Genomic DNA, 115,343 nt, shown 5'->3' on the forward strand with positions numbered 1-115,343 from the left:
ATGAATAGATAAAATTTACACAATTTTAAATTTAGATGAAACTCAATATAAAAAATTATCTAACAATTGCATTTCATTTGCTAAGGAAAATTTAAGTTTTGAAATTTTCGAGAAAAAATGATTAAAATTATTAATAAATTAACTTACAAAACATTAAAAACTATTTAAAAAATGAAACGTAATATTTTTTCAGTAATTATTCCTTATTACAATACAAACATAGATCAGTTTAAATTTTGTTTAGAATCTTTGATTTGTCAAGATTTAAATTTGTTAAAAGAAATTATTATTGTAAATGATGGTAGTGATGATGAACATAGTAAAGAAATTAAAAAATTAATAGATGAATTGAATTCAAAAACCTTGATAACACACACACACACAAGCGCAAAATAAATTAATTCAATTAATTTGTCAAAACAATCAAGGTTGTGCAAGCGCAAGAAAAACGGGTTTTGATAAATCAATTGGAAATATAATTTTATTTATTGATTCTGACGATTGGATAGTGGATAAAAATTTTATAAAAAAACTAAATAATTACTATACAAATTATGACGTTGATGTTGTTTCATTCAATTTTTTATGTTCAAATAATGAATCAATTTTACCTATTTCAAAAAAAGCTAACAATTTTCAAATACAGAATTTAAACTTAAAATGATTTTTTGAAAATAAAGGATCATCATATGTCACTATATGAAAAAATGCATACAAATCCACAATTTTAAAAAATGATGTATTATGAGAAAAATATTTTAATTCAAAAGTATGCAATGAAGATTGATATTTCACATCATATATATTTAGTAAAAATTATAAAGGCATTGTAACTAATGAAATATTTTATGCATATAGAACAGACAATAAAAATTCTCTTACATTTAATACAAAAACACATACTCTAAATGAAAAATTAAAAAATTTTAACGCTTGGTTTACTTTTTCATCAAAGTGAAACATATATACAAATAATGATTGTCGAGATGTTTGAATTTCTTATCATTTTGCAGAAGCATTTAGAACTAAAGGAATAAGATATCTAATTAAATTTTGCAAAAAAAATAAAATTGAAACTCCTTCATTAAAAGAATATAAACAATTTTTATATAAATATGAATATTATCAAGGAATAAGAAAAGTTTATGCAAAATTATCACTTTATTTATTACCTTTTGATTATTTAATTCCAAAAATTTTTAATTTTATTAAAAAAATTTTAAATAGAAAGAATTAAAATCTTGATTTTTTTATTTTTTTTCAATTACCATGTTTTTCATCATGAATGTGATATCACAAAACATAACCTAAAAATAATAATCCAGTAATAACAGGCAAATAAAAAAGAAAAGATCTTCAAACAAATATAGCTTGATTTAATTGCTCTTTAGTTGTTTGATCAATAACAATTGTTGGTCCTGCAAAAGCTTGAATAAAAATACTTAATATTATTTGAATAGAACCTTCTGCACCTGGAATTGGAATAAAATTATTTCCTGATATAGCTACATTAGACACATTAAATATATCTTCTACAGATAGTTGACTAATACCTTTAACATTTAATAATTGAATTGCAAAATAAACTGAAAAATATTGCATTAAAGCCATGCATGAAGTCCCAATAAGTTGGATTAAAACACAGTCTCATCTTTTCAATTCAGCTATGTATGCTTTTTTAAATATAGCTTTTTCTCTAAATTCAGATATTAATTCTTCTTTGCTAGAATAAGGTAATTTAAATTTGTGTAAGATTTTGTTATATTGATTAGCTAAAAAAAGATGAAATTTACTACTAATTGAAACTGTCACTAATGAACTAAAAACAATAATGTCTAAAATCATGCCACCAAATGAAAATCAATATGCTAATGTTCCTTGTGGTTGACTAATTATTTCATTATATCTTGTAGAAATAATTATAAAAGATGGTCAAGTTAAAACTATTTGAGTTATGGTTCAATATATTGAAATTGAACTAACAATTAACAATGATTCTTTGCTAGTTAAACCGTGTCTAGACAATCAATAAACTTTATATGGTTCAGATCCTAATGAAAAAGGCGTGATACCATTAATAAAAATAATTGTAGCTCCAAAAATAATTCATTCATATCATTTTGCTTTAACATAATGTTTTCTTGCACTATAAAAAATACAAAAACTATTCCAAAACCATTGGTAAATATAAGCTAAAATTAACCCAATTAAAAATCCTTCTTTTCCAGCAAGAGAATTATTGTTTACTAGTTGAACTATTTGACTAAAATCAATATTAAACAAGTAAATTGAGGTAAATACTATTATTAACAATAAAATTACAACAAAAATTATTCCTCAAATTATATTTTTTTTAGTTCAAAACGATTGTGATTTTTTTTCTACATTTTCTAAATTAGAATTAACATCATTCATAATTAATTTTAAATCATAATTATCTTTTTTATTTATTAGATAAATCATTTTAAAATTATTTATAAATTAAAGAGTAAAAAATAATGTTTATTTAGAATATTCTAAGATGGAAATAATAGAAGAAAAAGTAATAAATCAAAACAATTGAAAAAAATATTTTAATTTTCAAAAATATAATGTTTTGTCGTGGATTCATTTTATAGTGCTCATAATTTCTGGCGTTTCGCCATTAATATCTCTTGCTGCCGCTCTTGCCACTGTAATTGAAACTAAAAATTTCTTACTTATATGATTTACTAATTATGATACTTTCACATATCAAAGTAATTTATTAATTTCTTTATATATTTGATTAAGTTTTTGGAAAACAGATTTAAAGATGTTTAAAACTCACACATTATTAATGACATTAATGGTTTATATTTTTGTAACTTTTACTTTTTTTAATTCTTATGATTTAATGCGAAGTGTAGGAAAAATTCCCCAAAAAGAAGATATCATAAATTCGAATCCAAATAATTTGATAGATATTGATAATCTTTTTGTAGCTTGTTCAACTTGAAACCACATTATAAATCCTATTTTTTTTATTTTATATGGATCTTTTTCTCTAGCGAAAGAAAACAAACCCTTTATGGATAATGTATACAAATATATAACTGTTGGAATGATATATCCATTAATATATACTCTTTATTTAATTTTAATTCCTTGATCAGGATATTTAGATAATGGAGCAAATTCTTATAGTGTATATGGTGTGTTCAGTCAAACTAAATATAATAATTTAACATGATTATGAATACCTCCTTTACTTGCTGTGTTTCCTATCTCATTAACAATAATTTGAAACATTAAATTTCATATTTGCAAAAAAGAAACAAATACAATAAAAGATAAAAAAATAATTAATCCAACATAAATTTAATTTTTTAAATAGTTTTTGATTAAATATAATTATGTATATTATGTTAGTATTTAGACTATGTGAAGATACAATAATCTAAATATTTCTTCTTGAGATAAAAATATGAATAAAAAAATTAAAAAAGCAGTTATTCCAGCAGCAGGATTAGGTACTAGATTTTTACCAGCCACAAAGGCAATGCCAAAGGAAATGTTACCAATTGTAGATAAACCAGCCATTCAATATATTATTGAAGAAGCAGTAGCAAGTGGAATTGAAGAAATATTAATTATTACTTCTTCAAGTAAAAATGCAATTATTGATCATTTTGATTATTCTTATGAATTAGAAAATCGTTTAAAACTAAAAAACAAAGAAAATGAATTTAAACAAATAAGAGCAATTGCTGATATGGCTAATATTCAATATATTCGCCAAAAAGAACCATTAGGTTTAGGACATGCGATATATTGTGCAAGAAATTTTATCAATAATGAACCATTTGCAGTTTTATTAGGTGATGATATTGTATTTCATGAAAAACATCATAAACCTACATTATTACAATGTATAGAAGCATATAACGAATTAGGAACAACTATATTGGGAGTTCAAAAAGTTCCACACAATTTAGTTAATAAATATGGAATTGTTAATCCGTCAAAAGATTCTATTAAATTGAAACAAGGATTAATATCTGTTAAAGATGTTGTTGAAAAACCATCACCTGATCAAGCTCCATCTGATTATGCTATTTTAGGAAGATATATATTGACTCCTGAAATATTTGACGAATTAAAAAATTTAAAACCAGACATTCGTGATGAAATAGAATTAACTGATGCAATATTCAAACTAGGTAAATACCAAAGAATTTATGCTAAGGTATTTGATGGTTTAAGATATGATATAGGTTCTAAATTAGGTTTTATAACTGCAACAATAGATTCAGCATTAAAACATAGCCATATTAAAGATGATGTTGCAAAAATTATTTTACAACGTGCAGAAGAAATAAAAAGAAAACAAAGCAAAAAAAATAATAAAAAATAATTTTTAATAAATTTTAATTAAATTTTTATCTTTAGTGAAACGACCTGTTAAGGATTTCTTTTTATAATCAGTTATAGGATTCTTTTCTACATTATTTCATACTTTTTTATTATTTTGATTTATTTGACAAACAGATGTGATTTTAGAAACAAAACCTAAAGTATCACGATTTGTTGATTGATATGTAGTTGCTCCAACACCAAAAACAATATTTTTAGAAGAATATTTTTGATTTGTTAAATTTTCTAAAATAGCTTTTGTTCTTTTATAAGTTATTGCATCACCATAAATAATTCCAATTTTTGGATGTAATTCTTTAAAACCTTTTTTATTAATTTTATGCCCAAAGTGATAATCAAGATAATGAATAACACCTCAAGTATTTTTATTTTTTCAATTAAAATTTTTTTTACCGCATATTATTTCAATAGGATCTCCGCTATCTGGTCTAATTACTAATTTCTTTTTTCTTTTTAAAATATCTTTTTTTAATTTAGGTAAAATATTATCTAAAACATTTCAAATATTTCATGTGTCACTAACTAAAGACAAAATATCATTAGGAAATTGATTTATCAAACGTTTGTATGTATTAAATTCATTAATTTGTCCATCAATGCTCATAACTGAATGTTCAGATGCAAACACAGATTTTGCGTTATTCCCAGAAATAATAGTATCACTGCCTTCAAAATACATTAGATGTGCGTTCCCACTATAAATTGCACTTCATAATGAACTCATTCCTCGCATACTAAAATCATGACATTGATATTTAATAAAATTTAAATTATCAGCTGATAATTCTGCATAATGTTCAACCAATTTAAAATAATCTCTAGCTATAGTTAAAGAAGTAGAAAATTGTCAAATGTTTTCTAAAATAATTGTTTCAAAATAAGTTATCAATCAAACAAAATTAGGATTAATATTTTTTTTACCTGTAATTATCATTAAACTTTTTTGAAATGGAATATTATCAGAACTTTTATATGCCTTAACAACAATAGGTAATTTTTTTGTTTCACAAATTGATTTACCTAATTCTTTTAAAACATTAATAAAATTCTCAGAAAATTTTTTTGATTGAAAAACATTATTTAATTTATTTTTTAATAATTTTGTTATTCTTCCATTACTATTTTCTTGGCTCAATTTAATAACGTGTTTTGTAAAATTATTCAAAATATTATTTACAACTTTTTTGACAAATAAATGATTTCAAGAAATATCCTTAAATTCATGGTTTTTATTTCCACGGGCCGTAAAAGTCAAGTAAAGATTTTGAACATTTTTTGGATACATTAGTCGATGAACTAATTTATATGCATCACAAGGAATCAAAGATACCAAAGATTCATCTAAATCCCAAGGAGTAATAATTTTGTTTTTATTCATTTAATTTATTTATCGATTTTAAGAACTATTTTATAAACTGTGTTTTTATATTATAAATATAAATAAAGAATTTAAAATTAATCTTAATATTAGCAAATTTAATTTACATAAAAAGAAATATATGTCAAAAGAAATTAATTGAATTACTTGTGATTTGGATGGAACATTACTAAGATATGAAAATGAATCTCATATTATTGAAGATGAATCGATTAAAGCAATTCAAAAATTAAAAAGTAAAAAAATTTATTTTACGATTGCAACTGGTCGACATTATGAAGATGCTTTATATATTTGCAATAAATACAACTTATTAAATGAATATTTAAGATATATTATAGGTTGTAATGGTGCTACTATTTATGATGCTATAAATAAAGAGATAATTTTTCAAACAACATTAGATCAAAATAAACTTTTGAATAGTGAAAAAATTTTAAAATTTTTAAAAAAACAAAAACTTGAAGTTATTTTAGCTGCATATAAAATTAATCGCGATGTAATAATGTTAAAAAATTCTAATAGTGATTCTGAAATTGTTAATGAATATATAAAATATGAGGGAAATTTTACTCACACAGAAAATAATTTTGAATTTGCTGAAAATTTCAACAAAGAAAAAAATATTTTAAAAACGATTTTCTTTTTTAAAAAAAATCAAGTTTTTGATATACAAAATATATTAGATCAAATAATTACAACTTTTAATATTGATAAAAATGATTTGATAGTTACGTCAAATCAATCAATAGAATATAATCAATCTAATGTTTCTAAAGGTAATGCAATTTTATTTTTATCTAAGAAACTGGGTTTAGATATAAATAAAACTTTATCTATTGGTGATTCAGGAAATGATATTAGTATGTTTAATACAACCAAGTATAGCGCTACATTAGAGAATAGTATTGATATAGTTAAATCTAATGCAACTAATGTATTTGACTCAAAAGCTTCAACAATTGTTAAAGATGTTATAGATTATTTTGTTTTTAATTAGATAATACTTTATTTTATTTATGACCCATAGATCCTGTATTTAAAATTAAAATTTTATTGTTTTTTATTAAATAAGCTTGCCCAAAACCTAAATAAGCTTTCCCAGAAACTAATTCAAGTCGAATTAAATGAAAATCTTTCATATTTTTAATCATTTCAATTCCACCACCTGAACCAACTCTTTTAATATAGTTATTAAATGTTAAATTAAATTCTTTTTTGTCTGTAACGAATTTAGCTTTCGCTTGATAAATAACTCTTTTTCGATTAAAAGGACTATAAGCTAATTTTTCATCTTCTAAAAACATTAAACGAATTTTATTTGGATTTTTCTTAATTGCTGAATAATGTTCTGCCATTTCACTTATATATATGTACAAATTATCCTTGTATCTTAATATTGGTGCAGTAGAAGCTATTGGATTATTGTTCATTACTGTAGCTAATACAACTGAATTGTATGAATTTACAAAATCGTCAATAATAGTTTTAACTTTTTTAGCATCAAAACCATCTTTAGATTTTTTTGACATTTCAATGAAAGCATTTTTGAAATCACTAAAAGATTTTAAAGGTTTATTAAAAGGAATTTTTTCTTTTTTATTATCAACATTTAAATAAATGTATTTCAAATCAAAATCTAAAAATAAAATTTTCTTATATTTTTTATTTATATAAGTTTTATAAATATTTTCAAGTGCATCATTATGTTCTTTATTAACATGATCAATAATAAATTTTTTATCCATTTTTTAATCCTTATAATAACTGTTGAATTATTTCATTAATTTTATTCATAAATTTTTTTGGTATTTCAATTGGTAAAACATGAGATGTATCTTTAAAAATTGTTACTTCTACATGTGGGATAATTTTTTTAAAATATTTTTCTGTTGTTTTTGTTGGAACGATTACATCATTTTCTCCCAATATCAGATATGTAGGTCAACTTATATTTTTATAACATGTTGAAGAATTTTTCAAAGATTTAGGGTTACATAAATTCATCACTAAATGATTAATTTGTTTTTTATGTTCATCTACAAATTGAATAAATTCTTCTATAGTTTTATGAAGATTTAAATCATTCATTTTATCTTTTTGATTAGTTTCATACTTGTGAACATATTTTTTTAAAAAATTTAAATTCAAAAACAAATTAATTGCAAATGCACTTTTCAAATTAACACACTTAACATTGTATGGTGCAATTAATATTAAACCTTTAACCAATCTAGAATCTAACATTGTAGATACCTTTGCTACTATAGCTGCACCCATTGAATGTCCCATCAATATGACATTTTTAAAATTATTTTCATTAATTCATTTATAAATTTTTTGTGCGTAACTTTCAATATTTATTTCTTTTGATTTGAAAGGTAAATTATTATGACCAGGTAATGTAAATTGATAAAAAGTATACTTACCTAAATATGGAATAAGTGGTTCAAAATTATGATGTGCTGCTGCAATTCCATGACAAAAAATCACAATACTTTTATGCTTGTGTTTTGGGGAAAAATATTTATAAACTTCTAAATTTTTATCAAATATTGTTTTTTCAATTTGCATCATTTAAATAAACTAATCATATAATAATTTAAATTTTAAATATTATAAAAAAATAATTGTTTAAAAATTTTTTAATTAAATTTTATTAAAAAAAAAAAAAAAACATGAAACCTTTTTTGGTTTCATGTTTTAGCTTTATAAATTTATTTAATTATTTAAATTTACAGGTGCTTTCTTAACAAAATATCAATGTTTTGTATTACATGAATCAATACATGATTTTGTAAGATTTATTTCTTTATCAAGAATTCATTTTGTTTCATTATTAAAAATAGTATGTGATGATTCTAATTGCAATAAATGTTTTTTCTTATTAATTTTCAAAGCACTAATAATTGTGTACTTAATAACTTTTTGAACATAAGATTCTTCAATATTAAATTCTTTAACTAAAATTTCAGCTAAAAGATTTCAATCATTATTTAGAATAGCAGGTTGAATAGTTTTTACAATTTGATCATTAGAATAATTCATTAATGAAGCAACATTGTTTAATTTGTTTAAACGATTTTTTGCAATTTTTTCTTCAAAGTAAACTGGACCAAAACAAATTCCAGCAAACAAGAATAAGATAACACACAATAATAGATTTCCAATTAATGGATCTAATAATTCATTAGGTTTTTCAGAATATTGTGCACCAACTAAACCTAAATTAACAAATGGTTGAGCAACACTGAAAATTAACCCCAAAGCAACTAACACAAAACTAACTCATCCAGTAAATTTAAAATATGAGTTTCTTTGTGTTGCTACTCTATTAGTTTTTCGATTCATCAAACCACCAAAAATTGCGAACGCAATAAAAGCAAACGCAAATAATGAAACTCAAGTCGCCATTAAATCAGCAAAATTAATTAGTTTTGCTTGAGATGAGAATCCAGTTCCATCATATGCACCAGCATAACTACCAGGGAAATAACCTAATCCACCAATAATACAGAAAACAATAATTACAGGAACACTTAAAGTAAATGTATATAATGTTCCTAATATTGGTTGTGGACGATTTAACATTAATAAAGTTCTAGAAGGAATTACAAGTTCTCCTTCTTTAATCAAATCTTCTACAAATCTTGGAGCTCATGCAGCAAAACCATTAATAATTCCTAATACACCAACAGCAATTAAAATATTAATTACTCCAAATAATCAACCAACATTTTTAGCTTTTAATCAATCTTGGAATGAATAGAAACTACCACCAGCACTACCTAATGACATTGAAACTGCAATAATTAGATAAATTACAGTAACAATAACTAATCCAATAAATATTGCTTTAGGTGTTTTTTTAGGTTCACGCATTTCTGATTGTAAACCAGCAGTAACATAGAAACCATCAAATGCAAAGAAAATAGCAGCCATTGCACCAAAAGTTCCAAAAAATGGTGTTAATTCAAATAAATTAGTTGCACTACCATTTCATAAATTAGGATCACCAATATTATTTATTCCACCCGTTGTTGTTCCATCAGTATTTGTAACTGGCATTGCAGCTAATACAAAACCTAAAATAGCAACAACTACTAAAGGAATAAATTTTAAAGCTGTAATAATTCAGTTTTGAATATTAGTTGCTTTTGATGAAAGACCACAAACAAAAATAAAGTAAATAGAAATAGCTAAAATGATAATCATTCAAATAGCTCAATCATTACTAGTACCAAAATTATTATTGACATTAAATCCAGCCAAAGCATCTTGCAATGAAACAATTACATAAATAGGCATGAAAAAGAATGTTAATGGCAAATAGATGAAGGTCATAAAATATTTACAACCCTTGTATATATACTTACCATTGAATTCTTTACATCATCCAATCATTGAAAGATTATCATTTCTAGCACTAGCAATTTCAATTAAAGCTAAAGCCATACAAATAACTGCAAATGCAGCTATAACTCATGAAAAAATAGCTCAAATTAAATTACTTCCAGAGTAAGCTAAAACCGTACTAGATTTAAAAAAGATTCCAGCACCAACAGAACTACCAATAACAATAGCAATTGCACTTATAAAACCAATTTTTTTACTTGTGGGTGCATTTGCTAATGAACGTTCAGCAGCTGAAACATTACTATTGTTTCCGCTTTCTTGAACTAATACATCATTATTCATATTCATAAAATTTCCTATTTTTAAACATCTTCTCTAATAAGAGGCATTGACATACATCTAGCACTTCCCATTCCTAAAGATAATTGATTACCTTGGAAAGGAATAACTTCAATTCCGGCTTTTATTAATGCTGCTTCAGTTTTCTTATTTCTTGAATAACCTACTACAACACCTGGTTGAGTAACTAAATAATTAGTTGCATCAAAATTTGTTTCAATATTGATATCAATTTGAGAAGCATTTTCACCAGCAACTGGAATTAAAATTGGTTTTTTACCAATGATAATACTTAATGCTTTTGATAAATCCATATTTAATTCTTTTGGACTAGAAATAGATTTTCCTGATGAAATATCAATTTCTCAAATTTTCAAAACTGACAACATATTTGGTGAATATAAAAATTTATTATGATCCAACATTGTTAGTCAAGTATCTAAATGCATTAAATTAGGCATTTTAGGAACATTAATTGCATAAATTTTTTTGAAAAGACATTCTTTATTTTTCAAAATATTTTTAGCTAATTCTTTAATAGTAACCATTTTTGTTCTTTCTGAAACACCTACTACTAAAGTATTCTTATTGTAAACAAAAACGTCCCCACCTTCTATATCCAATCCCTTTGTAGGAACAATGTATCTAGGAGTATTTTGGAAACGTTCATTATTATTAAAAATAAATTCTGAAAATAAAACTTCGCGTCTTCTAACATTATGTTTCATGTAATGTAAAGTAACACCATTACCAACACTTGCAAAAGGATCATGAGTAAAATAAGCATTTGGCATAGGTTCAACAATCAATTCTGGTTTACCTTTGATATTTAAATCAGTGCTTAAAATGCCACCAATCATATAGTCAACCATTTTGCGAACACTTTTTTGTTTTGTTAAAAAATCTTTAACTAAAGTTCTTAATTTAGTAGTTAACGCAGGAGTAGCTTCATCTAAATATTTGTTAATAAATGCTGCTTTAATTGTTGGAGTTGAACTTGAATAAGTTTGTGCAACTAAATCAGCTAATTCAATAACTGTTACTCCTTGATTTTTCAAAGCATTTGTAAAATTATCATGTTCAAGTCTAGCTGTTTCAGCTTCTAATGTTGCTGCAAATAACAATTCATCCAATCTAGTTGGATCTAAAAAATCTAATTCACGTCCAGGACGATGTACTAAAACTTCTTTTAGTTTACCAATTTCACTATAAACGTGAATTCCTTTTTGATTCGAATTCATAAATTTATAAAACCCTAAAAAAATTATGTTATTAAAAATCTCTATAATACTTAGAGTTATTCTATTTTACTCTTATATAACGATTTTTTTAACATTGTTTTTATTTTGTGATTTAAGAAATAAAATAAATTAATTAAATAAAATTAGCATCATCATGTGGAATTTTATTCATCACATTTATGATAATATCAGCTGCTTTATCAACTAATTCAATTGTATGATTTGCTTGTAAACTTAATCGAATTAAACAATCATTATCTGGCGTTGCTGGCGGAAGAACTGGATTTACATAAACGCCATTTTCAAATAATTGTTTACATGCAACTAATGTTCTTAATTCAGAACCTGAATATACAGGAATAATAGGAACTAATTCATGGCCACCAATTTTAATATTTGCTTCTAGCAATCTATTTCTTAAATGCTTAGTTAATTTTTTTAAATTTTCAAATCTTTGAGGCTCACTTTGCAAAATTTCCAAAGCTTTTGATGCACAAGCTAAATTGGCTGGTGGTAATGCTGCAGCAAAAATAAATGGTCTAGAATTATGTCTAATGTATTCTATTACATTTTTTGGACCAGCAACATATCCACCTAAACTTGCTAATGATTTACTAAATGTTCCCATAATGATATCAACATCATTTTCTAAATTAAAATGTTCTGCTGTTCCTCTGCCATTTTTACCCAAAACACCAAATCCATGAGCATCATCTATCATAATGCGAGCATTATATTTTTTTGCTAATTCTACTATTTTTGGTAAATTACATAATTCACCTGACATTGAAAATACACCATCAGTAACTATTAATGCACCACCGTTTTTATCAGCATTCGCTTTTAAATGATTTTCCAAATCATTCATATCATTATGATAATAACGAATCATAGGACTTATACCCAATTTTATACCATCATAAATTGAAGCATGATTTTCTCGGTCACAAAAAATTAAATCATTGCGCCCGCCAATACAAGACAAAATACCTAAATTTGAATTAAAACCAGAAGAAAAAATTACACAATCCTCTTTGTTTAGAAAATTGGCTAAATTTTTTTCTAAATCAACATGCAATGTAGTTGTTCCATTTAAAAACCTTGATCCTGATACACCAGAACCAAATTCTTTAATAGCATCAATTCCCGCTTCAATCACTTTATCATTGTTTGTTAAACTTAAATAATTATTAGAACCAAGCATAATAACTTGTTTACCATTCATAGTAACAACAACATCTTGTTTTGATTCTAATTTAGTAAAAAAAGGATAAATGTTTTTTTCTTTAGCAAGATTAATTCTTTCATCAATTTTGCATTTCTCAAAAATATCTTTCATTTAGCACCATGAAAAAAAATAAATTTTATTGAAATATTTTAATTTAAACAAATCTAATTATCAAACAAATATATTGATGTGATCATCTTTTATTGTTGAAACCATGTCTGCAATTCAAGCAACAAATCCAACAATAGGTATTAATGAAACAATTCCGAAAATTAACGTTTTAATATTTGATTTCATTTCAATATAATAAACAATTCTATAAATTGCGCTAAAATATCCAAATGTAAAGAAAATTATAAAAAATTTTAAAAATTTATTTCATCCTTCAAAAGTTCTTGTCATAATAAATAACCTACTAATAATAAATTGAATTTCTTTTAATAAAATCAATTTACTTTATTGTATTCTTGTTATTTAAATAATGGTTAAATTTGCTTATAACAATGGATGATATATATTTAAAAACCACATTTTCACTTTGATTAAGTTTTTTTCATTAAAACTAAATGAATCATCAAAAATTTCTTTAGAAATCTTAAATAATGATTGCAATTCATTTTCATATTTTTTTGACAAATCAATATTATAAATAATAGCTTCAGATTCATAATTAATAAACAAAGAACGAAAATCTAAATTGCTTGTGCCAAAAATTGTTAAATCATCAATCAATATAATTTTGGAATGAATGAATCCATTATATTCATATATTTTTACACCAGATGAAATTAATTGATCATAATGAGATCTATTGATAGTTAAAATATATTTTTTATCATCAGGAAAACCCGGTAACACCAAACGAACATCAATTCCAATCGTCGCTGCAAATTTTAGTGCATTTGTAATATCGGTATTAGGAATAAAATATGGTGTGGTTATTCAAATTCTTTTTTTTGCATTACTAATAGCATTTGTTAATAAAGTGCTTAAACTAAAATCATTATAACTAGGTGATGTTTCAAAAACTTGTGCTATGTTATCTTTAGAAATGTTATTTAATAATTCTTTTGATTGAACATTTAAATAAAAAGATTTATTGGTATTTAAATCATCTAAGTTTTTTTGCTTTTTTGAAATTGAAGTATTTGTTCTTCAATCTAAACAAAATATTAAATTAAAAGTGTTAACTACTAACCCAGAAATTAAAAGATTGTTATCATATCAATTAACAAGATTTGAAGAATAACAAATATATTCATCGCCCAAATTTGAACCACCATATAAAACTTTTTCATTATCAACTATTAAACATTTTCTATGGCAACGAAAATTAGTTTTAGAAGTGTATTTTGTAAATGTTTTAGGGTTAAAAACTCCAATCAAAATACCAGCTTCTCGCATTTTTTTTATTATTTTGCTGTATCCACGAAAATAAGAACCAACTCAATCATAAATAAAGCGAATTTTAATACCTTTTTTTGCTTGTTTGATTAATTCGTTAGCAATTGTTCTAAATCAAACCCCGTCAGCCACAATATAATATTGCAAATGAATAAATTTTTTTGCACTTCTAATCAATTCAATAGATTTTTTATATAAATTGTTTGAATTTATTAATTCAAATTCATTACCACTATATATTGGGCGGTTTTGAAGTGTAAATGCATAATTAAAAAATTGATTATATTCTGAATTAGATTCACTTAAAAAAGATTTACTAAAATCAAATGATTCATATTTAATTCATTTTTCTTGATTTTTAATATATTTTTTTCTTTTTATTCTTAACAGTGGATTTATTCCGAAAATTAAAAAAATAAATAAACCCATGATTGGAATACAAAAAATAACTAAAATTCAACACAATTTCACATTGATAATTCTTTTACTTGAATTAAACAAGTAAAATGCTAAAACAATACTAAAAAGATAATATGCAATTATTACTATAGAAACATAAACTCAATTTCTAAAATAAATCAACGTAAAGAACAAACCTACCAATAATAGAAACGCAAACGTTCCTACAAATAAGATTCAAATTTCTTTACGTCGATTCATTTTTTAGTTATTTAACTAATTATGCTTGAATTTGATATGAAGCTAAAAAATCATGAACTAATTTTTCAACTTGTTTTTCTGTTTCACAATTTAAAGCACTATTTGCCAATTTCACACATTCTTCTTTGTTCAATGCACAAATTATTTTTTTAGCTTTAGTAATTGCAGATGGAGCCATTGATAATTCTTTAACACCCAAACCAATTAATAATGGTATAGCAGCTGAATAACTTGCCATTTCACCACAAACTCCAGTTCAAATTCCTTCATTATTTGAGCCTTCAACAGTTTTCTTAATTAATCGTAATAATGCTGGATTTAAAGGTTGATACAAGTAATTAATAGTTTTAGACATTCTATCAACTGCAAATGTGTATTGAATTAAATCATTTGTTCCAATTGAGAAGAAATCACAATTTTTAGCTAAAATGTCAGAAACCATTGCAGCAGCAGGAGTTTCAATCATAATTCCTACCATAGGTTTTCCTGTTTGTGTATTTTCAATTTTTAATTCCATTTCACAATATGATAAGAAATCTTTAACTTTCTTCAATTCATCTAAAGTTGTGATCATTGGGAACATAATTCCAACTTTTCCAAAATTTGAAGCACGCAAAATTGCACGTAATTGAGTTTTTAAAATGTTAGGTTGTGCTAAACAAAAACGAATTGCTCTATTACCTAAAAAAGGATTCATTTCTTTTTCAAATTTGTGATATGGTAATGATTTGTCACCACCAATATCTAAAGTTCTAATAATAACTAATTCATTATTCGCTTTTTCAACAACTTCTTTATAAACTTTAAATTGTTCTTCTTCTGTTGGTCAATCATTTGAATTCATATACAAGAATTCTGTTCTAAATAAACCAACACCAGTTGCTCCATGTTTACTTGCTTTACTCATATCTTCAAGATTACCAATATTAGCAGCAAGTAGCACTTCAAAATTATCAGTTGTAACAGCTTTTTTAGTTGCATATTCATCAATACTAGAATCAACTGAATAAGCTATTTCATCATTTTTGAATTTTTCAATTTCAGAATCTTTTAATTCTGCATAAACAATTCCTTTATTACCATCTATAGCAATAACTTCATTATCTTTAAGAACTTCAGTAATATTTTTTAATCCTAAAATTGCAGGAATTTCCAAATTACGAGCCATAATTGCTGAATGACTAGTTGGCCCACCAACATTTGTAATAAATCCTTTAACAAATTTTTTATCTAGCATTGAAGTTTGTGAAGGAGACAAATCATCTGCAACAATAATTACACTTTTATCAATACCAACTAAATCTGGCATTTGTTCTCCACTTAAGATGCATAATAATCTTGTTTTTAAATCTGCTATATCTGCTGATCTTTCACGGAAATATGAATCATCCATTGATGCAAATTTTTCATATGTTTTGTCAAATACAGTGTTAACTGCATAAATTACATTATTTAAATCTACTCTAATTGAATTATATAAATCATCAATTAATGTTGGATCATTTAAAATATCAATATGAGCTTGAAAAATAGCTGCATATTTAGAACCCATTTTTGCTTGAGTATTTTCTTTTATATTTTCTAATTGGTTTTTTGCTTCTAATAAAGCATCTTCCAATGCAGTTTCGTGTTTTGAAACATCTCGAGAACGAATATTTTCTTCAGGTATATCAAAAGTTGGCGTAACTAATTTGTATACGTTAGCAACAACAAAACCGTCAGAAGCTGGAACACCATTAAATGTTTTTGACATGACAATTCCCCTTGTATTGATTGTTATTTATTATATCATTATATTTTGATTAGATTTGGGACATATTTAATAATTGTTATTAACAATTAAATTTAATAATTATTGGAAAAATATGAATAAAAATTATTTTTACAATGTGATATTTGCAAATAAAACTATATAAGATTCAAAATTATCAATAAAAAAAGCACATTAGTTGATATGTGCTTTTTTGTGATTTTAAAATGGCGTCGCCGACAGGACTTGAACCTACAACCCTCAGCTCCGCAAGCTGATGCTCTATCCGATTGAGCTACGGCGACAAAATACACACATATTTTATATTAGAAATTTGATTTTAACTAACATAATTTATATGTAATGCATTTACTTATTTGTTTAAAATTATGCTCCAACAACACTAATATGTTCTTGTAAATGATTTCCTTTTGTTATTTCGTCAATAATTGCAATAGCATAATCAATATAAGATATGTAACTTTCATTATTATGATTTTTTATCATTACATCACCACCAATTTTATAGCTTCCAGTTCATAAACCATCATAACTAAAATTTAAAGGTGGTGAAACATACGTTCACCAAACATCTTTTTTGGTTTTTAATAATTCAAATGAATCATTCATTGCTTTTGCAACTGGAATATATTCACTTGGAAATTCTAATGAATCCATTAATTTTACATTTTTGGATTTACTAATAAATAAAGAACCAGCACCACCAACTATAATTAAACGTTTTTTAGTATCTGCTAATAAATTAGATAAATGTTCAATAGATTCTGAGTGTAAGTGAAATGTTTCTGGTGTTCAAAAAGCTAATGCGTCAATAATTACATCAAATTCTTTTAAATCATTATTATTTAATTCAAAAACATCTTTATCCATTCATTTATTTGCATTAGAACTATTTACTTTACGCGAAATAGCTGTAACATCCATTTTTTGTTTGATTGCTTCATTAACTAACATTTTTCCAATTTTTCCGTTAGCACCTATAATTGCTATATTCATTTTTTAATTCCTTAAATAGTTTTCAATTTAAATTAAATAATAGTCTTTTAAAAATTTATATGTTTAAATCCACATTGGAAACTTTTAAATAATTAATTTAGTAACATTTTTGATTTTTAATAAGAATGGTGTTTTCAATAAAAATCAATAATTAACTTAGCTAATTGTTTAATTTTGTAAATGATTTATCAATTAAATTTTGTTTCTATAAATTAGTTATATTTTTTAAACATTTAATAATTTAAGATTTTATTTATTACAAATTATTTTTTATATTTTTACTCATTTTCAAAGTGTACTTTAATAAAAATAAGTTATTTATTTTCAACTGATATAACCATATAATTTTTATTTTTTCTATTATCTTCATAAAAAAGAAATAACACTTAATTGCATTGTATTTGATTTGAACACTATGAATATCTATTTAAAATATTTCATAGTATTTATTTAGTGTTTATCGCAATAAATTAAAAAAAAAAAAAATCTTAAATTTTCAAAATAGTTATTTGACATATAAAACATATAAATAACGATCATTTAAATTTAATTAAAAAATTATTTATAAGTAAAATTCAAATGATTTAAATAACAAAAATAACATTCAACTTATAGTTTGAATTAATTAAATCGAAAATATCTATAATAAAAAATAATTGTCTATTTATCATTGCATTCAAAAATTCAAGAAATTCAAAACATTAATTTATTTACATAATTTAAAACAACTTTACAATGCAAATAAAATTTTATCAAAAAAGCACATTATTTAAAAATTATTCAATGGCCTTAGTCCAGTTTAAAGTTCTTTTAACTGCTTCATTTCATATTTTTAATTTTTTATCAACTATTTGTTTTGAAAGTTTAGGTTTAAAAGATTTATCAACTTTGTTTATTTTTTTCAATTGATCAATTGATTTTCAAAAACCTGAAGCTAAACCCGCTAAATAAGCAGCACCCAAGGCTGTTGTTTCAGTATTTTTTGATCTTTGTATTTCAATATTACTAATTGATGATTGAAAATTCATTAAATAGTTAGAGTTTGATGCTCCGCCATCAACTTTCATTACTTTAATTTTTTTACCTACATCTTTTTCCATAGACATTAATAAATCATTTGATTGATATGCTATTGATTCAACAGTAGCTTTCACTAAATCTTCACGTCTAGAACCACGTTCCAAACCAAAAATAGCTCCTCGTGAATTTGAATCTCAATAAGGTGCACCTAATCCTGTAAATGATGGAACAAGAACGACATTTTGTTCATCATCACGTTCTTCTGCTAATTTACAATAAAAATCACATTCTTGTGAATTGTAAAGAATTTTTAATGAATCGCGTAATCATTTAATTGCTGAACCTGCAATAAAAATTGAACCTTCTAAAGCATAAACGGGTTTGTTTTTTCCAATTTTTCATGCAATTGTAGTTACTAAATGATTTTTAGATAAAATGGGTTTTTGGCCAATATTCATTAAAGTAAAACAACCAGTTCCATATGTATTTTTTACCATACCAATTTCAGTACACAATTGACCAAATAATGAAGCCTGTTGATCGCCAGCTACTCCCATAATTGGAACATTAGCTGTTGCTCTTTGAGATAAAAATTTGGGATCTATTGTTCCGTACAATTCAGATGAAGATTTAACTTCAGGCAAAATTTCTTTTGGAATTTCCAACAATTTTAAAATTTCATCATCTCATTCTAATGTGTTAATATTAAACAACATTGTTCTCGATGCATTTGTAACATCGGTAGCATGTACAGCTCCATTTGTTAATTTTCATATCAATCAAGTATCAATAGTTCCAACTAATAATTTTTTATGTTTTAATTTTTCTCTAGCTTCAGGAATGTTTTTTAAAATTCATCTAATTTTAGTTGCTGAAAAATAAGGATTAATGATTAATCCTGTTTTTTTGGCAATTATTTTATCATAACCATCTTTAATTAATTTATCACAATATTCACTAGTTCTACGGTCTTGTCATACAATAGCATTATAAACAGGTAGTCCTGTTTCTTTATCCCAAAGAACAATTGTTTCTCTTTGATTTGTGATACCTATCGCAGCAATATGTTCAGATTTTATATTTCCTTTTGCTTTCGCACTTTGTAATGTACCTAATTGTGTTGTTCAAATTTCTAAAGCATCATGCTCTACTCAACCAGATTTTGGAAAATATTGAGTAAATTCAGAACTTGATTTACTAACAGCTTCGCCTTTTGAATTAAAAATAATTGTTCGGCAAGAAGTAGTTCCAGAATCAAGTGCAATTACATATTTTTTATTGTTATTCATTTAAATTTACCTTTAATTATTATTAAGTTTTATTATGAGAAAATTGAAGCATCAGGATTAAAATCATTTTTCAATTCTAATTTTGTTCCATTATTTTTTAATAATTCTTCTACTTCTAAAGCAATAGCTGGAGCAGAAGATAAGGCAGGAGATTGCATGCCTGCTAAATTTATAAATTTATTGTTATTTTTTGCATAACTAATAACAAAATCATTTGTTTCAATATCAATAGGTCTAGAACCAGAAAAAGTCATAATAGTTTTTGACATATCAAGACTAGGAAATAATTTTTTGCCTATTTCACCAATATATTCATATTTTTCTCTAGTAACTAATCTAGTATCTTCTTTTGGCACATCATCTTCAGCAGTTGGACCAACTAAAATATGACCATCTAACATTGGAGCAACTATTACTCCTTTACCATGAATAGTTGGAACCATAAAACAAATCGAATTAACAATTCCACTTAAAGCACGATCAAGAATGCGATATTCTCCTCTTCTTGTTTTTTGCTTAAAATCAGGATATCCTGCCATTTCAGCAATAACATCAGCATAATGACCTGCTGCATTTATTATATTTCTTGTTTTAATTACATCTTGATTATTAATAGTTATTTCAAAACTAGAATCTTCTAAAAATTTGATTGCGGTTACTTTAGAAGATTTTAATGTTTTAACTCCGTTATTAGTTGCTGATTTAATAAATGCCAAAGTTGCTTGAACTGGATCAATAGCTCAAGAACTTGTACACAATAGTGCACCAATAACTTCATTATTTATGTTAGGTTCTATATTTAATAATTCTTCTTTATTAAGAATTTTTAAATCATTTGATAAAACACCATTTTGAATTCCGCGATCATATAACATTTTAACGTGTGACATTTCATCATTATTAAAAGCTATTATCAAAGAATTTACTTGGGCTCTTGGAAAATCAAAATGTTTAAAAATTTCTTCTCTTCAAAGTTTATTACCTAAAATATTAAGTTTTGCTTCTTTTTTATTTGGTTCTGGATCAAAACCACCATGAATAACACCTGAGTTCCCTCTTGATGTTTCATCAGCAAAAACTGGATTTTTTTCAACTAATAAAATATTTAAATTGTATCTAGATAATTGATAAGCAGTGATGCCGCCAATTATTCCTCCACCAATTATTACAATATCATACATAATATGTTTATATTAAATTTAATACTATTGAATATGAGTTTATACAGCTAAGCCAATTAAACCTATAATCAAACCAGCAACCATTGGTCCAGCAATAGGAACTCAACTATATTGTCAGTCACAAATAGTTGAAGTATATTCATTTCTTCTAAATTGTTTAATTAAACCAAAGAATACAAGTCTAGGAGCTAAGTCACGTGCTGGGTTAATTGCATAACCAGTTGCAGAACCTAATGAAATACCAATAGACATAATTACTAATGCAACAAATATAGGATTAGATAATGCAGAAACTTGATTAAATGCTAAAATTGCACCTAATAAAACAATTGTGCCCACAAATTCGTAACCAACATTATATATCAACGCTCTATCTTTTTTATTGCTATAAACAGGAGTTGTACAATGCATACCTCTAATTGTTAAAATGTCATTTTCACGATCTTTAATGAATTTAAAATTAATGAAGTCTAAAATGATTTGTCCAAACATTGCACCTAAAATTTCAAATATTAATGCAATAAAGAAAGTAGCAGCAATAGCGCCACCTTTAATACTTAAATCTACTACCCCATTTCCATTTAGTGCAGCAATACCCTTCAAAACTAATGGATCAACTCAAGTTCCATTTGATGAAGCTATAGAATTTGATATAGCAACAGCTGGGTTTAATCAACCTGAACCACCCATTGCTATAGAAACTGCAGCACCAATGAAAACTGCAAAACCTCATCCTAACGCAATTAAAATATATTTTCCAGATTGATTAGCATTCATTCTTTTAAAAGACACAGCTGCTACAGAACCATTACCAAGTAAGATTAATATAGCTGTTCCGATAAATTCAGAAAAAAGAGCTAATAATCAAGTTCCAATTGGAGTCATAAATTATTGTTCCTCATATACACATTTTGTGTTGAAAAGTTTTCTTATTATATTGAATTTTTTTATATTTACAAACCTTATTAAAATTCTTTGTCTAGTAAGTAATCAACAAATTCAGGTTTATCCCAATGCATTTTTGTAATATTAGTTTCATCAATTTTTTTAATTGAATTAATATCATTTTCAGTTAATTCAAAATCATAAATATTAATGTTTTCAATCATTCTTTGTTTATTTATTGTTTTGGGAATTATAGCTATGTTTCTTTGTATATTGAACTTTAAAGCAATTTGTGTTGAACTTTTATTATATTTCTTACCTATCTCAATTAATAAAGGGTGTTCTATCAATTCTTTTAAACGTTTTTTAGCTAATGGTGATCATGCTTGATGAACAACATTATATTTATTCATAAATACATTTGCTTCATGCATTTGTAAAAAAACATTTGTTTCAATTTGATTTACCGCTGGACATATTTCATTAAATCTAATTAAATCTAGCAAACGTTCAGGACTAAAATTTGAAACTCCTATTGCTCTAACTATTTTTTGTTTATATAAATCTTGAAGTTCTCTTCAAGCTGAATAATAATCACCTTTTGGTCAATGAATTAGAACTAAATCTATATAAGATGTTTGCAATTTTTTTAATGAATTTAAAACTGCTGTTTTTGTTTCATTAGGTTTAAAGTTTTTAATTCAAACTTTAGTTATCAAAAATATCTGTTCTCTTGGTACTTTAGTTTTTTTAATTGCATTTCCAATACCAATTTCATTTTTATAAAATTCAGCAGTGTCAATTAATCGATAACCTATTTCAAGTGCATCTAAAACACATTTCTCACATTCATCATTATCATTAATTTCATAAACACCATAACCTACTAATGGCATTAAAATACCATTATTTAGTTTAACAGATTTCTCCATATAAATAACCTTAAAAAAAGTTTATATTTCTTGATATATTACAATAAATAAAAAAATTTTTTGTTAAGACGTTTAAAAATTTAATTCATAGGCAAACAATTTAAGCAAATTCTATATCCTGTTCAATCGTTTTTTTCAAAATATATGTATTGATAACTTTTCATTTTGCAAATACAACATTCGAATTTGAAATATTTGTTATCATAACCTATTTCATTAAAAATTAAATATCAATTCTTTCCCGCAAATCAAAAGCATAAATTGCAAACAATATAATTCTTTTTATTTAAATTTGAAATTATTAAAGATGGAAGTGCAACAAAAAAGTATTCATTCTTATAAGGCACGGAAAAATAATTAGTTAAATTTTTACAAAAAAAACACATTTTAAATTCTTTTGAAGTATGAAAAATTTTTTCGTATCTTGCTAAAAAATTCATTTTTATTAAACACACCTATAAATTAAAAAATAATTAATTTAGTTAATCAAATTTAAATAAACTTGGTTTTTTATATATTCAAAGGAAATTGTTTTATTTTGAATTTGGTCTAATTGAATTTTGTTTTCAAATAATGCTAAATTAAAATGTTTTTTAAATTCATCAAATTCATTTCGTATATCTCTAGCACCTTTTGTAACATCAACTTTATTTAAAATATTGTTATAAACATCATTTTTAATATATGAAATATTAATATTATGTGTCTTAAAATTATTATTAAATTGATTAAAATAAATATCTAATATTTTATATTGATCTGCTTTTTTATTTATTGTGTTAAAAACTATAATATTTTCTTTACCTATCCTACCTAAAATTTCAGGTCGATTTAATTCAAATGTGAAAAAATTGTAAACTTGTTCATTAATTATTTTGACTATTTCTTCATAATTATGATTAGGCGATATATTTGATACGCCAATATTGGAAGTTAATACAATAAAACTATTTTTTAAATTATATTTTTCTCCCTTGTTAGATGTAATATAACCTTCATCAAACATTTGCAAAAATAAATCAAAAACTGAATTGTGAGCTTTTTCAATTTCATCAAATAGAATAATAGCATTGGGATTCTTATTCAATTTATTTGTTAAAACACCGCCTTCTTCATAACCAACTAATCCATTAGGAGCACCAATAATTTTACTAATAGCTACATCATCTTTATATTCACTCATATCTAAACGATTAATTTCTTTGTTGTTATATAAAAACTCACTTAATTGTTTACATAATTCTGTTTTGCCAACACCTGTGGGACCAACAAAGAAAAATATTCCAGCCGGACGACTATCTTCATTATTATTAACTTCATATAATTTAGTAATTAATTGTTGTTTAATTTTTTGAATAGGTACTTCTTGTCCTATTATTTTTTCAGAAAAAAAAGAATCATAATTTTGAATTTTTTCAAAAGATAATATTTGAGATAAATCAATTTCATATTTTTTGTTGGATGAAATATAATCAGATTCAATAGATTCAGAATGGCACTCTATAATTTCATCATCTTTTAAATAAATGTTTCTTTCATCAAGTTGTATATTTTTATTTATTTCATTACCTATTTTTAAAATGGCATTAACATTTTTTTCACGAAATTTTACTATAACCTCATCTAATAAATTGTATGAACTATACTTATCATATGTTTCTTCAAAAATAAAACAATATTCCACTCCTAAAGCATAAGCATTTTCCAATTCGCCAATAGAATAAATAGATTCTCTATAATTTTTAGAAATTTCTAACAAACTTTGATCAAGTTCTTCTTTGTCTAGTCAAGTTTGAATATTACTTATAACTACATAATAAAAATTATCAACTATACCAAATTTCGATTCAGATTTATTATCTATTTTTTCAATTTTACTAGTGTTTTTAAATTGTATTGTTGTTTTGCAATTGTAAAGTGACATTTCATTTTTTGTATTTTTTTTTATAAAAAATGCAGATATGTCATGCTTTCTAATATCATTACAAATATCTTGGCTAAAATATTTATCTCCAAACATAAAAAAATAAGGACATTTATGTTTAGAATATCATTGCCTAAATTGTCCACTAATATATAATTCTTTTCTATTGTATCTTATAGAAATATCAGCTAATATTTTATCCAATTCTTCTTCTGTAACATTAGGTTGATTTAAATCAACAATTATTCAATATTTTTGATTTCTAAGAATAAATTGTACTAATTTTCAAATTATTACTCCTAATGCTCCACATAAAATCAATATTCCTACAATTAAACCTGACACAATTTTTCCTAAAACAAAATACTTATAATTAATTTTATAGTTGGGGTATTCTAAAAAAAAAAAAAAAAAGCAATTTCTCATTTATGTGAAATTGCTTTCTATAATTTACTGTATAAATATCAATTAATTATGCTTGTGTTTGAGTTTTATTATCAAAAAATTTTACAGGTTTTTTAATTTTTATATTTTGTGTTTTTATAAATGGCGTTGGTTTCAAAACGGGTTTTTTATATTTTACATTTGAATTGTTTGATTTACTAATTAATATAGGTGTAGGTTTTTTCGTTTGTAAATTTCTAGTTAAATTTTTAAACATTAAAATAGTATATTTTTCTAAACGATCTATTTTCTTGTAAGTTAAAACATTTATTTTGCGATTTTTACGATGTGAAATTCATGTGCACAAAGCTAATAAACTTATTGAAATTACTGCAACCGATGTAATAATACCTACTCATATGCCCACATAAAGGTTTTTATTGTTTTGTTTTGATGGCAATAAATAAGATTCATTATCTCAATTAGGATTTGGATTATTAAATAGTGGATTTAATTGTGCGTCTGAATTTATATCATTTAAAAAAAGTATACCCTTTTCAGTAGTGAAAATAGTTGATTTATCAATTCCTAAAGAATTAGATCATATTTTTTGTTCATCAAATCCAGTATTTTTGTTTAAAGGTCAATAAATTCCATCATCTTTAGGAGTTTGGATAATTTCATTTTGTCTTATCATTGAAAAATCAGGATATTTTTCAACTGATGATCCTTTTTGATTTATTATTCCTTCTGAAGTAAAAACATTAATTGTAGATGAGTTATAAATATCATCTTTAGAACGTAATGACAAATAATGGGTTTGATGAATATTTTGAACAGCATCATAACCATAAGCAGCTGTCTTTGTTATAAAAATTGAATCAGTAATGCACAACAAATCTGATCTATCTATATTTTTGTATTCATCACTAAGTAAACTTATCTTTCTTAAATTTCCATATGAATAATAAAAAATTCCTTTTTTTGTAATAATTCAATGACTTGAAGAATCTATATAGTCATCCCTAGTTAAATTTATAAATGAAAAATTATAATCTCATGTAACAATCATTTGTGTGGTAATAAAGAAATTACTATTTACAGCTATAACTTGATCTTTACTTAAATTTTTTAAATAATAAGTGTAATTATTTAAAACAAATTCTTTTCCGTCATATAGAAAAACGCCTCGTGTAGTAACTAAAAAAGTTTTAGATATTCCTATAAATTCATCTCTTTTTAAATCTTTTAGATTATCTTTAAATAAATTTCAACTAGATGAGAAAACGCCTGCAGATGTAGCAACCATTGTGTCAGATATATCATAAATATCATTACTTGTTATTTTCCAACTTAATTTATTAGTTTGTAATGCTTGTCCGCCTTGATATGTAATTACATAATTACTTAATACTAAAATAGATGTTGAAGAAGCTAGAATATCATCTCTAGATGAATTTTCATTTCAACATTCTTCACTTGTTTGTTGATCTTGAGTATTAAATATTCCTTGTTTTAAAATTAAAAAATAACCATTTACTCAAATAAAATCACTTTTTTTCATCTGATTCCAATATTGTTTTGCAATGGGTTGATTTCATGTTGTATATATTCCATACTTTGTTACTACAAAATAATTTGAAATCGCTCATAAATCATCCTTTGTCAATTTATTAAAATTATCATTACCTATTTTTTCATGTTTATAATTATAAACACCATTTGTGGTAGCAATAATTCCTTCGGTTTCTCCTAAAATATTAGAAGGAATAACTTTTCCCACATGCAAAGAAATTTCCAAATTATTTGCATAGTCTGCTTGAACAATCAATTTGGTGTTTCCTATTTTCAAACCTGTTAATTTAATAATATTTTTATCTAAAAAATTAGTTTTTACAATATTTGGATTACTTACTGATATACAAATATTTTCTAATTCACTTGCATTCTCAATTTTGATATTTGTAAAGTTATCTTCACCTGGTAATAAAAATAATGTTCCATTTTTAAAATCTGGATGTTCTGACAAATTAGTTTTAATATCAATTTTATTATTGTTATATATAGATGAAGTTAATGCAGATGTTGATTTTTGATTTAATGAATTTAGACTATTAAAATTTTTGCTATAAGGAATTAAACTCAATATTACTAATTCAACAATTACTAAAAACAAAAAAACAAAAAATGAATATTTCTTTATACTTGTTTTCATGAAATTTAACCTAATTTAAGAAATTTAAAAATAAAAAAATAACTAAATAAATATTATCAAAAGATACAAAATAAATTTAAAAAATTAAAAATTATAACTATTAAATAAAAATGTTTAAAGTGTTGATAAATCAAATTTGTTTAACAAGTTATTAATACATTTAATGTGTTAATTATTAATTTCAAATGATTTTTTAATAAATTTTATCGCAACTTCTAATTCTTTTTCATTTTCAATAGTTATTTCAACATCACCAACACCTAAATGCCCAACATTTTTGACATTTCTAATAAATGAATATTGGCTCATTGAACTTTCATCATAATCTAAACATAAAAATAATTTAATAGTTCCACTTTTTCTAAGATTAAATGAAGCGAAAAAATTATTTTTTTTGAATGTAACATATCATTTTTGTCAATTTAAAGATATGTTTTCTCCTAAATTATTTATTAAAAAAATAAGATTATCTACAAGGTTTTTCTTAGCTAAATTTAACTCATCATAAATTGCTTTTATAGACTGTAAATCATCTTTACTTTTTAAATAATTATCTTTGCTATGATAATCTATATCACTAGAAGTTTTAGGTAATCCATTTACTAATTCAAATGCAATAAATCGATTATTTTCCCCATAAAGATAATATTGAAATAATTGAATGTCATTATTACCAACTATTTGTTTATCAAATTTACTAAAATTTTTAGCAATACAAATAATTCTAGGATTTTTTATGTTTTTTTTCTCAATAAAAAATTTTCTTTTTGCCTCATCTAATTTCTTCACTAATAATAATTCAAATGATTCACTATGATTTTTTAATCATTGCGAATAATATATAGATTGATTAATTACATTTACATTTTCTTTTAATTTGTATTCAAAAATAACAGGTCTGCCTTCTTTATCTATACCTAAAGAATCTATTCTACCTGGTCCAAAATTTAAATCATTAAAAGGATATTCAGATTCTAAAAATTCAATGTTAAAAATTTTTAACATGTTTTGTTCAACAATAATTTGCAATTCTTTTTCTTTTGAAAAAGAATTTGGTTTAATAGTATTTTTTTTATCAATATCAAAAAGAATAGGTTTACTCATAATTGAAAATTTATTAAAATTTTAATACATGTGTATTTGATATCTTAAAAAAAAAAAAAAAGACAAGTTAATTTTATTGTTGCAATTGTTTTAAATATAAAATTATTTTTTTGGTATTTTAACTGATTTAAAAATAGGTGGTTTTACATTATTATTCGTTCTAACAAAGTTTTGAGAACTATTTATCGGTTTAAAAGGTTTCTTAACTTGTTGTACTTTTTGATAATTAATGTTTTTTGGATTTGATTTAGATTCTAATTGTTTTGGTCTATTTAATTTGTTAATACTAGAATCTAAACTTTTGAAAACACTCACAATACCTTTTGCTAAAACATCTATTTTTTTGTTAGTTTTTTTATTATGTTTATGAACAAACATACTTATAAACACAATAGAAGCAATTATTACAATAATCGAACTAAAGACTCCACCAATAATTCAACTTGTCATGTAACTTGTAGAATCACTCGGATTTACATCAACATCCATAGGTTTAGGAAAGTTTGTTTTAATGTCATTAAATGACAAATTAATATATCCTGTATTACCATTTATTCAATATGTGTTACCTGGAAAAAGAATATAACTGTCTCCGGTAGCCATAATTTCATTTTTTTTAAAATTATTAATTCCTTTAATTTCTTTACAATCTGAATCTGTAAATTTATAAACACCAGTTTTTGTAACAAATAAATAACCATTACCATCATTAGTGGATAAATAAAAATCTGAAGTTGAAATTAAATCTTCTTTAGTTAAATCTAAACTATATGTAGGTCTTGAAGAACCACAACCAAGAGCTGCTTTTTTGGTAAAAACAACTCATTGTGTCATGGCAACTATATCATCTTTAGTAAATTCGCCTTTGTCATAAGAATAATAACTATCACCTAGAGTTTGATCATTAGAACTTAAAATTCCTTTTTTAGTTACTACAGCATTTCCGCCCAAATATCAAATATCATCTTTTGATAATGTAGTATATTTACTAGTTCACATTTGTTCATTTTTTCTTAATGAAAAAATTCCTTTAGAGGTTAAAACAATACCTTCTGTCATTCCAAAAATACTATTATTATCAATAGTTGTGTCTCCCATCATTTTTGAAAATTTATCTATTTTACTATCATTATCCATTCTATATAAACCATCTTTAGTTAATATTGCTACCTCATTGTATTCATCAGTAAATGATGATGTCATAATAAAATCATCTTTATTAACATCGGGGATATTTGTTAGTTTTTTGGGTTCATGTGACATTGAACAATAATAAACTGTATCTTTTTTACCATCTGGGGCTGATGATAATGATTGAAAAATAGCAACATTTAATGAACTATATATTAACTTATCTTTACTATCAATAGCTGCAGAAGTTTCTATTTGTTTGCCAGTATATGAATAAAAACCACCTGCTGTTAAAATTGATGAAGCATTTATCATTCAAATATCTTCTTTGGAAGGATTTGCAGGTAATTTAACATCAATTAATGAAATATTATCAGGCGAATGAACATTAAATGTACCTTTAGTAGTTACAAGAATATTTTTAGTAGCCGCAATAACATCATCACTAGTTAAACTAGGAACAGTATCTTTAAAAACTTGTTTAATTTTACCTTGTTGAATTACAAATAATCCTCTTGTAGTTACCAACAAATTACTATAAGATTTTAATATATCATCAGGTTTGAAATATCCATTTGTAACTTTGAAATTAATTGGATATTGAGCATTAATTGCATTGATAGTAATCGTACTACTTCCTATTTTTAAAGCACGTAATTTAATTGATCCATCTTTCATGTCAACTACTTGTAAAGTATCTGGTTTATCACAAACAACTGACACATTAATTAATTTTTTGTAATTCTTAATATGAATTTGACTATCCGGTTCTTTATCAGTCAAAATAATTGCATTGTTTGGGTCTACATCTACATCAATAGATTCTGTTGACACACTTTTTGTATCTAAATAAAATTTATTTTCATTTGTTTGTGCAACTGAAATTTTTTGATTAGGTTCTATATTAGGTAATAAAAAATTACTTTTTAATGCTGCAATAGGCAAAAATAAAACTAAAGCTAACAAAATCAAATTTATTTTTTTCATGTACGAATTTTTCAATACTGAAATTTTTTTAGTATTATTTCATTTTTTCATAAATATCTAAAACTCCTGAATTTAAAAATTAATTTTTTAAATAAAATTTATTGACATTTCAAAAAACACATTATTACAAATCATGAAAAACATAAAAATTAATTAGAAATTCTTTTTTTATCATCATTTAAATTCTTAGTATTAGAAATTATTACAGGTTTTTTAATTTTTAAATTTTTCAAATCAGTAGAAAAAACTGCTTTTGGAACGGCTTGCTTATTTTTGAATTTAAAATTAGTGTGTTTTGTAATTAATTTTGGTGGTTGTTTTTTGTTTTGTAAATTATCATTTAATTTATTAAATACCAAAATAGTAGATTTTTCCAATCGATCAATTTTCTTATGAGTTATAGTGTTCATTTTTTGATTTTTACGATGTGAAATTCATATACACAAACCTAACAAACTTATTGAAAATACCACAGATGATACAATAATGGCTGTTAACACGCCGGCAGAAAGGCCACTATTGTTTATAGTTGTTGGTATAAGATAAGACTCATTGTCTCAATTAGGATTAGAGTTACTAAATGTGGGTGTTAATACAAAATCTGTAATTTGATCATTTGAAAAGAACATACCCCCGTTTGTTACAAATACAGCTGAGCCAGCTATTTTTTCAGAATTAAATTTTATTTTTTGTTCGTCAAAACCAGTGTTTTTATCTAAAGGTCAATAAATTCCATCATCTTTAGGTGTTTGAATTATTTCTTCTTTTTTTATTTTAAGAAAATCAGGAAATGTAGTTAATCAACCTGATAAAGTCATAATTCCATTTGAAGTAAAAACTCTATTGCAAGATCAACTATAAATATCATCTTTAGAATTTAAAGATATAGGTTTTGCTATATAACCATCATCTAAAGATAAATAAGCATACTGCTTTGTCATAACAATAGAATCAGTAATGCACAACAAATCTGATTGTTTTATATTTTTAATTTCATCAGAAGTATTAATTTTTTCTATCTTATGAGAAAAATGATAAATTCCTTTTTTAGTAACAATCCAATGAGTTGAAGAATCTATATAATCATCCTTTGTTAAATTTATTGATAAATAATCAGTGCGATTAAGTGGAAAAATCATTTCTGTTGTAATAAGAAAATTATTAGTTACAGCAATTACTTGATCATGTTTTAAGTGATTTAAATAATGAGATTCATAATCCATAACATAATTATTTCCGTCACTATAAAAAACACCTCTTGTTGTTACTAAAAAATTCAATGATATTCCAATAAATTCATCTCTTCTTAAATCATTTAATGAAATATTGAAAACATTATTTTTATATGAAAAGACACCCACAGTTGTAGCAACCATTGAATCTGATAAACCATAAATATCATCAAATGTTATTTTTCGAGCCAATTTGTTGATTTGTAATGGTTCTCCAGGTCCATAAGTAATAACATAATTATTTAATACTAAAACTGATGTTGAAGAAGCTAGAATATCTTTTTTAGATGAATTTTCATTTCAGTACTCATTATTCACTTGTTGATTTTCAGTATTAAATATTCCTTGTTTTAAAACTAAAAAATAACCATTTGCTCAAATAAAGTCATCTTTTTTAAGTTGACCTCAATATTGTTTTGCAATTGGTGTGTTTCATGTTGTATATATTCCATACTTTGTTACTATAAAGTAATTTGAAATTCCTCACAAGTCATCTTTTGTTAAATTGTCAAAATTATTATTACCTATCTTTTCATATTTGTAATTATAAACACCATTCGTTGTTGCAACAATTCCTTCTGTTTCTCCTAAAATATTTGAAGGAATTACTTTACCAACAGATACAGAAATTTTTAAATCATTTGCGTTATCAGCATTAAAAATTAACTCTGTTTCCCCCAATTTCAAACCTATAATTTCAAGAGTGTTTTCATTTATAGAAGAAACTTTTACAATATTTGAATTCTTTATTGATACATTGACATTTTTTAATTCACTAATGTTTTTAATTTTAATAGTTGTGAAATCATTTTGACCAGGCAATAAGAATAAAGTTCCATTTTTAAAATCTGGATGTTTTGACAAATCGGTTTGAATATCAACTTTATCACTTCTATATGTAGGTGAAACAGAAGTAATTTCAGATTTTTGATTTGTTAAATTTAAATTAACATAATTTTTATTAGAAAAGGTCGGGATTATTATGACTAATCCAAAAATTATCAAAAACAAAAAAACAAAAAATGAATATTTTTTTACACTTGTATTCATGAAATTTACCTAATTTAAGAAATTTAAAAATAAAAAATACCCTATAAATCTTATCAAAAAAAACAAAATAATTAAAAATAAAATTATATCAGTTAAGTATTAATTTGTTCCATTGCTATGCAATAAATTCTTATTATTAAAAATTTTTATAAGTTTTTTAACAATTGTATTTTGCAATTTATTACCTATAGTTTTTAAAAATTTATTACTTGCTTTTCTAATTCAAATTATATGTTTTAATAATTAATTTTAGTACTATTTTTATTTGAAAATTATCATTCAATTTTTGAAACATTGAAACTATTGCTTTCACGATATAATAAATTTGTTAATGATTTTTAGTGTTTATTCATAAATTTAAATTTAATTATTTTGTTGTTATTCAAAAATAATAAAAACAAAGGTATATCTACAACAAAATGTGTAAGCATACCAATTCCAAACATAATAGCAACACTTTCTAAAGTTGGTGTCCATATATTTGTTTTTCACAAGGCAAAATAAATAGGATAAACTGTTAAATTTACAATCAAACTTTGGATACAATAATATGATATTTTTCCTTGCCTTATAAAAATGGAATCAAATATAGAACTATACGCAAAGAATATATAAAAAGGAATAAGAATTAAAATCAATTGAGAGACACTTTTATATTCATTACTTGATCCTAAAACATTTTTTATAAATATAGGATTAATTGGAATTGTAACTAATCAAATAAAAATAATAATTGAAATAAATATTGAATAAAATAACAATTGATATTTAAATAAATTATTATTTTCTTCATCATTTAATATAAAAGTTTCTTTAATGTAAATAGATATAGTTGTTATAGGTAAAAGTAATCAAGTTCATATAAAATCGTTTGCGACTCAGTATATTCCTGAGCTATTTAATGAATTTATTGGATTTATTATCATAAAATAAAAACATAAATTTCTAACTAGTACTTCTATAGATGAAATTAAAAATAAATAAAAATATTGTTTAACATATTCTTTATTTACATTAACATTATTTTTAAAATTAAAATTTCATATTTTAATGTTTGGCAAAGATAAATATATTACAAATATTACACAACAAATAAAATTTACTATTATAGAATTTATTCCTATTCCTTTAATGGACAACTTTAATGAAAAACTAAAATCTGTAATAAAAAATAAATCAAAAATAAATGAAAAAAATGTAAAAGCAATACAAACAATTCCATTAATAAGTATGTACTTATCAAACTTAAAAATGGTTGTTGTTAAAAATAAATAAGAAAAAATAGAAAATAAAAAAGTACCTCAAACTTCATATTTTATGTATTCACTAGATCTTAAGAATAAATTTTCATTATTAATAATTAAACTTAACAATATATTATCAATATTAAAAAATATAGAAATAGTAAATATTAAATAAACAAAAAATACAAATATTGTTATTAATGAATAAACATGTTTTCAATTTTTATTTTCTTTCAATTTAGAAAAAACAAAAAACAATGGAATCACTATTGATTCATTTATTATTTCATAAAAAACATTAAGTCAAAGTATTTGAGATGCAATATTAAAAGCATTCTCATCGGGTAAATTACCTAAAAAATAAATTCTTGTAGTTTTATAAATTACTGGTAGCAATTGAAAAAATAATAAAATAATCATTAATTTTCAATTAATTTTATTCTTAAGAAAATTTAAAAATGCTTTTTTTCCCATATAAGAAGAGTATTAGAAATATTAGTAAATTTTTCACAATTATTTAAAAAATGCTTTTATAAAAAATTAATTATAAATTTAATTTATTTTTTAAGTTCATACTCTAAAAAATTGTTACAACAATTGCATGGATCCTCTCAAAAGGAACCTCTTGTACATCTACAACTATTACATCTTATATATTTGTACAATTGCAATCTTTGCAAAAACAATCTTAGAATTTTTTTATCGTTTAAATTTGAACTTATTTTTAATTTAAATACACCTTCATCATTTTCATAACATCTAACATTATATTCAAAAGAATATATTTTGTTTTTATCATAAGTAATTTTGATTGAATCATATATTATAGATTGACAAATTGGGTTTGCTGATCCTGGACAACCCAAGTATAAACATTTTTTGTTTTCGAAATGATTACGTAAATCATCAATACCTAAATCTATAAGTTTAGAAATTCTTTTTTTTCTTCTAAAATATTTTCAACATGATAATCGTCACAATAAGAAAAAACAATATATGAATTGAATTCCATAAATTTATATAATTTCCTTTTTTAATCAAATAGTTCATTTATTCCAAAAAAACAATTTGTATTAAGTAAGTTAACTTTTCAAAAATTAACGTTTTTAAATCAAAAAATAATTAAAATTCCTTTGTTAAATTTTGATTTGCTGTTTTTTGATTGGAAACTTGTAAAGAAATGATTTTATTGTGATTAAAATATTCTTTTCTAGCAATAAAACAAAAACCAAAACTTATTAGTAAAAGTGCAATATCTGAACCAAAATAACCAGTCCAATTACTTTCATTTATTTCGGGATTTAATTTTAAACCACCAAATACGTTTCAATTTGTTACTAACGTGGAATTAATAATTTGAGCAGGAAAATTTCCATTAGTGATTGCAAACAATCCTATAACTGATGTTGCAAATCAAAGAACAAAGCAAAATAAATTGAATACAAAGGGTCTAAAATAATTTGAATCAAGTTTTCGTTTTTCGAAAACTAAATAAGCTAATCCAAAATGATAAAAAGATGCAAGCAAACCAAAGGAAGAACCAACAATTATAAAAGAACCACCTATTGAAGTTAACGAACTAAGTGTTTGAATTCGTTGACTTGAAACAGATTTGTCTGCTAAAATTCAATATGCTATTATTAAACACAAACCACCAAGAAACATAACATTTATTAAAACAAAAAATAAATTGATAAACTTTTTATTATTGGTATTCATTAAAATTTCCTTATAAACAAACAATTAAGATCTACATAAATCCATTTTTTAAAAAATGATTTTCTTATTCTAAAAAAAAAAAAAAGCAACTCAGGTTACATGAGTTGCTTTTTAAAAAGAAACATTATTTAAAATTTAATTCAAAAATTTGCTTTTATTTGAATTTATATTCATTTTATTAAATGTTTTTCTATATATAACTTTGTTTCGTTTTTTTAAATTTAAAAATGTCTAAGATTCTTTTGTCAAATTTTGATTAAGTGCATTACTTTGTTCTTTTGAAAGAATTGCTGCATTAAAATTTAAATATTTTTTTCTAGTAATGAAGAATAAAACAAAACTTAATAAGAAAAATGCCATATCTGATCCAAAATAACCAGCTCAATTACTGTCATTTATTGTGGGATATGATTTAAAACCACCAAAAATATTTAAATTTGTTGATGATGATATTAAATTTAAATCAACAATTTGTGAAAAGAAATTTCCATTAGTGATTGCAAACAATCCTATAACTGATGTCATAAATCAAAACACAAAGGAAATTAAATTAAAAACAAAGGGTGTTAAGTAATTTGAATTAAGATTTCTTTTTTGAAAAACTAAATAAGCTAATCCTGCATGAAAAAGAGATATAACTAAACCAAAAGTACAACCAATAATTATAAAAGAACCTCCTATAGAACTTAATGTACTAAGTCTTTGTATTTCTTGATTTGTAATAGATACAACTGATGATGAACAATAACTTATTATCAAACAAAAACCAATAAAAAACATTAAACTTATAAATGCAAAAATTATTAGAAAAAATTTTTTATTATACATATTTTGTATTTTCCTTTAAAACAATATTCAAATTAAATTTTATAAGATCTACATAAATCCATTTTTTTAAAAAATGATTTTCTTATTCTAAAAAAAAAAAAAAAAAGCAACCCACACTAAATGGGTTGCTTTTTAAAAAACATTGTTTGAAATTAAACTAAAGCGTTTTTACTATTATTTAAATCTGCAATAATTTTGTTAATTATTATTTCTTTTGTGTTTTCTTCTTCAAAATTTCAAGGATCTTTTTCATATTTGCTATGATTTTGAAAATGATAATTTTTATCTTCTTTAACTTTATGAACACAATGTTTTAAATCAAAAATTAAAGGGTAAGCAATGTTATTTAAATATAAACACATTAACCTGGACCTATCATTTAAAGGCATTTGAAAATATTTATAAGAATCTTTTTCAACATTTTCTGTCATTTGCAAAATATTTTCATTTAATTGTTTGTATTCAGATTTAATAATATTTTGAAGATTATTAATATCAACATTATTAAGTTCGTGAATACTTTTAAGTTTTGCACCAACTAATTTATCTAATGAACTATATTTTTTAATAATTTTAAGTTGATCAACGAGTTCCTTATAAAACAAATTATCAAAATCAAATTTTTTTATATAAACGTAATTATTAAATTCTTTATTCTTTTTAAATGAATGAAATTGAAGTAAATTAAATCTAATTTCCATCTCTAAATTTAATAAAATTTTCGTCTTCAATTAAATATTCTTTACAGATTTCATCAGAACCCAATGAACCCCTAGCATTAATTCAAGCAACATTTTTATGCGATTCATCAATTAATCATTCTTTAGATTCACCAGCATATTTTTCAAAATATGCACCATATTGTTTGTCAATTTCATTCATTTCTTTGTCACTTAACAATAAAGCTTCTTTTTCAATATCTTTATTATGTCATTCTTGAATTACTAAATAACTAGGGACATTTACAGGACCATAAATTCAAGCTTGAAAATTTTTATCTTTGCTAAAAAAAGAATTCTTTGGATTAGGATTTTGTTTTAATTCTTCAACTCGAAAAAAGAATAACATCTTTTGAATTTTAGTTGGTGAATCAATTCCTTTAGTTAATAAATATTTAGCCAAAGTAGTTACATTACGTTCCATAATTTATAAAGACCTTTAATACAATAATATTTTAACATTAATAAAAAACAACTTACATTTAAGTAAGTTGTAATTAATTTTTTTGCGTGGTATTTTCCTACTCTCAGTTGCCCTACCATCGGCTCCATCGTGCTTAACTGCTGGGTTCGGAATGGGACCAGGTGTTTCCACGACGATATCTATACCACACGTGATGGTTCTCTAAAAACTAAATACAACAACTAGATCAAATGCAATAATGAACAAAATAAGTCCTCGAACGATTAGTATTATTCACCTAAACACCTCACGATGCTTGCAGCTATAACCTATCAACGTCATGGTCTTTAACGGTTCTTACTCCCTTGCGGGATGGGAAGATTATTCTTAGAGTTAGTTTCACGCTTAGATGCTTTCAGCGTTTATCTATTTGATACGTTGCTACCCAGCGGTGCACCTGGCGGTACAACTGGAGCACAAGTGGTATCCTCACTCCGGTCCTCTCGTACTAAGAGCAAATCTCTGCAATCTTCCTGCGGGCACAATAGATAGGGACCAACCTGTCTCACGACGGTTTGAACCCAACTCACGTATCTCTTTAATCGGCGAACAGCCGAACCCTTCGAACCTGCTTCAGCTCGAGGATGAGATGAGTCGACATCGAGGTGCCAAACACTGCCGTCGATGTGAACTCTTGGGCAGTATCAGCCTGTTATCCCCAGAGTAGCTTTTATCCGTTGAGCGATGGCCATTCCATTCTGAACCACCGGATCACTATGACCTAATTTCTTACCTGTTCGACTTGTAAGTCTCACAGTCAAGCACCCTTATACCATTACACTCTTAACACGATTTCCAACCGTGCTGAGGGTACCGTTGCGCGCCTCCGTTACCTTTTGGGAGGCGACCGCCCCAGTCAAACTGCCCACCTAACACTGTCCTGCCACTGGATAACAGCGGCCAGTTAGAGAAAAATTTAAACAAGGGTAGTATTCCACTGATGACTCCACAAGTCCTAGCGAACTTGCATCAAAGTCTCCTACCTATGCTCTACATGTCGAAATTTTGCTCAATATTAAGCTACAGTAAAGCTTCATGGGGTCTTTCCGTCCCGTTGCGCCTAACGGGTGTCTTCACCCGTACCTGGATTTCACCGAGTCAATAGTCGAGACAGTCAAGAGATGGTTACACCATTCAAGCGGGACGGAATTTACCCGACAAGGAATTTCGCTACCTTAGGACCGTTATAGTTACGGCCGCCGTTCACTGGGGCTTCAGTTAAGAGCTTCGCTTGCGCTAACCCCCTTCCTTAACCTTCCAGCACTGGGCAGGTGTCACCTCATATACATCGGCTTGCGCCTTAGCATAAAGCTGTGTTTTAGTTAAACAGTCCCCCCTCGTTCTTCACTGCGGCTCAAGTTTTACGTTGAGCACCCCTTCTCGCGAACTTACGGGGCTAATTTGCAGAGTTCCTTAACTATTGTTAACTCGCTAACCTTAGGATATTCTCCTTGACTACGTGTGTTCGTTCTCGGTACTGGCAACTATGCAATTAACCCTAGAAGTTTTTCTTGGAAGCGTGATATATGATTCTTCGCTACTTGCCGAAACGTTCGCTCGTATTCATAACTTGACCTTAAATGTGGCGGATTTGCCAACCACAAAGTCTTGTTATTTAACCCTAAATCCGATAATAGGGAACCATTAACCTTCTCCGTCACTCCATCAGTTGCATTGTCGGTACAGGAATATTAACCTGTTGTCCATCGATTACGCTTTTCAGCCTCACCTTAGGTCCAGACTAACCCTGGAAGGACGACCCTCGTCCAGGAAACCTTAGTCAATCGGTTTGAGAGATTCTCACTCTCAAGCGTTACTTACACCGGCATTCTCACTTGTATTCAGTCCACCAATCCTCACGGTTTGGCTTCATCCCAGAATACAACGCTCGTCTACCACGATACTTGCGTATCATCCATAAATTCGGTAATATGCTTAGCCCCGTTACATCTTCGGCGCAGAAACACTCGACAAGTGAGCTGTTACGCACTCTTTAAACGGTGGCTGCTTCTAAGCCAACATCCTTGCTGTTTAAGTATTTCAACATCCTTTTCCACTTAGCATATTTTGGGGACCTTATTTAATGATCTGGGCTCTTCCCCTCGTGACAATGAAGCTTATCCCCCACTGTCTGACTGCAAGAATAGATAAATCGGCATTCGGAGTTTAATTGTAATCAGTACAGCAAGGCGCCGCCATCATACATTCAGTAGCTCTACCTCCGATCTATCGTGATCTTACGCTAGTCTTAAAACTATTTCGACGAGAACCAGCTATCACGGGTTTCGATTGGAATTTCACCCCTAGTCACAGGTCATCCGCTGTCGTTTCAACGAAAGTCGGTTCGGTCCTCCGGTAGATGTTACTCTACTTTCAACCTGCCCATAACTAGCTCAACCCGTTTCGGGTCTATAATGACAAACATATATTTCGCTGTATTTCAAACTCGCTTTCGCTATAGCTCCCCTTCTAAAGGTTAACTTGCTTGCCATCATAACTCGCCGGCTCATACTTCAAAACGCACGCCATCACACATTAATGTGCTCTGACACGTTGTAGGCATATGGTTTCAGAATCTATTTCACTCCCATCCCTGGGTTCTTTTCACCTTTCCCTCACGGTACTTGTTCACTATCGGTCACTGACTAGTATTTAGGCTTACCCAATGGTTTGGGCAGGTTCCGTCAAAATAACATTTTCCGACGTACTCAGGATCCTACTAGGTATTGATTTGATTTCGGTTACGGGACTATCACCCTGTATCGTGTAGCTTCCCAACTACTTCTCCTATCAACTCAAAGTCCACATTGTAGTCCTACAACCCCAGGATTGCTCCTGGTTTGGCCTGTTCCGCTTTCGCTCGCCACTACACACGGAATCACTTTCGTTTTCTTTTCCTGTTGCTACTGAGATGTTTCACTTCGCAACGTTTCGCTTTTAACCCCTATGAATTCAGAATTAAATAAAATATGTTTCCATATTCTGGGTTCCCCCATTCGGACACCTACGGATTAGCGTCTCTAACCGACTCCCCGTAGCTTTTCGCAGGTTCGCACGTCCTTCATCGCCTGTCAGTGCCAAGGCATCCACCATAAGCCCTTAGTAACTTATTTTTTGATATCCATTAGCATTTGATATTTGTGTTATTCACACAAAGAACTAGAAAGATTTGTTGTATTCAGTTTTCAAAGAACCATCTCTACTACTTTAAAAATTTAAAGTAATAGGAGAGATTAATTCTCTCAAAACTGGATAAAATCATGACCAAAATAAATGTTGACATCAAATTTGCTTTGCGATGGGTTTTAACATTTAAATTGGATTTTAAAATTATTAACACCAATATTGTAATAAGGTGTATAAAGCTTGTTTATACTCCATAGAAAGGAGGTGATCCACCCCCACGTTCTCGTAGGGGTACCTTGTTACGACTTAACTCCAATCACCGGTCCTACCCTAGACATGCGCTTCCTTGCGGTTAGCAACACGGTTTTAGATATTACCAGCTCTCATAGTTTGACGGGCGGTGTGTACAAGACCCGAGAACGTATTCACCGCGACATAGCTGATTCGCGATTACTAGTGATTCCGACTTCATGAGGGCGAATTGCAGCCCTCAATCCGAACTGAGACCATCTTTGCAGATTAGCTCCACCTTGCGGATTCGCAACTGTTTGTAATGGCCATTGTAGCACGTTTGCAGCCCTAGACATAAGGGGCATGATGATTTGACGTCGTCCCCACCTTCCTCCAACTTGCGTTGGCAGTATCGCTAGACAAAGTAACTAACGAAAAGGGTTGCGCTCGTTGCGGGACTTAACCCAACATCTCACGACACGAGCTGACGACAACCATGCACCACCTGTCACTCGGTTAACCTCCACTATATTTCTATAGCTTTGCCAAGGATGTCAAATCTAGGTAAGGTTTTTCGTGTACCGTCGAATTAAGCAACATGCTCCACCACTTGTGCGGGTCCCCGTCAATTCCGTTTAAGTTTCATTCTTGCGAATGTACTACCCAGGCGGGATGTTTAATGCGTTAGCTACGACACCGAGGCGTTTACCCCGACATCTAACATCCATCGTTTACGGTGTGGACTACTAGGGTATCTAATCCTATTTGCTCCCCACACTTTCAAGCCTAAGCGTCAGTTATGGCCTAAGTTCTCGCCTTCGCAACTGGTGTTCTTCCATATATCTACGCATTCCACCGCTCCACATGGAGTTCCAGAACTCTCTACCACACTCTAGACTAGAAGTTTCCAATGCATACAACCGTTAAGCAGTTGTTTTTAACACCAGACTTTCTAATCCGCCTGCGCTTGCTTTACGCCCAATAAATCCGGATAACGCTTGCAACCTATGTATTACCGCGACTGCTGGCACATAGTTAGTCGTTACTTATTCAAATGGTACCGTCAAACTAACATCATTTCCTCTGCTAGCCATTCTTCCCAAATAAAAGAACTTTACAATCTATTAAGACCTTCATCGTTCACGCGGCATTGCTCCATCAGGCTTTCGCCCATTGTGAAAAATTCCCTACTGCTGCCTCCCGTAGGAGTATGGGCCGTGTCTCAGTCCCATTGTGGTTATTCTACCTCTCAGCATAACTACACGTCATCGCCTTGGTGGGCCATTACCCTCACCAACTAGCTGATATGCCGCACCCTCATCCTATAGCGGTCCAAACGGACCTTTAAAATGTTTCTCATGCGATAGTACATTTGTTATGCGGTATTAGCTAATCTTTCGACTAGTTATCCCCCACTGTAGGGTAGATTGGATACGTGTTACTCACCCGTTCGCCTCTAATGTATTGCTACATCCGATCGACTTGCATGTATTAGGCATGCCGCCAGCGTTAATCCTGAGCCAGGATCAAACTCTCAGAAAATGACAGATTTTATCCAGTTTTCAAAGAACAATCTAACAAGAATTCAAAATTTGAATTTTGCCTAAAGCTTTTTTAATAATAAGTTAATAATAACTTCAAAAAAAGCGCAACTAATTATACATAAAAAAAGAAAAATACAACAAAATATTTAAAAAAATTTTATTGATGGTCAAAAAAGAATAAAAATTAACTACTAAAAAATAATTGAAAAATAATATTTATGTTGAAAGGCAAATTAAAGAAATAACATTAAATTTATTAACATTTAAAAGGAAAAATAAGAAATTATCAGTTGAAAAGATTGAAATGGTTTTCTAATTCTGTTTTGATTTCTTGATTTTTTAAACTTTGTTTTTCATCTTCTTCACTACTAGTAAAGATTGGCACTTTAGGTAAAATATTATTAAAATCTTCTCCTATAGTTCTAAATTCTTTTAAAGAGAAAGCATTATCCATAAATTCTTTTGTTTTATCAAAATCTAAATTATATTTTTTTACAATTTCATCTAATTTTTGTTCTTGAAGATCAGAAATACGTTTCTTAAAAAAAACATAAATTTCACCTTGATCGTTTTGTGGTTTTTCTAAATATTCATTAATGAAATTCATAATTAATTCTTTTTTGCTTCTTAATTCTGAAGAAGAACTAATAAATTTTGAACATTTTTCTTTTAAAAGTTCTATACCTTTTAAATCATATACTTTGTCGTTTGATAACAAATTTAAAATGTAATCTATGCCTACATCTTGTTGCTTAATTAATTCCAATTCAAAAACTATATCATCAACAACATTTGTTTGTTTACTAATTGAAGTTTTTTTAATGTCATCATAAAATTCTTGATACCAACTTGTATAGTCTTGAATTTCTCTATCATTTAATTGTTTCTTTTCATTAACAAATTCTTGAACAAAAGATAGTAATACATTATTTACTTTTAAAAATTTACCAAATAAGTTTACAAATTCAATTTTACCTGTTTCAGATAATTTTGAATTTAAGGTTTCCAAAGAAAATTTATTTTTTAATTCGTTAACAATCGATAAATATCCTGGAATATTTTTGTTATTTTCATCTAAATAACCTTCATAATAATCTTTAAATGGTCTTAAAACAACTACTCCATATGAATTTTCATTTCCAAATAATTCAAGAGCTTGTTTTAATTTATTTTCTAAAGGCATAAAACTTACGATATTTCCGTGAGATTTAGCTTCATTCAGAATTCTATTAGTTCTAGAAAAAGCTTGAATCAAACCATGATACTGAAGTGATCTATCAATTCACAATGTATTTAAATTTGGGGCATCAAATCCTGTTAAAAACATATTAACTACAATTAAAATGTCAATTTGTTTGTTTTTTAATCTTTTAGATACGTTATCGTAATATTTTTGAAAGTCATCATTTGATGTGCTGTAATTTGTTTGAAACATTTCATTGTAATCTTTTATTGCTTCATCCAAAAATGCTCGTGAACTTTTATCTAATTTATTTGTAGATTCATTGTCTTCATCATCTAAATAAATTAAATTATCAACAGAACTAAAATCCTCATTCGCTGAATATGAAAAAATTGTAGCCACATTTAATTTAATATCTTGTCTCATTGATAATTGTTTTTTAAATTCTAAGTAATATTTTTTAGCTGCTTCAACTGATGAAACTGTAAAAATAGAATTAAAACCTTTTAGGTCAACTTGATTTTTATTTTTACCAAATTCGTTTAAATAATTATTTCTAGAAAATTGATTATATGAATACGAATTATTTCTATATGTATATTTATTAAAATTATCAATAATACATTTAGTTACTTGTCTTATTCTTTCATCAGATAAAAGAATTCCTTTTTTATCTATTGAATGAATTTCTTCATCTGTTGTATTTTCTTTAATATCTTTAATTGTTGATCAAAAATCATATTTAAATGGGAGAACATTTTTGTCTTCAATAGCATCAACTATTGTATAGGTGTGTAGTTTTTCGCCAAATAATTCTTCAGTTGTTTTTCCAAAATAAGTATTTTTAGATATTTGTGATGCAATTTGTTTTGGCGACTTTCTAATAAAATTTTGTGTAAAAATTGGAGTTCCTGTAAATCCAAAAATACTATATTTTTTAAAGTGTGATGTAATTCTATAATGCATGTCACCAAACTGAGATCTATGACATTCATCAAAAATTAAAACTACATTTTTAGAGTAAATAAAATGAGTAGGATTATTTTTTATAAAAGATGATAATTTTTGAATAGTTGTAATTATTATTTTTTTATTTTCATCTTCTAAAAGTTTTTTAAGTTCATCAACTGACTTAGTTGCATTAGCTGAACCTTCTTCATATTTATTGTATTCTTCTTTGGTTTGTTGATCTAAATCTTTACGATCTACAACAAATAAAACTTTATCTATATATTTAGATCTAGATAAAATTTGTGAAGTTTTAAATGAAGTTATAGTTTTTCCACTGCCTGTAGTATGTCAAATATAACCACCTGCATCAATAGTTCCTAATACATTTTCATTGTTAATACCATACTGAACTTTATTTATTATTTTTTCAGTTGCAACAATTTGATAAGGACGCATGACAATTAATCTTTTATCATTTGTAAAAACACAATATTTTGTAAGCAAATTTAAAATTGTATTTTTTGAAAAAAAAGTTTTACTAAAATCAACTAGATCTTCAATTCTATTGTTTTTTGAATCTGATCAATACATAGTAAATTCAAAACTATTGGAAGTTTTGGATTTAATTTCTTTGTTATCTATTTTAGGATGAGATATAAATCTAGTTGTATTTGAATAATATTTTGTTTGTGTTCCATTTGAAATAACAAAAATTTGTATGTAATCAAATAAACCATAAGAACTTCAAAAAGAATCATCTTTGTATCTTTTAATTTGATTAAAAGCTTCTTTTAAAGGAATGCCCCTTTTTTTAAGTTCAATATGAACTAAAGGTAATCCATTTACTAATATTGATACATCATAACGATTTTCATAATTACCAATTTTATTTGTATATTGATTTATTACTTGTAATTTATTTTTATTAATATCATTTTTATTAATCAAATAAATATTTTTAACAGAACCATCATCGCGTTCTAAATTATAGAAATAATCATTTTGAATTCTATTTGTTTTAGATAAACTAGTGTCCCCATTTAAACAAATATAACTATTTAATAGCTTAGATCATTCTTTATCTGAAAATTTTGTTTCATTCAATAATTCAAGTTGAGTTTTTAGATTATCAATTAAGGTATCTTCATGCTTGCTTGGTGAAATTTTTTGTATGTTAAAAAATTCATATCCATTAGATATTAACTGTTGGATAAATTGTTGTTCCAATTTTTCTTCTGTTTGATAAGAATTATCTTCTTGTTTACTTTTAACAAATTTTTCAATAATTGTAGGTTCATTCAATATTAATAAATTTTTCATAATTGATTACTCAAAAGTTAATAATTTATTTCTGTAATATTCATATTGTTTTTTTCTTAGTTCTATTTCTTTGGGTATACCTGAACTAATATCGTTAACTAAATCACTAAATTTATCTAGAATTTGAACTATTTTATTTTGAATTTCAATTGGTGGTATGGGAATTAAAAATTGTGAAAAATTTTTTATTCATTTTCGAGTGTGTTCTCTTACATCTAATTTTAAAGTTTTCATAAAATAAAAAATAAACTTAAAGTTTATATTTTGCAAATTTGGAACTAAAATTTTGCAAGCAGATGATTTTACTTTAAAAGGGAAATCTACTCAATGGAACGAACAAATAAAATCATCAAATAAAATTATTGGATTTTTTTTACTTGCATTATAAATTCCTTCATTCTCATTTGTATAACCTAAAACAAAAGATTTTCCGGGGGTTAATACTGGAATGTCATAATTATTATTGTATTTAGTTGATTTAACAATATATTTGATAGGTTGAATATAATTAACAAGGTTTTCAAGTTTTTGAAATTTTGTAAATTTATGCTTATGCAAATTATTAAGTAAATAATCTCTATAATATTGATACTGTTTGATTCTTGCTTCTAGTTCTGCTTCTAGTTCTGCTTCTAGTTCTGCTTCTAGTTCTGTAAATTTATCTAATATAAATATAATTTTATTTTGAATTTCAATTGGTGGAATGGGAATTTGAAGATTTTCTATAATTTTTCTATCAATTGTTGGAACGCCTCCAACTCTTTTTTGATTTTCAAAATAATTTTCATATAGAGCTAAATAGTAATAAAGATATTTATTACTTAAATTTTCAATACTTTTAATTCAAAATGAGCCATCGGAGCATCAAAAATTTTTATCTAGATATTTAACTCCACCGACTCCACCTGTGTTGACTATAATGATGGAATCTTTAGGCGCATTTCAATCATGATAAAAACCTAGAGGAGTGTTTTTGCTTCCGTGATAAACTTCATATTTTTCATTATTGTTTAATTCTTTCTTTGTTATTCTTTGACCTCGTGTTATTTTTGCAACATCTTTTAATTTTTTATATTCACATTTATGCAAATTATTAAGTAAATAATCTTTCATTAAATTTACACCCATAATCAACTACTTTTCCAACTCTTTTAGCAACAAATCAATTTGATTACGCAATTTATTATTTTTGTTACTTATTTCTTTAATTGATAAATTTAATTCATTTATATCTATAACCTCTTTTTTATTTAAATTTTCTGCTTGAACATAATTACCCACACTTAAATCGTAATTATTGTTTTCAATCTCATCAATATCTACTAATCTAGAAAAATGTTCGATTTCGTTTTTTTGTAAAAATGTTTTTAAAATTTTTTGAATGTTATCTTCAGATAATTTATTTTGATTGGTTTCTTTAACATAAAGTTGGCTAGCATCAATAAACATTATTTTTTTACCTATTTTACATTTAGATAAAACCATAATGTTAGTGCTAATTGTAGTTCCATAAAACAAGTTTTCAGGTAAAGCAATAATTAAATCAATAAAGTTATTATCAACTAAATATTTTCTTATTTTAAATTCCACCCCACCACGATAAAAAATTCCCGGAAAACAAACAATGGATGCTGCGCCTTTATCATCTAGTATATGCAAAGAATGCAAAATAAAAGCATAATCAGCTTTTGATTTGGGCGCCAACACTCCAACAACTGAATATCTTTCATCATTTAATAATAAAAGATCATCATCACCTTTTCATTTAATTGAATATGGCGGATTAGAAACTATGACTTCAAATTTTTTATTTATGGGTTGTTTAGGTTCAATTAATGTGTCGCCCAAATAAATATTGAATTTAGAATAATTAACATTATGTAAAAACATATTCATTCTACATAGGTTATAAGTTATTGGTTCTGATTCTTGACCATAAAATCCATCTCTTACATTTTCATGACCTAAAATTTTTTCTGCTTGTAATAATAAAGAACCTGAACCACAAGCGGGATCATAAATTTCATTAATTTTTGTTTTATTGCCGATTGCAAGTAATGTTAATAATCTACTAACTTCTTGGGGTGTAAAATATTCACCTCCAGATTTACCAGCTTTTGATGCATACATTCCCATTAAAAATTCATATGCATCACCAAATATATCAATTGTTTTGTCTTCAAATTTCCCTAAATCAATATTTTTTATTTGAGACATAATCTTAAAAAGATTTTCATTTCTTTTAATTAATGTGTCACCTAAATTAGTGGAATTGAAATCGATGTTACCAAATATACCTTTTATATGGTTATCTGATAACACCCCCCCCCACAACATTTGGACTGTTTTCTATGTTTTTAAAAATGTTTGTCAAAATTTCGTTTAAATTTTCTCTATTTTCTTTTGCACTTTCATATACATTTATAAACAATTCTGATGGTTTTATAAAAAAACCTTTAATGTTGACAATTTGTTCTATATGTTTTTTTTCAATTTTTGTATCTGAAAGTGTTTCATAATAATTTTTGTTAGTTTGCTGTTCATTAATGTAATCGGCAATGTTTTCAGATATGTAACGATAAAATAAAAAACTTAAAATGTAATTTTTAAAGTCTCAACCATTAACTTTACCTCTAAGATCATCTGCAATTTTTCAAATATTTTTAAACAATTCAAGTTTTTGATTGTTACTTTTTATTTCTTTAATTTCATTCATTGTAAGTTTGATTTGTAAGATAAAACTAAAAACATTAATTAAATAAATTTTAATATATAAAAAGTTAAGAATTAATTAAAAATATTTAATCAAATTATTTTTACATTTACTATTAGAACATATACATAATCTTATTAACTTAAAAATTTTTTAAAACTTTTATTTTTTAATTTGCTATTAATCAACAACATTAAAGAAAATTAAATAGAACTTACATAAATAAATTATTTTTATTTTCTTAACTTTAAAGGAGTAAAATACTTTGTAATCTAACAATGAATTTTGTTAGAGAGATTAACAAAACATAATATAAATATTTATAAATAATAAAAGTATTAAGTTTTATTAAGTTATTCGATTTAAGGAGTTACTCAAATGCCAGTTAATTTAAAAGGCAGAAGCCTAGATAGTGCTTTGAACTTTACTACACAAGAAATCAAATATTTAGTTGATTTATCTATTTCTTTAAAAAAATCTAAATACCAAGGATTACATGTTAACAATCGTCCATTGGTTGGTAAAAACATTGTTATCTTATTCCAAAAAGATTCAACAAGAACTATGTGTTCATTCCAAGTTGCAGCTGCTGATTTAGGTGCATCTTGTACTTACATTGGTTCTGCAGGTTCTAACTTTGGTAAAAAAGAATCTGTTGAAGATACTGCTAAAGTATTAGGTCGTTTCTATGATGGTATTGAATTTAGATGTTTCAAACAAACAGATGTTGATAAGTTTGTTAAGCATTCAGGTGTACCAGTTTGAAATGGTTTAAGTGATCAAGAACACCCAACTCAAATCATTGCAGACTTAATGACAATGAAAGAACAATTAGGTGAATTAGAAGGTAAAAAAATTGTTTTTGCTGGAGACATCAAAAACAACATGGGAATTAGTTGTCTAATTGCTGCTGCTCACTATGGTATGCACATAGTTCTTGCAGGTCCTGCTAGCTATGCAAAAGAAATTAATCCAGAAATTATTGCAAAAGCTCAAAAATTATTCAATGTTAATGGTGGTTCATTATCTTTTGAAGAAGATAAGATTAAAGCTGCAACTAATGCTGATGTAATTTACACAGATGTATGAGTTTCATTGGGTGAAGACTTCGCTTTATTCCCACAAAGAATTAAAGAATTAAAACCATTCCAAGTAGATATGGCAATGATTAAAGCTGCTAATCCAAATGTAATATTCTTACACTGTTTACCAGCATTCCATGATGATCAAACAGAATTTTCAATGAAAATTAAAAATGAATTTGGTGCAGAACACAAAGAAGTTGCTACAGGAGCAATGGAAGTAACTGATGAAGTGTTCCAATCTAAATACAACAAATGTTTTGATCAAGCAGAAAATCGTATGCACTCAATTAAAGCAATTATTCTTGCAACATTAGGTTATTAATAATTAAGTATGGCTTCAAAAAAAATTGTTATCGCTTTAGGTGGTAATGCTTTAGGAAACACTCCTGAAGAACAATTCAAATTAGTTCAATTACCAGCTAAAAAAATTGCTGAATTAGCAAAACTTAAATATCAAGTTATTGTAGGACATGGTAATGGTCCACAAGTTGGTATGATTTACAATGCATTTGCAGATGCAAATAATTTCAACAAAAAAAATCCAAACGTCCCTTTCCCAGAAGCTGGTGGAATGAGTCAAGGTTATATTGGTTATCACTTGACTACTGCTTTAACTAATGCTTATTTGGATGCTAAAGTTAAAAGTGAAATTGTTTATTTCTTAACAGAAACAATTGTTGATGCAAATGATCCTGCATTTAAAAAACCTACTAAACCAGTTGGTCCTTTTTATAAAACTTTGGCAGAAGCTAAAGCACAAAATCCAGGAAGCACAATTGTAGAAGATGCTGGTCGTGGATACCGTAAAGTAGTTGCTAGTCCAACACCTGTTAATTTTTTAGGTATTAACACAATTAAAAAAGCAATAGCTGGTGGAGCAACTGTTGTTGTTGGTGGTGGCGGCGGAATTCCAATCATTAACAAAAATAAGAAATTTACTGGCGTTGATGGTGTTATTGATAAAGATTTTGCATTAGCTAAAATTGCTGATTTAGTTGATGCTGACATATTTATTGTATTGACTGCTGTTAAATATGTTGCAATTAACTTCAATAAACCAAATCAAAAATCTTTAAAAAATGTAACAGTTAAAGAATTACAAAAACATTTAAAAGACAACCAATTTGCTGCAGGTAGTATGAAACCAAAAGTTGAAGCTGCAATCAAATTTGTAGGTAAAAGCAAAAAACGTGTTGCCTACATTGGTGATTTAAATGATTTATCTAAAATTATTGCTGGTAAATCAGGAACTAAGGTTACTGCTTAATTAAATAAATAAGTTTATAACTTTATAAAACAAAAAAACCATAGCATTTGAAGTGTTATGGTTTTTTTGTTTTTACTAAATATATAGTTAGTTTATAAGTAATTAAATATTAATTAGTGGTAGGGCTAACTTGTTGCGGTTGTGGTGTTGGAATCTGTCCATAAGTAGTTGTTTCTGCATATTTTTTATCACAAATAGAACAAACAGCTTTTTGAGCTAAACAAATATATATTATTCCTCCAACTATTGTAAGAAATAATATTAAAAGTACAGCAGCAGCAATTTGCCCTCCTGAAAATTTACCATAAGTTTGAGCATGACAATATCCACAATACTTCATAAATTTACACCTCTAGCATCGAAACTCACCATAGTTTATAGATTACAGCACTAAAAATAAAAATTCAAATTTTGTACAAAATTAACTACTACAATATAAATTATTTAATATATAATCTTGTCGTCTTTAAAGTTGACGAATAATAATGTAAGGAAAATATATTATGGCAAGACGGGATGAATTAACTAATAAAGGTCCACTTGGTGGCAATAGTCGTTCTCACGCTTTAAATATTACTAAACGTCGTTGACATTTAAATTTACAAAATGTAAAAGTTAAAACTGAAGATGGCAAAGTTGCTAAAGTTAAAGTTAGCGCTCGCACAATTAGAACTTTAAGAAAACAAAATCGTTTAGCTTAATATTTATTAAGAATCACAAAAACACAGTATACTTTTTGGTGCTGTGTTTTTTTTTTTTTTTGATTAAAATTATTATTTTAGGAATTAAATATGAAATCAAACTCTTTATTAATATTTGGCGCACAATTTGGCGATGAAGGTAAAGGAAAATTTACAGAGATTTTAGCTAATGATTATGACTATATTGTTAGATATCAAGGTGGGGATAATGCTGGACATAGTATTCAAATAAAAAATAAAAAATATGCATTAAGATTAATTCCTTCAGGAATTTTTTATTCAAATAAAATATCAGTTATTGGAAATGGTGTTGTCATCAATTTAGAAACATTAATAAATGAATTAGATTATCTTAAAAAGAATAAAGTAAAAATAGGCAAATTATATATTTCAGATCGTGCTCATATTATTACTGATTATCATATCCTAATGGATGAAGTAAATGAAAAAATGAAAGGTAATAATTTAATAGGTACAACCAAACGGGGTATTGGTCCTTGTTATGCTGATAAAATAAATCGAGTTGGAATTAGAACATGTGATTTATTTGATTTAAAAACTCTAGAAAAGAAGATTAAAAATGCTTTATTAGATAAAAATATTTTTTTAAAACATTTTAAATATAAATCGTTTAGTGCAAAAGATTTAGCTAATAAATATTTTAAATTAGGGCAAAAAATAAAATTGTTTGTAACTGATACAAAAAATTTATTAAATAACGCAATTAAAAATAATAAAAAAATCTTATTTGAAGGTGCACAAGGCGGAATGTTAGATTTAGATTTTGGAACTTATCCATTCGTAACATCAAGCAATCCTTTGTCATGTGTTTATTCAGGATCGGGTTTAGGTTTAAATAAAGTTAATTCTATTTTAGGAATAGTTAAAGCATACTTATCAAGAGTTGGTTCTGGACCAATGCCTACAGAAATAAATGATTCTATTGCTGAAGAAATTCGTAAAAATGGCAATGAATATGGAACTGTAACTAAAAGACCTAGAAGAATAGGTTGAATTGATTTAGTTGCATTAAAACATACATTAGAAATATCAGGATGCAAAGAAATAGCGATTACACTTTTGGATGTCTTAGATTTTCAAAAGAAAATTAAAGTTTGTATAGGTTATAAACTGAATAATAAAAAAATTGATTATGTGCCTGCAAATGAATCAGATTATGAAAAGTGCATACCTATTTATAAAACATTTAATGGATGAAATAAATCTATAAATAAATTAACTAAATATGAACAATTACCTAAAGAATGTTCAACTTATATAAATTTTTTAAAAAAATATTTAAAAGTAAAAATTCGTTTTGTTTCTGTAGGTCCTGATAAAACTCAAACAATTGTTGTCGGTGATAAATAATGATTAGTCGATACGCAATAAAAGAAATAGATTTATTATGTAGCGATACAGAAAAATTAAAACGTTGAGCACAGGTTGAATTAGCAATTATTTATGGGTTGCACAAACATAAAATTATTACTAAAAAAGAATTTCATGAATTAACTTCAAATTTAAAATGAAATCTTGAATTAACTAAAAAACATGAAGAAGAAGTTAAGCATGATGTTTTTGCTTTCATAATGACGCTAAATGAATTAACAAAAACTAAAGCAAATAAGTGAATTCATTATGGAGTAACATCAACCGATATTGTTGATACAGCTAATGGGTTGTTATATCAAGAAATTAATAAGTTAATTTTAAAAGATTTAGTTGTTTTAATAAATTTAATAAAAAAATTAGCAATTAAACATGAAAATACAATCATGTTAGCTAGAACCCATGGGCAAAGTGCTGAACCAACAACATTAGGTTTAAAGTTTATTAATTGATTTGATCAATTAAATCGCAATAAAGAAAATTTTATTAATGCAACTAAATTAGTTGAAGTAGGAAAAATTAGTGGCGCTGTTGGCACACACGCTCATTTACCCAATTTAAAATTTGAAAAAGATGTTTGCAAATATTTAAATTTAAATGCTGCTTCAACTTCAACACAAGTTTTATCTCGAGATCGTCATGCACAATATTTTAATTCTTTAATATTGTTAATTAGTTCTATATCTAGTTTTGCTCATGAAATAAGATTATTAGCACTAGATGATGTTAATGAACTTAGTGAAGGATTTGAAAAAAATCAAAAAGGTTCGTCTGCAATGCCACAAAAAAGAAACCCTATTAGTTGTGAAAATATTTGTGGTCTAGCAAGAGTTATACAAGGTTATTCAACAACAGTATACGAAAATATTACTTTATGACATGAAAGAGATATTTCTCATTCTTCAACGGAAAGAATTTTAAATCAAGATTTCATAAGTTTAGTTTTATACATTATTAGAAGATTTATTAAAATTCTTGATAATCTAATTGTGAATAAAGATCAGATGATAATTAATTTAAATAAAAGCACACCTAAAATTTATTCTCAAACAATAATGCTTTATCTAATTAAAAAGCATAATTTACCTAGATTAGAAGCTTATGAAATTATTAAAAAATTATCTAGTGAATCTTTAAATTTAAATGAATTAATAGAGAGAATCAATGAAAAAATTTCAAAACCTATAAATCTAAATGATATTAAAATTTATTTAAGACCTACTTATCACACAAGATACTTAAAAGATATTATTAAATCAACAATTAATTTTTGGAATAAATAAAACAATATGACAAAAAACAAAATAGATCCAGCAATTGAAAAAATTTTATTTACTTATGAAGAAATTCTAGCAGGGATTAAAAAATGTGCAAATTGGATTAATAGAAAAATTAAACTTGATGAAGAATACATTATGATTAATGTTTTGAAAGGTTCATTACCATTTGGTGGTCATTTATTACCTTTAATAAAAGGTGATATTAAATTAGATTTTTTTAGTGTTAGTTCATATCAAACTGGCACTAATCAAACAATTCCTAGAATTATATTAGATACAACAAATAATGTTGAAAACAAAAATGTAATTATTGTTGAAGATATTATTGATAGTGGAACAACCTTGAAGTTTTTAATTGAAATACTAAAACAAAGAAAAGCGAAATCTATAATTCTGATTAGTTTATTTCATAAAAAACAAAACGCGTTACATAAATTTGATATAGATATGATGTCTCCATTAACATTACCTAATGAATGGGTTGTAGGTTTTGGGTTAGATTGCAACAATAAATGACGTAATTTACCTTATTTAGGTATATTAAAAAAAGAATATAGAACTAAATAAATATAAAAATTAATAATTAAATAAATTCTTTAGAAAAAATATTTTTATTCGTTATTTTCATCTTGTTGTTGAGTTAATTCTGCTCTGTATGTTAATTCAGCATTATTAATATGTTTAGGAACACTACAAACAAACACTATTGAAAAAACGAATCCTAATAAAAAAAGTGTAAATATTCCATTTATAATTTTTAAAAAAGATAATTTTGGATCTTCATAAGGATTTGGAAAAACAAAAATTTTAATAGCGGTAATTAAGGAAAATAAATAATATATGATAGAACATATTACAATTCCTAATAAAATCCATTGAATTATTGCTATAAAATTGTTATTAATGTTATGAATATTGGTACTATTGTTTTTTTCATAATTGGAAAAAAGAAAATATAAACATATAGCTAGAGCAACCATAATCACAATAAACAAAAGAAAATTAAAAACTGATAATTTATTTATACTACGTTTAAATTTTGACATTTGAATTATCTGATATTCTGTATTTAAAAATTTCATATAATGAATCTACTTTTTTTACTTTTTTACGATAAAACATTACATGCACAAGTATAAAAAAAAAAAAAAAAACTCAACCCTAATGGATTGAGCAATCTCGACTTTAAGTCTTGTCTTGACTTATTATCATTGTTATGTAGTCTAGTTACTTATATTGAAAGTAACTATTAATATTTTAACATAATATTAAAAATACAATTTAAATTTTATTTAAAATGAGATTTGCAAGATTGACAAATATGTTTAAAATTTTCCTGTTTTAAATTTTTGTTTTGATTTGAATAATTATGATTTACTTCGGGTTCAATTTTTTTATTTTCGTTTTTTTCTATTTCTTTAGAAAATTTAGCTGCTAGACATAAAAAAATTATAGCTGTTAAAAAAGAAAAAATTACAGCTGTTAAAATACCTCATGTAATTTTATAAACATTCAAATCAGAATTATTTGTTGAATTTGGATAAGTTATTATTTTTGCTCCTGTTATCAAATTAAACATAACAAAAATAAATAAAAAAACCATCCCTACAATATACATGTTTCTATCGTAATAATAACTAGGGGTAGATAAAGAAATTTCAACAAGAGTCAATCCTATAATAAAAGAAATCATACTTAATAACAAAAATAACAATATTAAATTTTTACTTTTAATAATTTTGTTCTTTTCTTGCAAATCATTATTTGGTTTTTCAACTTGAGTATTTGCAAAAATAAAATCATTTTGATTAATATCATTAGGTATTAATATTCTTTGGTCTATTTGAGTTACATTTCTAATATATTTATTTGTTAACAATAAAAATATAATTGCAGGTAAAAATGGAACAACAACACTTAATATGCCTCATAAAGTTTTATATGTGCTTAACTCTAAATCATTCATTGGGTTTGGAAAGGTTAAAATTTTTATTGCTTTTGTTAAATTAAAAATAAAAAAAATAACAATAAAAATTATTCCTGAAATATTCATTCCAGAATTATTAACATTTAATCCTACAACTAAAAGTGTTATTCCAACAATAAAAAAAATAAAACCTACCAACAAAAGTAATATTATTAAATTTTTAACTTTAATCATTTTATTTTTCTAACGATTTTTACCAAATACACAAAAACAATTATAAAAATTAAAAAATACAAATTAATAAAATTATTATTTTGAAATTCATTTTAAATAAACAATATATATAATCAAAATAAGATTTTCAAAAATATATTCAAAAAATTAATTAAATTGGGAGTAACAAATTAATTTTTATGTCCAAATTATTTAAATACCAATACACAGCAAAAGGCAATCAACCAACACCTATGATTGCAATGTATATTGAACCTAATTTAGATGTTTATAATGAACCAGATTATACAACTAGTTATGGCGAATGAAACGATACAAATAATTGTGTATGAACAATAGGTGCTTACTTAATTTATGATGAAAATCAAGTTATAGCATACAAGTTCACAGAATTTTCAAATTTAACTTGATTGCTAAGATATATAAATAAGAAATTAATAATATTTGTAGATGAAAAAACAAAAAAAATAATTGACAAATATAATTTAGACGAATTTGTGTTAATAGAATAAACGAATATAAATTATGAATTATGCTATCATCTTGGCTGCAGGCAACAGTAAAAGATTAAAATTAGAAAAACCAAAACAATTTACTAAGATTTTGAATGATTCCACTATTTTAGAATTAGCTATAAAAAATTTTTTTATTCCACAAATAGATTTTATTTTAATTGTTGCCAATAAAAAATATTTAAAAGAAACTAAGAATATAATTAAAAAATTGAACAAAAACAATATTGAAATTTGTTTAGGTGGTTCAACACGAAATATATCTTTAAAAAATGGAATAAAATGATTAAAAAATAACAAAAATTTAAATGATAATGATGTAATTATTACCCATGATTCAGCAAGAATTTTTTTGAACAAAAAAATTATTTTAAACAATATATCATTAACAAAAAAACATGGAGCCTGTACAACAGTTGTGAACTGCAAAGATACAATATCTCAAATTGATAAAAAAGAAATAACTAAAGTTTTAAATCGAAAAAATTGTTTGATCCAACAAACTCCTCAATGTTTTAATTGAAAAAATGCCCAAAAAGCTTTCTTAAATTCAGACAATAAATTATTAAATAAATATACAGATGCTTGTGGTTTATTGAAACACTATAAAATAAAAATATATACAACAAAAGGTGATTATCAAAATTTTAAAATTACTGATTACAATGATTTACTTTTTGCTAAATATTTGTTGTCGTAAAAAAACAAAATTATTCAAAATTAAACTTTAATATAAATGTAATGTTTTTAAAATAACTAAAAATTAACTTTTTTTAAAAAACCATTAATTTGATTGCTATTAGAAAAATCTAACCCGTTGCTAGAATATTTATATTTTATAAAAACAATACCGTTGTTATCATCAGATGACATGTTTAAAATATTGAAATTAATTGTTTTATCAGATAAAAATCTAGTTTCTAATTTGTTTTTAATATCAATTTCACATTCTGAAGCTAATTTATTTTTATAACTTTCTTCATATGTACTTTGAATTATTAAATTAATTTTTGATTCAGTATCTATTTGAATATTTTTTGAATGAACATGTAAAACAATTGGAACACTTATAGCAGCAATAGAAATTATTCCTATGCTAATACCAAAAAATACATTTTTTTTAAATTTTCTATTTGAAAACATTTTTTTAAACATATATTAAAATCCATTAAACATTCATGCCATCAGGCATGCGATCAGGCAAATCATTTTTGTTAGCAGTATATGTATATATTTGAGATCCACTCAATAAAGGGACTCTAAAAACTAAATCTTTATCAAAAACTGTGTGAACTAATTTTTTATTAGAATCATAAACTTCTCAAGTAATATGACCGCCACCTAATGAAATTGGTAAAACCATTGTGAATCTTACAGAATTTTCAACTTTAGGAAATCTCAAATCACTACTTCAAAATTTATCAAATGAGTTTGGTTGTGCAACTTTAAAAAAATCGTATGATAAAATTGATCAAATAAAATTATCAAATTGTCCAGCATAAGTCTTATCAACTGTTAACTTAATTTTAACAATATCATTTGGTTTATATTGGTAAGCCTTTGTTTGATTAATTTCTATAGTAGCATCACTATAACAATATTGTTTTCTATAATCAGTTATTTTTCCTTGAATTTCAACTGTATATTTATTATTTTGACTAGGCAATGAATAGCAATATATATCACCTAAAATATCTGAATAATTTTGTTGTAGTATGTGTCTTGCATTTCTTTCTACTTCTTCTTTTCAAGCACTTTCTTTTTCAACAATTACTTTAGAAGACTTTTGTGCCAATGAAAGATCAGATGGATTATAAAGAACTTCGTCTAAGTTTAAAAATGGTCATTCTCATTCATTTTTTAGTGTTTTTAAACCATTATAACTTCGGGGAATCAACAAAGGATTTTGCAAAATTTCTGCATTGTTAACTGGTAGAAAATCATCATTGTTTATTGAAATAAAATCTCAAAGCAAACTATAACAAATTAAAGATAGTTTTTTATTAGAATTTGTTTCAAAAGGTTCTTCTATGTTATTTTTACCAAATATAACTCTTCTAATATCCAATTGTAATTTGGGCAATGATTGAGTTTTAACATCTTTGTTATTTAATCTAATAATTTTATTACTTATAAACGAATCGAATTTAACATCATCTCAACCCTTACTATTAGGGCCGCCATAAATACATTCTATTTCAACATAGACTTCATCATCTACATCAAAACTTTTTTCTTGAAAATCATAATCTGCAATTTTATTAACTCAATCTTTAATTTCTGTTTTTTTTGATATTGTCCCAGCAACTCTTAATGTTAATCTATATCCTTCACTATAAGAATTAACTTTATTAAAACAACTAAAAACAGGATTAACTATATTATTTTGAAAATTTTCCTTTAAAAATAAATAACCTTGGTAAAAAAGTTCTTGCAAATAAAAATTAATAGGTGAAGAATTAAAATCATGCAAATTTTTATTAGGATTAGATAAATAATTATTAATTACTTTCTTATCTGCAATTTCTCCTTTAGAATTTAATTTCATAACTGTTGGTAAATCATAAGTAATTGAATATCTAGTCTTATAAGGATTATCAAAATTAACAAAATTATTTAATGATCTATATGAATCAGGAATAGCAGGAGTTTTCAAATTTGAGTCAAATTTAATGCTTGATTCTGGAAATACTGGTTTATTTGAAGGAATTTGATCAACTGGTGGTGTATTTGGCACATTTAAGTTTTCTTTTAAAAATCCTGTAAATTCTTTTTGGCCTTTTATTTGAAAACCATTTGAATTTAATTCATAGTTAATTGTTATTGAACCTTGTTCTGGATTTATTGAACTAGTTAATGTTGATTGAAATCCTTCTTTATTAAAAGCTTGTTTTAAATCTATTTCAAGTTTATTTACACATTCAGAAGGTTTTTTAGTTTTAGCTTGTTCATTACTTAAAATTTGATTTTCAAAATAGGTTAAAATTGATTTTATTTTTTCATCATTATTGACTTCTTTTGCATTAGAACAAGAAGTCATTAATATAGATGCACCAATAAAAGAAAAAGTAAATAAACTTAAAAACAATTTAATAAATTTAAATGATTTTTTGTGTATTTTATTCATACAAAATCTCTACCTAACATAAACTAGTGATGGTAAATAATTTTAATATTATGAATTTGAAATATAAACAAAATCTATTAATTATTTAATATAAAAATTATTAATTTTTATTTTCTTCTGCATTTTCAGTAGATTCTACACTTAAATCATTAATCATTTGTTCTGCTTGCATTTTTTCAAAAAATTCTTTTTTTGCTGCTTGTTGACGTTTAATCATTTCTAATTGTTCTAAAGCTTCAGCTCTTTGTTGAAGAGCAATAGAATCTTCATTATTATCAATTTGAGTTGTATTAGTTGCTAATTGGCAAATTTTAGTAATAACATTTTTTGCTATATCTGCTAACATACGTTTAAATAAAATATCTGCTTCTTTGACATAAATATTCAATGGACTAGTTTGTTCCAAAGAACGTAAACTTACACCTTCTCGCAATTTTAAAACACGATCTAAATGTTCAATTCATAATTCATCAATGGATTGAATAATAATATCTCTAAAAATTTTATTAGCAATACCCGGCGTAATAATTTCAATTTTTTTAGCAATCATATCTGATATTAATGCATTAACTTTTTCATTAGTGTTTAAGATTGTTAAATTTTCAAAATCAGATGGTGTAGTCATACCAACACCCAATAATTCATTGTTTAATATTTCAGATAAATAAATATGATTAATTAAATTTTGATTTTTAGCATCTCGATATTTATCAATTAATGAAGCAACTAATTGTTGTTGCATTCTTAAAATAATTCCAGATAAATCTGAAGCTAATAACACTTTGTCACGTTGTTTATAAATTAACTCACGTTGACTTGATAAAACATGATCATAATCAATTAAATTTTTTCTAACATCAAAGTTAATAGATTCAACTTTTTTCTGAGTTCTATCTAGTGTTCTTGAAAAAAATCTTGCGTCAAAAGAATCATCACCCAATTTAAGAATAGCTTTATCAATTTTATCTTGTGCGAAACGTTTAAATAAACTATCAGCAAAACTAATAAAAAAGCGACTTTCTCCTGGATCACCTTGACGGCCGGCACGCCCACGTAATTGATTATCAATTCTTCTAGATTCATGTCTTTCTGTTCCTATCACATAAAGACCACCTAATTCAACAACGCCTTCACCTAATTTTATATCTGTTCCACGGCCAGCCATATTAGTAGAAATAGTTACAGCATTCTTTTGACCAGCATTACTAATAATTTCTGCTTCGCGAGCATGATTCTTAGCATTTAAAACTTCATGTGGCACATTTGCTTCATTTAAAAGATTATGCAAAAGTTCTGAATCTTCAACACTTGCTGTACCAACTAAAATAGGTTGACCTTTTTTATGGTGTTCAATAATGTCTTTAACAACAACTTGTCATTTAATTTTTTGGTTACCAAAAACATGATCAGGATGATCATCACGAATAACAGGTTTGTTTGTAGGTACTGGTACTACAACCATGTTATAAATTTTTAAAAATTCTTCTGCTTCTGTTAATGCTGTACCTGAAACAGCTGCAAGTTTTTTATACAAACGGAAAAATGATTGATATGTAATTGTGGCTACAACAACATTTTCAGGTTCAATAGGTACACGTTCTTTTGCTTGTACTGCTTGATGCAAACCACTGTTATAACTTCTGCCTTCCAAAATTCGGCCTGTAAAATGATCGACAATTAAAATTTTGTTATCTCTAACAATATACTCTTTACCATTTTCAAAAATTTTGTTTGCAACTAATGCATTATTAATTTTGTGAAATAAATCAGAATTTTCAACATTGAATAAATTTTCAACTTTAAAATAAGCTTCTGCTTTTTGCATTCCACTTTCAGTTAATGAAGGTGAACGAGATTCTTCATCAATTTTATAATCACTTTCATTTAATGAAGATACAAATTTATCAGCAGCAAAATATAACGTAAAATCTTTTTTTGGTTGTCCTGAAATAATTAATGGTGTTCTAGCTTCATCAATTAAAACCGAATCACCTTCATCAACAATAGCATAATGCAAACTACGAATTTTTTTATCTTCGTAATTAGCAACCATGTTGTCTCTTAAATAATCAAAACCTAGTTCGGAATTAGTTGTATAAGTAATATCGCAAGCAAATGCTTCTTTTTTCTTTATAGGAGCAAGATTTGAAATATTGCAACCAACTGTTAAATCAAGTCGAGCAAAAATTTTACTAGCTAAATCTGCATCACGTTGAGCTAAATATTCATTGACAGTTACAATGTGAACGCCCTTTTTTTCTAAAGCATTGACATAAGCTGCTAAAAATAAGGTTAAGGTTTTACCTTCACCTGTCATCATTTCAGCAAAATCACCTTGATAAACAATATAGGCACCAATCAATTGAACTAAATAAGCAAATTGATTGTTTTCTCGATATACTGCTTCGCGAATTGTCGCTAAAGCAGGTACTAAAATGTCATCTAGCGTTTTACCAGATTCTAATTCTTTTATAAAAAAACTTGTTTTTTGTTTCAATTCTGCATCAGTTAATGAACGATATTCATTTTTTAATTCATCAACTTCATATGCAATTTTTTCTCCTCGACGTAAAATTCTGTTTTTTGGAGAAATTAATCTAAAAAATTTATTTAACATTAGTGCCTTATTTTAAAAATTTGTAAAAATTGTTTTAATAAAGATGACTTAAATTTAAGTTTAAAATACCAAATAATTTTAACATAAAAAAATATTTACTTTAACACATAAGAATTAATTGGCACTTCAATTAATTTCGGAAACTTCTTTAATTTTTTCGTTGCGCGTAACGCTCTTAATTTTTCCATTGTGAACTCTTATAACACATGAAGCTAATTCAGCAATTAATGGATTGTGAGTAACTAAAATAATTGTTGTTTTATATTCACGATTAACTTTAATAAATTGATCTAAAACTATTTGTGTCATTTCTTCATCTAATGCACCTGTTGGTTCATCAGCAAAAATAATTTTAGGGTTTTTTGCAATAGCTCTTAAAATAGAAACACGTTGTTGTTGACCACCAGATAATTCTGAAGGCAAACGATTTTTATACTCATACATTCCAGTATCTTTTAATAATTTATCAATATTTAAACGTTTTTCAGAATCTGGTTGCAAGAAAGCACCAATTTCAATATTTTCTCTTACAGTTAAATTTGGCAATAATCCATATTGTTGAAAAATATATCCAACATTTTGTCTTCTAAATTCTGTTAATTGTGTGTTATCTAAATTAATTAAATTTACATTAGCTACTATTGTTTTACCTATAGTGGCTCGATCCATTCCAGAAATAATATTTAATAAAGTAGTTTTCCCTGATCCTGATGGCCCTAAAATAACAATAAAATCACCTGGGTTTAATTGCAAATCAACATTATCTAAAACTTTATTTGTAACAACACCATTGCTATAGTATTTATAAACATTTTGTAAATCTATTATGTATGGTGTTTGAACTAAAGGAAACATTTTAGTTTTTTTGTCTTTTTTAATTTTGGTTTTAGTTTTTTCTAAAATTTCAATAGTTTTTACATCTAATTTTCTAAATAAATTTTCATATTTGTTTTGTAAGAATTTATATTTTTTAAAAAAATTTTTTAAAAATTCTTTTGATTTAATATCACACAATTTTTTTATATTTTTAGATTTCTTGTATTTGTTAAAAAATTGCTCAAAATCTTTATTCAAATTTTCTTTTGTTTTAGAAAAGATTTTTAAGATTTTTGGTAGATTAATTTTTAAATTATTAAAAATTAATGAATCAATAACAATATTAAATTTAGTTTCATTTAAATTTTTATATTTATCAAAAAAAGAAAAAATATTGTCTTTACTTAATACAATATCTTCTTCAAATTCATCTAAATAATTTTTTTTGTAATTTAATTTAATTAAAATGTTCCTAATATAATAAAAAGTTTTATTAGATTCTTCAGATAAAAATTTATTAACAGCATAAATTAAATATTGTGTAGAATTATCATTTTTTTGTATAAAAGTTGAAGGCACTAAATTTGGCTTACTAACATTTTTTCTTGTAATATCAAAAATATTAATCAATTTTAAATATTTTCGTTGAAGTCTAAATTTATAAAAAAAATTAATTTTTACATTGCTTAATTCTTTAATCTTTTTTTCTATTTCCTTTTTAAAAAAATTAATCAATTTATTTGCTTCTATATTAAATACTTGAAAATTATCAGTTGTATTAATTTCAACTTCCATTTTTAATGGTTCTGTATTTAAGAAAAAAGTATTTGTATTTTCTAAAAAACTCATAATATTTACCTTCGTTAATTTTTATTAAAAACTTTTAATTTCTTTAGAAATCTTTAATTTTCTTAAAATTATTCAATTAACCACAAATGAGAAAATAAAGAATAAAGTTAACAATAAAAATGAAACTATAACCATTCCCGGGGTTAACGATGCTGAGAGAATAATATTAGAACTTGTTGCAATTAATGAATTGTATTTTGCAATAAGACCAATAGTTGTAGGTATAGATACAATTAAACCCACAACAAAAACAGGAACATATATAGATAAAAAGCTACTTAAAATTTCTCAATTTGAAAAACCTAATGCTTTTAATTTAATACCAATTTTTCTTAACTCTTCAATCAACATATTTGATATCAAAACTACAACTAATAATACAATTGGAATAGTGATACCTAGAATAATATTTTGAATAACGATTGTTGTTCCAGCAATTGTTTGAAATAATTCATTGTTAGAACTAACGTTACTAATGTAACTTATCATAGAATTATAAGGTAAATTTGAATAAATTGTATTTAATTCTTTAATATATTCATTTTCTTTACCAGGAATTAGTGTATTTAAATTTAGTGCTTTTTTCAAAACAGAATAATTTCTATCACTTTCACCTTTTTCAATAGTTTTACTTACTAATGAAACAATAATAGGATTATTTTCACTAAAACTATTAGTTCCTGGATATAAACCCGATGGACTAAATAATGGCATTGAAGCATTAAAGTTAGCTACATTATTAGCATAATAACCATTAAAAGGTAAATTTCGATTTATTTCTTCTTGAGTAAACCCTAAAATTTCATTTGCAAATTTATAAGAAGTATACAATTCATTATCTTTTGCAGAATTATTGATATCAACCACTTTAAAATGAACTTCTTTAGTTAACGGTTCACCTTTAATCTTTCTAGTGTATCTATCATATAAATTATCAACATTTAATTTAAATTTAGATCCAACACTTAGGTTGTATTTTTCTGCAGTATATAAATTAACAATTAAAGGATACTCAGAGGATGATAAGTTAGTATTAAATAATTTATAATTTACTATTTCACCATTCTTATTAGTTAAAACAGGGCCCAAATAATTATCTGGAACTGTTCCATCATTTGGAATTCAATTTTTTATTCCATATATTGATAATTTATTAGAAGCTTTATCAACAGCATTAAGTCTTGTATATGAATATTTTGGTGAACTTTTACCATTTGCATACTCAATGGTGTTTGGGTCAATAGAATTTTCGTCATTTCCAATTGTTGTTTGATCTAAACCTATTAAATTATAAGAAAGCGAATAATTATAAATTCTTTCACCATATTCATCTAAAAGAGTCCCGTTTTTGATTTCATTGAAAACTTTATCTATAAATGCTAAATATTCTTTTTTAAATACACCATTAATAACCATTGAAATAAGATTATTTTTAACATTTTTTTGATTAATTTGAAATGTTTCAACATCGGTTTCAGGATTCTTTGTAACTTCAATGTATTTTTCAGCATCTGCATGTAACCCATCATCATATCAAACTGCTCTTAATAATTTTTGGAAATAATCATTTGATGAAGATAATTGATTAATTGGCATTAAACTAGCACTAGTTGATCATGGGTTAACCAAACCAGCAATATCGTAATCTAACATTAATTTAGATTGAACTAGGTTTTCTAAATATGTAATATTTGATTGTTGTTCTGTTAAATCTTTCATTTGAATTAAATGAATATTATCTCACTGATATTTTTGTGCTTTTGTGTTTTGACTTCCTCAGAAAAAAGCTGACTTGCTAGAATTCAATAAATAAAATGAAGGGTCATCACCTACTGGTATATTATCTGTTGCACCCAAACTTTCTAATGGTTGATATTTTATAACTCCGCTTTGTTCAGTAGGTGTTTCTAAATCAACTGAATATTTATAATGATGGGTATTTAAAGTATTAATTCTATTTTTTTCAAATAAACCATTCGAAGATCAACTAAAATTAAACACAACCATAATAGATGCTGACAAAAAGGATAAGATTATTAATTTTCAGAATGCATTAAATGCTAATGCTACTTTAAATCTTGAAACAACACTAAAACTATTAAATGGTTTTTTCATCAACAGTGAAAATTTAGAAATTTTGTAGTCACTGTCGTTTTTTAAACTTTCAACAACATTTTTTCTTAAAACAAACCAACCAACAATTAATGTAACAAAAATGAAAAAAATTATTGGGAATATTATACATATCATGTATGCCAAAATATTAAAAGGTGAGAGATCTGTTGGTATAAATCAATAATATGAAAAAATATTCATTGCCACATCTTGAAGTGATATACCCAAAGTATAACCACAAGTTGCTCCAATAAAACATGGGATAATACTAAAAGGTAATAAACTTAAACATATTTTCCATTTTGGGTAACCATTTGATTGTAAAACAGCCAAACTAAATTTATTTTTTGAAATATAGTTTTTAATTACTAAAACACTAACAAATAATGCTAAACCTAAAATAACTCCTATAAGCATTGCGGAAACAGTAGAAATTGTTTGAATCAAAGTTGTAATAAAAGTTGTTCTAGCAGCATTTAAATTTAAATAATTTGAAGTATCATCAGCAAAATATGCAGCATTCATATTGTCTGGTCAACTCATATTCTTACCACATCAAACATTAATTTCATTTAACAAATTAATTTTTTCTGACATTTTTTTAGTATTAAAAATACCAACAATATATTTTTCAATTGGGCTAGTTAAATTTGAATTGTGAATAGCATTATATCCACTTGAATTAAGAAAATATAAAAATTCAACTTTAGGATTAGGAACTAAAGAATTAATATTAAAAATTGGATACATGAAATCTGGTGTTAAACCAACACCTTTAATTAAGTATTCTGTATTCCCTATTTTTATTTTGTATTTTGAATCTAATTGAGATAATCAAGTATGAAATTCATCACCCGATGCTTGTTGTTTTTCATTTAAAGTTTTTAAATCAGTATAAACCGATTTTGTTTGTTTTAAATAATCTCAATTTCCGGGAGATATAACAACTTCAAACATTGATAAATCTTGAATAGTAATAGTTGAATTTAAAGAACTTCATTTAATTGAAAAACGAAAATTTTCATCTATTGATTCTGATTGATCACTAAAAATCTTATATAGTGTATCCCTATCACTTGCTAAACTATTTGTAACACCTGATTCATTCGTTGTATCATCAAGTTTTCCGTTGTTAGATATAGCTTTATCTAAAACACTTTTAATATTTGGATAAGTTGTGGCATTTTTTGATAAATTAGAATAAAAATCTATTAAATCTTTTTGATTTATTTTTAATGTTTCTACAGGATTTTTTAAAACGTCTACACCTAAACTGGAATTAACAATTTTTTTGTAGATATCCTCATAAATTTTAAATCGATCAGATATGCTTCTAGTTAATGGATTTCCTTGGTAAATAACTAATTTATTTATTTGATCTTCGGGGTTTGAATCAACAATTTTGGTTAAATTAACACCATCTGAAAATTCCAATGATTGATAATCTCTATAAGAAACACCTAATTTAATCAATTCATTTTTAACGCTAAGATTGGGGTCATTTTCTAACAAATCAATAAAATTATTTCTAATCAATTTAACTTGATTTGCAATTCAATCAAGAGCACTATCATCTGGTTCACTAGGAGTAGGTTCGCCAGGAATGGGTTCATCAGGAGTGGGGGTGTTAGGAATATAACCTGTTCAAGACATTAAAATGCCTTCTTTATCTTTATATCCTTTATATCTATTAGGATCCTTCTCAAATGCTACCTGAATGATGGATACATTTTTTGATTCTTCAGTTAATTTAATTCAAACCTTATCATTTGGTTTTGGAAAAGGAGTAGTTTCATTAGTAATTTCACGACCACTATCATCATATGGTTTAAAAGTTAATGGACCATAATCATATTTTTCATTAACGATTAAATCATTTAAATTTCCTTTTTTTACTAAAGAATTATATGAAGCTTGTAAGTTATTTGCAGTTGTATCTAAAATAGCAAAAACACCCAAAGAAAAAAACATTAAAAAGAACAAGCTTACTAGGGCTGTTTTAGTTTTTGAAAAAGAGCGAAATACATTTTTAAAAAGATTTTTCAAAATAAGGTACTTCTCTTTATTTATTAAATTTCATTCAAATATTGTAAATTAAAGAAATTGAAATAAAAAATTAAGTTATTAAATTATTAGTTAAAATTTCAACTATTTTTTCGATAAAAGTTAAAACTAATAAATCATATTCAGATTGTTTAGTTAAATTTGTTTCAAAATTTTTAATGCTTTCATTAGGTCTTAAGGAACTATCCATAAAAGTGTCTGGAACCAAACAAATTAAATAAGCATTTTTCTCATCATTATATAAATCAAATGAAGCATTTGTTTTAGTTGGATCAAAAAGAACTTCATTTAAAATTTGTTTGTTTAATTTTTCAATTGATGTTCTTGAACTATTTTCACCTATATAAACAAAATAATTTTGTTCGCTAAATTCTAATGAAAACTCATATGAATTAATAATTAAAGTTTTAGGATTCTTAAAATTAATTGTTTGTTTACATAAATAAAACTTTTCATTAATAAATGAAGGCAATTTAATTAGTAAAATTTTTTTATTATTGCTTAAAGTTAATTTCGAATATTTTAAATCATTATTATATGTCACAACAGTAAATTGAAATGGTGCTTTCGAATTTTTAATTTTCAAAAAATAATCATTTGATTGTTTAACAAAATTAAAAAAATTTGGAATATATGAAGAAAACAAAAATTCGCCTGGTATTAATTCATTATTTTTAGAATCTACTTCTTCAATTAATTCAACTTCAGAATTCATTTTTATTTTTTCAATTAAAAAAGATTCATGATTTATATTATTAAAATTTTTATATCTTTTGTTTTTTAAATTTGTTAAAACTATCGCAAGAATAAATATTAAAACTGTAAAAAAAATTAAAATTCCTAACAATACATAGTATGGAGTTTTACTAGGTTGTTTAAATAAAACAACTTGATTCAAAATGAAACCTATAAAAATTAAAAAGGCTATAAAAGAACCAATAGTTCCAATTCTTTTGTAATTTTTAGGATCTAAAAAAATTAAATCTAATTTTTCTTGAAATGATTTTTTATTTGATTGTTTCATTATAAATTTCTTTACTATTAATAAACGCTTGAAACGCTAAATAAATTATGTAAGCTCCAGGATCTAAAACATTTATACTCCTTTTGCCTAAATATCTAGCTTTTCCAAAATGAGAACGAGAATAAATATTTTGCAAAAGATTTTTTTCTATCGTTTCATTTAATTTTAATTTCAATTCATCCATTGAAATATTTGAATTATTGTAAATAACTTTAATACAGGGCAATAAAACGCTATAAAAACTTTTATCTCCTGCAAATAATTTAAATTTGCGACCTGTTTCTATTGTTGCATTATACAAAGATTCTGAAATTGCATTTTGAATAGAATCAAAATAAAAATAGTGTAAATATCTTAAAAAATTTGATACCCAAAAAGATAAAACATCGCCAATAGAACTACCTATTGTTTTTTTTATTAAATTGGAAATGTCAGATAAAACAACATAATCTAAATTTTCCTGTGAAATTAAAAGTTGTTTTATTTTTTGAAAACAATCATTAAATCTTGTACCTAAATCGCCTCTTTCAAAATAAGAACTTAATTTATTAATCTTATTTTGGTTTTCTGCAATTACTAAAATTAGATTTAAAATGTATTGTTTTAATTTGTGATTAAGATGATTTTTTTGGATCTGCATTTTCAACACTAGGTTTAGAACTAGTAGATGGTTTATTTACATTTGGCTTGTTAATTGAACTTGTTGTTGAAGATGTTGAATTTGCATCTACTTTTTTAGAATTATTTAATTTTGCTTCTTCAATTTGTTTTTTAATTAATAAAGCACTAGGTGGTAGTTTACGTTCTTTGTGAATGTAATCAATATCTTTTTTAACAATTGTTTCTTGCAACAATAATGCTTCAGCAATTAATTTGTGTTCTTCATGATTTTCTTTAATTAATTTTTTAGCTATTTCATATTGTTCAGAAATAATTTCATTAATAACTTTATCGATTTCTTCTGCTGTTTTATCTGAATATAGTTTTGCATTTGGATTAACAACACCTTCACTTGGAACAAATTGTGTCATACCTAAACGACTCATACCTAATTGAGTAACCATACTACGAACAATATTAGTTGCTTTATAAAAATCATTTGAAGCTCCTGTAGTAATACTTTCAGAACCAAAAATAATTTCTTCAGCTGCACGACCACCTAATGCACTAGCAACCATATTTAATAAATCAGATTTACGCTTCATCAACATTTCTTTATCTTTTGGCGTAGATAAAGTATAACCACCAGCTTGTCCTCTTGGAATAATTGTGATTTTTTGAACTTCATCAGCGCCTTCTAAATGTAATCCGACTAAAGCATGACCAGCTTCATGATAAGCAGTAAGTTTTTTATCAAAGTCACTCATAACTCTAGATTTTTTAGCTGGACCAGCCATTACACGATCAATTGCTTCATCTAAATCTTCTATAGTAATTGCGTTACGTTTAGAACGAACTGCTAATAATGTTGCTTCATTTAAAACATTTTCTAATTGAGCACCTGAGAATCCAGGAGTTCTTCTAGCAATATCATTTAAATTAACTTTAGCAGATAAATTCTTATTAGAAGCATGAATTTTTAAAATAGCTTCGCGTTCTTTGATATCAGGTAAATTAACTTGAATATGACGATCAAATCTTCCTGGACGTAATAATGCATCATCTAATACGTCTAATCTATTTGTTGCAGCCATAACAACAATTCCTGTTCGGTTATTAAATCCATCCATTTCAGCTAACAATTGATTTAATGTTTGTTCAGCAACTGAATAATTTGAAACTTCCAATTTTCCACGTTTAGATCCAACTGAATCAATTTCATCAATGAAAATAATACAAGGTGCTGCTTTTTTAGCTTTTGTGAACAAGTCACGAACTCTTTTTGCACCAACACCTACTAACATGTCTTCAAAAGCCGAACCTGTTACTTGGAAGAAAGGAACTTCTGCTTCTCCCGCAACTGCTTTTGCTAATAAAGTTTTACCTGTTCCTGGAGGACCATAAAGAATAACACCTCTAGGTACTCTTGCTCCCATTTGTGCATAACGATCAGGGAATTTTAAGTAATCAACAATTTCAATTAATTCATTTTTTTCTTCTTCAATACCTGCTACATCTGAAAATTTAATTGTTGATTTAGCTAATTTCGCTTGGGATCTTCCAATTGTAAATACATTGTCTCCATCACCATCACCACCAAGGCCGCCCATACCTTTTCTAAATGAACGGAAAATGAAGACAAAAATTACTATCATAATTATTAATGGTAATAATGAAAGTATAACATTTAAAACTGTTTGTCCTGTTGTATTTGAAAGTTGAATAACACCTACATTTAATAAATTATTGTATCCAGTAACTGTTGTTCCGCCAACTGTAATTGTGTTGTTTAATCTATTTATAAGTAAATTTGCAAAATGATATTGTTGACCATCCACAGTGTCTGATATAAATGATGAACAAGTTCCTTGGACCCAAACATTACCTAAACCAGATACATTCATTAAAACAACTAATTTGCCATCTGAAAAATGTTGTGAAACAAATGAAGAATTTGAATCAACAATTCTATCAACATCTCCCACTATTTTAATGTGCAACTTACCATCAGTAAAACTAAAAGATTCGGGGGCAACTACTCTTGTTTGTGGTAATGAAACAAGTACAATAACAGTAATAATAATACCTAATACAATTGTTCAAACAACTATATTCAAAATTAACTTACGTAATTTTGCAGGATCCATTTTATTTTCAGTAATTTTATTACCGTCAAGATTATTAATAGATTTTTGGGCCATTAATTAACTCTCACTTTGTGAAAAAACACCAATTCTTTTTATTGAAAGGTGATATATAAGTATAGTATATTCTATACTATTTTTTATTTTTTTGATAAACTGCAGGTTTAAGTGTTCCAACATAAGGTAAATTTCTTAGCATACCTTTGTAATCTAAACCAAAGCCAACCAAAAATTTATCTGGTAATTTGTAACAACTATAATCAATTTTTACTTTAACTTTTCTCTTATCAGGTTTGTCTATAAATGTTACTAAACTAACAGATTTTGCACCTCTAAATTTTAACATATCCATAACAATGCTAATTGTGTTGCCAGTGTCCACTACATCTTCTACTAATAAAATGTGTTTATTTTTAACATTTTCAGAAATATCCATAACAATTTTTGGAGCACCTGAAGCACTTAATTGACCTTTAAAAGAAGAAATAGTCATAAAATCTAAAGTCATATCAGGTTTAATTTTATCTATTAATTTTCCAATGAAAGGAATGCAACCTTTCAAAATACCCAACATAATAAATTTTTTATTACGGTATTTTTTATTAATTCAATCTGCAGCTTTTTGACAACCTTTTTCTACTTCTTGTTGACTTATTAACAATTCATCAATTCTTGGATCTATTTGAAAGTTATCAATTTTTTTTGTGTTTTTAATTAAAACATTTTTTTTACTCATAAATTAATCTTTCATTTTTAAAAGAATTACACTTTGGCAAGCAATTTGATTTTTTGGTTCTTCAAAATGCTTTGCTTTTATATTAATATTTTTTGTGTTTAATAATCTTTCCAAATTTTTATAAATAGAATTTCTAATTTTGTCTATTTTGATAAATTCAGAAAAAATGTTCAAATCAAGATTTACTATTTCGTACTTTAATTTAAACATTTTATCAATAACTTCATTAACAATAAACTCAGAATTTAAATTTTTATTTTTGGGATCTTTGTCTGAAAAATACATTCCAATATCACCCAACCCTAATGCTCCTAAAATAGCATCAGATATAGAATGAAAAACAACATCCCCATCAGAATGTGAAATAATTTCAAAATCACATTCTTCACAAACCCCACCTATTTTAATTTTGTTTTTAATTTTAGATTTTAGAAAATGATTATCAAATCCAATTCCAATTCTAAAAGACATATTAAATTAATTTGTTTTCAGTAAGTGTTTGTTTTATTGCTTCAATAGCTGCATCTTCATCTTCGCCATCAACAATAATTTCAATAGCATCATTTTGTTTTATACTTAATGACAATAAATTAATAATTGATTTCATATTACCAACAGCATTCGCGGGATTTTTAATTTGAATAGTTGATTTAAATGAACTAGCCGTTTTAACAAGCAATGTAGCTGGTCTAGCATGTAAACCTGTTGGATCTTGAATAGTAACTTTTAATGATTTCATAAGCAATTTAACCTGTTTGTTTAAAACAATTTATAATTCATGTAATTTTACATAAATAATTTTAAAAAATAAAAATAGATTAGACACACATATCAAAATTATATTTAATTAGAAAAAATCAATAGAACATGAGCAAATTAATCAAAATTAAAATTAAAGATGTTGATAAATTAGAATTTTATTTGAGCGAAGATGCAAAAGAAAATGATTATATTTCTTTGCATGAAATTAACCAAATAGATTTTACAGGATTGCAAAAAGAAATTGATGATAAAAGAAATAAATTAATAAATGAAAAATTAAATGAATTAATAGACCAAGAAAAAATAAATATTATTAACGAATTTAAGCAATCTAATGAATATAAAGAATTACAAGAAAAAATTAATGCATTAAAAATAAATTTAAATGAAGAAAAAAACAATGCAAAAAATGCAATTTTAAATTTTAAAGAATCAAATGAATACAAGAATTTAGAAAAATCAAATCAAGAATTAGAACATCAATTGTCATTAAAAATAAAAGAAATGGAATCCTTTAAATTAAAAATTGAAAATGATTTTAGACAAAGTGATGAATACAAAAAACTTCAAGAAAAAATTGATAAATTAAAAACTAATATTGCTGTACTAGAAACACAACAAAATTCTATAAAAGAAAAATTAGAGCTTGAGTTTAAAAACAAAGAATTAGTTAATTTGCAAAAATATAATGAAGAAATAGAAAAATTAAAAAGGGAGCGAAGTAACAACAGCAAAATTTTAGGTGAAGAATTAGAAAATTGAATTCGAAATGAATATGATAATTCTTTAGGTAATATTGAAGATTGTAAATTAGAAAAAACAAGCAAAGATATCAATGGAACAAAACCTGATTTTTTATTTACTGTGTTTCATGATAAAAAATCTTTGGGTTCAGTTACAATAGAAGCTAAAACTCAATTTGATATTGATAAAACTAAGGTCTTAAATGCAAGCCATTTTGCAAAATTAGATAAGGATAGAAAAAATCATAAATCTGATTTTGCTTTATTAGTTACAGAACTTGAGCCTAATGAACATTTTATTATTAAAAAAGTTCATGATTATGAAAACATGTATATGTGCCGTCCAATTATATTAATATCGTTTTTATCTATGGTACGCTCAATTTATAAACAAAGAGAAACTTTATTAGGTGAAATAGGTTTAATAAATTTTTTAGACAAAGAAGAAATATTAAATAATTTTGATTCTATGAAAAATGACATCTTAGATATTCAAATCAAAAGAATGAATCAAGCGCTAATTGATATTCAAGAAAATTCTGAAAAAATACAAAAATTAGCAATAAAAATTTTTGAAGATTCTAAAAAAATTATGAATAATTATGTTGAACAAATGAAAAATAAAATAGAAAAATTCAATATTAAAAAATTAACTAAAAATATTGAAAAAACAAATGATTAATTTATTTTCTAAATAATTCCATAGCGTTCTTAAAAGTTTTTTGTTTCACTTCTTCAAAACTAATATTTTTTAAATTTGCTATTTTTTCAATTGTGTGTTTTGAATACAATGGTTTATTTTCTTTTCCTCTAAAAGGAGTTGGAGTTAGTCAAGGTGCATCTGTTTCAACTAGTAACATATCTAGTGGAATAATTTTAACTGCATTTTGTAGATCAATAGCATTTTTGAAAGTAACTATACCAGGAATAGATAAATAAATATTAAATTTTGAACGTAAAGTAATAAATTCTTGTGCAAGTTTTAAATTTTCACTAAAGCAATGAATAATTATAGGAACATTGATTTTTTCTTTTTTTATAAAATCAATTATTTCCATATGAGCATTTCTGACATGAAACATTATAGGCAATAAATGTTTTTTAGCTAATTGAGTTTGCATTAATAAAAATTTGTATTGAACATCCATAAAGTTTTTGGAGTAATAAAAATCTAATCCACATTCACCTATTGCAGAAATAACATTTTTGTTTTCAATACACAATTGATTTAATATTTTCTCAGATTCTAATAAATTAAAATTTTGAACATCATTTGGATGAATAGCTATACAAGCTTTAACTCATTGAGAATATTTATTTGCGATGTCAATAGCTTTTTTTGAAGATTCAATGTCTACTCCTACTACATTAAAATAAATATTATTATTTTTACAATCATCAATTATTTCTTCTAATCTGTTAGATAAGGGCGAAAGATTAGGATGAGTGTGCGAATCATAAATACTCATAATTATTTACCTAAACAAAAGTTTTTAAAAATTTCATCCATCAAGTCATAGTCTTGAATTTTTCCTAAAATTTTTAAAATTGTTTCATTTGCATCTTTCAATGGATCAACTAAAATATCAATATAAGGATTAATGTCAATTTCTTTAAGCAATTGTTCTAAATTTTTTATAACTTTATTTAAATAATTTATTTGTCATTTTGAAGCCAAAATGTCTTGATTTAATTTAGAAAAAAGATTTTTTTCTAAATAATTTTTTAAATATTTTAACAAAGAATTAATATCTTTATTTTTAGCACTTATTAAAATACTATCTTTATCAAAATTTGTTTTTGATTTTGCCAAATCTTTTTTATTAAAACAAACTATAAAATTTTTCTTTTTGTTTTCTAAATATTTAATAATTTCTTTCTCTTCTATTGTTAATTTTTTATTTGCTTCACACACAAATATAACTAAATCAGATTTAGTGATTGTTTCATAAGTTTTTTTAATACCTTTTTTTTCTAATTGTGATTGATGATTATGAATACCAGCGGTATCCAAAAAAGTTATTTTAAAATTTTCAATTTGAACAGATGCTTCAACTATATCTCTTGTTGTGCCTGGTGTATTAGAAACTATTGCTTTATCCTCTTTAAGAATAGCATTCAATAATGATGATTTACCAACATTAGGTTTTCCGATTAATGCAATTTTAATACCATCGTTAATGTTCATTATTTCTTGTGAATTTTTTAATATTTTAATTAAATCAGCAATTATTTTTTTAAGTTCTTTCTTTACATTAATAAAATCAATTAAACCTTCTTCATATTCAGGATAATCTATTCCTATTTCAAATGAGCCAATTAATTTAAAAATTTTATTTCTTATTTTTTCTAAACTATCAAATGAAGAAGACAACATTGAATTTATAATTTTATTTCTTGAATATTTGTTTTTAGATTTAACAAATAAATCAACTGCTGCTGCTTGATTTAAATTTATTTTATTATTTAAAAAAGCACGTTTTGTAAATTCGCCCGGCTCTGATAAATTGGCACCACATTCTTGAATAATTAAATCAATAATTTCCTGTGCAACATCTACATTACCATGGCAATTAATTTCTATCAAATCTTCACCTGTATAACTATTAGGTGCAACATATTTCATCAAAAGAACATCATCAATTAAATTTTTATTTTTTTTATCAATTATTTTATTTCTTTCAATGGAAAAGCCTTTTTTAGTAATTTTCTTTTTACAAATTTTATTTAATTTGTTAAAAACATTATAACCAGAAACTCTAATAATATGAATTGCTCCCATTGCATAAGGAGTGGCCAAAGAAACAATTAATTTATTCATAATCTTATCTTTCTATTAATTTGATAATTTTTCAAAATATTGCATTTCTAATAGGATTAAGATTCATAATATTTAAAATTTCAAGAAGTTCTTTATATTTATCAATATTTAATTTCAATAGTAAATAGTTTAAAACTAACTCAATTTTGCTATATGATAAATTTTTAAATTCATTTTGTAATTTTTTTAAATCGCTTAAGGATTTATTGTTGACCAAAAAACCTTTAGAAATATTGAATACATCTAAATAAGATTTATCGTCAATTGATTTAATAACATCATCAATTAACCAATAAATTTTTGATAAAATTTCTAAATCAGATATAGACAGTTTTTTTTCTTCACTTATTTCTTTTCAATCAAATTTTTTTTCTGGTAATAGTAAAAATCTTTGACATCTACTTAAAATGGTTGGCGGAACTAATTCTTCATTTTTGGTTGTTAAAATTGCATATGTGTTGCTTGGTGGCTCTTCAAGAAATTTTAATAAAGAATTTATAGCTTCTTTTGATGCTTTTTCTATTTCTTTAATTAAGTAAATTTTTTTATTTCCTTCTTCTAACCCTTTATATATAAAATTATTTTGAAGATGTAAAATAGATTCTTTAGATATAGTTTTATTTGAATTGTCTATAACATTAAAATCAAAATATTGTTCATTGTTTATTTTTTCACAATTCGAACATTGATCACAAAAATTATCATTTGTTTTATTCAAACAAACTATTTTTTTTGAATAATTTATCAATATAGGTTTTAAATATGAACCTTGTTTGGTAATAATTAATAATGCATGAGCAGGTTTCAAAAAATTTATATTCATACATTTAATTATAGTAATTCTTAATGATTTTGCTTAGCTCAACTCAAACATTATTAGTTACTTCATCTAAATTTAAAGATGCGTCAATTTCAATTGGAATTTGTTTTTTATCTTTTGCATTTTCTAATTTTTTAATTAATTCTTTGTATGCTACAAAAATATTATTTTGGAATTCTAATGATACACTATCTAAACGATTTCGATTTTTTTGATTAATTCTTTCAATAGCTTTTTCAGGAGATATCATTAAGAAAAAAGTGTAATTTGGGCATAAATCTCTAATTGCTCATTTGTTTATTTCTCTAATTTCTTTTTCTGGAATTCCATTAACACCTTGATAAACAATAGACGAATCAACAAAACGATCAACTAACAATAAATTACCTTCGTTTAAATGCAATGCCGCTTTAGAATTAGGATGAAATAATTCTGCGCGCGATGCAGCAAACAAATATGCTTCTGTAACTGAAGACATTGTGTTTTCTTGATTTAATATTATCTTTCTAATATTCTCACCTATTAAAGTACCGCCCGGTTCTCTAATTAACATAAGATTAACATTAGGAAATACTTCATTAATTTTTTGTTCAATAATTTTAATAATTGATGTTTTTCCTGAACCATCAGGTCCTTCAAAACTAATAAACAATCCTTTTTTTCTCATTATTTGATTACTTCAACTCCCATATATGGAATTAGGACTTTAGGAACTAAAATAGTTCCATTAGATTGTTGATAATTTTCTAAAATAGCAGCTCATAATCTATCAATTGCTACTCCTGTTCCATTTAAAGTGTGAACATAGTGATTTTGTTTAGTAACTTTATCTTTATATCTAATCATTCCACGTCTAGCTTGAAAATCACCACAATTAGAACAAGAAGAAATTTCTTTATATCCATTATATGATGGTAATCATACTTCAATATCATAAGTTTTTAAAGCACTAAATCCCATATCACCTGTACACAAAACAATTCTTTGAAAAGGAAGTTTTAAAAGATTTAAAATGTTTTCTGCATCTTGAGTTAATTTTTCATGTTCATTTTTTGAATCTTCTGGTTTACAAAATTTAACTAACTCTGTTTTATAAAATTGATGTTGTCTAACTACACCTTTAGTATCCCTACCAGCACTACCTGCTTCAGAGCGATAATTTGCAATTGAGGCAACAAAATATTTAGGTAATTTCTTTTCATCTATAATTTCATCTCTAAAGTAATTAACTAGTTGAACTTCAGCAGTTGATGATAAATAATAATCGCTATTTTCTAATTTGAAAACATCTTCTCGAAATTTCGGAAATTGACCTGTGCTATAAAATGATTTTTCATTAATAATGGCAGGCGGCATTATTTCTTCATATTTTTTAGTGTGTTGATCTAGCGTAAATGCTTGCAAAGCCCGAATCAATTTAGCGCCTAATCCTTTATATACAACAAAGCGACTACCTGTTATTTTTGTAGCTCTTTCAAAATCAGCTAAATCTAATTGTGCGGCTAATTCTCAATGAGACAAAGGTTTAAAACTAAATGATGGTATACTTCCTTGTTTTCAAATTTTTAAATTAGATTTTTCATCTTTGCCAACTGGTACACTGTCATCAGCTAAATTTGGCATTGTTAATAACAATTCTTCACATTGCTTGCTTATTTCATTGTACTTAGTTTGAATTTCATCAATTTCATTCTTTATTTTAGTACCTAAATTTTGTGCTTCCTCAAATTTGTCTTGTTTTGATTCTTTTTTAAATAAACTAATTTCTTTTGCAATTTGGTTGCGATTGGAATTTAATTTTTCTAATGAACGTAACAATGATGAAGCTTGTTTATCTAATTTCAAAAATTCATCTAATTTCTCTAATGGAAATCCGCGATCTGATAATTTTTTTCTTAATTCTTTGCTATTACTTTTTAATAATGTTTTGCTAATCATAATTATTCCTGTACTATTAATCCCAATTTTTAGTTGCTAATATATAATCTGCAATTTGTTTTTTAACATATTTTGCTGTTTCTCATTTGTTATCAAATTTTGATTTACCAAATTCGCGGTCATTGATTGTTACATAAACTTCATCAATTTTTAAATTATTTTTTAATACTGCATATGCGATTGTTGATGGTTCAACTTCATATTTTAAGTTGCTACAATATCGGTTAATAAATTTTTTACCAAAAACTCTTAATCCATTTGTTGGATCAGATATTTTAATTTTGGTTTTTTTATAAAACATAAAAACAAAAATTTTTCTTGTGATTTCTTTAAAAATATTTTTAAATCTTTGTCCTTTTGCAAATCTTGTACCAAGGACAATATCAAAATTATTATTTTTAATATGGTTCACTAATTTAACTAAGTCTCTAGGATTATGTTGCCCATCTGCATCATATTGAGCAATATATTTATAACCTCGTTCTCAAGCATAATTAAATCCTGTGCGCATAGCTTCGGATAGTCCTTTATTAGTATTATGTCTAATCACGTTATAATAATTTTTTAAACATATTTCGTATGTTTTATCATCCGAACCATCATCTACTATAAGATAATCATATTTACATTCTTCTTGTAATTTTTTAATAGATTTAACAATATTTTTTTCTTCATTGTATGCTGGAATTATTACCAATGTGCTATCTAACGATAAAGATGATGTTCACATAATATAACCAAACTAATTTTCATTTAAGGAATTCTCTTTTTTAAAAATAGCTAGTGATTGCAATTTTTCTTTGCCATCTAAATTTATTAACTTAACACCTGATGTCGCTCTACCTTTTTCACCAACTTCAGTTAATGTTGTTCTAACAATATTTCCTGTTGAAGAAATCATCAAAATATCTTCATCACCATTTACTAATTTAGATACAACTGCTTTACCTGTTTTTTCAGTTATTTTTAAAGTAATAACACCTTTAGATCCACGATTAGTTAAACGATATAAATTGCGGTCTGTTAATTTACCAATTCCGTTTTCACCAACCGAAAGAACAAAATTACCGTTTTCAGAACATGATAAACCTATCACTTCATCATTTTCTGACATACGAACGCCGCGGACACCAGCAGCTGTTCTTCCCATTGAACGAATTGTATCTTCATTAAATCTAACTAAATGACCATTTGAAATACCAATATAAATTTCATCTTTTCCTGAAGTTACAATTACATCAAATAAAGTATCGTTTTCGTTTAATGATATTGCAATTTTGCCGGTTCTATTAATTCTTTCAAAGTGTTGAATTTCAGTTTTTTTAACTGTACCTTTTTTTGTACAATAAAAGAAATATCCTGATTCATAATTTGTTATTGACAACAATGAACAAATTTTTTCATCTTTTTCTAAATCAATAATGTTAATTGCTGGAATACCTTTTGATTGACGAGAACCAGAAGGTATTTGATGAGCTCTAATTCGATAAACTTTACCTTTATCAGTAAAAAATAAAAGATCAGAATGTGTGGAACAAATTAGTAATTTACTAACATCGTCATCTTCATGAGTATTCATTCCTTTGATACCAACTCCACCACGATGTTGTGATTTATAAGTTTCAACAGGAATGCGTTTTAAATAACCCTTATCTGACATTGTTATTACAATATTTTCAACAGGAATTAAATCTTCATCTTCAATTGATGAAGCTGCCCCATAAATAATTTCGGTTCTTCGTTCATCACCAAAACGTTTTTTAATATCGTCTAATTGATTACTAATTATTTCTAATTTCAAATCGTTATTTTTTAATATGTCTTCATATTCTTTAATTTGATTTTTAAGTTGAATTAACTCATCTTCAAGTTTTTGTCGTTCTAAACCACTTAAATTGCGCAAACGCATATCTAAAATAGCTTTTGCTTGAAGATCAGATAAATTGTATTTAGAAATTAAAGTTTTTGCAGCATCTTCATTATCTTTAGCTTTTTTAATAATTTCAATTATTGCATCAATGTTTTTTGTTGCAATAACTAATCCTTCTAAAATGTGTTCGCGTTCTTTAGCTTTCTTTAAATCAAATTCAGTTTTTCTTGTCAATACATCAACTTGGTGATCTAAATAAAGTTTTATTGCTGTTGGTAGATTAATTAACTTAGGTTCACCATTTACCAAAGAAAGCATATTGACACTAAAATTAGATTGTAATTGTGTTGTTTTGTAAAGTTGATTTAACAAAACTTCTGGAACTACATTTTTTTTAACTTCTATAACAATACGAACACCTTCGTGGGATGATTCATCACGTAAATCAGAAATTCCTTCAATTTGAGACATTTTCACTAAATTAGCAATTTTCTCAATTAAATTTGCTTTATTAACCATGTAAGGAATTTCAGTGATTACTATTGCTGATTTACCATGTGGTAATTCTTCGATAATAGCTTTAGATCTAATTGTTACAGAACCACGACCTGTAGAGAAATAATCAATAATTCCGCTTTCACCTAAAATCTCACCATATGTCGGAAAATCAGGACCTTTAATTACAGTTCGCAAATCATTTGCATTAGCATTGGGGTTTTTTATAAATAATTTTATTCCATCTATCAATTCAGATAAGTTGTGTGGTGGAATATTTGTTGCCATACCAACAGCAATTCCAGAAGCACCATTGGCTAACAAATTTGGAAATAATGCTGGCAAAACCATTGGTTCAGTTTCTGTTGCATCATAATTATCAACAAAATCAACTGTGTTTTTATCTATGTATCTAAGCATTTCAGCAGCAATTTTAGACAATCTTGCTTCCGTGTAACGCATTGCTGCTGGTGAATCACCATCTAATGAACCAAAATTACCATGACCATCAATTAGCATGTATCGCAAAGAAAAATCTTGTGCCATACGTACCATTGTTTCATAAATTGCAGAATCACCATGAGGGTGATATTTACCCATTATTTCTCCAACAATTCTTGCTGATTTTTTAAATGGTTTATCGTGGTGCATTCCGCCCGCATGTGCACCATAAAGAATTCGGCGATGAACTGGTTTCAAACCATCGCGAGCATCTGGCAATGCACGAGCAACAATAACTGACATTGCATATTCCATAAATGAATTTTCAAGTTCAGTTGAAATTGATACATCTTTGACTACTGTTTTTTCTAAAGATTCTTTTATTTGATCGTCTAAATTATTAGGTTTCATTTTATAAATTTATCCTTATACTAAAAATCAATGCTTTTAACGTTTTTAGCATTTTTTTCAATAAATTCTTTTCGAGGTAAAACATCTTCACCCATTAAAAGAGAAAATGATTTATCAGCAATAGCAGCATCTTCAACAGTTACTTTTAATAAAACACGTTTTTCTGGATCCATTGTTGTTTCTCACAATTGAATAGCATCCATTTCACCAAGACCTTTATATCTTTGCAATTCAAATTTTTTGTCAGGATTGTTTTTCTTTCACTCTTCTAATTCAGAATCTGTGTGCATATAAATATTTTGTTTACCAAAAGAAACTCGGTATAAAGGTGGTTGTGCAATATAAATATGATTATTTTCAATTAGAGGTAACATGTATCTAAAGAAGAATGTTAGTAAAAGAATTCTAATGTGTGCGCCATCAACATCGGCATCTGTCATAATTATGATTTTGTTGTAACGAATTTTTGTTAAATCAAATTCAGGATTTACGCCCGCACCAATTGCTGAGACCATAGCAGAAATTTCAGCATTTTCAAAAATTCTTTCAAGTTTAGCTTTTTCAACATTTAAAATCTTACCACGTAATGGAAGGATTGCTTGAAAATGTCTATTTCTTCCTGATTTTGCAGAACCACCTGCTGAATCTCCTTCAACTAAAAACATTTCACATATTGAAGAATCTCTTGATGAACAATCAGACAATTTTCCAGGAAGTGATCCTGAATCAAATGGTGATTTACGACGCATTAAATCTCGTGCTTCTTGCGATTTACGACGTGCGTCCATTGCTAATATAGATTTTTTAATGATTATGTTTGCATCATCTGGGTTTTCCAACATGAATCTTTCAAAAATATCACTTACTATTTGTGATGTTAAAGAACGAACTTCTGTATTTCCTAATTTTCGTTTTGTTTGCCCTTCATATTGAGGATTTGGATGTTTTATTGAAATAACAGCTGTTAATCCTTCAGTAACGTCTTCTTTTGAAATTTTTTCACTGTCTGGTTTTAAATATTTTTTGTCGACAGCAAATTTATTAATAATTTTTGTTATAGCAAATCTAAACCCTTCTTCATGGGTACCACCTTCAGTTGTGTTTATGTTATTACAAAAACTAAAAACTGAATTGTTGTAAGTTTTATTATATTGGAAGGCCACTTCAACTAAAATTGAATAAGTGTCTGTTCCATTTGGGGTTTTTACTTCATCTAATTTTTCACCATATATTATTTCAGAAATTAATGGTTCTTTTTCTGCATTTAAATGTTTTATATATTCTTTTATTCCGCCTTCATAATGTCATTCAAAATTAGCTTCTTTGTTTTGTCTTTTATCTTCAAAAATAATTTTGATGCCTTTGTTTAAAAAAGCTAATTGTTGTAATCTAGTAACAATAAATGACTGGTTGAAATCTAATTTTTCCATGATTGTGAAATCTGGAATAAATTCAATTGTTGTCCCTGTTTTGTTATCGTCATTTTTTTCATCTAAAACTTTTAATGGTTCTAGTGGTGTGCCACCATCTTTAAATTCCATAAAATGAACTTTGTTTTTGGAATAAACTCAAATTTTTAATTGTGAACTTAATGCATTAACAACAGATGCACCAACCCCATGCAAACCACCTGAAACTTTATAAGAATTATTATCAAATTTTCCACCAGCGTGCAAAACTGTTAAAACTGTTTCAACTGTTGACTTGTTTGTTTTTGGATGCAAATCAGTTGGTATACCACGCCCATTGTCTTCTACCCTAACTTTGTAGTTATCAAATAATGTAACTTTTATTGTGTCAGCGAAACCCGACATGGCTTCATCAATTGAATTGTCTACAATTTCCCAAATCATGTGATGCAAGCCTTTTTCGCCTGTTGATCCTATGTACATGCCTGGGCGTTTTCTAACAGCTTCTAAACCTTCTAAAATTTTTATGCTATCAGAAGTATAATTTTGGATTTCTTTTGTATTTGCCACAATTAAAATTTTCCTTGTGTCTTTTCTAATGGTTATTTAACAAATAGGTTTTACCTTTTATGTTAATTACGTCACCATCATATAATTTGCGACCACGACGTTGTTCGAGTGAATTATTAACTAAAACTTTATTTTCTAACAAGAAGGGTTTTGATAATCCACCAGTAGAAATAACATTAATAAATTTTAAAAATTTTCCTAATTCTATGTAATCTGATTTGATTTTCACAATTACTGTGTTTTTTTGGTTTGAATTATTCAATTTTTTTTCCAATAATTAGTTAAATTACTCTAAGCAAAATTATAAATTAAAAAAAGATAATATTAATATTAATTAATATTATAAATTGATAATTTTTTTAAAATTTAGTTTTCACCAAACCACAAAACTCATTGATTTGTTGAATAATTATCTAAGAAACGAATTCTTTGTGTTACTTTTGGAACGATTTTAATGACAACTATCAAATCGCCTTCTCAACCTAATGCTTTGTGGCCTTTTCCAAAAAATTCCATTATTTCGCCATTTTTAACTTTTGGTGGAATGTTTAAAATGTAATTTTTTGTTTTTTCGTACCATAACCCATAAAAATTGTTTGGTTCTATAACTCTCAAATTTAAAGGTGATTTTATTTCCAAGCCAGCTCTAACTTCAATTTCTGTTGCTTCTAAAACTAATCTAATATTCATGTAGTTTTTTAAATTGAGCCATTTTTCATAATTATATTTAAATTTAAAGAAATTTATTATGTCTTGAGAAGGTAAATTGCTATTTACAAAATCTTCTCTAAAAGCTAATCGATTTATAAAATTAATATTTATTTTTTCATTTTTAAACAACATGTGAAATAACAAAGAAATGTCGTAATCTAAAAACGATTCAAGATTTTTTTGCTTTCTTGGTGCATTAGAATAATTGTTGTTAGATCAATCTTGATATGTATCATGATCATCAAATTTATTGTAACTTTGATTATCTACATTAAAATCTCATTCACGAGTTATTTTGTTGTTATTCATAAATGATTGGTGCCATAAATCACTATCACTATAATAAGTATCAGGATTAGCTTTACCTTTAGCAAAAATTTCAAATGTTTTTTCTGTACTTGTACTTAACATTGTGTCATATTTTTGTTTTTGGATAGGATTAGACAAAATAGAGTAAGCATTATTAATTCTTACAAACATATCATCATTACTTTTATTTAAATCAGGATGATATTTTTTTGCTTGTTTTTTATATGCTAACTTTATTTCTTTATCAGTGGCGTTTTTTGGTATATCTAATAAATCATATAGCGTCATTTTTTACTTACAAACTTCTCATCGGTACTAATACTTGAATAAATTCTTTTTCATCTTTGTCATAAAGAATAAAAGGTTTTAAATTTTTTTCAATTTGAAAACAAACGTTTTTGTTATTAAATGCTTTTAAATGTTCTAATAAAAATGTTGCATTGACAGCAAACTCAAGTGGTTTGCCTGAAAAATTTAATAAATCTATTTCTTCTTTTGAAGAACCAAGTTCTATACTTTTATAAAAAACTAACAATTTATTGTTTGTTATTTCAATATTACATATTGATGATTTGTCTGAAATTGAAAAAGATATTACTCTATCTAAAGCATCAATTAATTGCAATCTATCTATTTCTATTTCAGTTTCATTCTTGCATTCTATAATCGGATCTATTTTTGGATACTCAGAATCAATCATATTACATGATATAACAAATTCATTTGTTTCTATCATAACATTTTTGTCTTTTATTTTAAATAAAATGTCCGTTTTGGTTTTCAAAAATGAGGAAATTAAATTTAAAACATTTGTATTAATTAAAAACTTGAATTTTTTTCCTTCAAATGGGATTTTATACAAAGATAATTTAAAAGAATCCGTTGCCACAATTCTTAATATATTATCTTCTGTTTCTTTATCAAAATAAATTCCATTTAGTTTATTAACTCTTTCTATTTGTTGTAAAGCAGAATGAGATACTTTTTTTATTGCTTTTGATAATTTTTCACTTGGTATTATTATAGAATCTCATCCTTCGTTATCAAAAACTAGGTTCGGGTAACTATTAGAATCTATTGTATTTATATTTGAAACATAATTTTTTGTTTTTATTTGTAATGATGAGTCTAAGCTTATTAGTTCTACATTCTCATCTTTAATTTTTGAGATTATTCCAAACAATAATTTTGATTTAACTAAAACTTTTCCTGTTTCTTCAATATCTATATTTTCTTTTATTGTGTATTTTGCGGATATTATTCCATTGGATGAAATCATTTCCAATTCTTTTTCAGTTACATTAAAAAAAATTGAATTTAACACAGCGTTTGTTGATGTGTTAGTTCCACTTAAAATAACATTATTAGAAAATTTTAAGCAATCAATTAAAACATTTCTATTAATTGTAATTTTCATAAATTATTTTCAAACCTAATTATTTATAAAAAATATTATTTGTTTATTTATTTTATATTAATTTTAATTATATATTATTAATCATGTGGAAAGCGTGGAAAATTAGAAAAGTAATATTCATTATGGCTAAAAAAGAAAAAAATTTTTTTATAGACAAAACCAGCAAATTACAAGAAAATTGCACCATTTATCCAGGTGTAGTTATAGAGAAAAATTGCAAAATTGGAAAAAATGTTACCATCCAATCAGGAACAATAATTACAAATTCAGTGATAATAGAAGACAATTGTTTTATAGGTCCATTTAGTGTTTTACGTGACAAAACAAAAATATCAAAAAATTCACTGATAGGCCCACATTGTGAAATTGTTAGATCAACAATAGGAGAAAATTCAAAAATTTCACACAGAGCATATGTAGGAGATTGCTTAATAGGAAACAAAGTTTTTTTTGGATGCGGTGTAGTTGTTGCAAACACAAATTTTGAAAAGAGATTTAAAACCAAAATAGGTTCAAACACAAAAATAGGCGCATCATCAACTTTGATTAGTCCAATAACGATTGGTGAAAATTGTTTTATAGCAGCTGGAACAATTTTATCAAAAAAAATCAAATCAAACACAAAAATTAGAATGAATTTAAATTACAAATTAGAAAAGAATTAAATATAAATATTTAATTCTTAGAAACAAATAAATAACTAAAAAATTACGTCTTATATATAAGCAAAAAATAAAGTTTTTAACTATATTACTATGTAATATAGTTATATTTTTCCACAATTTGTGGAAAATTAATTTTTAATTAATTTAAAATTAAGCAAACCAAAATTTTAAATTGAAAATGAAAACAAATTATTAATAAAATTTAAGCTAATGGTATTAACTCAGATTATTAAAAAATTAACCTTGTTTCAATTATATTTTTCTACACAAATGATTTTATTTGCAACCAAATAATTTTATATTTCTAGCGCTAGAAAAAAATATCAAAAAAATCAAAAATATTAAAACAAAAAGTGTTAACTATACCGATATTAAAAACAAATTTTGTACAAACAAAACATTAAAAAGTTTATTACATATTAATTTAATATTTATTTTATACAAAAGAAATATTGTTTTACTATTACATTAATATTTTTCTAATATTTAAAAACTATTATTTTAATATTTAAATTATATTGTTTTAATACTTAAATCATATTTGATTAATATTTATTAAATATTATTTAAATATTATATTTATATTAAATTAATATTAATTAAATATGTTTTTAATATTAAATTTATATTTGTTTAATATTTTTAAAGTATTAAGAAAATATTTAATTCATATTAAAAAACTATCATTTTAATATTTAAATTATATTGTTTTAATACTTAAATCATATTTGATTAATATTTATTAAATATTATTTAAATATTATATTTATATTAAATTAGTATTAATTAAATATGTTTTTAATATTAAATTTATATTTATTTAATATTTTTAAAGTATTAAGAAAATATTTGATTTGTATTAAAAAATAGTTTTTATACTAGAAAAAATAAAAGGACTTTAAACAAAATTAAATAGTTTTTGCAGATTTATCAAAATTTAAATTTTTTTAGCAAAAAATTGAATTATTTGAAAAATGATCATTTTTTTTATTCTTTTTTTAAGTAAAACACTTAATAAAATATAAATGTAAGATTTATTAAAAAAATTTTAATACCAAAATCAATTCATATTATTTATAATATTAAAACAATATTTTTTTAATATTTTAGTTAGCAAGGAGAATGTTGATGATATTATCATTTATTAATAATAAAGGTGGAGTGTTAAAAACTACATTATCAACAAATATAGCTGGTGCTTTTACAAAAATCAAACCTAATTCAAAAACAGTTATTGTTGATTTGGATGGTCAAGGTAATGTTTCTGCTACATTCGGACAACACCCCGAAAGATTAAATAATACTATTATCGATGTTTTAAGAAACAAAATATCAATAGAAGATTCAATTATTACTCAATTTCCTGGGTTAGATATATTACCTTGTAATCATGAAATGAGTTTTGTTGATCTAGATGTTGCAAATGGTGATTACAAAGCATCAGATATTAAAAATATATTATTAACATTAGATAAAAAATATGATTTTGTGATTGTAGACACTCCACCCGCAATGTCAACAATTGTTTCTGTTGCAATGAGTGTTTCTAAATTGGTGGTCATACCTTTTGAGCCCGATCAATACTCTATGTTAGGTTTGATGAGAATTGTGGAAACAATGGAAAAATTTAAAAAGAAAAATCCTAAATTATCTGCAATCGTTGTTCCCACAAAATATATTGCTAGAACAAGATTACATCAAGATGTTGTAGCATTAATAGAAAAAAAATTAAAAGATAGAAATGTTGATTTGAGTAAACAATATATATCTTATACAACAAAATCAGCTGCAGCTGTCGGTTATGAAAGATTGCCAATTGTTTTAATAAACCAAAAAACAAAATACCAAGATGAATATATTTCTGTAGCTAAAGAAATATTAAACAAAAACAAATAACAAGAGCAAATTAATCATGGATAAAAACAAAATAAAAAAAAGAAAAAGTTTCGTTGATTTATCTGATGACTTTGATGATAATTTTGATAATGGAACAAAAACTCAAGAAAAAACAACTAAAGAAATTATTAACATACACAACGAAATAAATCAAAGAACAAAAAACATAGATGAAATTGAATCAAATGATGATAATTTAGAAAAATTTGAATCAGAATCAAGCAAAAAAAATAATGTTTTAAGTAAAAAAACAACAAAAATTTCAAAAGAAAAAATTAATGAAAATAGTTTTAAAGAAAACAAAAAAGAAGTAAAAATAAATGAAAGTTTTCAAATTTTTTCAGAAGAGTCTTTAGACAAAGGATTTCATTTTTATTCTAATGATCGAGTTATGAACAAAGTTAAAAAATTAGCTAAATCTAAAAATATTAAATTATCAAAATTAATTACAATGATTTTAGATAAAGCAATTAAAGAAGAATAATTTTTGTAATATGTCAATGACTGAAGAATATGTAACTAAACAATGAGCAAAAATAATAAATGAAATTAAACCGTTTATTGAAAATTTAAATTTATTTGACATTCATGTAAAAAATTTAAAAATTGATTTTTTTGATGAAAACAATTTGTTTGTTTTTGTTGATTCAGATTTTGTAAGAACAACTTTGATTGAAAATTACTTAGATAAGTTTAATGAAATATCAAGCGAAATTTTTGGAAAAAATATAAATGTTTCCTTTGTTGATAAAGAAAAACTTTTAAGTGTCCAAACAAAAAATAAAAATTATTTAGAAAAAGAAAATAACTATATAAAAAAAGAACCAATTTTTAGAAAAAACATGACTTTTTCTAATTTTGTGGTTGATGATTCAAATAAAATTGCTTATGATGCAGCCAAGATTTTATCATCAAACCAAAACAAAAAATGAAACCCTCTTTTTATATACGGTAATACAGGTTTAGGAAAAACGCATTTAGCCAATGCTTTGTGTAATGAATATTTTAAAAATTTTCCTAATTCAAAAATTATTTATATTTCAAGTGATGATTTCACAAGAGAAGTTTTTAAATGTTTAACAAACGGAACAATAGAATCATTTAAAAATTATTATCAAGATGTAGATTTATTGGTAATAGAAGACATTCAGTTTTTGACCAACCGGGACAAAACAAATGAGATTTTTTTTAATATTTTTAATGATCTTATGAACAAAGAAAAAATTATATTAATAACTTCAGATAAAAATCCAGATCAACTTTATGATTTTGATCCAAGAATGATTTCTAGATTTTCATGTGGATTGACAATAAGTGTAAAAAAACCAAACACTAAAACAGTTGTTGAAATATTAAATTTGAAATTAAAAGAAATGGATTTTTCTTTTAAATTAACTGAAGCATCCATAAGAAAAATTGTGAATTTGTTTAACACAGATATAAGAAAGTTAGAAGGTATTTTAAATAGAATTGCATTTTTTGCCATGACAAAGTATACCAATTTAACTATTTTAGATAGTGAACAAATAGATGAAATATTAGAATCTGAATACGAAATAATTAATAAGGAATTAAATAAAGATCCCAATATTCTTTTAGAAAAAATTTGTAGAAATTACAATATTAAAAAAGACAATGTTTTATCTTCATCAAGAAAATCTGAGCACACAAATGTTAGAAAAATATGCATGTATATTTTTAAAAAAAATTTACATATGTCGCTAACAGAAATAGGAAAATTTTTTAATAGAGATCATTCCACTGTAAAAACATCTATTGAAAGTGTTGAAAAAATGATTAATGAAGATAGTTCTCTAAAACTTTTTTTAAATGAAATATTGGTCAAATATTAATTTAAAGTTTGGTTTAAAATTTGTATAAGCATTATTTATAATATAATGTATTATTACTTAGTGTTAAAAATATTAAAATTTTAATTGAGATTATTTATGAAACGAACACATCAACCCAACAAAAGAAAGCGAGCTAAAACTCATGGTTTTCGTGAAAGAATGTCAACTCCTTCAGGACGCCAAATTTTAGCAAACAGAAGAAAAAAAGGTCGTTATAAGTTGACTGTGTCAGATGAAAAGTAGTTTAAAAAAATTGTGCAAAAAAAATATCGACTTTCAGATAAAAAAGTTTTTGAATCTATAACAAAACAAAAAAAAATACACTCAAAAAATTTTTTAATTTATTTTCAAAAAAACAAAAAAAATTTTTTTAGAATTTCGATTAACCCACCAAAAAGTAAATTTAAACTTGCTGTTAGCCGTAATAAAATTAAAAGACAAATAAGAACTTTTTTTGACAAGATACCTAATAAACAAATTTCACTAGATTTGTTAATTATTGTAAAAACAACTTATTTAGAAAACACATATAAAAATAATTGTTATGAATTTTTAAAAATAATAGACAAAATAAAAGATTTAAACAATTTATAACAAATTAATAAGGAAATATTAATGCCTTCTAACAATGTAACATTTAATCCTTTTTGATCAGCAAGTGTTATTAATGAAAACAAAGTTAAAAAAAACTTAAAAAAAACATGAGATATTTTCTTTAAGTTTTTTAAGATTTGCATTTTTTTATTTTTAACAGTCATAGGATTATGAGGTTGTACTCAAAATTTTGCAGAATCATGAGTTGGCACTAGTACAACATTAGGTTCAGGGTTAGAAATCGGCTATAATTTTGGCACTACAAATGATTTTAGATATGATTTACAATCATCAGGCAATGCACCATATTTTACATTTACTCACTTTACAATGGATTATGGACCATTTTATGCATGATTTGTTTGACCCGCGGCTCAAATCGTTTTACCTTTAATGTATGCTACAAGAACGCCCTTGGGTTCTGGTGTGGATTTAGGTTTTAATACAATTCTTTCAATTTTTATATTATTGTTGATTATAAGAATAATTACAATGTCAATAACTTTGAATTCAACTTTAGTTACAGAAAGAATGACTGAGGTTCAAGGCAAAGTTGCTGAAATTAACGCTAAATATAAAAATGCTAAAGATCCTCAATCTCGAAGAAACAAACAACTTGAAATAATGCAACTTTACAAAAAAAATAAAATTAAATCTTCTGCAGTTTTTGTTCAGTTATTTGTGACATTGCCAATTTTTTTAATTGTATTCAGAATAGTTTCATCAGTTCGACCAATTAAAGCAACAGTTTTGTTTACTATATGAGATTTGTCAAAAACTCCAATTTCTGAGATTTTTAGTAATTTTACAAACAATGGTTGAACGTACATATTCTTTTTATTAATTATTATTCCTATGCAATTTCTTTCTCAAAAATTACCACAGTATTGAGCAGGAAAAAGAAATAGAGGAGCAAAAGCACAAAGCCAAAAAGGGAATGAACAATTAAATAGAACCAAAAAAATGCAATTAATATTTTCAGTAGTTTTAGCATTCATTACAGCTGTTTCAGCTGCTGGTGTCGGTTTATATTGGTTTTTAAATGCAATATTTACAATTTTGCAATCTTACATAACACATGTGATAATTTTGAAACGACGTCAAAAAATTCATTCTTCATCTAAATTGGATAAAATTTTGAATAGTGATAAGTAAAAAAGAAGTTATTAATTTTTTAAAAGAAAAAAAATTTATTGCATCAAAAAAAATGGGGCAAAATTTTTTAATAGATCAGAATATTGCATTTAAAATAAGAAAAATAGTTAAAAATATTGAATTTGATTATATTTTAGAAATAGGTCCGGGATTAGGTGCAATCACAGAATGTATAAAACCTTTAGCAACATCAAATTATAAAGCTATTGAATTAGACAAACGTTTAGCTTCTTATTTATTAGAAAAACAAATTTTATTAAAGTCTGAAATTATCATTGGTGATGCTTTAAAAATTAATTGAAATGATTTGTTTCCAAAAAATAAGAAAATTTGCCTTATTGGGAATTTGCCGTATTCAATTTCTTCACCACTAATATTTAAATTTATTGATTCAAATATAGACACAGCTATATTAATGCTTCAATTAGAAATGAGCGATAGAATAACTGCAAAAATTAACACTTCTAACTATAATGCATTTAGTGTTTTTTCTCAATATTTTTTAAAAAAACATTCAAAAAATTTTATAGTTGAACCAAATTCTTTTTTTCCTGTTCCAAATGTTAAATCATGTGTGTCATTTTTTGAAAAGAAGAATATAAACGAAATACAAAACATAAACAAGAACGAATTTAAAAATTTTTTATTAAAATGCTTTAATCAACGACGTAAAACAATATTTAATAATTTGAAAAATAATTATCCTAAAGATAAATTAGAAAAAGTATTAAAAAATTTGAATATTGATATACACGCACGACCTCAACAATTAAAAATAAATGATTTTCTTTTACTAATGGATAGTTTATCGTTATGCAATTAAAGTTAATTTCTTATTGTAAATTTAATTTATTTTTAAATGTTTTGAATTATTCTAGCAAATTTAAGAAACATGAAATATTTAGTTTATTTGTTTTGTCAAAAAAATTTTTTGACACAATATATATAAGTGAAAATTCAGGTGTTTCAGTTGAAATTCTTTATAAGGATAAAAATCAAAAAAATTTAAAAATAAAAAATGAAATTATTAACAAAACAATAGCTTATTTTGAAAAATACTATAATGTAAAATTATCTAATTTGAAAATTACAATAATTAAGAGAATTCCAATAGGGTCAGGACTTGGTGGTGGTTCTAGTAATGCTGCAACTATTTTATTGTTTTTATATAAAAAATTTAACATTCCAAAAAACAAACAAATACCTTTACTAAATATAGCTATTGATATAGGATCTGATGTTCCATTTTTCTTGACTCAAAAAAAATTTGCCTTGGTTTCAAGCTATGGAAATGTTGTTAATCCAATTAATTTAAATAAGTTATCATACAATATTATAATTAATAAAGAGATTTGTAATACTAATGCTATTTTTGCGAAATACAAGCAATTAAAAAAAAGCAATATAATTCATTATCAAAACGATTTAATGCAAGCAGCATTTTGTGTGAACCCAAAATTATTAAAAATATACAAAAATCTATCAAAAAAATATTCAAATGTAACTATGTCTGGATCAGGAAGTTCATTTGTTGTTATAAATAATTAAATGGAGTTTTTATGAGTAAAGTTCGAACAAGATATGCACCTTCACCAACAGGACAATTTCATATAGGTGGAGCACGTACAGCTTTGTTTAATTATTTATATGCCAAACACAACAACGGTGAATTTATTTTTCGAATAGAGGACACAGATGTTGAGCGAAATGTTGATGGTGGAGTAGATTCACAATTATCAAATTTGAAATGGTTAAATATTTTTGCTGATGAATCATTAGAAACTCCAACAGAATATGGCCCTTATGTTCAAAGCATGAAATTGGATGTTTATAGACAATATGCTCAAAAGCTTTTAGATTTAAAATTGGCTTATCGTTGTTTTTGTACTAGTGAAGAATTATCGGTAGCAAGAGAAGAATCATTAGCTAGAGGTCAAACACCAAAATATTCACGTAAGTGTTTTAGATTAACAGAAAAGGAAATACAAGAAAAATTAGATTCTAATGTTCCGTTTGCAGTTAGATTATATATTCAACAGGATAAAAAATATCGCTGATTAGATTTAATTAGAGGAGATATTATTGTCCCTGCAGAATCAATGACTGATCCTATAATTTTAAAGTCTAACAAAATAGCAACATATAATTTTGCTGTTGTAATTGATGACCATGATATGAACATTACACATATTTTGCGGGGCGAAGAACATATTTCTAATACTCCATATCAAATCGCAATAAAAGAAGCACTTGGTTTTGAAGATTATTTTCAATATGGTCATTTGTCGATTATCATTGATGACACAGGTAAAAAACTTTCAAAAAGAAATCTAGATATAGAACAATTTATTGAAGGTTTTATGCATAAAGGCTATACACCAGAAGCATTGATTAATTTTATAGCATTGTTAGGTTGATCTGATCCAGATAATAAAGAAATATTAAGTATGTCTGAATTAATTAAAAAATTTTCACTTGATAGAATTGGTTTATCACCAGCATTTTTTGATATTAAAAAATTAAATTGAATATCTAATGAGTATTTTAAAAAAATGGATCCCGATGTTTATTGTACTTTTGTAATGCCTTTTTTAAATTTGAATAATCCTTTAATTCGAGACAAAGAAAAACAATTAGCATTATTATTTAAAAAAGAATTACATTATGCACAAGAATTAAATGATTTAATTGAACAAAATTTTTTAAGTAATTTGTCTTGAGAAAACATAGATATTAAAATTAAAGAATGATTAAAAATAAATTCAAGTTCTAAAATTTTTGCAGAGTTGTTTAAACAATTATCATCAATTCAAGTTTGAGATAGTCAAAACATTAAAACAGCAATAAAAACAGTAGGTTCAAATATCCAATTAGAGGGCAGCAAATTATTTATGCCTATTAGAATGTCGTTAACTGGTCAAGAACATGGTCCTGATTTGTCATCTATAATTAGTTTATATGATAAAAAACAAGTTTTACTATATGTTGAGGAAGTATCTAAAAATTTAAATTAAATATGAACAAAGTTAAATATTTTAGTTTTAAACCTTTATCAAAATTACAATTTTTAAAAGATCCTATTCACGGGGAAATTAATTTTGATGATGATACTTTGTGAATGTATGATATTTTGAATACAAAAGAATTCAAACGTTTACAAGATATTAAACAACTAGGTTTGTCTATACACACTTTCCCTGGAGCATCACATACTCGTGCTTCTCATTGTTTAGGTGCATACGAAGTTATGCGAAGGATTTTAACTAAACCTAGTTTTAAATCAATATCAAAAAACGAAAAATTAATTTTATTGTGTGCTGCACTTTTACATGATTTGGGTCATGGTCCACATTCACATGCTTTTGAAGATTATTTTTTAACTTCTTTAGATGAAGATTCAAAATATTTATTTCACCATGAATGATTTTCTGTTAATTTAATAACAAATCCAAAAGGTGAAATTGCGCCAATATTATTAAAAAACAATATTGATCCGAATTTAGTTGCTTCATTAATTCAACACGACAAAAAGAAAAATAATTTACTACCTTCTTGAATGACACAATTAATTTCATCTGAATTAGATGTTGATCGAATAGATTATTTATTGAGAGATTCTTATTATACTGGAACCAATTATGGTTATATTGATTCAAGAGCACTAATACATTGGATTAATTTTGATTCAAACAAAAAATGTGTTAGTTTTTCCAAAAAAGCTATCCCTATAATTGAAAATTTTTTGATTGGCAGATATCACATGTACCAATCAGTTTATTTAAATGAAAAAACATCGTTATTAGTTGCTACTCTTTGATTTGCTTTTAAAAGAATAAAAGATTTAGATTTTCATAATAAATTTGATTGAAACAACAACACTGAATTGCGGGATGTTTTAAAAATTTTTTTTGCTAATGAATCTGTTAAGAAAATTGATTTAGATAAATATTTGTTTTTGACTGATTCAATGTTTAATTCTTTTTTGTCAACAACATACTTAAAATCTAAAGATAAAATTTTACATAAAATTCTTGAATCATTTTTTGAAAAAAATAAATACATAATGCTCTTATTTGATGATTTTAAAATACGAGATTTTGAATATAAAAAATTTACAAATTTAGAAAATGCAAAATATTTTGTAACTAAATATGAATTTCCAACCAAGGCTTTTTATTCGCCTAATAAAAATTCTTCAGGCATTACAATTTTTGATGATACAAGCAAAAAAAATGTATCAATAATTAATGATAGTGAATTAATTAAAAATGGAAATAAATTATTTACACAAAATAACAAATATAAATATGGGATATTAATACATGAAGATTTTTTAAATAATAATTCAACAATTGCTAAAATCTTAAAAAGATAAAATATAATAACACTACCAAAATAATCTAAACTTAAAAATTTATATCATTTTACTATAAATGTTACTTGAGGTTTACAATGAATAACTTAATAGATCAAGCTTTTACAATAGCCCAATCTCAATTTAAAAATCGTTCGTTTGATTTTAATGCTTTGTGAAAAGAAGTTGTTAAAAAAAATAAATTTTCAAAAGACGAAGAAGCGAAAGTTGTGGGTAATTTTTACTTAGAATTATTACAAGATCTTCGCTTTGTTCACATTGGTGATAGAAAATGAAGATTGCGTGAAACTATGAAATATAATGAATGAGATAAGATTTCACAATCAATGTTCGGCATTAAAGAATATTATGAAGAAGGTTACGAAAATTTTCAACCCGAAAAGAGTGATGAGGACACTTTAGGTTTAGATACAATAAACATGAGTAACGAAGACAATATTTCTGATACAAATTATGTACAAAATTTATTAGATTCTGAAACAGAAAATCATGATGATGATAATGATGATTTGTAAAATTTTTAATATAAAGTAGAAAGATTTTTTATGACATTACTTCAACATTCCACTCGTCTTGTAAATGCTAATTCTATTATAGAAAAAGCTCACAAAGAAAAATATGCTATTGCTCATATAAATATTAATAATTTAGAATGAACAAAAAGTGTTTTAGAGGCTGCCCAAGAAACAAAAACACCAGTTATTTTAGGTGTATCTGAAGGTGCAGTTAAGTATATGGGTGGTTATAAATTAATTCATTGTCTAGTATCTAGTTTGTTAGATTCAATGGATATCACTATTCCTGTAGTTTTGCATTTAGATCATGGTTCTTATGATGGTACTTTCAAAGCTCTTGATGCTGGTTTTACTTCTGTGATGTTTGACGGTTCTCATTTACCATTTAATGAAAATTTAGAAAAATCCCAAAAAGTTGTAGAATATGCAATTAAGCATAATGCATCTGTTGAATTAGAAACAGGAACTATTGGCGGCGAAGAAGATGGCGTTATTGGACAAGGTGAATTAGCAGATCCAGAGGAATGTAAAAAATTAGTTGATTTAAAAAATGTAACTATGCTTGCTGCTGGATTTGGAAATATTCATGGTTTGTATCCTGAGAATTGAAAAGGATTAGATTTTGAATGTTTAAAAAATATTCATGAAGTTACTAATACACCTTTAGTCTTGCATGGCGGATCCGGAATTCCAAATGAACAAGTTGAAAAAGCTATATCATTAGGTATTAGCAAAGTTAATGTAAATACAGAATGTCAATTAGCTTTTGCTGAAGCAACAAGAAAATACATTATGGATAATAAAGATTTAGATTATGCTAAAAAAGGATATGATCCTAGAAAATTATTGAAACCTGGTTGCGAAGCTATTAAAAAAACATGTATTGAAAAATTTACATTATTTAAATCAATAGGAAAAGCATAATCTATATGTTATCAGCTGGAATTGTTGGATTACCTAATGTTGGAAAATCTACATTATTTAATGCGATAACTAATTCTCAAGTTGAAGCAAATAATTATCCTTTTGCTACAATCGAACCTAATGTTGGCATTGTTGAAGTTAGAGACCAAAGATTAATTGAATTAGCCAAATTAATTAATCCTGAAAAAATTATTTTTGCTACATTTAAGTTTGTGGATATTGCAGGTTTGGTAAAAGGCGCATCTAAAGGCGAAGGTTTAGGCAATAAATTTTTATCAAACATTAGAGAAGTAGATTGCATTTGTCATGTAATTCGTTGTTTTGATAGTAATGATATTACTCATGTTAATAACGAAGTAAATCCTATTAGTGATTTAGAGACTATTAATTTTGAATTAATTGTTTCTGATTTAGAAGTTGTTGAAAATCGAATTTCAAAAATATCTAAAAAAGCACAATCAGGTGATAAAAGTTCAAATGAAGAATTAGAATTTTGCTATTTGCTAAAAAAAACTTTAACAAATAATAAATTTGCTAATGAAGTTATTGAAACTGAAAAACAAAAAGAGTATGCAAAATCATATAATTTATTAACAGCAAAACCAATTATATACATCGCAAATATAGATGAAGCCTACATTAAAAATCCTAAAGAAGTAGAACATTTTGTAAATTTAAAAAATTATTTATTAAATCAAAACAAAAATAATATTATTATTCCAATTAGTGCTAAAATCGAATTTGAAATTTCTGAATTACCTGTCGAAAATAGACAAGAAATGATGGATGCGCTAGGATTTATAAATGAATCAGGTTTAGATCAAATTGTTAAAGCAGCATATCAAATTTTGGACCAATTAACTTATTTTACTTTTGGCAAAAAAGAAACAAGAGCTTGAACTTTTTTAAAAGGATATAAAGCCCCACAATGTGCAGGTATCATTCATTCTGATTTTGAACGAGGTTTTATTAAAGTAGAAGTGATTAGCGTGAATGATTTATTAGAGTGTAAATCAGAGGCAAAAGCAAAAGAAATGGGAAAAATTAGATTAGAGGGGAAAGATTATTTAATGCAAGATGGTGACGTATGTAATTTTAAATTTAATGTTTAACACTTTTTAATATTATATTAATAGTAAAGGGGAAATTTATGGCTAAACAAAATGCATTTATTAATCACACTGGATGAATTGAAGTTATTTGTGGACCAATGTTTGCAGGTAAATCAGAGGAATTATTGCGGAGAATAAATCGCATGTCTTTTGCAAATGTAAAATGTTTAGTCTTTAAACCATCTATTGATACAAGAAACCGTGATGTCAAATCAAGAGACGGAAGATCAGCAGAAGCTATAATTATTGAAGATCCATATGAACTTTATAGTTATGTTCAAAAAGAAAGACCAGATTTAGTTGCAATAGATGAAGTTCAATTTTTCGGAAAAGAAATTATTGAAATAGTTCAAACATTTGCTGATAATGGCATTAATGTTTTAGTTGCGGGATTAGATCGTGATTTTCGGGGAGAACCCTTTGGTTCTATACCAGCATTATTAACAATTGCTGAAAAAATTACAAAATTAACAGCAATTTGCACAGAATGTGGGGCCGAAGCTTCGAGAACTCAAAGATTAATAAATGGGAAACCCGCTCCATATGAATCTCAATTAATTTTAATTGGTAACCAAGAATCATATACTGCTAGATGCAGACATCACCATAGTGTTCCTAATCGTCCAATCAAACCTCAAACAATTGAATTTAAAAATCATATAAAAAATATAAAAAAATTTGATGATATTTCAAACAAATCTTAATATTTTTTAAATATATGAACTATCATTTCATTTTTTAACATTATTAATGTTTTTCAATAAATTTTTTACAAAAATTTTAGGAATATTTAAATTTGTTTTTAAATGATATAAAGCTCTAGAACCAACTACATCTTCAATTTCATTTAAAATAATTTGCCTTTTATTTTTTAAAAAGAAATCTATTCCATAGAAACCTAATGGCAATTTGTTAATAATTTTTTTTAAATAAATTTTTTGTAAGAAATTTAATTTGTATTTTTCAACATTTTTATTGATACTGAAATTTGCTCTAAATTCTTCTGAGTTATTAGCAGTTCTTTTTACAGCATAAAGAATTTTTTTGAACATTACATAAACTCTAATATCTACATTTCCGTGCTCAAAAAAATCTTGGACAATGTATTCTTTATTTAAAACATTAATTTTATCTAATTCATCAAAATTATTTATTTTGTATACTTGATTTCCGCCATACCCATTTGTTTCTTTTACAATGATTGGATATTTGTATTTTTTATTCTTATTTAAAAAATTTGTTTCTAACACATTAATATTATTAAATTTTGCTCATTTGTATGTTTCAAATTTATTGTTTGCCATATTAGAGAAATTTACATCATTAAATATTAATGCTTGTTTGTTGTCGGGTAAAAAATAGGTTAATCTAGATCTATTAACTATAATTTCAAAAGAACTTAAATCAATCAAATTTAAAACATTTTTATCAACTATAAATATTTGAGGCAAACACCCTCAATTTTTAAATTCTAAAACAAGATTTTCTGCAAACTGTTCATTATATTTAAAATTGCTTTTTTCATAAACAATAGCTACTTTTAATCCACAAAAGTTTTTTTTATTTTTTTTCATAATATTTTTTATCTTTTAAAATTTCATTTATTAAATCAATAGCAAAATTTTTATTAAATATTTGCGATATATTAGCTAGTTGCACATTAGAATTTGCTTCACAAAAAACTAGTTTTTTGTTTTTGTCAAAAATAAAATCAATTCCTCCATAAAACAATTTTAATTTTTTTGTTATTAAGTCAATTGATTTTTCAAAATTTTTAGGCAGTAATTTATTAAAAATTTCAGCTTTAGAATTTTGACTCAAGTTAGAACGAAAATCATTTAAATTAACTTGTTTTATGCAAGATATAATTTTATTGTTGATAACTAAAATTCTTAAGCTTTGCCCAGAAAAACTTTTGTAAAATTCTTGAACAATAATTTGTTTATTTTTTAATTCCAAAAATTTGTTTTTAAATTCTTTTAAATTATTTATTAAATAAACCTGTTCTCCAAAAGATCCATAAACTTCTTTAATAATCAAAGGAAATTTAAAATTATTTTTTACATTTGTTAAAAAATCAGAAATAGCTTTATTTGAACCATTTAAATTAAAAGTAACAGGTCCTATTAAAGTTTTGGGTTGTTTAATTGATTTTTCTTTAATTAATTCAATATGTGTTAAAGCTTTATTATCACAAACATTAATTGAATATGAATTGTTGTATAAGTGATAATTTTGTTTTTCCAAATACTTGGCTACAGGAATATTTTTTTCTAAAAATAAAATTTTTTTCGATGGAAGAAAAAAAGATTTGTTTGTGTTTATTAAAACTTCTAATTTATTAGTTGGGATAAAGTAAACGTTTGTTTTGAGATAATCACTAGCTTTTTTAATTAAATTTAATTGATTTTTTATTTTGCTAGAATTCAAATAAGAATTATAAATAATTGTTAATTTATTTTTCATTTTGAATCTCAGATAAAGTTATTAAATTTTTAATTAACATTATTATTGTCAATGGTCCTATTCCGCCCGGTACTGGTGTGCCGAATTTTGCATTTTTTTCAGCAACATCATAATTTATATCACCTGTAATTTTTTTACTATTCTTAGTTCTATTAATTCCTACATCAAAAAAAACAGAATTTTTTTTAATTTTAGATGAATCTATAACATTGGATTTACCAATAGCTGTAATTAATATATCTGCTTTAGAAATTTTGTTATTAATTGATTTACTATTTTTGTCTAAAGATAAAATTTTATACTGTTTTTTGTATCAATTAATTATAGGCATTCCACCAGTCCTTCCTTTTCCTACAACAACAATTTTTTTATTTTTAAACGAAATTTTATATTTTTTAGAAAAAGCTTCTATAGCACCCACAAGACAAGGGACTAGAAATTCATTATTTTTTGTTCTAAGTTTTAATGTTTTTTTATTAAATACATCAACATCTTTTTTACAATCTATTTTTTTTAAAATACTTTCACAATCAAATTTTTTTGGGATAGGTAATTGCAATAAAATACCGTTTACTTTAACATCAGAGTTTAATTTTTCTATTAATTGAATTATTTCTTTTTGCGCAACTGTTTTTTTAAATTTTCAAAGTTTTGTTTTAATTTTTAAATTATTGCAAACATTTATTTTTCTTTTAATATAAATTGAACTAGCATAATCATCGCCAATTTGGATAATGTCTAATCTAATATTTTTATTTTTTGTTTTTTCAAGCATTGCTTTTTCTAGTTCTAATGCTAACTTTATTCCATCTAATTTGATCATTGTTTATTCCTACGAACAACATAATTATTAATTATGTTAGATATTATTTTATTACATTCGAATACTATTTGGTAGTAAAAAAATATGTTTAAAATATTTATAAAATATTGTTATAAAGATTTTATCTTTTTGTAATATACTTAATAACCCAATAATTATCCACAAATTGTGGAAAATATAAAAATGGATTTATTTAAATATGCAACACAATTATTCTTTAGATACTATAAACTCATTAAATCATGATATAAAACAATTTAATAATATCTTTCCTATAAAAGAAACTTACAATAAGAGTTTATCTGGAATTTCAAGATTAGTGATGCTAGATCGATATGCTCAAAAAGATAAATTGTTAAAAACATTAAAAGTTGGTGATCTAGTAATTGTTTTAATAAATGAAGATCAATTTTTTTCAGCTCATGGAATTGGTACAGTATTAGAAATAAATAAAGATGATGTAAAAATTCAATTAGAAGAACAAGAATTTGGAAAAATTTCTCCAACAGAAAATACCGAAGACTCTAAATTAGGTATCATTATCCGAAAAAAGGATAAAATAGAAAAACCATTAGAATTGTTTTTTGAACAAATTGCTCATAGAGTTGCAAAAGCATTAGCATCTGTAGAAAAAAAACGCTCAAAACGAATAGAATTTGAAGAAAAATTTTATCAAGAAATTTCAAATTTTAATTTTATACCAGCAGGAAGAATTTTATTTGGTGCTGGTAGCAGTTCAAAAGTTACTTACTTTAATTGTTTTGTAATGCCTAATCCTGTTGATTCAAGAACTGGATTAGCCAAACATAGAGAAAAAGTAATGGAAATTATGAGTCGAGGTGGTGGAGTAGGAACTAACGGCTCAAGTTTAAGACCTAAAAATACAGTTGCATTAACAGTTGGGGGGCATTCATCTGGTTCTGTATCTTGATTAAATGATTTAAGTCAATTAACACATTTAGTAGAACAGGGTGGTTCAAGACGTGGTGCTCAAATGATAATGCTAAATGATTGACACCCCGATATTGTTGAATTTATTATTTCTAAAATGCAAAATCCTAATATTTTGCGATGAATTTTGGAAAATATGAAAGATCCATTAATTGTAGAACATGCTAAGCAGAAATTAAAATTCACACCATTATCTAATTCAGAAAAAGAAACACATCAAATTATAGTAAACAATAAAGATAATGTGTCAGTTCTTACATATGAAACATCTTTAAAATTACTAAACGAAAATGGTAGATGAGAAGTTAAAAATAATCAATTCTTAACAGGTGCAAATATTTCTGTTGCAATTTCCGATGATTTTATGCATGCTGTTAAAACTAAAAGTAAATGACAATTGCGCTTCCCAGATATTAGATCAATGACACAAAAACAAAAAGAATATTATGATAATCATTGAAATGAAATAGCTGATGTTCGTAAATGAGAAGCTATGGGGTTGCCAGTTAAAGTGTATTATGAAATTGAGGCAATTCAACTTTGAGATTTAATTAATTTTTGTGCAACATATTCTGCTGAACCAGGTGTATTTTTTATGGATACTGCACAAAAAATGACAAATGCCCAAGCTTATGGCCAACAAATTGTTTGTACAAATCCATGTGGTGAACAACCATTAGCACCTTACTCAGTTTGTAATTTATCAGCAATTAATTTAGCTAATTTTGTTGATAAAGGCTCTGGTGAATTAAAAAGAAAAGAATTAATCGAAACAGTTAGAACAGCTGTGAGAATGCAAGATAATATTATTGACGCAACGCCTTATTTTTTAGATGAAAACAAACAACAAGCACTAGGTGAACGTCGCGTTGGATTAGGTATTATGGGTTTGCATGATATGTTAATATGGTCTAACAAAAAATATGGTTCAAAAGAAGGAAATGCTTTTATAGATTTGGTTATGTCTATAATTGCTGAAACAGCATATAGAGCATCTGCTGATTTAGCAGTAGAAAAAAAACCTTTTCCATTTTTAAAGAAAAAAATGTTTGAAAAATTTGCAAACTTACCTTTTGTTAAACAATTGCCAACAGATATAGCAGAAAAAATTTCTAAAAAAGGAATTCGTAATTCTCATTTATTAACAATTGCGCCAACAGGTTCAACAGGAACAATGGTTGGAGTTTCAACAGGCCTTGAACCATATTTTGCTTTTGAATATTATCGTTCTGGTCGTTTAGGTCAATTTACAAAAGTTAAACAAGAAATTGTTACAGAATGATTAAAATACAATAATAAAAAAGACAAAAATGGACAAGATGTTTGAAGCGAAAATAATTTGCCAGATATTTTTGTTACTGCTATGCAATTGTCGCCTGAAGAACATGCTAACACACAAATCACAATTCAAAAATGAATTGATTCTTCTATATCTAAAACAGTTAATGCTCCAAAAGGATATAGTGTTAAGCAAGTTGAAAAAATTTATGAAATGTTATATGAAGGAAATGCAAAAGGTGGAACTGTGTATGTTGATGGAAGTAGAGATACACAAGTTCTTTCATTAACAAATGATGAAGAGATTGGAAATGTAGAACAAATGCATTTAGATATTGATACTGATTTAATTATTGATTCTAAAGAAGCTCAAAATGTTATTGGCAAAGATCCAAGAAACAATGAACCAACAAAAGAAATTTTAACAAATATACCAAACGATAGACAGGATCGAAATATTGGCATTGAAATAGGAAATAATTGTCCCGAATGTAAAGAGGGTCTAATTGCTGACATTGGTGGTTGTAATACTTGCATAAATTGCGGCATTCAATGAAAATGTGGTTTATAATCAAATATAAAAGAATAAAAAAGTCTTTGTGTTATAATCCTAGTGGGTGGTGTTAGAAATAACATCACCCTAAGATTAGTTTTACTTTTAAATTCCCTGAATTATTAGCATGCCCATTATTTATAAAATTCTTTACAATTAAATCTTAGTGCATTAAAGAATCATTGCTAAAAGTTAAATTTTTTTAAATAGTAATCTATTCTTATAGATAATTAACTTTATCTTCCTCTTTTTTTCTCTCTACTAAATACATTACTTACCTTAACAGCATCTTAAATTATATTTTTTAAGTTATTACTTAATTAATACATAAATTTGTGCTGCTATGTCATAATAGATTAATTTAGCTTATTTCTTTTGCTTTTTTAAATGTTATGGCTTAGTGTCTTGTATCTTTTAAAAGTTACAAGCGTTAATATAAATAAATTAAGTCCTCCTGTTTTTTGACAGGAGGATCTTTTATTTATTTTTTCTTTTTTTATAAAAACACACCATTAACATTACAAAAAAGATAATACTTGTCGGAATAGTTATTCCTAATATTAGTGATAAATTATTGTTTGAATTCTCAGATTTTATTTCAAAATTTTCATTTGTTGGTATTATGTCAAATTTAATTTTTTGATTTAAAAAATCTATTTCTAAATTAATAATTTTTAGATTTTCAAATTTTAATTGTTCATCTTCATTAATTATTTTTAATAGTTTTTCACATATTGCATTTGCATATGGTTGAATGTATAAATTATAAGTAAATGTTGTTAATTCTTTATTTAAAGAAATTTTTATATCAAAATTATCATTTGTTTTTATTATTTCATAATTTATTTGGTATTTTGTTTCTTTAAATTCATTGTTTTCATAAATTAAATCTATTGATTTCTCTTTGACATTGTTTTTTAATTCTATTTTTGAAAAACCATCTAATAATGTAAAAGATATTGTTTTTAAGTAATTATTTATTAGAACACTTTGATAAAAAATTTGATATCCTAATTTTGCAAAAGCATTTTCTAAAGTTGCAAAACAATTATTGCTCATTTTATTGTCTTTTAAATTTCAATACGTTAAAAAATTAATATTTAATTCTTGATTGGCTAATATATTATTTTGTTCATCTTTTATTAAATTTAAATAATATTCTTCATCTTGATTATTATTTTTAATTTTCATTTTTAAATTGTTATTGTTAGACAAATCAAACGAAATTTGATGTCAAAGTAAATCTTTTTTTGCGGCTTCAAATTGAACTAAATAATTTCTTATAATTGGATTATTATCATTTTCAATAAATCACATAGATTTAGGAATTATTTCTATGTTGTTATCATTTCCAAAATTAACTAAATCATTAGAATTTTTAATTTTAATAACAGCATAAAAAATACCAGTTTCATTATTTGGTTCTAAATTAATTTCATATTTGTCGATAATTTCTTTTAATTTATTAGAAATTTTTGTTTGATCTGTAATTATTTGAATTCCTGATTCATCAATTTCTAAAAGATTTTTATCGCTAATTAAATTCTTATTTAAAGTATTTAAAATTAAATTAAATTTATTTTTGTTTGTTAAATATTCTGTTGCTAAAACTCCCTCTTGATCTATTGATCTGTCTATTTTAAATTTAGTATTTTGACCATTTTTGGGTTTAATTCCAGCATAATTATCACGATAATATATTTCATATTTTATTAGTGTATTTTTTATTGATAAACTGTTGTTTTCTGGATATAATCTGCAAACATTTTGCAAATTAATAGATTCTAAATTTTCAAAATCAAAAATTTTATTTTTTATTTGTATATTGTTTATTTCAAGAATTGCTAAGTTTTTGCTAATATTTGCATGATTTTCTTTCAACATGTTGTCATTAAAATTTATAGTGTTAAATTTGTTATTTTTAAATATTTCAAACTTATAAGCTAATTGTCCTGCTTGGACTATTCCTGTTTCAATACTCATTTGAGTATAAAAATCTTTAAATAATTGTGGCAAATGATGGAAAAAAAATAAAATTGAATTATCAACTAATGAACTTTCATCTTTTAAAGTTTTTTTAATTTTTTTAATTACATTATTTGTTAAATGATTTTTTCATGAATTATCTTGTAGACTAGAAATCAATTTATCGATATTGCCATCATAAATAGTGATATCATAAGAAAAATTTCAAATTGGTTCTGAAATTTGAATTCAATTAAGATTTGTAGTTTTTAATTTTTCTTTTAAACTTAAAAATAGTTTGTTATATTCATCTATTAAATTTAACGTTTCTAAAAATGTATCTTCAAATTTAAAATTTAATCCTATTTGTTCATAATCTGATTTGTCATACACAAAATCATTTTCTTTTATTTTATTTTTTACCCCTGAATTTGGATCTAAAACAAGGTTATCAGCAACTAAATTTACAATTCCAGAATATTGTCTTATATTTGATAAAGTATTATCTGAAATTTTATATATTGCGTGAGTATTTTCAAAAAAGTTTGGTAATTTATATTCATATTGAACTATATTGTAATTTTGATTAATTATTTTTGATTTAACTGTTATTTGATCTGCAACTATATTTTTGTTATTGCTTAATACTTCATTTATATAACATTTATATTGATCACTATTTCTTAATTCTATTAATTCGTTGGAAATATTTTTTCGATAATCTATGAAATCATAAGCATCTTTTAGATTATTAAAATCATTTTTGGTTTTTAATGAAATAAAACTATATCTTGTATCATTTAAATTTGAAAGCGAAAGATCATAATTAGGATTTTTTATTTCAATATTTTGTAAATTTATACCTAATTCAGGAATAGGATTTGCCAAGATTTCATAGCCTGCCCTATAAACAAAATTACCTATTTTTAGTTGTTTAGTTTGCTCTTTATAGTTAAAACCTTTGCTACCAACTTTGAATTTAATTTTTTTGTTATCTAAATATTCAATTTCTTCAGGAATAAACATTTTTGAATGCTTGTATCCTGCAGGAAATTCTAATTTGAAAGCTAATTCTTCTTGAAACCAAGATTCATTTTCTCTAATTCAAAATTCATTAAATGATTTACCTACTTTATCTACAAATTCTCAATTCGTATCTAAATCCATTCATAAAGTTTCACCATAACCATATATGGAAGAAGTTGAATATTTTATTTTTGCATTAGTTATTGTTTCTCAAAGATAATCATTTCCAGTTCATGATGAAATTTGTGCACGTTCTAAAAAAGGTTTAATACTATTAATTTGATAATAAGAATTTACATCTAGCGTTAATGCTTTGCTTCGATTCAACAATTCCTTAATAACTAATTGATCTATAGATTTGGAACTATCTAAAGTTTGTTCTTTCAAAAGATTTAAATTAGATGGTTTATACATTAAATTATCATTAGAAATTTTTATTTGATGTTTTTGTGTACTTGTTATATCTTCCATTGTATAACCTATGTAGTTTTCATCAAATAATTTGGAAACGTTGTTTTCTTGAATTTTATCTAAAAAACTTTGATTAATTGATTTGCAATTAGTACTTAAATTATTTTTTGTAATTTCAAAAGTTTTAGAATATTGACCTATAATGCTTGCGCCAACAAAAAAACTTATAAATAAAATTCATCATACTCATTTATTTTTTATTAATTTTTGCATAATCCACTCACCTATATACACCCATATAATTAAAGTGAGCAAAAATTTAAAAATTAAGAAAAATTTTATTTTTTAAAGATTAAAAAAATACATAATTTATTTTTTAATGGTATATAATCTTTCCAAATCTAATATTCAGTTTATCGATATTAAGGTGACTACTAGTAACAATTAATTTCTTTTAGATTTTTTACATCTATTTTGTTGCATACTTGTCTTTCAAAATTTTAAAACACTTAACTTATCGATTTATTAATAACAAAATGTTTAACGACTCTAATTCAAGAATAGAAAAAGAATTAAATTTGCAAGAAAGTTCAAATTCTTTAATATCTAAGCAAATTGATGTTGATTTTGGGTTTCAACCCAAAGAATATGTAGTTTCAAAATTAACTAAAGAGCAAAAAATTGATAGAAAACAAAAATTGCTTTTGCAACGAAAAGAATACAAGCAAAAAATTTTTGAATTAAAAAATGAACTAAATAATATGATTAAGCAAAGACAACATTTGTACAAAACTTTGCCAATTCAATCTAAAGAAGAATTAACTAATAAAATTAATTTGTTAAAAGATCAATTAAAAGATAATCCAAATTCTGTTGAAATAGATAAACAAATTAAAAAAATAAATGAAAATTTATTTAATATAAAATCGTATGTTAAAAACATTCCCCATGTACTAGAGTTACGGAATCAAATAAAATCAATTAGAAAAGATATATCTCAATATAAAATTTTATTGAAGGATAAAAAACCAAATTTAGAAGTTTTTTTAAAATCTTTCAAACCAGAAAATGCTTTTGAAGTTAGAGATTTTTGTTTATGATATAAAAATGGTAGCAAAAATGCGTTATCTGACATAAATATTGAAATACCAAAAAATAATGTCACAGCTTTAATTGGACCTTCAGGTTGTGGCAAATCAACTTTTCTTAGATCTTTAAACCGTATGAATGATTTAATTGATGGTGTTAAAACAACTGGAGATATTTGATTTTTAGGCAAAAATATTTCATCTAAAATTTTAACTGATTTAGAATTGCGAACCAGAGTTGGTATGGTGTTTCAAAAACCAACTCCTTTTAATTTTTCAATTTATGAAAATATAGCATATGCCTTACGATCACATGGTATAAAAAACAAAGAAGCTATTGAGAAAATTGTTATTGAATCTTTAAAAGATGCTGCATTATGAGAAGAGGTTAAAGATATTTTGCATGAAAGTGCATTAGGTTTATCTGGCGGTCAACAACAACGATTGTGTATTGCTAGAGCGATTGCATTGCAGCCTGATGTTCTATTAATGGATGAACCAACTTCTGCATTAGATCCTATTGCAACTAGTAAAATTGAACAATTGATTTGCAAATTAAAAGAAAAATTTTCAATTATCATTGTTACCCATTCAATGGCACAAGCTCAAAGAATTAGTGATTTAACAATTTTCTTTTACCAAGGTCGAATTGTTGAATTTGGCGAAACAAAACAAATTTTTACAAGACCAAAAGAAGCAAAAACGAAGGATTATGTCAGTGGTAGAATCGGCTAACAAACATTTATTTAAATGACTATGAAAACTTTTAATTTTTTTAGTTATTTTAGGCATTAGTCCTTTGTTTTTTTCTTGTGGGAATTTTGTTGTAATTGATTCAAGAGGTTCAAGTTCTGTCCAACCTTTTTTATCTAGTTTAGGTAACTCTTATATAGAAAATAATAAAGACAAAAACATTGAAATTAGTGTGCAAGCAGGAGGTTCCTCAATTGGAATTTCTTCAATAGCAAATAACCAAACAACTATGGGAAATGCATCTAAAAGTCCTAGAAGTTCAGTTTTAAACACAAACATTGAATCAAATTGAAAAAATAATGAATTAAAAACAATAACACTTGCTAAAGATGCAATTGGAATTTTATTATTGCCGCCTACAAACACTAATGATATTTGAAGTATCAATTCATCAAATATTTCTATTTTGTATGATGCTTTTGCTGGTTATAATTCAGTTTCTTTAAATAATTTTTTTGATGGTGATAAAACACAAATACCAGATGATATTAAAATTACCCCGTTTGCTAGAAGTGGCGGCGCTATATCATCTGGTACAGCAGAAGCATTTTTAAAAGATTCTAATTTACTAACAACACAACTAGAACCAAAAACACTTGATGCTTTAAATAATGGTAATTATGGGAATATAACTCAACAAACTAATGAATCAAATAATGAAGCTTATACAAATTTTAAAATTAATGCAAGACAACCAGGATCAATGATTTATTTAAGTTTAGGATTTATTCTTAACAATTTAGATACAATTAAAAAAGATGGTTTTATTGTTATGAAATATTCAGGTGTTGACCCAACACTTGAGAATGTAGAAAAAAAATTATACAACTGAATACGGCCTTTTAATACCATTGTTTCCTTACATAACAACTCAAGATTGCAAGCAATTCAAGAATTTGTTGAATGAATTCTTTTTGCAAAAATTTTATATCCTAATCAATTAAATTTAGTTAATCAAATATATTTATCTGAAGGATTAATTAGATTGTCAGATGATGAACTTAAAGAAATGTTTTTAACCAATGCTGAAACTCAAAAATTAACTTTGGATGATTTAGTATGAAATCACATTGATTTGTTTTGAAAAAATGATTTTAGTTTTTCTCCAGTGAGATTTGGAGTAGAATAATGCAATTGAGAAGAAAACCTAAATTAGCCATAAATAGAATCTGAAAAAAAATTTTAGAAAATAATATTTTTAAAGTTTTAACTTTTGTATTTGTTTGATTTGTTGCAATTGCATTTCTTTTAATTTTAATTTTTGTTATTGTTAAAGCTGTTCCTGGTTTTCAAGAATATGGCGCTTCAATATTTACAAATGAATACAATTTAAATAATGGTCAAGCAGGAATTTGATTGCCTCTATTTATAACATTATTAATTACATTTGGTGCTTTACTCATTGCGGGACCGATAGGTATTAAAACAGCTATTTTTTTAAAGTATCGGTTACCTAAAAAATATTCAAAAATTTTAAGAATTATTATTGATTTACTAGCTGGTGTTCCTTCAGTTATTTTTGGTTTATTTGCGGCAACTTCTTTAGGAAATCTTTTAAGAATTATTTTTGATATGCCAACTTCGTGAAATTTAATAACAGCATTTATTATGTTGGCATTTATGATTTTACCTACTGTTGTAGCAATTTCATATAATGCATTAGATTCTGTTCATAATGATTTAATTTTGTCACCTATTGGTTTAGGGACATCTAAAACTAGAGCAATTTATAAAGTTGCAAAAAAACAAGCGAAAGTTGGAATAACAATTGCTTTAGTTGTTGGTATGGGTCGTGCTATTGGTGAAACAATGGCATTAAATTTTATCTTAACTTCACAAAGTTTTAATTCAGTTTTTGATAGTGGTTTTGGTAATGTTTTGTTATCAGGACTAAAAACTCTAGGCGCAATTATTTCTTATAATTTCTATAGTGAAAATAGCTCTGAAGCAATGCGGGGCGCACTATATGTTTTTGCTTTAATATTATTTTTGATTATTGTTTTGTTAAATGGTTTTATTTTGTGAATAACAAAAGAAAAATCACAAAAACGTTATCCTTGAATTGTAAAACTTCAAAAAGCAATATATTTAGCAATTACTTTTATACCTAAATATATAAGTTTAACTTTTGAAAATTTAACTGCTAACACTAATTTTAAAATTCATTCAAATAATATTGAAAATAGATCAACTTATATAAAAAATCGATTACGTAATAATCATTTTTTACATTTATATGATTATTGAAAACTTTTTTGAGAATATGTTTCAATATTAATTTGTTTTGCATTCATAAGTTATTTATTACTTTATATTTTAATTAATGGTGGTGTTGTTGCATTTTCTCCATCATCTACAATAAATTCGATTGGGATAGATACAACTGGTCGCGCTATTATAAACACGCTAATTATTATTCTTTTATCAATTTTAATAGCATTCCCAATTTCATTATTTAGCGCTTTATATTTAAATGAATATGCAAAAAACAAGAAATTCAATAAAATGATTTTGTTTTTTGTTGATTGCTTAGGTTCAACACCATCAATAGTTTTTGGTATTTTTGGTTTAACTTTCTTTTTACAAATTC

General features: G+C 25.2%; 92 protein-coding genes, 1 tRNA gene and 3 rRNA genes (1 of these 96 running past the window's edge). 33 read left to right on the forward strand and 63 right to left on the reverse strand.

The window, feature by feature from the left end; genetic code table 4:
- The first annotated feature begins 171 nt into the window (after positions 1–171).
- Both T397_RS04460 and T397_RS0100015 read left to right on the forward strand, forming a co-directional pair.
- On the forward strand, positions 172–396 hold the full coding sequence (locus T397_RS04460; protein ID WP_027123677.1) for a glycosyltransferase: 225 nt from the start codon (positions 172–174) through the stop codon (positions 394–396).
- 13 nt (positions 397–409) lie between these two features.
- The gene (locus tag T397_RS0100015) at positions 410–1,237 is read left to right on the forward strand and encodes a glycosyltransferase (RefSeq protein ID WP_280513039.1); all 828 of its coding nucleotides are present in this window, start codon (positions 410–412) and stop codon (positions 1,235–1,237) included.
- On the opposite strand, the gene T397_RS0100020 is transcribed toward T397_RS0100015, so the two are convergent.
- The gene (locus T397_RS0100020) at positions 1,234–2,463 is read right to left on the reverse strand and encodes a lysylphosphatidylglycerol synthase transmembrane domain-containing protein (protein WP_027123679.1); all 1,230 of its coding nucleotides are present in this window, start codon (positions 2,461–2,463) and stop codon (positions 1,234–1,236) included. The two genes, T397_RS0100015 and T397_RS0100020, sit on opposite strands and share 4 nt — an antisense overlap.
- 58 nt (positions 2,464–2,521) lie before the next feature.
- Here T397_RS0100020 and T397_RS0100025 point away from each other — a divergent pair, with 58 nt between their 5' ends.
- On the forward strand, positions 2,522–3,337 hold the full coding sequence (locus T397_RS0100025; protein WP_027123680.1) for a DUF1600 domain-containing protein: 816 nt from the start codon (positions 2,522–2,524) through the stop codon (positions 3,335–3,337).
- Positions 3,338–3,445: 108 nt separating this feature from the next.
- The gene (gene galU, locus T397_RS0100030) at positions 3,446–4,375 is read left to right on the forward strand and encodes a UTP--glucose-1-phosphate uridylyltransferase GalU (protein ID WP_027123681.1); all 930 of its coding nucleotides are present in this window, start codon (positions 3,446–3,448) and stop codon (positions 4,373–4,375) included.
- A gap of 3 nt (positions 4,376–4,378) precedes the next feature.
- On the opposite strand, the gene T397_RS0100035 is transcribed toward galU, so the two are convergent.
- On the reverse strand, positions 4,379–5,773 hold the full coding sequence (locus T397_RS0100035) for a nicotinate phosphoribosyltransferase (RefSeq protein ID WP_027123682.1): 1,395 nt from the start codon (positions 5,771–5,773) through the stop codon (positions 4,379–4,381).
- Positions 5,774–5,894: 121 nt separating this feature from the next.
- Between T397_RS0100035 and T397_RS0100040 the strand changes: the two genes are divergently transcribed.
- Complete coding sequence (locus T397_RS0100040; protein ID WP_027123683.1) at positions 5,895–6,773, forward strand: Cof-type HAD-IIB family hydrolase; 879 nt, start codon at positions 5,895–5,897, stop codon at positions 6,771–6,773.
- A 13-nt stretch (positions 6,774–6,786) separates the two neighbouring features.
- Here T397_RS0100040 and T397_RS0100045 read toward each other — a convergent pair whose 3' ends face one another.
- From T397_RS0100045 to T397_RS04405, 32 genes are all read right to left on the reverse strand, one after another.
- On the reverse strand, positions 6,787–7,521 hold the full coding sequence (locus T397_RS0100045) for a pyridoxamine 5'-phosphate oxidase family protein (RefSeq protein ID WP_027123684.1): 735 nt from the start codon (positions 7,519–7,521) through the stop codon (positions 6,787–6,789).
- A 10-nt stretch (positions 7,522–7,531) separates the two neighbouring features.
- A complete protein-coding gene (locus T397_RS0100050; protein WP_027123685.1) occupies positions 7,532–8,350 on the reverse strand; it encodes an alpha/beta fold hydrolase in 819 nt (272 codons plus the stop codon).
- 144 nt (positions 8,351–8,494) lie between these two features.
- Positions 8,495–10,477, reverse strand: a complete 1,983-nt coding sequence (locus T397_RS03675; protein ID WP_052663022.1) for an APC family permease — start codon at positions 10,475–10,477, stop codon at positions 8,495–8,497.
- A 14-nt stretch (positions 10,478–10,491) separates the two neighbouring features.
- Entirely contained in the window at positions 10,492–11,709 is a 1,218-nt protein-coding gene (locus T397_RS0100060; RefSeq protein ID WP_027123686.1) for an arginine deiminase family protein, read from the reverse strand.
- Positions 11,710–11,842: 133 nt separating this feature from the next.
- Positions 11,843–13,048: an aminotransferase class I/II-fold pyridoxal phosphate-dependent enzyme gene (locus T397_RS0100065; protein WP_027123687.1), complete on the reverse strand. Its 1,206-nt coding sequence runs from the start codon at positions 13,046–13,048 to the stop codon at positions 11,843–11,845.
- A 57-nt stretch (positions 13,049–13,105) separates the two neighbouring features.
- Positions 13,106–13,339: a hypothetical protein gene (locus tag T397_RS0100070; protein ID WP_027123688.1), complete on the reverse strand. Its 234-nt coding sequence runs from the start codon at positions 13,337–13,339 to the stop codon at positions 13,106–13,108.
- A 93-nt stretch (positions 13,340–13,432) separates the two neighbouring features.
- Positions 13,433–15,001, reverse strand: coding sequence for a cardiolipin synthase (cls, locus tag T397_RS0100075; protein WP_027123689.1), 1,569 nt, complete (start codon positions 14,999–15,001; stop codon positions 13,433–13,435).
- Between the two features lie 19 nt (positions 15,002–15,020).
- A complete protein-coding gene (gene ptsP, locus T397_RS0100080; RefSeq protein ID WP_027123690.1) occupies positions 15,021–16,754 on the reverse strand; it encodes a phosphoenolpyruvate--protein phosphotransferase in 1,734 nt (577 codons plus the stop codon).
- Between the two features lie 225 nt (positions 16,755–16,979).
- Positions 16,980–17,056: transfer RNA gene (locus T397_RS0100085), tRNA-Arg, on the reverse strand.
- Positions 17,057–17,138: 82 nt separating this feature from the next.
- Positions 17,139–17,768: an NAD(P)-dependent oxidoreductase gene (locus T397_RS0100090; RefSeq protein WP_027123691.1), complete on the reverse strand. Its 630-nt coding sequence runs from the start codon at positions 17,766–17,768 to the stop codon at positions 17,139–17,141.
- A 776-nt stretch (positions 17,769–18,544) separates the two neighbouring features.
- Positions 18,545–20,077 (reverse strand): glycerol kinase GlpK, encoded by a 1,533-nt coding sequence (glpK, locus tag T397_RS0100095; protein WP_027123692.1) that lies wholly within the window; start codon positions 20,075–20,077, stop codon positions 18,545–18,547.
- A gap of 32 nt (positions 20,078–20,109) precedes the next feature.
- Positions 20,110–21,258, reverse strand: coding sequence for a type 2 glycerol-3-phosphate oxidase (glpO, locus tag T397_RS0100100; protein ID WP_027123693.1), 1,149 nt, complete (start codon positions 21,256–21,258; stop codon positions 20,110–20,112).
- A gap of 39 nt (positions 21,259–21,297) precedes the next feature.
- Positions 21,298–22,143 carry an MIP/aquaporin family protein gene (locus T397_RS0100105; protein WP_052663024.1) on the reverse strand — a complete coding sequence of 282 codons (846 nt, stop codon included), beginning with the start codon at positions 22,141–22,143 and terminating at the stop codon, positions 21,298–21,300.
- Between the two features lie 80 nt (positions 22,144–22,223).
- Positions 22,224–23,075, reverse strand: coding sequence for an aldo/keto reductase (locus T397_RS0100110; RefSeq protein ID WP_036449051.1), 852 nt, complete (start codon positions 23,073–23,075; stop codon positions 22,224–22,226).
- 478 nt (positions 23,076–23,553) lie between these two features.
- The gene (locus T397_RS04140) at positions 23,554–25,344 is read right to left on the reverse strand and encodes an AAA family ATPase (RefSeq protein WP_162150119.1); all 1,791 of its coding nucleotides are present in this window, start codon (positions 25,342–25,344) and stop codon (positions 23,554–23,556) included.
- 127 nt (positions 25,345–25,471) lie between these two features.
- Positions 25,472–27,598 (reverse strand): hypothetical protein, encoded by a 2,127-nt coding sequence (locus T397_RS0100125; RefSeq protein WP_027123698.1) that lies wholly within the window; start codon positions 27,596–27,598, stop codon positions 25,472–25,474.
- Positions 27,599–27,766: 168 nt separating this feature from the next.
- Positions 27,767–28,702, reverse strand: a complete 936-nt coding sequence (locus tag T397_RS04145) for a DUF5655 domain-containing protein (protein ID WP_052663025.1) — start codon at positions 28,700–28,702, stop codon at positions 27,767–27,769.
- A gap of 102 nt (positions 28,703–28,804) precedes the next feature.
- Positions 28,805–30,871: a hypothetical protein gene (locus T397_RS0100135; RefSeq protein WP_027123699.1), complete on the reverse strand. Its 2,067-nt coding sequence runs from the start codon at positions 30,869–30,871 to the stop codon at positions 28,805–28,807.
- A gap of 98 nt (positions 30,872–30,969) precedes the next feature.
- Positions 30,970–33,102: a hypothetical protein gene (locus tag T397_RS0100140; protein WP_027123700.1), complete on the reverse strand. Its 2,133-nt coding sequence runs from the start codon at positions 33,100–33,102 to the stop codon at positions 30,970–30,972.
- A gap of 338 nt (positions 33,103–33,440) precedes the next feature.
- Complete coding sequence (locus T397_RS0100145) at positions 33,441–34,766, reverse strand: hypothetical protein (protein WP_155947915.1); 1,326 nt, start codon at positions 34,764–34,766, stop codon at positions 33,441–33,443.
- A gap of 137 nt (positions 34,767–34,903) precedes the next feature.
- Positions 34,904–35,326 (reverse strand): hypothetical protein, encoded by a 423-nt coding sequence (locus tag T397_RS0100150; RefSeq protein ID WP_027123702.1) that lies wholly within the window; start codon positions 35,324–35,326, stop codon positions 34,904–34,906.
- A 142-nt stretch (positions 35,327–35,468) separates the two neighbouring features.
- The gene (locus T397_RS0100155) at positions 35,469–36,065 is read right to left on the reverse strand and encodes a hypothetical protein (protein ID WP_027123703.1); all 597 of its coding nucleotides are present in this window, start codon (positions 36,063–36,065) and stop codon (positions 35,469–35,471) included.
- Positions 36,066–36,296: 231 nt separating this feature from the next.
- The gene (locus T397_RS0100160) at positions 36,297–36,893 is read right to left on the reverse strand and encodes a hypothetical protein (protein ID WP_027123704.1); all 597 of its coding nucleotides are present in this window, start codon (positions 36,891–36,893) and stop codon (positions 36,297–36,299) included.
- 152 nt (positions 36,894–37,045) lie between these two features.
- Positions 37,046–37,594 (reverse strand): hypothetical protein, encoded by a 549-nt coding sequence (locus T397_RS0100165; protein ID WP_027123705.1) that lies wholly within the window; start codon positions 37,592–37,594, stop codon positions 37,046–37,048.
- Complete coding sequence (locus T397_RS0100170; protein ID WP_027123706.1) at positions 37,584–38,036, reverse strand: Panacea domain-containing protein; 453 nt, start codon at positions 38,034–38,036, stop codon at positions 37,584–37,586. Before T397_RS0100170 ends, T397_RS0100165 begins: the two co-directional genes overlap by 11 nt.
- 84 nt (positions 38,037–38,120) lie before the next feature.
- Positions 38,121–38,225 (reverse strand): 5S ribosomal RNA (gene rrf / locus T397_RS0100175).
- Positions 38,226–38,279: 54 nt separating this feature from the next.
- Positions 38,280–41,188, reverse strand: a 23S ribosomal RNA gene (locus tag T397_RS0100180).
- A gap of 270 nt (positions 41,189–41,458) precedes the next feature.
- Positions 41,459–42,974: ribosomal RNA gene (locus tag T397_RS0100185) — 16S ribosomal RNA — on the reverse strand.
- The 16S, 23S and 5S rRNA genes sit together here, the layout of an rRNA operon.
- A gap of 285 nt (positions 42,975–43,259) precedes the next feature.
- A complete protein-coding gene (locus T397_RS0100190) occupies positions 43,260–46,430 on the reverse strand; it encodes a type I restriction endonuclease subunit R (RefSeq protein WP_027123707.1) in 3,171 nt (1,056 codons plus the stop codon).
- Between the two features lie 6 nt (positions 46,431–46,436).
- Complete coding sequence (locus T397_RS0100195; RefSeq protein ID WP_211246786.1) at positions 46,437–47,558, reverse strand: restriction endonuclease subunit S; 1,122 nt, start codon at positions 47,556–47,558, stop codon at positions 46,437–46,439.
- 6 nt (positions 47,559–47,564) lie between these two features.
- Positions 47,565–48,767 carry a type I restriction-modification system subunit M gene (locus tag T397_RS03690; protein ID WP_238315402.1) on the reverse strand — a complete coding sequence of 401 codons (1,203 nt, stop codon included), beginning with the start codon at positions 48,765–48,767 and terminating at the stop codon, positions 47,565–47,567.
- Positions 48,739–49,146: a type I restriction-modification system subunit M N-terminal domain-containing protein gene (locus tag T397_RS04405; RefSeq protein ID WP_238315401.1), complete on the reverse strand. Its 408-nt coding sequence runs from the start codon at positions 49,144–49,146 to the stop codon at positions 48,739–48,741. Before T397_RS04405 ends, T397_RS03690 begins: the two co-directional genes overlap by 29 nt.
- A gap of 375 nt (positions 49,147–49,521) precedes the next feature.
- Here T397_RS04405 and argF point away from each other — a divergent pair, with 375 nt between their 5' ends.
- Together argF and arcC are read left to right on the forward strand one after the other, a co-directional pair.
- Positions 49,522–50,550 (forward strand): ornithine carbamoyltransferase, encoded by a 1,029-nt coding sequence (gene argF / locus T397_RS0100205; RefSeq protein WP_027123709.1) that lies wholly within the window; start codon positions 49,522–49,524, stop codon positions 50,548–50,550.
- Positions 50,551–50,559: 9 nt separating this feature from the next.
- The gene (gene arcC, locus T397_RS0100210) at positions 50,560–51,495 is read left to right on the forward strand and encodes a carbamate kinase (protein WP_036449048.1); all 936 of its coding nucleotides are present in this window, start codon (positions 50,560–50,562) and stop codon (positions 51,493–51,495) included.
- Positions 51,496–51,604: 109 nt separating this feature from the next.
- Here the strand turns inward: arcC and T397_RS0100215 are convergent, their stop codons facing one another.
- Positions 51,605–51,835 carry a hypothetical protein gene (locus T397_RS0100215; protein ID WP_027123711.1) on the reverse strand — a complete coding sequence of 77 codons (231 nt, stop codon included), beginning with the start codon at positions 51,833–51,835 and terminating at the stop codon, positions 51,605–51,607.
- A 163-nt stretch (positions 51,836–51,998) separates the two neighbouring features.
- Between T397_RS0100215 and rpmB the strand changes: the two genes are divergently transcribed.
- The 4 genes from rpmB (at position 51,999) to T397_RS0100235 (ending at position 55,435) form a co-directional block, all read left to right on the forward strand.
- A complete protein-coding gene (rpmB, locus tag T397_RS0100220) occupies positions 51,999–52,196 on the forward strand; it encodes a 50S ribosomal protein L28 (protein ID WP_027123712.1) in 198 nt (65 codons plus the stop codon).
- A 90-nt stretch (positions 52,197–52,286) separates the two neighbouring features.
- Positions 52,287–53,567: an adenylosuccinate synthase gene (locus T397_RS0100225; RefSeq protein ID WP_027123713.1), complete on the forward strand. Its 1,281-nt coding sequence runs from the start codon at positions 52,287–52,289 to the stop codon at positions 53,565–53,567.
- Positions 53,567–54,871, forward strand: coding sequence for an adenylosuccinate lyase (gene purB / locus T397_RS0100230; RefSeq protein ID WP_027123714.1), 1,305 nt, complete (start codon positions 53,567–53,569; stop codon positions 54,869–54,871). Before T397_RS0100225 ends, purB begins: the two co-directional genes overlap by 1 nt.
- 6 nt (positions 54,872–54,877) lie before the next feature.
- Positions 54,878–55,435: a phosphoribosyltransferase gene (locus tag T397_RS0100235; RefSeq protein WP_027123715.1), complete on the forward strand. Its 558-nt coding sequence runs from the start codon at positions 54,878–54,880 to the stop codon at positions 55,433–55,435.
- A 44-nt stretch (positions 55,436–55,479) separates the two neighbouring features.
- On the opposite strand, the gene T397_RS0100240 is transcribed toward T397_RS0100235, so the two are convergent.
- Entirely contained in the window at positions 55,480–55,950 is a 471-nt protein-coding gene (locus T397_RS0100240; protein ID WP_027123716.1) for a hypothetical protein, read from the reverse strand.
- A gap of 206 nt (positions 55,951–56,156) precedes the next feature.
- Complete coding sequence (locus tag T397_RS0100245; protein WP_027123717.1) at positions 56,157–57,029, reverse strand: hypothetical protein; 873 nt, start codon at positions 57,027–57,029, stop codon at positions 56,157–56,159.
- 179 nt (positions 57,030–57,208) lie between these two features.
- Between T397_RS0100245 and T397_RS0100250 the strand changes: the two genes are divergently transcribed.
- The gene (locus tag T397_RS0100250) at positions 57,209–57,541 is read left to right on the forward strand and encodes a hypothetical protein (RefSeq protein WP_027123718.1); all 333 of its coding nucleotides are present in this window, start codon (positions 57,209–57,211) and stop codon (positions 57,539–57,541) included.
- A 13-nt stretch (positions 57,542–57,554) separates the two neighbouring features.
- On the forward strand, positions 57,555–58,241 hold the full coding sequence (locus tag T397_RS0100255; RefSeq protein WP_027123719.1) for an IspD/TarI family cytidylyltransferase: 687 nt from the start codon (positions 57,555–57,557) through the stop codon (positions 58,239–58,241).
- A 56-nt stretch (positions 58,242–58,297) separates the two neighbouring features.
- Here the strand turns inward: T397_RS0100255 and T397_RS0100260 are convergent, their stop codons facing one another.
- From T397_RS0100260 to T397_RS0100310, 11 genes are all read right to left on the reverse strand, one after another.
- The gene (locus T397_RS0100260; RefSeq protein ID WP_027123720.1) at positions 58,298–58,696 is read right to left on the reverse strand and encodes a hypothetical protein; all 399 of its coding nucleotides are present in this window, start codon (positions 58,694–58,696) and stop codon (positions 58,298–58,300) included.
- Between the two features lie 13 nt (positions 58,697–58,709).
- Positions 58,710–60,668: a hypothetical protein gene (locus T397_RS0100265; protein WP_027123721.1), complete on the reverse strand. Its 1,959-nt coding sequence runs from the start codon at positions 60,666–60,668 to the stop codon at positions 58,710–58,712.
- 100 nt (positions 60,669–60,768) lie between these two features.
- Positions 60,769–63,285, reverse strand: a complete 2,517-nt coding sequence (gene secA / locus T397_RS0100270) for a preprotein translocase subunit SecA (RefSeq protein ID WP_027123722.1) — start codon at positions 63,283–63,285, stop codon at positions 60,769–60,771.
- A 114-nt stretch (positions 63,286–63,399) separates the two neighbouring features.
- Entirely contained in the window at positions 63,400–64,950 is a 1,551-nt protein-coding gene (locus T397_RS04150) for an ABC transporter ATP-binding protein (RefSeq protein WP_052663026.1), read from the reverse strand.
- 24 nt (positions 64,951–64,974) lie between these two features.
- Entirely contained in the window at positions 64,975–69,036 is a 4,062-nt protein-coding gene (locus T397_RS0100280) for an ABC transporter permease (protein ID WP_027123724.1), read from the reverse strand.
- Between the two features lie 145 nt (positions 69,037–69,181).
- Positions 69,182–70,153 carry an MPN670 family protein gene (locus T397_RS0100285; protein ID WP_027123725.1) on the reverse strand — a complete coding sequence of 324 codons (972 nt, stop codon included), beginning with the start codon at positions 70,151–70,153 and terminating at the stop codon, positions 69,182–69,184.
- A complete protein-coding gene (locus tag T397_RS0100290; protein ID WP_027123726.1) occupies positions 70,137–70,793 on the reverse strand; it encodes a DAK2 domain-containing protein in 657 nt (218 codons plus the stop codon). The genes T397_RS0100285 and T397_RS0100290 overlap by 17 nt, the downstream gene beginning before the upstream one ends.
- Entirely contained in the window at positions 70,768–72,900 is a 2,133-nt protein-coding gene (gene ftsH, locus T397_RS03695) for an ATP-dependent zinc metalloprotease FtsH (protein WP_155947929.1), read from the reverse strand. The genes T397_RS0100290 and ftsH overlap by 26 nt, the downstream gene beginning before the upstream one ends.
- 130 nt (positions 72,901–73,030) lie before the next feature.
- Positions 73,031–73,633, reverse strand: coding sequence for a hypoxanthine phosphoribosyltransferase (gene hpt, locus T397_RS0100300; RefSeq protein WP_081794279.1), 603 nt, complete (start codon positions 73,631–73,633; stop codon positions 73,031–73,033).
- A 3-nt stretch (positions 73,634–73,636) separates the two neighbouring features.
- A complete protein-coding gene (locus T397_RS0100305) occupies positions 73,637–74,104 on the reverse strand; it encodes a 2-C-methyl-D-erythritol 2,4-cyclodiphosphate synthase (RefSeq protein ID WP_027123728.1) in 468 nt (155 codons plus the stop codon).
- A gap of 1 nt (position 74,105) precedes the next feature.
- On the reverse strand, positions 74,106–74,372 hold the full coding sequence (locus tag T397_RS0100310; protein WP_027123729.1) for an HPr family phosphocarrier protein: 267 nt from the start codon (positions 74,370–74,372) through the stop codon (positions 74,106–74,108).
- A 128-nt stretch (positions 74,373–74,500) separates the two neighbouring features.
- Here T397_RS0100310 and T397_RS0100315 point away from each other — a divergent pair, with 128 nt between their 5' ends.
- Positions 74,501–75,820, forward strand: a complete 1,320-nt coding sequence (locus tag T397_RS0100315) for a DUF2130 domain-containing protein (RefSeq protein WP_027123730.1) — start codon at positions 74,501–74,503, stop codon at positions 75,818–75,820.
- Between the two features lies 1 nt (position 75,821).
- On the opposite strand, the gene T397_RS0100320 is transcribed toward T397_RS0100315, so the two are convergent.
- The 11 genes from T397_RS0100320 to dnaN all read right to left on the reverse strand — a co-directional run bounded on the left by T397_RS0100320 (position 75,822) and on the right by dnaN (position 88,350).
- Complete coding sequence (locus T397_RS0100320; RefSeq protein WP_027123731.1) at positions 75,822–76,607, reverse strand: TatD family hydrolase; 786 nt, start codon at positions 76,605–76,607, stop codon at positions 75,822–75,824.
- A 2-nt stretch (positions 76,608–76,609) separates the two neighbouring features.
- Positions 76,610–77,959: a tRNA uridine-5-carboxymethylaminomethyl(34) synthesis GTPase MnmE gene (gene mnmE / locus T397_RS0100325; protein ID WP_052663027.1), complete on the reverse strand. Its 1,350-nt coding sequence runs from the start codon at positions 77,957–77,959 to the stop codon at positions 76,610–76,612.
- Positions 77,960–77,963: 4 nt separating this feature from the next.
- Positions 77,964–78,782, reverse strand: a complete 819-nt coding sequence (locus T397_RS0100330; protein WP_027123733.1) for a hypothetical protein — start codon at positions 78,780–78,782, stop codon at positions 77,964–77,966.
- A gap of 4 nt (positions 78,783–78,786) precedes the next feature.
- Positions 78,787–79,446, reverse strand: a complete 660-nt coding sequence (gene tmk, locus T397_RS0100335; protein ID WP_036449043.1) for a dTMP kinase — start codon at positions 79,444–79,446, stop codon at positions 78,787–78,789.
- Positions 79,446–80,717, reverse strand: coding sequence for a serine--tRNA ligase (gene serS, locus T397_RS0100340; RefSeq protein ID WP_027123735.1), 1,272 nt, complete (start codon positions 80,715–80,717; stop codon positions 79,446–79,448). The genes tmk and serS overlap by 1 nt, the downstream gene beginning before the upstream one ends.
- Before the next feature lie 16 nt (positions 80,718–80,733).
- A complete protein-coding gene (locus tag T397_RS03700; protein WP_052663028.1) occupies positions 80,734–81,447 on the reverse strand; it encodes a glycosyltransferase family 2 protein in 714 nt (237 codons plus the stop codon).
- A 12-nt stretch (positions 81,448–81,459) separates the two neighbouring features.
- A complete protein-coding gene (gene gyrA / locus T397_RS0100350) occupies positions 81,460–83,934 on the reverse strand; it encodes a DNA topoisomerase (ATP-hydrolyzing) subunit A (protein WP_027123736.1) in 2,475 nt (824 codons plus the stop codon).
- Positions 83,935–83,954: 20 nt separating this feature from the next.
- Positions 83,955–85,913: a DNA topoisomerase (ATP-hydrolyzing) subunit B gene (gene gyrB, locus T397_RS0100355; protein WP_027123737.1), complete on the reverse strand. Its 1,959-nt coding sequence runs from the start codon at positions 85,911–85,913 to the stop codon at positions 83,955–83,957.
- Between the two features lie 25 nt (positions 85,914–85,938).
- Positions 85,939–86,142, reverse strand: a complete 204-nt coding sequence (locus T397_RS0100360) for an RNA-binding S4 domain-containing protein (protein ID WP_244874354.1) — start codon at positions 86,140–86,142, stop codon at positions 85,939–85,941.
- 137 nt (positions 86,143–86,279) lie between these two features.
- Positions 86,280–87,221: a J domain-containing protein gene (locus tag T397_RS03705; RefSeq protein ID WP_052663029.1), complete on the reverse strand. Its 942-nt coding sequence runs from the start codon at positions 87,219–87,221 to the stop codon at positions 86,280–86,282.
- A gap of 7 nt (positions 87,222–87,228) precedes the next feature.
- Positions 87,229–88,350 carry a DNA polymerase III subunit beta gene (dnaN, locus tag T397_RS0100370; RefSeq protein WP_027123739.1) on the reverse strand — a complete coding sequence of 374 codons (1,122 nt, stop codon included), beginning with the start codon at positions 88,348–88,350 and terminating at the stop codon, positions 87,229–87,231.
- Positions 88,351–88,472: 122 nt separating this feature from the next.
- Here dnaN and T397_RS03710 point away from each other — a divergent pair, with 122 nt between their 5' ends.
- From T397_RS03710 to T397_RS0100450, 15 genes are all read left to right on the forward strand, one after another.
- On the forward strand, positions 88,473–89,015 hold the full coding sequence (locus T397_RS03710; protein ID WP_052663030.1) for a DapH/DapD/GlmU-related protein: 543 nt from the start codon (positions 88,473–88,475) through the stop codon (positions 89,013–89,015).
- A gap of 1,128 nt (positions 89,016–90,143) precedes the next feature.
- Positions 90,144–90,911: a ParA family protein gene (locus T397_RS0100385; protein ID WP_027123741.1), complete on the forward strand. Its 768-nt coding sequence runs from the start codon at positions 90,144–90,146 to the stop codon at positions 90,909–90,911.
- A gap of 16 nt (positions 90,912–90,927) precedes the next feature.
- Positions 90,928–91,395, forward strand: a complete 468-nt coding sequence (locus tag T397_RS0100390) for a hypothetical protein (RefSeq protein ID WP_027123742.1) — start codon at positions 90,928–90,930, stop codon at positions 91,393–91,395.
- A gap of 10 nt (positions 91,396–91,405) precedes the next feature.
- Positions 91,406–92,764 (forward strand): chromosomal replication initiator protein DnaA, encoded by a 1,359-nt coding sequence (gene dnaA, locus T397_RS03715; protein ID WP_052663031.1) that lies wholly within the window; start codon positions 91,406–91,408, stop codon positions 92,762–92,764.
- A gap of 96 nt (positions 92,765–92,860) precedes the next feature.
- Positions 92,861–93,007, forward strand: coding sequence for a 50S ribosomal protein L34 (rpmH, locus tag T397_RS0100400; RefSeq protein ID WP_027123743.1), 147 nt, complete (start codon positions 92,861–92,863; stop codon positions 93,005–93,007).
- A 12-nt stretch (positions 93,008–93,019) separates the two neighbouring features.
- Positions 93,020–93,358 carry a ribonuclease P protein component gene (gene rnpA / locus T397_RS03720; RefSeq protein WP_052663032.1) on the forward strand — a complete coding sequence of 113 codons (339 nt, stop codon included), beginning with the start codon at positions 93,020–93,022 and terminating at the stop codon, positions 93,356–93,358.
- A 21-nt stretch (positions 93,359–93,379) separates the two neighbouring features.
- Positions 93,380–94,513 carry a membrane protein insertase YidC gene (gene yidC / locus T397_RS0100410; protein ID WP_036448538.1) on the forward strand — a complete coding sequence of 378 codons (1,134 nt, stop codon included), beginning with the start codon at positions 93,380–93,382 and terminating at the stop codon, positions 94,511–94,513.
- Positions 94,503–95,336, forward strand: a complete 834-nt coding sequence (rsmA, locus tag T397_RS0100415; RefSeq protein WP_027123745.1) for a 16S rRNA (adenine(1518)-N(6)/adenine(1519)-N(6))-dimethyltransferase RsmA — start codon at positions 94,503–94,505, stop codon at positions 95,334–95,336. Before yidC ends, rsmA begins: the two co-directional genes overlap by 11 nt.
- Positions 95,327–96,061: a GHMP family kinase ATP-binding protein gene (locus T397_RS04155; protein ID WP_052663033.1), complete on the forward strand. Its 735-nt coding sequence runs from the start codon at positions 95,327–95,329 to the stop codon at positions 96,059–96,061. The genes rsmA and T397_RS04155 overlap by 10 nt, the downstream gene beginning before the upstream one ends.
- Before the next feature lie 11 nt (positions 96,062–96,072).
- Positions 96,073–97,527: a glutamate--tRNA ligase gene (gltX, locus tag T397_RS0100425; RefSeq protein WP_027123746.1), complete on the forward strand. Its 1,455-nt coding sequence runs from the start codon at positions 96,073–96,075 to the stop codon at positions 97,525–97,527.
- A 2-nt stretch (positions 97,528–97,529) separates the two neighbouring features.
- Positions 97,530–98,888, forward strand: coding sequence for an HD domain-containing protein (locus T397_RS03730; RefSeq protein WP_052663034.1), 1,359 nt, complete (start codon positions 97,530–97,532; stop codon positions 98,886–98,888).
- Positions 98,889–98,965: 77 nt separating this feature from the next.
- Positions 98,966–99,403, forward strand: a complete 438-nt coding sequence (gene rpoE, locus T397_RS0100435) for a DNA-directed RNA polymerase subunit delta (protein WP_036448540.1) — start codon at positions 98,966–98,968, stop codon at positions 99,401–99,403.
- A gap of 30 nt (positions 99,404–99,433) precedes the next feature.
- Positions 99,434–100,327: a class II fructose-1,6-bisphosphate aldolase gene (gene fba, locus T397_RS0100440; protein ID WP_036448542.1), complete on the forward strand. Its 894-nt coding sequence runs from the start codon at positions 99,434–99,436 to the stop codon at positions 100,325–100,327.
- A 5-nt stretch (positions 100,328–100,332) separates the two neighbouring features.
- Complete coding sequence (ychF, locus tag T397_RS0100445) at positions 100,333–101,439, forward strand: redox-regulated ATPase YchF (protein ID WP_027123749.1); 1,107 nt, start codon at positions 100,333–100,335, stop codon at positions 101,437–101,439.
- A gap of 38 nt (positions 101,440–101,477) precedes the next feature.
- On the forward strand, positions 101,478–102,143 hold the full coding sequence (locus T397_RS0100450) for a thymidine kinase (protein WP_027123750.1): 666 nt from the start codon (positions 101,478–101,480) through the stop codon (positions 102,141–102,143).
- 6 nt (positions 102,144–102,149) lie between these two features.
- Here the strand turns inward: T397_RS0100450 and T397_RS0100455 are convergent, their stop codons facing one another.
- Genes T397_RS0100455 through T397_RS0100465 form a run of 3 tightly spaced genes read right to left on the reverse strand, consistent with a single transcriptional unit; the run spans position 102,150 to position 104,728 of the window.
- Positions 102,150–103,013: an ATP-grasp domain-containing protein gene (locus tag T397_RS0100455; RefSeq protein ID WP_027123751.1), complete on the reverse strand. Its 864-nt coding sequence runs from the start codon at positions 103,011–103,013 to the stop codon at positions 102,150–102,152.
- Positions 103,000–103,905: an ATP-grasp domain-containing protein gene (locus tag T397_RS03735; RefSeq protein WP_052663035.1), complete on the reverse strand. Its 906-nt coding sequence runs from the start codon at positions 103,903–103,905 to the stop codon at positions 103,000–103,002. Before T397_RS03735 ends, T397_RS0100455 begins: the two co-directional genes overlap by 14 nt.
- Complete coding sequence (locus tag T397_RS0100465; protein ID WP_027123752.1) at positions 103,895–104,728, reverse strand: bifunctional 5,10-methylenetetrahydrofolate dehydrogenase/5,10-methenyltetrahydrofolate cyclohydrolase; 834 nt, start codon at positions 104,726–104,728, stop codon at positions 103,895–103,897. Before T397_RS0100465 ends, T397_RS03735 begins: the two co-directional genes overlap by 11 nt.
- A 199-nt stretch (positions 104,729–104,927) precedes the next feature.
- On the opposite strand from T397_RS0100465, the gene T397_RS0100470 reads away from it, so the two are divergent.
- Positions 104,928–107,528 carry a vitamin B12-dependent ribonucleotide reductase gene (locus T397_RS0100470; protein WP_036448544.1) on the forward strand — a complete coding sequence of 867 codons (2,601 nt, stop codon included), beginning with the start codon at positions 104,928–104,930 and terminating at the stop codon, positions 107,526–107,528.
- A 459-nt stretch (positions 107,529–107,987) separates the two neighbouring features.
- On the opposite strand, the gene T397_RS0100475 is transcribed toward T397_RS0100470, so the two are convergent.
- A complete protein-coding gene (locus T397_RS0100475; RefSeq protein ID WP_027123754.1) occupies positions 107,988–111,185 on the reverse strand; it encodes a hypothetical protein in 3,198 nt (1,065 codons plus the stop codon).
- 734 nt (positions 111,186–111,919) lie between these two features.
- On the opposite strand from T397_RS0100475, the gene pstB reads away from it, so the two are divergent.
- The 3 genes in view from pstB to pstA are tightly spaced (each overlapping or abutting the next) and all read left to right on the forward strand, a layout consistent with a single transcriptional unit that may run on beyond the window.
- Positions 111,920–112,735 (forward strand): phosphate ABC transporter ATP-binding protein PstB, encoded by an 816-nt coding sequence (pstB, locus tag T397_RS03740; protein WP_238315397.1) that lies wholly within the window; start codon positions 111,920–111,922, stop codon positions 112,733–112,735.
- Positions 112,713–113,882: a type 2 periplasmic-binding domain-containing protein gene (locus T397_RS0100485; RefSeq protein WP_036448546.1), complete on the forward strand. Its 1,170-nt coding sequence runs from the start codon at positions 112,713–112,715 to the stop codon at positions 113,880–113,882. Before pstB ends, T397_RS0100485 begins: the two co-directional genes overlap by 23 nt.
- Positions 113,882–115,343 carry the 5' portion of a phosphate ABC transporter permease PstA gene (pstA, locus tag T397_RS0100490; protein WP_027123757.1) on the forward strand. The gene runs 554 nt beyond the window's last position, so the window shows 1,462 of its 2,016 coding nt (coding positions 1–1,462); it begins with the start codon at positions 113,882–113,884; its stop codon lies off the right edge, out of view. The genes T397_RS0100485 and pstA overlap by 1 nt, the downstream gene beginning before the upstream one ends.

It is taken from the genome of Mycoplasmoides pirum ATCC 25960, from assembly GCF_000685905.1.
In the GTDB taxonomy this organism is placed as follows: Bacteria; Bacillota_I; Bacilli_A; order Mycoplasmatales; family Mycoplasmoidaceae; genus Mycoplasmoides; species Mycoplasmoides pirum.